Origin of the sequence: Pseudomonas sp. BN505 (genome assembly GCF_029873175.1) — a bacterium.
Lineage (GTDB): Bacteria > Pseudomonadota > Gammaproteobacteria > Pseudomonadales > Pseudomonadaceae > Aquipseudomonas > Aquipseudomonas putida.
Genome location: NZ_SSOI01000067.1, coordinates 506,944 through 622,286, shown reverse-complemented (window position 1 = coordinate 622,286; position 115,343 = coordinate 506,944). Strand labels below are relative to the sequence as shown.

Annotated in this window: 100 protein-coding genes, 1 pseudogene and 1 riboswitch (1 of these 102 running past the window's edge); of the genes and pseudogenes, 52 read left to right on the top strand and 49 right to left on the bottom strand. The window is 63.2% G+C overall.

Annotated elements, in window-relative coordinates:
- A protein-coding gene (locus E8E78_RS25280) for an acyl-CoA dehydrogenase (protein WP_049277137.1) crosses the window boundary here: on the top strand, positions 1 to 705 show its end. 1,098 nt of this gene lie to the left of the window's left edge; only the last 705 of its 1,803 coding nucleotides appear in the window; the start codon falls outside the window, past its left edge; it ends in the stop codon at positions 703 to 705.
- Here E8E78_RS25280 and E8E78_RS25275 read toward each other — a convergent pair.
- The 3 genes from E8E78_RS25275 to E8E78_RS25265 are packed head-to-tail and all read right to left on the bottom strand — an operon-like array spanning position 702 to position 3,598.
- A complete protein-coding gene (locus tag E8E78_RS25275; RefSeq protein WP_049277136.1) occupies positions 702 to 1,634 on the bottom strand; it encodes a DMT family transporter in 933 nt (310 codons plus the stop codon). The genes E8E78_RS25280 and E8E78_RS25275 overlap by 4 nt on opposite strands.
- A 2-nt stretch (positions 1,635 to 1,636) precedes the next feature.
- On the bottom strand, positions 1,637 to 2,593 hold the full coding sequence (locus E8E78_RS25270; protein WP_049277133.1) for a hypothetical protein: 957 nt from the start codon (positions 2,591 to 2,593) through the stop codon (positions 1,637 to 1,639).
- A 24-nt stretch (positions 2,594 to 2,617) separates the two neighbouring features.
- Positions 2,618 to 3,598 (bottom strand): hypothetical protein, encoded by a 981-nt coding sequence (locus E8E78_RS25265; RefSeq protein ID WP_049277131.1) that lies wholly within the window; start codon positions 3,596 to 3,598, stop codon positions 2,618 to 2,620.
- Positions 3,599 to 3,723: 125 nt separating this feature from the next.
- Here E8E78_RS25265 and E8E78_RS25260 point away from each other — a divergent pair, with 125 nt between their 5' ends.
- The 7 genes from E8E78_RS25260 (at position 3,724) to yccS (ending at position 14,088) form a co-directional block, all read left to right on the top strand.
- The gene (locus tag E8E78_RS25260; RefSeq protein WP_049277129.1) at positions 3,724 to 4,602 is read left to right on the top strand and encodes a LysR family transcriptional regulator; all 879 of its coding nucleotides are present in this window, start codon (positions 3,724 to 3,726) and stop codon (positions 4,600 to 4,602) included.
- A gap of 121 nt (positions 4,603 to 4,723) precedes the next feature.
- Positions 4,724 to 6,166, top strand: a complete 1,443-nt coding sequence (locus tag E8E78_RS25255; RefSeq protein WP_049277128.1) for a TldD/PmbA family protein — start codon at positions 4,724 to 4,726, stop codon at positions 6,164 to 6,166.
- Complete coding sequence (locus E8E78_RS25250; protein WP_049277126.1) at positions 6,166 to 7,485, top strand: TldD/PmbA family protein; 1,320 nt, start codon at positions 6,166 to 6,168, stop codon at positions 7,483 to 7,485. The genes E8E78_RS25255 and E8E78_RS25250 overlap by 1 nt, the downstream gene beginning before the upstream one ends.
- Before the next feature lie 127 nt (positions 7,486 to 7,612).
- A complete protein-coding gene (mdtD, locus tag E8E78_RS25245) occupies positions 7,613 to 9,040 on the top strand; it encodes a multidrug transporter subunit MdtD (RefSeq protein ID WP_016501936.1) in 1,428 nt (475 codons plus the stop codon).
- 113 nt (positions 9,041 to 9,153) lie between these two features.
- Positions 9,154 to 10,491 (top strand): ATP-dependent RNA helicase DbpA, encoded by a 1,338-nt coding sequence (dbpA, locus tag E8E78_RS25240; protein ID WP_230676092.1) that lies wholly within the window; start codon positions 9,154 to 9,156, stop codon positions 10,489 to 10,491.
- Between the two features lie 148 nt (positions 10,492 to 10,639).
- Entirely contained in the window at positions 10,640 to 11,821 is a 1,182-nt protein-coding gene (locus E8E78_RS25235) for an NAD(P)/FAD-dependent oxidoreductase (protein WP_016489502.1), read from the top strand.
- Positions 11,822 to 11,904: 83 nt separating this feature from the next.
- Entirely contained in the window at positions 11,905 to 14,088 is a 2,184-nt protein-coding gene (gene yccS / locus E8E78_RS25230) for a YccS family putative transporter (RefSeq protein ID WP_049277124.1), read from the top strand.
- A 111-nt stretch (positions 14,089 to 14,199) separates the two neighbouring features.
- On the opposite strand, the gene E8E78_RS25225 is transcribed toward yccS, so the two are convergent.
- Complete coding sequence (locus E8E78_RS25225) at positions 14,200 to 14,937, bottom strand: transporter substrate-binding domain-containing protein (RefSeq protein ID WP_041167917.1); 738 nt, start codon at positions 14,935 to 14,937, stop codon at positions 14,200 to 14,202.
- A 155-nt stretch (positions 14,938 to 15,092) separates the two neighbouring features.
- On the opposite strand from E8E78_RS25225, the gene E8E78_RS25220 reads away from it, so the two are divergent.
- On the top strand, positions 15,093 to 15,545 hold the full coding sequence (locus tag E8E78_RS25220; RefSeq protein WP_049277122.1) for a GNAT family N-acetyltransferase: 453 nt from the start codon (positions 15,093 to 15,095) through the stop codon (positions 15,543 to 15,545).
- Positions 15,546 to 15,624: 79 nt separating this feature from the next.
- Here the strand turns inward: E8E78_RS25220 and E8E78_RS25215 are convergent, their stop codons facing one another.
- The 9 genes from E8E78_RS25215 to tkt all read right to left on the bottom strand — a co-directional run bounded on the left by E8E78_RS25215 (position 15,625) and on the right by tkt (position 25,110).
- Positions 15,625 to 15,921 carry a winged helix-turn-helix domain-containing protein gene (locus E8E78_RS25215; RefSeq protein WP_003249396.1) on the bottom strand — a complete coding sequence of 99 codons (297 nt, stop codon included), beginning with the start codon at positions 15,919 to 15,921 and terminating at the stop codon, positions 15,625 to 15,627.
- A gap of 12 nt (positions 15,922 to 15,933) precedes the next feature.
- Complete coding sequence (locus E8E78_RS25210) at positions 15,934 to 16,434, bottom strand: M48 family metallopeptidase (RefSeq protein WP_016501941.1); 501 nt, start codon at positions 16,432 to 16,434, stop codon at positions 15,934 to 15,936.
- A gap of 39 nt (positions 16,435 to 16,473) precedes the next feature.
- Positions 16,474 to 18,606: an EAL domain-containing protein gene (locus E8E78_RS25205; RefSeq protein ID WP_061202576.1), complete on the bottom strand. Its 2,133-nt coding sequence runs from the start codon at positions 18,604 to 18,606 to the stop codon at positions 16,474 to 16,476.
- A 212-nt stretch (positions 18,607 to 18,818) separates the two neighbouring features.
- A complete protein-coding gene (gene fba / locus E8E78_RS25200) occupies positions 18,819 to 19,883 on the bottom strand; it encodes a class II fructose-bisphosphate aldolase (protein ID WP_016501943.1) in 1,065 nt (354 codons plus the stop codon).
- Between the two features lie 100 nt (positions 19,884 to 19,983).
- Entirely contained in the window at positions 19,984 to 20,313 is a 330-nt protein-coding gene (locus E8E78_RS25195; protein ID WP_016501944.1) for an MliC family protein, read from the bottom strand.
- Between the two features lie 160 nt (positions 20,314 to 20,473).
- Positions 20,474 to 20,725, bottom strand: coding sequence for a hypothetical protein (locus E8E78_RS25190; RefSeq protein WP_016489511.1), 252 nt, complete (start codon positions 20,723 to 20,725; stop codon positions 20,474 to 20,476).
- A complete protein-coding gene (locus E8E78_RS25185) occupies positions 20,725 to 21,888 on the bottom strand; it encodes a phosphoglycerate kinase (protein WP_016501945.1) in 1,164 nt (387 codons plus the stop codon). Before E8E78_RS25185 ends, E8E78_RS25190 begins: the two co-directional genes overlap by 1 nt.
- 12 nt (positions 21,889 to 21,900) lie before the next feature.
- Positions 21,901 to 22,962, bottom strand: coding sequence for an erythrose-4-phosphate dehydrogenase (gene epd, locus E8E78_RS25180; protein WP_049272988.1), 1,062 nt, complete (start codon positions 22,960 to 22,962; stop codon positions 21,901 to 21,903).
- Positions 22,963 to 23,112: 150 nt separating this feature from the next.
- Entirely contained in the window at positions 23,113 to 25,110 is a 1,998-nt protein-coding gene (tkt, locus tag E8E78_RS25175) for a transketolase (RefSeq protein ID WP_016501947.1), read from the bottom strand.
- A gap of 227 nt (positions 25,111 to 25,337) precedes the next feature.
- Here tkt and E8E78_RS25170 point away from each other — a divergent pair, with 227 nt between their 5' ends.
- From E8E78_RS25170 to E8E78_RS25155, 4 genes are all read left to right on the top strand, one after another.
- Positions 25,338 to 26,330 (top strand): metalloregulator ArsR/SmtB family transcription factor, encoded by a 993-nt coding sequence (locus tag E8E78_RS25170; RefSeq protein WP_049272986.1) that lies wholly within the window; start codon positions 25,338 to 25,340, stop codon positions 26,328 to 26,330.
- An 18-nt stretch (positions 26,331 to 26,348) separates the two neighbouring features.
- Positions 26,349 to 27,539, top strand: a complete 1,191-nt coding sequence (gene metK / locus E8E78_RS25165; protein WP_043198231.1) for a methionine adenosyltransferase — start codon at positions 26,349 to 26,351, stop codon at positions 27,537 to 27,539.
- A gap of 144 nt (positions 27,540 to 27,683) precedes the next feature.
- Entirely contained in the window at positions 27,684 to 29,381 is a 1,698-nt protein-coding gene (gene ligB / locus E8E78_RS25160) for an NAD-dependent DNA ligase LigB (protein WP_059394460.1), read from the top strand.
- Positions 29,382 to 29,513: 132 nt separating this feature from the next.
- Entirely contained in the window at positions 29,514 to 29,906 is a 393-nt protein-coding gene (locus E8E78_RS25155; RefSeq protein WP_012274528.1) for a DUF1090 domain-containing protein, read from the top strand.
- A gap of 128 nt (positions 29,907 to 30,034) precedes the next feature.
- On the opposite strand, the gene E8E78_RS25150 is transcribed toward E8E78_RS25155, so the two are convergent.
- On the bottom strand, positions 30,035 to 30,481 hold the full coding sequence (locus tag E8E78_RS25150; protein WP_016501951.1) for a cytochrome c: 447 nt from the start codon (positions 30,479 to 30,481) through the stop codon (positions 30,035 to 30,037).
- A gap of 119 nt (positions 30,482 to 30,600) precedes the next feature.
- On the opposite strand from E8E78_RS25150, the gene E8E78_RS25145 reads away from it, so the two are divergent.
- Complete coding sequence (locus E8E78_RS25145; RefSeq protein ID WP_016501952.1) at positions 30,601 to 31,752, top strand: murein transglycosylase A; 1,152 nt, start codon at positions 30,601 to 30,603, stop codon at positions 31,750 to 31,752.
- A 49-nt stretch (positions 31,753 to 31,801) separates the two neighbouring features.
- Here the strand turns inward: E8E78_RS25145 and E8E78_RS25140 are convergent, their stop codons facing one another.
- Both E8E78_RS25140 and E8E78_RS25135 read right to left on the bottom strand, forming a co-directional pair.
- A complete protein-coding gene (locus E8E78_RS25140) occupies positions 31,802 to 32,188 on the bottom strand; it encodes an MAPEG family protein (protein ID WP_016501953.1) in 387 nt (128 codons plus the stop codon).
- Between the two features lie 26 nt (positions 32,189 to 32,214).
- A complete protein-coding gene (locus E8E78_RS25135) occupies positions 32,215 to 33,048 on the bottom strand; it encodes a DMT family transporter (RefSeq protein WP_016501954.1) in 834 nt (277 codons plus the stop codon).
- 282 nt (positions 33,049 to 33,330) lie between these two features.
- Here E8E78_RS25135 and E8E78_RS25130 point away from each other — a divergent pair, with 282 nt between their 5' ends.
- Positions 33,331 to 34,566 carry a sodium:proton antiporter gene (locus tag E8E78_RS25130; RefSeq protein ID WP_049272981.1) on the top strand — a complete coding sequence of 412 codons (1,236 nt, stop codon included), beginning with the start codon at positions 33,331 to 33,333 and terminating at the stop codon, positions 34,564 to 34,566.
- A gap of 35 nt (positions 34,567 to 34,601) precedes the next feature.
- Here E8E78_RS25130 and E8E78_RS25125 read toward each other — a convergent pair whose 3' ends face one another.
- Positions 34,602 to 35,003 (bottom strand): hotdog domain-containing protein, encoded by a 402-nt coding sequence (locus tag E8E78_RS25125; RefSeq protein WP_016501956.1) that lies wholly within the window; start codon positions 35,001 to 35,003, stop codon positions 34,602 to 34,604.
- 178 nt (positions 35,004 to 35,181) lie between these two features.
- Positions 35,182 to 35,278: riboswitch (S-adenosyl-L-homocysteine riboswitch) on the top strand.
- A gap of 20 nt (positions 35,279 to 35,298) precedes the next feature.
- On the opposite strand from E8E78_RS25125, the gene ahcY reads away from it, so the two are divergent.
- The 5 genes from ahcY (at position 35,299) to E8E78_RS25100 (ending at position 41,827) form a co-directional block, all read left to right on the top strand.
- Positions 35,299 to 36,708 (top strand): adenosylhomocysteinase, encoded by a 1,410-nt coding sequence (gene ahcY / locus E8E78_RS25120; protein WP_016501957.1) that lies wholly within the window; start codon positions 35,299 to 35,301, stop codon positions 36,706 to 36,708.
- A gap of 108 nt (positions 36,709 to 36,816) precedes the next feature.
- On the top strand, positions 36,817 to 37,662 hold the full coding sequence (gene metF / locus E8E78_RS25115) for a methylenetetrahydrofolate reductase [NAD(P)H] (protein ID WP_016501958.1): 846 nt from the start codon (positions 36,817 to 36,819) through the stop codon (positions 37,660 to 37,662).
- 91 nt (positions 37,663 to 37,753) lie between these two features.
- On the top strand, positions 37,754 to 38,827 hold the full coding sequence (locus E8E78_RS25110; RefSeq protein WP_049272978.1) for a hypothetical protein: 1,074 nt from the start codon (positions 37,754 to 37,756) through the stop codon (positions 38,825 to 38,827).
- A 98-nt stretch (positions 38,828 to 38,925) separates the two neighbouring features.
- Positions 38,926 to 39,714, top strand: a complete 789-nt coding sequence (locus E8E78_RS25105) for a transporter substrate-binding domain-containing protein (RefSeq protein ID WP_049272976.1) — start codon at positions 38,926 to 38,928, stop codon at positions 39,712 to 39,714.
- Positions 39,715 to 39,931: 217 nt separating this feature from the next.
- Positions 39,932 to 41,827, top strand: coding sequence for a DEAD/DEAH box helicase (locus E8E78_RS25100; RefSeq protein ID WP_016501961.1), 1,896 nt, complete (start codon positions 39,932 to 39,934; stop codon positions 41,825 to 41,827).
- Positions 41,828 to 41,985: 158 nt separating this feature from the next.
- On the opposite strand, the gene E8E78_RS25095 is transcribed toward E8E78_RS25100, so the two are convergent.
- The 3 genes from E8E78_RS25095 to E8E78_RS25085 form a co-directional block, all read right to left on the bottom strand.
- A complete protein-coding gene (locus E8E78_RS25095; protein ID WP_016501962.1) occupies positions 41,986 to 42,564 on the bottom strand; it encodes a YceI family protein in 579 nt (192 codons plus the stop codon).
- A 34-nt stretch (positions 42,565 to 42,598) separates the two neighbouring features.
- On the bottom strand, positions 42,599 to 43,150 hold the full coding sequence (locus E8E78_RS25090; protein ID WP_019471547.1) for a cytochrome b: 552 nt from the start codon (positions 43,148 to 43,150) through the stop codon (positions 42,599 to 42,601).
- 257 nt (positions 43,151 to 43,407) lie between these two features.
- Positions 43,408 to 45,264: a flavin monoamine oxidase family protein gene (locus E8E78_RS25085; protein WP_061202579.1), complete on the bottom strand. Its 1,857-nt coding sequence runs from the start codon at positions 45,262 to 45,264 to the stop codon at positions 43,408 to 43,410.
- A 210-nt stretch (positions 45,265 to 45,474) separates the two neighbouring features.
- Here E8E78_RS25085 and E8E78_RS25080 point away from each other — a divergent pair, with 210 nt between their 5' ends.
- From E8E78_RS25080 to E8E78_RS25070, 3 genes are all read left to right on the top strand, one after another.
- Positions 45,475 to 45,966 carry a hypothetical protein gene (locus tag E8E78_RS25080; protein ID WP_049272969.1) on the top strand — a complete coding sequence of 164 codons (492 nt, stop codon included), beginning with the start codon at positions 45,475 to 45,477 and terminating at the stop codon, positions 45,964 to 45,966.
- Positions 45,967 to 46,045: 79 nt separating this feature from the next.
- Entirely contained in the window at positions 46,046 to 47,452 is a 1,407-nt protein-coding gene (locus E8E78_RS25075) for an adenosylmethionine--8-amino-7-oxononanoate transaminase (RefSeq protein ID WP_049272967.1), read from the top strand.
- A 163-nt stretch (positions 47,453 to 47,615) separates the two neighbouring features.
- On the top strand, positions 47,616 to 48,335 hold the full coding sequence (locus E8E78_RS25070) for a 16S rRNA (uracil(1498)-N(3))-methyltransferase (RefSeq protein ID WP_049272966.1): 720 nt from the start codon (positions 47,616 to 47,618) through the stop codon (positions 48,333 to 48,335).
- Here the strand turns inward: E8E78_RS25070 and E8E78_RS25065 are convergent, their stop codons facing one another.
- The 7 genes from E8E78_RS25065 to E8E78_RS25035 form a co-directional block, all read right to left on the bottom strand.
- A complete protein-coding gene (locus E8E78_RS25065) occupies positions 48,336 to 48,953 on the bottom strand; it encodes a hemolysin III family protein (RefSeq protein WP_049272964.1) in 618 nt (205 codons plus the stop codon). It lies immediately after the preceding gene.
- A 96-nt stretch (positions 48,954 to 49,049) separates the two neighbouring features.
- Positions 49,050 to 49,523, bottom strand: a complete 474-nt coding sequence (locus E8E78_RS25060) for a chemotaxis protein CheW (RefSeq protein WP_049272963.1) — start codon at positions 49,521 to 49,523, stop codon at positions 49,050 to 49,052.
- Positions 49,516 to 54,459, bottom strand: a complete 4,944-nt coding sequence (locus tag E8E78_RS25055; protein WP_061202580.1) for an Hpt domain-containing protein — start codon at positions 54,457 to 54,459, stop codon at positions 49,516 to 49,518. Before E8E78_RS25055 ends, E8E78_RS25060 begins: the two co-directional genes overlap by 8 nt.
- A 23-nt stretch (positions 54,460 to 54,482) precedes the next feature.
- Complete coding sequence (locus tag E8E78_RS25050; protein ID WP_280314910.1) at positions 54,483 to 56,507, bottom strand: methyl-accepting chemotaxis protein; 2,025 nt, start codon at positions 56,505 to 56,507, stop codon at positions 54,483 to 54,485.
- A 47-nt stretch (positions 56,508 to 56,554) separates the two neighbouring features.
- Positions 56,555 to 57,109, bottom strand: coding sequence for a chemotaxis protein CheW (locus tag E8E78_RS25045; protein ID WP_016489540.1), 555 nt, complete (start codon positions 57,107 to 57,109; stop codon positions 56,555 to 56,557).
- Complete coding sequence (pilH, locus tag E8E78_RS25040; protein WP_016489541.1) at positions 57,106 to 57,471, bottom strand: twitching motility response regulator PilH; 366 nt, start codon at positions 57,469 to 57,471, stop codon at positions 57,106 to 57,108. Before pilH ends, E8E78_RS25045 begins: the two co-directional genes overlap by 4 nt.
- Positions 57,472 to 57,518: 47 nt before the next feature.
- Entirely contained in the window at positions 57,519 to 57,920 is a 402-nt protein-coding gene (locus tag E8E78_RS25035; protein WP_016501972.1) for a response regulator, read from the bottom strand.
- Positions 57,921 to 58,072: 152 nt separating this feature from the next.
- On the opposite strand from E8E78_RS25035, the gene gshB reads away from it, so the two are divergent.
- From gshB to E8E78_RS24965, 14 genes are all read left to right on the top strand, one after another.
- Positions 58,073 to 59,026, top strand: a complete 954-nt coding sequence (gshB, locus tag E8E78_RS25030) for a glutathione synthase (RefSeq protein ID WP_049275541.1) — start codon at positions 58,073 to 58,075, stop codon at positions 59,024 to 59,026.
- Positions 59,027 to 59,117: 91 nt separating this feature from the next.
- Positions 59,118 to 60,023 carry an energy transducer TonB gene (locus E8E78_RS25025; RefSeq protein ID WP_016501974.1) on the top strand — a complete coding sequence of 302 codons (906 nt, stop codon included), beginning with the start codon at positions 59,118 to 59,120 and terminating at the stop codon, positions 60,021 to 60,023.
- A gap of 170 nt (positions 60,024 to 60,193) precedes the next feature.
- Positions 60,194 to 60,763: a YqgE/AlgH family protein gene (locus tag E8E78_RS25020; RefSeq protein ID WP_016501975.1), complete on the top strand. Its 570-nt coding sequence runs from the start codon at positions 60,194 to 60,196 to the stop codon at positions 60,761 to 60,763.
- Positions 60,763 to 61,188 (top strand): Holliday junction resolvase RuvX, encoded by a 426-nt coding sequence (gene ruvX, locus E8E78_RS25015; protein ID WP_174370678.1) that lies wholly within the window; start codon positions 60,763 to 60,765, stop codon positions 61,186 to 61,188. Before E8E78_RS25020 ends, ruvX begins: the two co-directional genes overlap by 1 nt.
- Positions 61,189 to 61,237: 49 nt before the next feature.
- Positions 61,238 to 61,756: a bifunctional pyr operon transcriptional regulator/uracil phosphoribosyltransferase PyrR gene (gene pyrR / locus E8E78_RS25010; protein WP_016489547.1), complete on the top strand. Its 519-nt coding sequence runs from the start codon at positions 61,238 to 61,240 to the stop codon at positions 61,754 to 61,756.
- 12 nt (positions 61,757 to 61,768) lie between these two features.
- The gene (locus E8E78_RS25005; RefSeq protein WP_008099987.1) at positions 61,769 to 62,773 is read left to right on the top strand and encodes an aspartate carbamoyltransferase catalytic subunit; all 1,005 of its coding nucleotides are present in this window, start codon (positions 61,769 to 61,771) and stop codon (positions 62,771 to 62,773) included.
- The gene (locus tag E8E78_RS25000; RefSeq protein WP_049275545.1) at positions 62,770 to 64,041 is read left to right on the top strand and encodes a dihydroorotase; all 1,272 of its coding nucleotides are present in this window, start codon (positions 62,770 to 62,772) and stop codon (positions 64,039 to 64,041) included. The genes E8E78_RS25005 and E8E78_RS25000 overlap by 4 nt, the downstream gene beginning before the upstream one ends.
- Before the next feature lie 212 nt (positions 64,042 to 64,253).
- A complete protein-coding gene (hslV, locus tag E8E78_RS24995; RefSeq protein WP_003249309.1) occupies positions 64,254 to 64,784 on the top strand; it encodes an ATP-dependent protease subunit HslV in 531 nt (176 codons plus the stop codon).
- Positions 64,785 to 64,860: 76 nt separating this feature from the next.
- Positions 64,861 to 66,204 carry an ATP-dependent protease ATPase subunit HslU gene (gene hslU / locus E8E78_RS24990; protein WP_016501979.1) on the top strand — a complete coding sequence of 448 codons (1,344 nt, stop codon included), beginning with the start codon at positions 64,861 to 64,863 and terminating at the stop codon, positions 66,202 to 66,204.
- 189 nt (positions 66,205 to 66,393) lie between these two features.
- On the top strand, positions 66,394 to 66,771 hold the full coding sequence (locus E8E78_RS24985; RefSeq protein ID WP_049275547.1) for a DUF971 domain-containing protein: 378 nt from the start codon (positions 66,394 to 66,396) through the stop codon (positions 66,769 to 66,771).
- A 268-nt stretch (positions 66,772 to 67,039) separates the two neighbouring features.
- Positions 67,040 to 68,719 carry a class II poly(R)-hydroxyalkanoic acid synthase gene (gene phaC, locus E8E78_RS24980; RefSeq protein WP_016501981.1) on the top strand — a complete coding sequence of 560 codons (1,680 nt, stop codon included), beginning with the start codon at positions 67,040 to 67,042 and terminating at the stop codon, positions 68,717 to 68,719.
- Positions 68,720 to 68,779: 60 nt separating this feature from the next.
- Complete coding sequence (phaZ, locus tag E8E78_RS24975; RefSeq protein ID WP_049273718.1) at positions 68,780 to 69,631, top strand: poly(3-hydroxyalkanoate) depolymerase; 852 nt, start codon at positions 68,780 to 68,782, stop codon at positions 69,629 to 69,631.
- Positions 69,632 to 69,673: 42 nt separating this feature from the next.
- Positions 69,674 to 71,356: a class II poly(R)-hydroxyalkanoic acid synthase gene (gene phaC, locus E8E78_RS24970; RefSeq protein ID WP_059394461.1), complete on the top strand. Its 1,683-nt coding sequence runs from the start codon at positions 69,674 to 69,676 to the stop codon at positions 71,354 to 71,356.
- A gap of 13 nt (positions 71,357 to 71,369) precedes the next feature.
- On the top strand, positions 71,370 to 71,984 hold the full coding sequence (locus E8E78_RS24965) for a TetR/AcrR family transcriptional regulator (protein WP_016501984.1): 615 nt from the start codon (positions 71,370 to 71,372) through the stop codon (positions 71,982 to 71,984).
- A gap of 121 nt (positions 71,985 to 72,105) precedes the next feature.
- Here E8E78_RS24965 and E8E78_RS24960 read toward each other — a convergent pair whose 3' ends face one another.
- Both E8E78_RS24960 and E8E78_RS24955 read right to left on the bottom strand, forming a co-directional pair.
- Positions 72,106 to 72,906, bottom strand: a complete 801-nt coding sequence (locus tag E8E78_RS24960) for a phasin family protein (RefSeq protein WP_280314776.1) — start codon at positions 72,904 to 72,906, stop codon at positions 72,106 to 72,108.
- A 10-nt stretch (positions 72,907 to 72,916) separates the two neighbouring features.
- On the bottom strand, positions 72,917 to 73,336 hold the full coding sequence (locus E8E78_RS24955) for a phasin family protein (RefSeq protein WP_280314779.1): 420 nt from the start codon (positions 73,334 to 73,336) through the stop codon (positions 72,917 to 72,919).
- A 180-nt stretch (positions 73,337 to 73,516) separates the two neighbouring features.
- Between E8E78_RS24955 and E8E78_RS24950 the strand changes: the two genes are divergently transcribed.
- Positions 73,517 to 78,277: a hypothetical protein gene (locus E8E78_RS24950; protein WP_348532388.1), complete on the top strand. Its 4,761-nt coding sequence runs from the start codon at positions 73,517 to 73,519 to the stop codon at positions 78,275 to 78,277.
- A gap of 18 nt (positions 78,278 to 78,295) precedes the next feature.
- On the opposite strand, the gene E8E78_RS24945 is transcribed toward E8E78_RS24950, so the two are convergent.
- Positions 78,296 to 78,571, bottom strand: coding sequence for a polyhydroxyalkanoic acid system family protein (locus E8E78_RS24945; RefSeq protein ID WP_003249289.1), 276 nt, complete (start codon positions 78,569 to 78,571; stop codon positions 78,296 to 78,298).
- Positions 78,572 to 78,695: 124 nt separating this feature from the next.
- On the opposite strand from E8E78_RS24945, the gene ubiE reads away from it, so the two are divergent.
- The 13 genes and pseudogenes from ubiE to E8E78_RS24880 all read left to right on the top strand — a co-directional run.
- Positions 78,696 to 79,466 (top strand): bifunctional demethylmenaquinone methyltransferase/2-methoxy-6-polyprenyl-1,4-benzoquinol methylase UbiE, encoded by a 771-nt coding sequence (ubiE, locus tag E8E78_RS24940; RefSeq protein WP_016501988.1) that lies wholly within the window; start codon positions 78,696 to 78,698, stop codon positions 79,464 to 79,466.
- Positions 79,466 to 80,089: an SCP2 sterol-binding domain-containing protein gene (locus tag E8E78_RS24935; protein WP_016501989.1), complete on the top strand. Its 624-nt coding sequence runs from the start codon at positions 79,466 to 79,468 to the stop codon at positions 80,087 to 80,089. The genes ubiE and E8E78_RS24935 overlap by 1 nt, the downstream gene beginning before the upstream one ends.
- Entirely contained in the window at positions 80,086 to 81,708 is a 1,623-nt protein-coding gene (gene ubiB, locus E8E78_RS24930; RefSeq protein ID WP_016501990.1) for a ubiquinone biosynthesis regulatory protein kinase UbiB, read from the top strand. Before E8E78_RS24935 ends, ubiB begins: the two co-directional genes overlap by 4 nt.
- Positions 81,709 to 81,780: 72 nt before the next feature.
- Positions 81,781 to 82,173: a phosphoribosyl-AMP cyclohydrolase gene (gene hisI / locus E8E78_RS24925; RefSeq protein ID WP_049274959.1), complete on the top strand. Its 393-nt coding sequence runs from the start codon at positions 81,781 to 81,783 to the stop codon at positions 82,171 to 82,173.
- Between the two features lies 1 nt (position 82,174).
- Complete coding sequence (locus E8E78_RS24920; RefSeq protein WP_016489563.1) at positions 82,175 to 82,510, top strand: phosphoribosyl-ATP diphosphatase; 336 nt, start codon at positions 82,175 to 82,177, stop codon at positions 82,508 to 82,510.
- Positions 82,511 to 82,674: 164 nt separating this feature from the next.
- On the top strand, positions 82,675 to 82,947 hold the full coding sequence (locus tag E8E78_RS24915; RefSeq protein ID WP_016489564.1) for a twin-arginine translocase TatA/TatE family subunit: 273 nt from the start codon (positions 82,675 to 82,677) through the stop codon (positions 82,945 to 82,947).
- 3 nt (positions 82,948 to 82,950) lie between these two features.
- Entirely contained in the window at positions 82,951 to 83,328 is a 378-nt protein-coding gene (gene tatB / locus E8E78_RS24910) for a Sec-independent protein translocase protein TatB (RefSeq protein WP_016501992.1), read from the top strand.
- Positions 83,325 to 84,113 carry a twin-arginine translocase subunit TatC gene (tatC, locus tag E8E78_RS24905; protein ID WP_016501993.1) on the top strand — a complete coding sequence of 263 codons (789 nt, stop codon included), beginning with the start codon at positions 83,325 to 83,327 and terminating at the stop codon, positions 84,111 to 84,113. The genes tatB and tatC overlap by 4 nt, the downstream gene beginning before the upstream one ends.
- A complete protein-coding gene (locus E8E78_RS24900; protein WP_016501994.1) occupies positions 84,110 to 84,817 on the top strand; it encodes a 16S rRNA (uracil(1498)-N(3))-methyltransferase in 708 nt (235 codons plus the stop codon). Before tatC ends, E8E78_RS24900 begins: the two co-directional genes overlap by 4 nt.
- 101 nt (positions 84,818 to 84,918) lie before the next feature.
- Positions 84,919 to 86,835 carry a methyl-accepting chemotaxis protein gene (locus tag E8E78_RS24895; RefSeq protein WP_049274960.1) on the top strand — a complete coding sequence of 639 codons (1,917 nt, stop codon included), beginning with the start codon at positions 84,919 to 84,921 and terminating at the stop codon, positions 86,833 to 86,835.
- 263 nt (positions 86,836 to 87,098) lie between these two features.
- The gene (locus E8E78_RS24890) at positions 87,099 to 89,042 is read left to right on the top strand and encodes a methyl-accepting chemotaxis protein (protein ID WP_049274961.1); all 1,944 of its coding nucleotides are present in this window, start codon (positions 87,099 to 87,101) and stop codon (positions 89,040 to 89,042) included.
- A 121-nt stretch (positions 89,043 to 89,163) separates the two neighbouring features.
- Entirely contained in the window at positions 89,164 to 90,108 is a 945-nt protein-coding gene (locus E8E78_RS24885) for an RHS repeat-associated core domain-containing protein (protein WP_080889150.1), read from the top strand.
- A gap of 122 nt (positions 90,109 to 90,230) precedes the next feature.
- Positions 90,231 to 90,821, top strand: a pseudogene (locus E8E78_RS24880) (methyl-accepting chemotaxis protein); the annotation flags it as partial.
- Between the two features lie 120 nt (positions 90,822 to 90,941).
- On the opposite strand, the gene E8E78_RS24875 reads toward E8E78_RS24880, so the two are convergent.
- The 14 genes from E8E78_RS24875 to hutC form a co-directional block, all read right to left on the bottom strand.
- Entirely contained in the window at positions 90,942 to 91,676 is a 735-nt protein-coding gene (locus E8E78_RS24875; RefSeq protein WP_041168148.1) for an amino acid ABC transporter ATP-binding protein, read from the bottom strand.
- Positions 91,669 to 92,631: an amino acid ABC transporter permease gene (locus E8E78_RS24870; RefSeq protein WP_049274963.1), complete on the bottom strand. Its 963-nt coding sequence runs from the start codon at positions 92,629 to 92,631 to the stop codon at positions 91,669 to 91,671. Before E8E78_RS24870 ends, E8E78_RS24875 begins: the two co-directional genes overlap by 8 nt.
- 77 nt (positions 92,632 to 92,708) lie before the next feature.
- Entirely contained in the window at positions 92,709 to 93,506 is a 798-nt protein-coding gene (locus tag E8E78_RS24865) for a transporter substrate-binding domain-containing protein (RefSeq protein ID WP_024717349.1), read from the bottom strand.
- Positions 93,507 to 93,786: 280 nt separating this feature from the next.
- Entirely contained in the window at positions 93,787 to 96,360 is a 2,574-nt protein-coding gene (mdoH, locus tag E8E78_RS24860) for a glucans biosynthesis glucosyltransferase MdoH (protein WP_049275032.1), read from the bottom strand.
- Positions 96,353 to 98,092 carry a glucan biosynthesis protein G gene (locus E8E78_RS24855; RefSeq protein ID WP_202916033.1) on the bottom strand — a complete coding sequence of 580 codons (1,740 nt, stop codon included), beginning with the start codon at positions 98,090 to 98,092 and terminating at the stop codon, positions 96,353 to 96,355. The genes mdoH and E8E78_RS24855 overlap by 8 nt, the downstream gene beginning before the upstream one ends.
- A gap of 263 nt (positions 98,093 to 98,355) precedes the next feature.
- Positions 98,356 to 98,793 (bottom strand): D-aminoacyl-tRNA deacylase, encoded by a 438-nt coding sequence (gene dtd, locus E8E78_RS24850; protein WP_049275031.1) that lies wholly within the window; start codon positions 98,791 to 98,793, stop codon positions 98,356 to 98,358.
- Positions 98,790 to 99,761, bottom strand: coding sequence for a prolyl aminopeptidase (gene pip, locus E8E78_RS24845; protein WP_016489576.1), 972 nt, complete (start codon positions 99,759 to 99,761; stop codon positions 98,790 to 98,792). The genes dtd and pip overlap by 4 nt, the downstream gene beginning before the upstream one ends.
- A 78-nt stretch (positions 99,762 to 99,839) precedes the next feature.
- Positions 99,840 to 100,643, bottom strand: a complete 804-nt coding sequence (gene hutG / locus E8E78_RS24840) for an N-formylglutamate deformylase (RefSeq protein WP_049275030.1) — start codon at positions 100,641 to 100,643, stop codon at positions 99,840 to 99,842.
- Positions 100,644 to 100,653: 10 nt separating this feature from the next.
- Positions 100,654 to 101,859, bottom strand: coding sequence for an imidazolonepropionase (gene hutI, locus E8E78_RS24835; RefSeq protein ID WP_049275029.1), 1,206 nt, complete (start codon positions 101,857 to 101,859; stop codon positions 100,654 to 100,656).
- Between the two features lie 15 nt (positions 101,860 to 101,874).
- The gene (locus tag E8E78_RS24830; protein WP_049275028.1) at positions 101,875 to 103,278 is read right to left on the bottom strand and encodes an amino acid permease; all 1,404 of its coding nucleotides are present in this window, start codon (positions 103,276 to 103,278) and stop codon (positions 101,875 to 101,877) included.
- A 151-nt stretch (positions 103,279 to 103,429) separates the two neighbouring features.
- Entirely contained in the window at positions 103,430 to 104,962 is a 1,533-nt protein-coding gene (hutH, locus tag E8E78_RS24825) for a histidine ammonia-lyase (protein WP_016502005.1), read from the bottom strand.
- A 108-nt stretch (positions 104,963 to 105,070) separates the two neighbouring features.
- Complete coding sequence (hutU, locus tag E8E78_RS24820; RefSeq protein ID WP_016502006.1) at positions 105,071 to 106,744, bottom strand: urocanate hydratase; 1,674 nt, start codon at positions 106,742 to 106,744, stop codon at positions 105,071 to 105,073.
- A gap of 214 nt (positions 106,745 to 106,958) precedes the next feature.
- On the bottom strand, positions 106,959 to 107,531 hold the full coding sequence (locus E8E78_RS24815; protein ID WP_049275027.1) for a HutD family protein: 573 nt from the start codon (positions 107,529 to 107,531) through the stop codon (positions 106,959 to 106,961).
- On the bottom strand, positions 107,528 to 108,238 hold the full coding sequence (hutC, locus tag E8E78_RS24810; RefSeq protein WP_169725194.1) for a histidine utilization repressor: 711 nt from the start codon (positions 108,236 to 108,238) through the stop codon (positions 107,528 to 107,530). Before hutC ends, E8E78_RS24815 begins: the two co-directional genes overlap by 4 nt.
- A 144-nt stretch (positions 108,239 to 108,382) precedes the next feature.
- Here hutC and E8E78_RS24805 point away from each other — a divergent pair, with 144 nt between their 5' ends.
- On the top strand, positions 108,383 to 109,747 hold the full coding sequence (locus E8E78_RS24805) for a formimidoylglutamate deiminase (RefSeq protein ID WP_049275026.1): 1,365 nt from the start codon (positions 108,383 to 108,385) through the stop codon (positions 109,745 to 109,747).
- 116 nt (positions 109,748 to 109,863) lie between these two features.
- Here the strand turns inward: E8E78_RS24805 and E8E78_RS24800 are convergent, their stop codons facing one another.
- From E8E78_RS24800 to E8E78_RS24780, 5 genes are all read right to left on the bottom strand, one after another.
- Positions 109,864 to 110,436, bottom strand: coding sequence for a lipocalin family protein (locus E8E78_RS24800; protein ID WP_016502010.1), 573 nt, complete (start codon positions 110,434 to 110,436; stop codon positions 109,864 to 109,866).
- Positions 110,433 to 110,687 carry an outer membrane protein assembly factor BamE gene (bamE, locus tag E8E78_RS24795; RefSeq protein WP_003249234.1) on the bottom strand — a complete coding sequence of 85 codons (255 nt, stop codon included), beginning with the start codon at positions 110,685 to 110,687 and terminating at the stop codon, positions 110,433 to 110,435. The genes E8E78_RS24800 and bamE overlap by 4 nt, the downstream gene beginning before the upstream one ends.
- 227 nt (positions 110,688 to 110,914) lie before the next feature.
- Positions 110,915 to 111,511 (bottom strand): DUF924 family protein, encoded by a 597-nt coding sequence (locus tag E8E78_RS24790; RefSeq protein WP_016502011.1) that lies wholly within the window; start codon positions 111,509 to 111,511, stop codon positions 110,915 to 110,917.
- Positions 111,512 to 111,514: 3 nt separating this feature from the next.
- Positions 111,515 to 112,525: a class 1 fructose-bisphosphatase gene (locus E8E78_RS24785; protein ID WP_012274595.1), complete on the bottom strand. Its 1,011-nt coding sequence runs from the start codon at positions 112,523 to 112,525 to the stop codon at positions 111,515 to 111,517.
- Positions 112,526 to 112,770: 245 nt separating this feature from the next.
- A complete protein-coding gene (locus tag E8E78_RS24780) occupies positions 112,771 to 115,221 on the bottom strand; it encodes a glycogen/starch/alpha-glucan phosphorylase (protein WP_049274726.1) in 2,451 nt (816 codons plus the stop codon).
- Positions 115,222 to 115,343: the final 122 nt, after the last annotated feature.

Sequence of the window (115,343 nt, the reverse complement as noted above, 5' to 3'; positions counted from 1 at the left end):
TATGCCGCGCGCCTGTTCGACGATACCAACACCGCCGATGATGAAACGTCGCGCACACAAGCGCAGGCGCTGCTCGACCTGCTGACCCCGATCGTCAAGTCGTGGCCCTCGACGTTCTGCCTCAAGGCCAACGAACTGGCGATCCAGATTCTCGGTGGCCACGGCTATACCCGCGAATACCCGGTGGAACAGTACTACCGCGACAATCGCCTGAACCCGATCCACGAGGGCACCGAAGGCATCCAGTCACTCGATTTGCTCGGCCGCAAGCTGGCACAGAACCATGGTGCCGGGCTCAAGCAACTGATCCGCCTGATCGCCACCACCGGCGAACGTGCAAGCCACCACCCCAAACTCGACCCACTGCGCCAGCCACTGGAGCAACTGGTCAACCGCCTGCAGGCCGTGACACTGGCCCTGCTCGGCGACATGGCCCAAGGCGAAGTCGCTGGTGCCCTGGCAAACTCGGCCTTGTACCTCAAGGCCTTCGGCCATTGCGTGATCGGCTGGCGCTGGCTGGAACAGGCCATTCACGCCGAGCTTGGCCTGCAGAAAGGTCACCCTGCCGATCGCGACTTCTATCAGGGCAAGCTGCAGGCCGCGCGTTATTTCCTGACCTGGGAAGTACCGGGCTGCCATCACGAACTGGCTCTGCTCGAGGCTCGCGACAACGCCTGCCTGAGCATGCAAGAAGAGTGGTTCTAAGGGGTGCCTCCATGTTCGACGCTCGCTGCCCGCCCCGACCTGCGTGGGTTACGAGTAATAGCGAGGCCTGTCGCGACCACTGCGATGCCCACATAGGTCGTCCAGTGGATTGCGTCGCCGAACATCAGGGCAGCCCACAGCAGCGTGACCGGAGGCTCCAGATAAACCAGCGCCGACACGCGGGTCGCCGACAGCTTTGTCAGCAATATCCAAAGGCTCAAGTAGGCGATGAAAGTCGAGAACAGCGTCAGCCAGGCAACTGCCGCCCACACCTGCGTACTGGCAGGCACTTCGATCAAGCCCAGCGGCAAGCCTGTGGCAGTAAGCAATACCAGCGTCGCAGTGGACTGCAGAAACAGTGGCATCAGCAAGCCATCCTTGCTGTGGTCTGTTGCCATGACCGATTGCCGCCGCTGATAGAGAGTGGCGATGGACAGCGTGATAGCGGCGATCAGCGGCAGCGCGTAAAGCCAGAGGTCCAGCCGGGTGGTGGAGAGGTTGTACTCACCGAAAATGACCACGCTCACGCCAGCAAAGCCAACTCCTAGCCCCACCCACTCCTGGCGGCCGCTGCGCTCATGCTGGTCCCTGTTGCTCATGGATGCCGTGATCAATGGCTGGAGCGCGCAGATGATGGCGGCTATTCCTGCCGGCAGCCCGCCCCGGATGGCGATATATACGCTGACCAGATAAGCGAACTGGGCTAAAAAACCTATCACCGTGTTGTAGCGCACCTGCGCCCACGACAGCGTACGCAAGCGATGCAGCACGAAAGGCAGGAGGCAGATGCTGACCAACAGAAACCGCCAGAACAGCAGGTTTATTGCGCCAGCTTCCTCCGTGCCCAGGCGGGCACCAATGAAGCCTGAACTCCACGAAAGAACAAAGATGATTTGCAGCAGAATCAGGTATGGCGCACTGCTTGGCATGATCACGCCCCTGTGTTGTGCAGTTCCTCGAACGTGATCGGCTCGATACCGATACGTGCATATTGTCGGGCGGCCGGCCGCTGCAAGGCCCAGTGCAACCCCAGCCAGTTGGGGATGGTCGTCGCAATGCCATCGTCGGAGGCCAGGTGCCAGAAGCGGTTGGAATCGTCACTGAAGCAGGGGCAGTGGAAGGACAGCACCAGCGACATGCGTCGGCCACTGATGACAGGGCGAACGCCGTGGAACAATCGACTGCCGTAAATGAACAAGGCATCACCCGACTGGTCCAGCCGTGCGGTTTCAAAAGTCCGGTAATCCAGGGCATCAAAGGTATCGACGGTACCGTTATGAAACAGGAACTCTCCCCCGCTGTAGTCGGAGCGATCCGACAGCACGATGTTCAACACATAGTTGGTGCCGTCTGTATGCCACATACCCAGTTGCTGCTGTTGCTCGGCTGGCTTTGGATAGAAGTAGTTGATCTGCGAGCGGGCATTGAGCATGGGGTAAGGTACAAGCGGCACGCCCGCAATACGCGAGACCGCCAGCAGGAATGCGCGACTGCACATCATGTCGTTGAGAAACGGCGACAGTGCGGTCACCCCTCGCGTACGCCGGGAGATGATCCAGTCACTGTCCCCGGCCCCTTGCTCCAGACGAGAACAGATGTCTTGCAACACCGCGACACCCTCGGCAGTGAACAAGCGTTGGACCACTGCCACCCCGGTGATGGTATCCACAGCAATTTTTCTGTGTGGGCTGTGGGCATAGCCCAGCTGATCAAGGGTTTTGGTGCCGCAGACGTTGTAGCCTTGACTTAGCAGGTCGTCACGCCAAGCTGGCTGCTCGCCCAACCAGGCCGGTGAAGACCTTGGTGCGCGTTTCAACGTCGACTTGAGTGCCAGCTTCACGCGGCCAAAGCCGCGTTCGAACAGGGGTAAGCTGTCTGAGTGATTCATGATCTGTGTGTCCCCGTGAAGTTGCTACTGGAGGTACTTCGCGATCTGGTAGCGCACCGAGCCATCGCCACTGGCGAACTCGTCCACCACACGGCAGTTGCAGTGCCGGGCTCGAATGCGACGAAACTGTTCGGGCGTGTACTTGAGGCAGATGTTGGTCAGCAGGTAACCCTGCTCCTGCAGGCGCTGCACAGGCTGGAGGGTCACGGCTACGTGAACCGACTCATCCAGAATGCGAAGGGGGACGAGAATCGCCTCGTGATCGCCCGAAGGTTCGAACCCTTGTTGAAGCGCGACCATCCTGGAGAACTGGAGCATGTTGCGGTTGGCATAGAACGCGAGAATGGCACCTTCCAGGCCTTGTTCGTATACCTGCATTTCCGAAAGGATGTAGGTCGAGTCACCCGCCAGGCTGCGTATCAGCCTGCCCGTGCTCACTGGCAGCTCGTTGCCTTCCTGGAAACCCAGCAGGGTGATCAGGGTGACTTCCTGATCGTGCCGCAAAGCCTCGTGAGTCACTGTGCGATAGTCGGCGGCGATGTAGTTGAAGCTGCCATCTGCTTGCACGATGGGCCGCAAGGCATCTCTCATGGCAGCTTCGGAAGTCTGGTTGATATCGATCGCGGTGTAGCGAATGGAGCTGGAGGTCTCTGCCATGCGCTTGAGCAAGCAGGTGCTTTTGACCGGCTCGGGGCCCAGCTCGACATAGTGCACGCGGCGCCCGCTAGCTAGCGCCGCCAACCGCTCGGCAACGTTGGCGATGACACTTTTGAGAGCTCCGTGCCCTCGCGTGTCGGCACATAACCCCTCCTCACCAATACCTTGCTCATTCAAGGCTCGCATGAGCAGAAATATCTCGTGATTGAAATGCTGCTCACCGTCAGGCCTGGAGTCAGGCTGGAGCAGGGTAGAGTACTTCTCATGGTTCTCGACAGTCCAAAGCCGTGCGTTCTGGTAGCTGGGGGTGTGTACCAGTGCATCTACAACGAAGTCGTTCAGGCTCATCCGTATCATTCCATTGCATTTTCGAGGGGCAACCGTGCTGTAGCCACACAGTAGGAGGGGGTATAAAGCCTGTACAGTTGATTAAATCGAAGTGCTGGTTCGATCCGACCAAATCAGGTGGTTACATGGGTAAAGCCCTCGACATAGACGTATTGAGAACCTTCCAGGCAGTCGCCCGGCTTGGTCGCTTCAAGGATGCAGCCGACTACGTACACCGCAGCCCATCGGCAGTGACCACGCAGATCCAGAAGCTGGAGGAGAAGGTCGGCCAACAATTGTTTGCCCGCAGCAACCAGTCGGTGGAGCTGACCTCGGCAGGCCGGCACTTGCTGGGTGAGGCAACCCGCTTCTTGATGGCCCATGACCGGCTGCTGGCTACGCTGTCGTCGCAGCAGATCACTGGCAAGGTCCGCCTGGGTGTACCGGACGGCTATGCCGCCAACCTCATGAGCGATTTTTTACCGGTGTTCGTCGCCAGTAACCCGAAACTGGAACTGGAAGCGGTGGCATGCTCCAGCGCAGAACTCATCGACCTGTTTGCGCGACAACGACTGGACCTGGCAGTGGCGGTCAGCAGTGAACACTGGCAGCAAGGTGAATGGCTTCGCACCACCCAGCCGCGCTGGGCCGCTGCGCCTGGGTTCGAGTACGATGCCAGTCGCCTCTTGCCACTGGCACTGCAGCTGAAGGGCTGCCCCTACCGAGAAGCGGCCCTGCAGGCGTTGAAGGCTCACGGCATTGCCTACCGTATCCTGCTTGAAAGCGCCAACTGGCATGCGGTGCTGGCTTGCATGCGCAGTGGCCTGGCTGTCGGCATTGTCGAAGGGCTGGACAGCGGCGATACATCGCTCGCGTTCATGGAAGGGAGGGGCCTGCCCGCGCTCCCGGAACATCACCTTTACCTGCTGACGGATACCTCCCACCATGTCGCGTTGCAACTGAACGAAATGTTGAAAGCGGCCATTCAGAAAGATGGGCTGTCAGCAACCGGCGTTATTTCCTGACCTGGGAAGTACCGGGCTGCCATAATGAGCTGGCATTGCTAGAGGCGCGCGACGACACTTGCCTCACCATGCAGGACGAGTGGTTCTAAGGGGGAGCCACCGTGTACACGGAGGCTTTTGCATGTTCGATTCCAGCGCCCTGCTACGCCAGCGCTTTGCCGCGCTGCGCAGTACGGCCGAGTTGTTTTCCCTGCGCCATGTGAAACAGTCGCACCAGGCGCTGTCGGTTCGCCGCAATGTTGCCGAACCGCCGCTCTTCAGCCAGGACGAAGGCGCCATGCTAACCGTGCGGGTCAATCTCGTGGAGGCCTATGCGGCCACCGCCGACCTCTCCCAGGCTGGCCTGCAACGCGCATTGGAACAAGCCGAGGCGCTGGCCCGGCAGATTGCCCGACACAGCCTGCTGGACCTGCGCAACCAGCCGGTGACCAGCGCACGCCACGACCATATCTCGCCCAACTTCGACCAGCCCGTCCCCTCCCTCGCCGACTGCCTTGGCCTGCTCGCCGCCGAATCGGCCAGCGTGCCCAAGGACAGCCGCCTGGTGGACTGGCAGGCCAGTCTGGGCCTGAGCCTGGTGGAGCAAACCTACCTGAACTCCGCGGGCGCCGAACTGCGCCACGCACAGCGTTTCCTGTTCCCGGGGCTGGGCGTAACCGCCAGCGATGGCCAGGACAGCCAGAGCCGCAGCCTGGGCCGCGACAACTTCGGCCAGCAGGGCGGTTTCGAGATAATCGAGCGCTGCGGGCTGGTCGGCGCCGCCCGGAAGGTGGCCGACGAGGCACTGCAACTGCTGCTGGCCCCCAACACCCCCAGCGGCCCGCGCGACCTGCTGCTGATGCCCGACCAGATGATGCTGCAGATCCACGAGTCCATCGGCCACCCGCTGGAGATGGACCGCATCCTCGGCGACGAGCGCAACTACGCGGGCACCAGCTTCGTCAAAGCCAGCGACTTCGGCCACCTGCAGTACGGTTCCAGCCTGTTGAACGTGACCTTCGACCCGACCATCGGCGAAGAACTGGCCAGCTACAGCTTTGATGATGACGGCACTCCGGCCAGCAAGCAGTTCCTGATCCGCGACGGCCTGCTGCTGCGCCCACTGGGGGGCGCGCTGTCGCAGTTCCGTTCTGGCCTGGACGGCGTGGCCAACAGCCGCGCGTGTGGCTGGAACCGTGCACCGATCGACCGCATGGCCAACCTCAACATCGAACCGGGTGATCAGAGCCTGGAGCAACTGGTGCAAGGCATCGAGCACGGCATCCTGATGCGTACCAACCGCTCGTGGTCCATCGATGATGCGCGCAACAAGTTCCAGTTCGGCTGTGAATATGGCCAGTTGATTGAAAACGGCGAGCTCAAGGGCATCGTCAAGAACCCCAACTACCGCGGCATCTCCGCGCAGTTCTGGCGCAACCTGTCGGCCGTCGGCGACCGCAGTACCTTCCAGGTACTGGGCACGCCCAACTGTGGCAAAGGCGAACCTAACCAGGTGGTGCGGGTCGGCCATGCCTCGCCGGCCTGCGTATTCCGCCAGATCGATGTATTCGGAGGAGACGCCTGATGAAGCACGCTTTCGAAACACTTGTCGGGGATGTACGCGCTGCCCTGCAAGCTGGTGAGCAGTTCACCCTTGGCTACAGCGCAGAACAGTCGCAGTTCGTGCGGTTCAACCACGCCAAGGTGCGCCAGGCCGGGGAAGTGAACCAGGCAAGCGCGCAACTGCGGCTGGTGCGCGATGGCCGCCAGGCGGAACAGCAGGTGACCTTGAGTGGCGACGTGCAACTGGACCGCCAGCGCCTGAACGATGCCCTTGAGCAACTGCGCCAGACCTTGCCGTTGCTGGCCCTCGACCCGTACCTGCGCCTGGACGAAAGCGCCTGGCAAAGCCACAGCCTGCTGGACCATCCCCTGCCCGCACTGGACGAAGTACTGGCCCTGCTCGACCGTGAAGCTGGCGACCTGGACCTGGTCGGCATCTACGCCGCCGGCCCGATCTGCCGGGGCTTTGCCAGTTCGTTCGGGGCCTTTGGCTGGCACCAGGCCAACAGCTTCAACTTTGACTGGAGCCTGTTCCACGAAAACGGCCAGGCGGTGAAGGCCAACTATGCCGGCCAGCAGTGGAGCGCCGACGACTTCACCGAGCGCCTGCGCCAGGCACGTGAACAACTGGGCTTCCTCGGCCGCCCGGCAGTTACCCTCAAGCCTGGCAGCTACCGCGCCTACCTGGCGCCTGCGGCCATGGACGAAATCGCCGGCATGCTGTGCTGGGGCGGTTTTTCCGCACAGGCCCTCGCCACCGGCAACAGCGCCTTGCAGCGCCTGTACAACGGCGATGCACGGTTAAGCCCGCTGGTGAGCTTCACCGAGCAGGTCTGCGGCTCGCTGAGCCCGGCGTTTTCCGATGAAGGGGCGCCACGCCTGGATGTGCCGTTGATCCAGCAAGGCGCGGCGCAGCAACGCTTGATCTGCGCACGCAGCGCGGTCGAGTTCGAGCTGCTGGCCAATGGCGCCGACAGCTACGAGTCGCCCTGCGCGCTCAGCCTGGCGCCAGGCAACCTGGCCAATGAGCAGGTCCTTGAGCGGCTTGGCACCGGGCTGTACATCAGCAACCTGTGGTACCTGAACTACTCTGACCTGCCGGCAGCACGCATGACCGGGCTGACCCGCTTCGCCACTTTCTGGGTGGAAAACGGGCAGATCGAGGGGCCGGTGAGCACCATGCGCTTCGATGACAGCCTGTACAGTTTGCTGGGCAACCAGCTGGAGGACCTGACCCAGGAGCGCGAGATGATCTTGTCGACCAGTACCTATGGCCAGCGCAGTACCGGGTCGAGCCATTTGCCCGGGGCACTGGTCAAAGGCCTGACCCTGACATTGTGACTGGACTTGCCGGCCCTTTCGCGGCTTAAGGGGCTCCCACAGGATTTCCACTGCCCTCAAATGTAGTGATATCCCTGTGGGAGCGGCTTTAGCCGCGAAAGGGGCGGCACTGACAAACGAGGAAGTCATGCCTGAGCGCACCCCGCTGGACCCCGTCACCGCCCGCTGGATCCCCTGGGTGGTGGCCATCGCTTTCTTCATGCAGTCCCTGGACGGCACCATCCTCAACACCGCGCTGCCGGCCATGGCCCGCTCGCTGTCCGAAGACCCGCTGCGCATGCAAGGCGTGATCATCGCCTACATGCTCACCGTGGCCCTGCTGATCCCGGCTTCGGGCTGGATCGCCGACCGTTTTGGCACCAAGCGCATCTTCTTCAGCGCCATCCTGCTGTTCAGCTTCGGCTCGCTGCTGTGCGCCGCAGCCAACAGCCTCGGCTTCCTGATCTTCGCCCGCGTGGTACAGGGCCTGGGCGGTGCACTGATGCTGCCGGTCGGGCGGCTGGTGGTGCTGCGCGCCTACCCGCGCAGCGAGCTGGTGCGGATCATGAGTTTCATCACCATCCCTGGCCTGCTCGGACCACTGCTGGGGCCAACCGTCGGCGGCTGGCTGGTGGAAATCCTCAGCTGGCACTGGATCTTCCTGCTCAACCTGCCAGTCGGCCTGATCGGCTGCATTGCCGTCTGGAAGTTCATCCCGGACCTGCGCGGTGCCGAGCGAACCTCGTTCGACGGTCCGGGGTTCCTGTTGTTTGGTGCAGCGATGGTATTGATCACCATCGCCATGGAAGGCCTGGGCGAGTTGCACCTGCCGCACCTGCGGGTGATGTTGCTGCTGTTCGCCGGCATGGCCTGCCTGGCCGCCTACTGGCTGCGCGCGGGGCGCGACCCGGAGCCGCTGTTCTCGCCCAGCCTGTTCCGCGTGCGTACCTTCGCCATCGGCATCCTCGGCAACCTGTTCGCCCGCCTGGGCAGCGGCGCACTGCCGTTCCTGGTGCCGTTGCTGCTGCAGGTGGCACTGGGCTACTCACCCGCCCAGGCCGGTATGAGCATGATCCCGCTGGCGGCAGCGGCCATGCTGGCCAAGTCTGTCGCAAGGCCGCTGATCGAGCGCTTCGGCTACCGCATCATCCTCACCGGCAACACCTTGTTGCTGGGCCTGCTGCTGGCCAGCCTCGGCCTGGTCGATGAGCAGACACCCTACGCAGTGCTGCTGATCCAGCTGGGCCTGCTGGGCGCGGTCAACTCCATGCAGTTCACGGCCATGAACACGGTAACCCTGATCGACCTCGATGACGCCAGCGCCAGCAGCGGCAACAGCCTGCTGTCGGTGGTCGCACAATTGGCGCTGAGCCTGGGCGTGGCCTGTGCCGGCGCCTTGCTTGGAGGCTTTACTGCCGCCGGTAGCGCCGAGGGTGTGGAAAGCACCCTGGGCGCCTTCCAGTTGACGTTTGTCACCATCGGCGTGATGGCCATGCTGGCGGCAGCGATCTTCCTGCAACTGGCGCCGACGGACGGAAGGCGTGCCCGTCGTCCGGAACAACACATGGAACCGTAGGGCGAATGGCCACGAGGCTGGTAGACTGTGCGGCATTTTTTCGCTTCGCAACGCAGGCCCGCCTCGTGACCACCGAATCCACCGCCTTTGCCACTTTGCCGTTGTCCGCCGCCATGCTGGCGAACCTGGACGCCCTCGGCTATGCCTCGATGACGCCGATCCAGGCCCAGAGCCTGCCCGTCATCCTCAAGGGCCAAGACCTGATCGCCCAGGCCAAGACCGGCAGCGGCAAGACCGCCGCCTTCGGCATCGGCCTGCTGAACCCGATCAACCCGCGCTACTTCGGCTGCCAGGCGCTGGTGCTGTGCCCAACCCGCGAGCTCGCCGACCAGGTGGCCAAAGAGCTGCGCCGCCTGGCCCGCGCCGAGGACAACATCAAGATCCTCACCCTGTGCGGTGGCGTTTCGCTGGGCCCGCAGATCGCTTCGCTGGAGCACGGTGCGCACATCATCGTCGGTACCCCGGGGCGCATCCAGCAGCACCTGGACAAAGGCACCCTGGTGCTCGACGGCCTGAACACGCTGGTGCTGGACGAAGCCGACCGCATGCTCGACATGGGTTTCTTCGACGCCATCGCCAGCATCATCGGCAAGACCCCATCGCGCCGCCAGACCCTGCTGTTCTCGGCCACCTACCCGTCCGGCATCAAGCAGCTGGCCGCCGACTTCATGCGCAACCCGCAGCAGGTCAAGGTCGAGAGCCTTCACACCGACAACCAGATCGAACAGAGCTTCATCGAGATCGACCCACAGCACCGCCTTGAAGCCGTCACCCGTGTGCTCGGCCACTACCGCCCGCAATCCTGCGTGGCGTTCTGCTTCACCAAGCAGCAGTGCGAGGACGTGGTTGCCCACCTGACGGCCAAGGGCATCGTCGCCCAGGCCCTGCACGGTGACCTGGAGCAACGCGACCGTGACCAGGTACTGGCCATGTTCGCCAACCGCAGCAGCTCGGTGCTGGTGGCCACCGACGTGGCCGCGCGCGGCCTGGATATCGATGGCCTGGACATGGTCATCAACGTGGAGCTGGCGCGTGATGCGGAAATCCACGTGCACCGCGTGGGCCGTACCGGCCGTGCTGGCGAGAAAGGTGTGGCGGTAAGCCTGGTGGCACCGGCAGAAGGCCACCGTGCCCAGGCCATCGAAGACCTGCAGAGAAGCCCGCTGCGCTGGGACTCGCTGGACAGCTTGAAGAGCAAGGGCGGTGAACCGCTGCTGCCGGTGATGACCACGCTGTGCATTGCCGCAGGCCGCAAGGACAAACTGCGCCCTGGTGACATCCTGGGGGCACTGACCGGTGATGCCGGTATCCCCGGCAAGCAGGTGGGCAAGATCGCCATCTTCGACTTCCAGGCGTTTGTTGCCGTGGAGCGCGCGCTCGCCAAGCAGGCCATGCAGCGGCTGAACAGCGGCAAGATCAAGGGCCGCGCCCTGAAAGTCCGCATTCTCTGACATTTTTTGGGGCTGCTCTGCAGCCCATCGCCGGCAAGCCAGCTCCCCACAGGATCACCACAGGCCTCAGGCTTGTGCACGGCCTGTGGGAGCTGGCTTGCCGGCGATGGGCCGCACAGCGGCCCCAAACTACCCATGAGGTAACACCGTGCACTCCACAGACGTGATCATCCTCGGCGCCGGCGCCGCCGGCCTGATGTGCGCCCAGCTCAGCGCCCGCCGTGGCCGCCGGGTGCTGCTGCTCGACCACGCCAACAAGCCGGGCAAGAAAATCCTCATGTCCGGCGGCGGGCGCTGCAACTTCACCAACATGTACACCGAGCCCGCCAACTTCCTGTCGCACAATGCGCACTTCTGCAAGTCGGCCCTGGCCCGCTATACCCAGTGGGACTTCATCGAGCTGGTGTGCAAGCACGGCGTGGCGTACCACGAGAAGAAGCTCGGCCAGCTGTTCTGCGACAACAAGGCCAGCGACATCCTCGACATGCTGCTGGCCGAATGCGACGAGGCCGGCGCCGAGATCCGCATGCACACCAGCATCGAACACATCGAGAAGACCGAAAGCGGCTACCTGCTGCAGACCAGCGGCGGCCAGTTCGCCTGCCAGTCGCTGGTGATCGCCACCGGCGGCCTGTCGATCCCGACCCTGGGCGCCACCGGCTTCGGCTACCAGGTGGCGCGCCAGTTTGGCCACACCCTGCTGCCAACCCGCGCCGGGCTGGTGCCGTTCACCATCACCGAGCCCCAGCTCAAGGCACTGTGCACCGAGTTGTCCGGTACCTCGCTGGACTGCACCGCCAGCTGCAACGGCACCAGCTTCCGCGAGAACCTGCTGTTCACCCACCGCGGGCTGAGCGGCCCGGCGATCCTGCAGATTTCGTCGTTCTGGGAAGCCGGTGACACGGTCGAAATCAACCTGCTGCCGGACCGCGATGCGCTCACCTGGCTGCAACAGATGCAGGCCGAACGTGCCAATGCCGAACTGAAGACCGTGCTGGGCGAGGTATTCACCCGCAAGCTGGCCAACCTGCTGGCCGAGCAATGGTTCGAGTCCAGGCCGATGAAGCAGTACACCCCGGCGGAACTGGCGCAAATCGCCGAAAAACTGGCGAACTGGCAAGTGGTGCCGGCCGGCACCGAAGGCTACCGCACCGCCGAAGTGACCTTGGGCGGCGTGGATACCCGCGAAGTGTCGTCCAAGACCATGGAATCGCTGAAAAGCCCCGGGCTGTACTTCATCGGGGAAGTGCTGGATGTCACTGGCCACCTGGGCGGTTTCAACTTCCAGTGGGCCTGGGCATCAGCCAACGCCGCGGCGCAGTTCGTGTAGAGTAGAATCCATTCAGCAGCACGGAACGCTTCTTGCTGGCCCGTGCTGCAATGCATTCTTCGCTCACTGCCTAGCAGGCCATCATGTCATCGAGCTCGTTCCGTCAGTCACTGCGTCGCCTGTGGGGCCAAGACAAGTTCAGCTACAGCATCCGGGTCACCATCGCCCTCACCGGCAGCCTGGCCCTGTGCTGGTACCAGAACGAGATGGCCCTGCTGATTCCGCTGTTCCTCGGCATCATCGCCAGCGCCCTGGCCGAGACCGACGACAGCTGGCAGGGCCGCCTCAGCGCCCTCGCCGTTACCTTGGTATGTTTCGCCATCGCTGCGCTGGCGGTCGAGTTACTGTTCCCCTACCCCTGGATATTCGCCATCGCCCTGGCTTTGGCGGCGTTCGGCCTGACCATGCTCGGCGCCTTGGGCGAGCGCTATGGTGCGATTGCCTCGGCGACACTGATCACGGCGGTTTACACCATGATCGGTGTGGACCAGCGCGGTGGCCAAGTGACGGACTTCTGGCACGAGCCCCTGTTACTGGTGGCCGGTGCGGCCTGGTACGGGCTGCTTTCGGTACTGTGGCAGGCGCTGTTTTCCAACCAGCCGGTGCAACAGAGCCTGGCCAAGCTGTTCTTCGAACTGGGCAGCTACCTCAAGCTCAAGGCCAGCCTGTTCGAGCCCATCCGCACCCTCGACGTCGAGGCCCGGCGCCTGGAGCTGGCCCAGCAGAACGGCAAGGTGGTGGCAGCGCTCAACGCAGCCAAGGAGATCATCCTGCACCGGGTAGGCAACAGCCAGCCCAATTCCAAGGTCAGCCGCTACCTCAAACTGTACTTCCTGGCCCAGGACATTCACGAGCGGGTCAGTGCCTCGCACTACCCCTACAACGGCCTGACCGAAGCGTTTTTCCACAGCGACGTGATGTTCCGCTGCCAGCGCCTGCTGCGTAAACAAGGCTCGTCGTGCCAGGAGCTGGCCCGCTCGATCCGTCTGCGCCAGCCGTTTGTGCTGGCCAGTGGTTACCCAGAAGCCCTCGAAGACCTGAACGCCTCGCTGGAGCACCTGCGCCTCCAGAACAACCCGGCCTGGCGCAGCCTGTTGCGCTCGCTGCGGGCACTGGCCGCCAACCTGGCAACGCTGGACCGCCTGCTAAGCGCCGCCAGCAACCCGGACAGCCTGGCCGATACCAGCGACAGCAGCTTGCTCGACCGCTCGCCACGCTCGCTGAAGGACGTGTGGAAGCGCCTGCGCACCCAGCTCACGCCGACTTCGCTGTTGTTCCGTCACGCCCTGCGCCTGCCGCTGGCTCTGTCGATCGGCTACGGCATGGTGCACCTGATCCACCCGACCCAGGGCTACTGGATCATCCTCACCACGCTGTTCGTGTGCCAGCCCAACTACGGTGCAACCCGGCGCAAGCTGGTGCAGCGAATCTTCGGCACCGCCGTCGGCCTGACAGTGGGCTGGGCATTGTTCGACCTGTTCCCCAACCCGGTCATCCAGTCGCTGTTCGCCGTGGTTGCCGGGGTAGTGTTCTTCGTCAACCGCACCACCCGCTACACCCTGGCCACGGCCGCGATCACCCTGATGGTGCTGTTCTGCTTCAACCAGATCGGCGATGGCTACGGCCTGTTCCTGCCGCGCCTGTTCGATACCCTGGTGGGCAGCCTGATCGCCATCCTGGCGGTGTTCCTGTTCCTGCCGGACTGGCAAGGGCGACGGCTGAACAAGGCGCTGGCCAATACCCTGGCCTGCGCCAGCGTGTACCTGCGCCAGATCATGCAGCAGTATGCCCACGGCAAGCGCGACGACCTGGCCTACCGCCTGGCCCGGCGCAACGCCCATAACGCCGACGCCGCGCTGTCCACGACCTTGGCCAACATGCTGATGGAGCCCGGGCACTTCCGTAAGGAAGCCGACGTCGGCTTCCGCTTCCTGGTGCTGTCGCACACCTTGCTCAGCTACCTATCGGGGCTGGGCGCGCACCGTGACACGGCCTTGCCGGCAGAGGTGCAGGAGCAGTTGATCGAGGGCGCCGGGCAAAGCCTGGCCAGCAGCCTGGACGAGATTGCCAACGGCCTGGCCGCACGGCTACCGGTGGCGATTCACAGCGATGCCGAAGAGGCGCTGGCCAATGCGCTGGAGCAGATGCCGGACGAGCTGGATGAACATCAGCGGTTGGTGCAGACACAGTTGGCGTTGATTTGCCGGCAGTTGGGGCCGTTGCGGACCTTGGCGGCACACCTGATCAAGGAAGGTGCTCCGGCCTGATTTTTGGGTGCCTGTGATTGCCTCTTCGCGGGTAAACCCGCTCCCACAGGGACTTCACAGGGCTTGAGACATATGGAGTACCCGCGAAGAGGCCAGCACAGGCGATACAGATCAGAAGCCATGCTGGCGCATCAGCCGGTCATAGCTGCCATCGGCCTTCATCGCCGCAATGGCCTGCTCGAAGCGCTCAACGATGCGCTTATGCTCCGGGTGCTTCAGGCTCACCAGGATATGCAGGGTGTTCTCCCCCAGCGGCGGCTCCACCAGCATTACCCCGTCACGCACCTCCTGCGGCTCACGCTGCAGGTTGTAGCGGGCCACATACTCGTCCTCCACCGCCAGGTTCACCCGCCCTGCCGCCAGCATGCGTACCGCCGACGAAAAGTTGCGCACCGGCACCTTGTGCAGGCGGGTATCAGCGTCGAATTCCGGCGAATAGGCGTAATCACGTACCACGGCGATGGTGTAGGGGTACAGATCCGACTGGCCTTTGTAGTGGAACGCCTCGCCCGTGCGTTGCAGCAGGCGAATGCGGTTAGTCAGGTAGGCGTTGGAAAACTGCCCGATGTTGGTGCGCGAGTCGTTGTACCAGGCATTGATCAGTATGTCGTAGCGCCCTTCACCTACCCCCAGCAGCGCCCGCGCCCAGGGCGCTTCTTCATAGCTGCTGCTGTAGCCGGCACGGGCCAGCGCCGTGGTGACGATGCTGGTCGCCAGGCCGCCGCCCGGCATGTTGGCATCCGTGAACGGTGGCCAGTTGTCAGCCACCAGGCGTAGCTTGTCGTGACCCGGGGCGGCCGTGGCCACCAGCATTGCCAGTAATCCCAGAACACAAAGCAGTGGCCGCATGCTCAAGTCCTTTCGCAATGGTGGGCACACACTGCCGAAGAGATTACACAAAGCTGTTACCAAGGGCAGCGGCCAATAGTGTCATTTAGCCTCTATTTTGGCCGAAGGCCATACACCATGCGATGATCGAAGACCCACTCAAGGAGTTCGCGCCAATGTCCGTCGACTGGATCTGCAAGCACCACACCGATCTCGGCAAGGACCAGCTCTACGCAATTCTGCAATTGCGCATGCAAGTGCTGGTGGTCGAGCAGCGCTACGCCTATCAGGACGTCGATGGCCAGGATCTGACTGACGATACCCTGCACCTCATGGCCTGGCAGGATGACCAGCTGGTGGCCTACCTGCGCGTGCTCGATCCGCAGTCCCAAGGCGGGGACGTGGTAATCGGGCGGATGGTGACATCACCTGAAGCGCGCGAATTGGCGCTTGAAGAACACTTGCTGCTCAAGGGGCTTGAGGCAGCGGAGCACTGCTGGCCGGGAGTACCGGTTTACCTGTCGGCGCAGGCGCATTTGCAGGGGTTTTATGCCCGCCATGGGTTTGAGGTGGTGGGCGAGGAACATCTTGAAGATGACATCCCGCACATCGGGATGCGCAAAGGCTGACATTGCCGGGGTGCTTTGCACCCCTTTCGCCGGCAAGCCAGCTCCCACAGGTTACGCACAGGCCTGAGCCCCAAATGTTTCAGGGGTAACCCAGCACTTCGCGGATCTGCCGCAGATGGCGGATGATCCACTGCTTGTCGATCGCCCCCCAGTCATGAATGCGGTAATGCCCGGCGTGGTTGCGTGCGCCTTCCTGCTGTTCGAACTCGCAGACGATGTCCAGGTCAGCCAGGGCGGCGATGGTGTCCTGAGCCGTGCGCCGCGGCATGCCGGTGGCCTCCATCAGGGCGGGCACGCTGGTCGCGGTCTGGCTGTCGATCAGCCAGGCGACATACAGGCGACGGTAGAAGCTGCTCTTGGTCTTGCTCACTTCCATGCTGCGTAGTCCTTAACAGTTGCCCGGCAGCTCCCGATAGGTCAGGTAGACGCGCAGGTCGAATTCCAGTTGGTGGTAGTCCGGCTCCATATGCTGGCAGAGCTGGTAGAACGCCTTGTTATGGTCGCGCTCGCGCAGGTGCGCCAGTTCGTGTACCACGATCATGCGCAAGAACTGCGGCGCAGCCTCCTTGAACAGCGAGGCAATGCGGATTTCCTTCTTCGCCTTGAGCTTGCCGCCCTGCACCCGCGACACCGCCGTGTTCAGGCCCAGGGCCCGATGGGTCAGGTCGAGACGGTTGTCGAACAGCACCTTGTCCAGGTTCGGCGCACTGCGCAGGTATTGCTGGCGCAGGTCCTGGGCATAGCTGTACAGCGCCTTGTCGCTTTGCACGTCATGGCGGTCGGGGTAGCGGCGCTGCAGGTATTCGCCCAGGCGGTCGCTGTCGATCATCTGCCGCACCTGCTGTTGCAGGTGCGGGGGGTAGGCTTGCAAGTAACGTAATACGGTCATGGCGCTGCATTCGGCGTAACGAATGCCGATTCTAGCCAATCATGGCCCAGGCCAGGAGAAAATCGCCGGGAAGCCGCTGGCATCCGCCGCGGTCATCGGGTACGCCACCAGGAAGCCCTGCACGTATTCGCAACCATTGGCCTTCAGCCAAGCCGCCTGGGCCGGGGTTTCCACACCCTCGGCGATCACTGTGATGCCGTAGTCGGCGCACAGGCCGATGACACTACGGACCAGGGCAGCATCTACTGCCGAATCGGGCAAGCGCGCCACCAGGTGGCGGTCGAGCTTCAAGGTGTCGATCGGCAAGTCACGCAGCATGCGCAACGAGCAGTCGCCGGCGCCAAAATCGTCCAGGGCCACCCGCACCCCCAGCTCTCGCAAGCGGTGTATCTGTTTGACCGCCGCATCAATGTTGTACATCAGCGAAGTTTCCGCGACTTCCACCTCCAGCTGCGCCGGGTCCAGCTGGTAAAGCTGGATCACCCGCTGCAACTCCTCGACCAGGCCGGGCATGACAAACTGCGCGCGGCTCAGGCTGATGCCAAGCACAAGGTCGGCGGGAAACCGGTCGTACCAGGCCTGGCGCTGGGCGGCCCCTTGGCGGTAGATCCAGCTGGCCAGGCGGTTGATCAGGCGGGCTTCTTCCAGCAATGGAATGAACAGCCCCGGCGGCACGTCGCCGACGCTGGGGTGCTGCCAGCGCAACAAGGCCTCGAAGCCACGCAGTCGGCCATCAATGAAGGACACCTGCGGCTGGTACACCAAGGTGAAGTCCTGCTGCTCGATGGCGGCGCGCACACTGTCTTCCAGCATCAGCCGCGAACGCGCCCGGCCGTTGAGCTCCTGGTCGTAGAAACGGTACTGCTGGCGCCCTGCCTGCTTGGCGGCGTACATCGCCGCATCGGCTGCGCGCAGCAGGCCTTCCACATTGGCCCCGCAGTCCGGGTAGGTGGCGATGCCGATGCTGACCCCAAGGCATACATCAAGCCCTTCGATCTGGTGGCTGATCGAAATACGCTCAAGCAACTGCTCGGCATAGCGCCCGGCCTGTTCGGGATACGGCAGGCTGTCGAAAAGCGCTGTGAATTCGTCACCGCCCATGCGTGCCAGCAAGGCCTCGCTGCCCAGGCAATCCTTGAGTTGCTCGCCCACCCAGCGCAGTACACGGTCACCGGTGTCGTGCCCCAACGAGTCGTTGATGCGCTTGAAACCATCCAGGTCCATGTACATCAATGCCTGCGCCTTGTCCGAGCGCTCGTTGCGCAGCAGCGCACCTTCGGCAGCCTGGTAGAAACCGCGGCGGTTGAGCAGGCCGGTGAGCGGGTCGGTCACAGCCTGGTATTCCAGCTGCTGGTGCAGGTTGCGCACCACCGACATGTCCAGCACGGTGACCACCATGGCCTGTTGGTCAGCCGGCAGCGGGGCGCAGGACAACGCCACCGGCACCAGTTCGCCGCCGGGGGTACGCAGCTGGGCATCATGCACCCGGAAGATACGCCGCCCCAGGTAGGCCTGGTAGAAGTCAGAATCACCCCACAGGCTGGCACTGGCCAGTTGCACCAGGTCGAGCAGGTGCACGCCCTGCAGTTGCTGCATCGGGGCAGACAGCAAGCGTGAAATGGCCGGGTTGGCAAAACTGATGATGCCCTGGGCATCCACCACCAGGATGCCTTCGGCGGCATTCTCCAGGATCGACGCATTGAACGCCCTGGCCGCTTCCAGCTCGCGCGTAAGGCGCTGCAGCATGCGCCGGTTGCGTTGCTGGTCGAGCAAGGCCTGGACCTTGGGCTTGAGAATTTGCGGGTCGAACGGTTTGAACATGTAGTCCACAGCGCCGCTGGCGTACCCTTTGAGCACGGCGGCTTCGGACTGTTCGTTGGCGGTAAGGAATATGATCGGTGTCAGCCGGGTGCGCTGGCTGCCACGCATCAGCCGGGCGACTTCGAAACCATCCATCTCCGGCATCTGTACATCCAGCAAGACCAGGTCGACATCGTGTTCGAGCAACGCACTCAAGGCTTCCGTCCCCGAGCTTGCCGTCAACACTTGCCAATCCTGCCGGGCCAGCAACGCCCGCATGCTGATGAGGTTCTCCGGGTAGTCATCTACCACCAGTAGAACCGAGCTGCCATCCAGTGGCTGTGGTTGAACTTGAGCTTGAGCGCCATCCATGCTGCTTCTCGATTATGTGACCGACTTCAAAATACGGTTGGATCCATTAGTACTCTAGACCTGAGGTGGTAACACGCAATGCAATCAGAACGCTATCAGCGGTTCAACTGTACGGTAGCCGACTAACGGTCGGTCTGCCGGATTTATGCTCCGGCTTTTTGTCGCCCATAAAAAACCCGCATCACTGCGGGTTTTTTACGGCTGCCGGTCGATCAGTTGACCTTGGCGGCCAGCTCACCTTTCAGGTAGCGCTGGTACATGCCTTCCAGGGAGATCGGCTTGATCTTCGAGGCATTACCGGCAGTGCCGAAGGCTTCGTAACGGGCAATGCACACGTCACGCATGGCTTTGACGGTTTCACCGAAGAACTTGCGTGGGTCGAACTCGCTCGGGTTCTGCGCCATCAAGCGACGCATTGCACCGGTGGAAGCCAGACGCAGGTCGGTGTCGATGTTGACCTTGCGCACGCCGTGCTTGATGCCTTCAACGATCTCTTCGACCGGTACACCGTAGGTTTCCTTGATGTCGCCGCCGTACTGGTTGATGATCGCCAGCCACTCTTGCGGTACCGAGGAAGAACCGTGCATCACCAGGTGGGTGTTGGGGATGCGCTTGTGGATTTCCTTGATGCGGTCGATGGCCAGCACGTCACCGGTAGGTGGCTTGGTGAACTTGTAGGCACCGTGGCTGGTACCGATGGCGATCGCCAGGGCGTCGACCTGGGTCTTCTTGACGAAGTCGGCCGCTTCTTCCGGATCGGTCAGCATCTGGCTGTGGTCCAGCACGCCTTCGGCGCCGATGCCATCTTCTTCACCGGCCATGCCGGTTTCCAGCGAACCCAGGCAGCCCAGCTCGCCTTCTACCGAAACGCCGCAGGCGTGCGCCATGGCAACGGTCTGCTGAGTAACGCGGACGTTGTACTCGTAGTCGGTCGGGGTCTTGCCGTCTTCGCCCAGCGAACCGTCCATCATCACCGAGCTGAAGCCCAGCTGGATGGAGCGCTGGCAGACGTCAGGGCTGGTACCGTGGTCCTGGTGCATGCACACCGGGATGTGCGGGAATTCCTCGATCGCAGCCAGGATCAGGTGACGCAGGAACGGGGCACCGGCGTATTTGCGGGCGCCGGCCGAGGCCTGGACGATCACCGGGGAGTCGGTCTTGTCAGCCGCTTCCATGATGGCGCGCATCTGCTCAAGGTTGTTGACGTTGAAAGCTGGTACGCCGTAACCGAACTCGGCGGCGTGGTCCAGCATCTGGCGCATGCTAATGAGTGCCATTGTGTATCTCTCTCCCGACAAGCGTCGTTTGTTTCGTGCAAGCCTGCCGCAGGGGCGGTTGCTGTTCAAGTAGTGTGGGCCATTCACGCGGCCCGGCCAGTCACGGTGCCTTGCAGCCCCGCCCAATCAGGTCGTTGGTTGCCACCCAGTACACCAGGCCTTCTTCGCCCTTGGTGTGGAAGGCCAGCATGCCATCGCTGTACAGCGCACCCGAAGCACCCGGCTCGGACTTGAGCCGGTAGACCTGGTCACCGCCGCCAAGGCGTACGTCGACCTGCTCGCGTTGTGCATCGGCGAAGCGCCACAGCACTTCGGCCTGGGTGTCGCAGACCCAACGGGTCCAGTTGTCTGCCGGGGCGGGTTGCGCCGGCTGCAGCAGTGAGCATCCTGCCAGTGTCGCCAGGGCCGTTACGGCCAAAAGCGCTTTCATTCAGTTTCCTCGATTTGGGGCTGCCGTGCAGCCCTTCGCGGGCTTGCCCGCTCCCACAGAGACCGCACTGTACCTGTGGGAGCGGGCAAGCCCGCGAAGGGCCGCACAGCGGCCCCTTCTTCAAGACCACAAATCAACCTTCAGGTTGCCTATCACCCGATCAAGGGCAACCCGGCGCCTTGCGCTGGTGGTCTTCGTCGTACTTTTCCAGGCCTTCCGGGCCCACGCGCTTGCTGATGACCGGCACGGTTTCGGCCTGCCACTCGGACTGGTAGCAACCACCCTTGGGCGGATGCGCCGGGTCGCCATCCGAGGCCGGGCTGCCAGAGCAGGCGCTCAGCAGGCCAGCCAGCATCATCACAGGCAATTGCTTGACCATCAGGCCACTCCCTTTGCCAAGCGCCGACGTCATCAGGCCTTGGCCCGCTCTTCCAGGATTGCCACCGCTGGCAGGACCTTGCCCTCGACGAACTCGAGGAAAGCACCACCACCGGTAGAAATGTAGGAGATTTGCTCGCTGACGCCATATTTGTCGATGGCTGCCAGGGTGTCACCGCCACCGGCGATGGAGAACGCTGCGCTCTCGGCAATGGCTTTTGCCAGCACCTTGGTGCCGTTGCCGAACTGGTCGAACTCGAACACGCCGACCGGGCCGTTCCACAGGATAGTCTTCGACGACTTCAGCAGCTCGGCGAAGTTGGCTGCAGTTTGCGGGCCGATATCCAGGATCATGTCGTCGGCAGCAACGTCGGCGATGGCCTTGACGGTAGCTTCGGCGCTCTCGGCGAACTCCTTGGCAACCACCACGTCGACGGGCAGCGGCACGCTGACCTTGGCAGCGATGGCCTTGGCGGTGTCAACCAGGTCAGGCTCGTACAGGGACTTGCCAACCGGGTGACCAGCAGCGGCCAGGAAGGTGTTGGCAATGCCGCCACCAACGATCAGTTGGTCGCAGACCGAGCTCAGGCTGTTCAGTACGTCCAGCTTGGTCGATACCTTGGAACCGGCAACGATGGCTGCCATTGGCTTGGCCGGGGCCTTCAGGGCCTTGCCCAGAGCGTCCAGTTCAGCAGCCAGCAGCGGGCCTGCAGCAGCGACTTTGGCAAACTTGGCTACACCGTGAGTGGAACCTTCGGCGCGGTGGGCGGTGCCGAAGGCGTCCATGACGAACACGTCACACAGGGCAGCGTACTTCTGCGCCAGCTCGTCGGCGTTCTTTTTCTCGCCCTTGTTGAAGCGCACGTTCTCGAACAGCACCAGCTCGCCGGCCTGTACCGCGACACCGTCCAGGTAGTCGGCAACCAGTGGCACGTCACGGCCAAGGGCCTTGCTCAGGTAGTCGGCAACCGGCTTGAGGCTGTTCTCGGCAGAGAATTCGCCTTCGGTCGGGCGGCCCAGGTGCGAGCAGACCATTACCGCCGCGCCCTTCTCCAGGGCCAGCTTGATGGTCGGCAGCGCTGCCAGGATACGCGCGTCGCTGGTTACCACACCGTCCTTCACAGGCACGTTGAGGTCTTCGCGGATCAGTACGCGCTTACCTTGCAGGTCGAGGTCGGTCATCTTCAACACGGTCATGAATGCAGTCCTTCAGGGCTGTTTGTTGCGGGTTGGGTGAACGACGTGCAGAAAGTGTTCGGCAACGTCGAGCATACGGTTGGCAAAACCCCATTCGTTGTCGAACCAGGCCAGCAGGTTCACCAGGCGGGGGCCGGAAACGCGGGTCTGGCTGGCATCGACAATCGCCGAATGCGGGTCATGGTTGAAATCACAGCTGGCGTGCGGCAGCTCGGTGTAGGCCAGCAAGCCTTTCAGCGGGCCTTCCAGCGCGGCCTCGCGCAGCACCCGGTTGACCTCGGCCGCACTGGTGTCGCGGGCGGTCTGCAGGGTGATGTCCAGGCACGAGACGTTGACGGTCGGTACACGTACCGCTTTGGCCTGGATTCGCCCGGCAAGTTCCGGGAGCAGGCGTTCGATGCCACGTGCCAGACCAGTGGACACCGGGATCACCGACTGGAAGGCCGAACGCGTGCGGCGCAGGTCTTCGTGGTGGTAGGCGTCGATCACCGGCTGGTCGTTCATCGCCGAGTGGATGGTGGTGATCTGCACGTACTCGATGCCGAACGCCTGGTCCAGCACACGTAGCAGCGGCACGCCGCAGTTGGTGGTACACGAGGCATTGGACACCAGGCGTTCGCTGCCGGTCAGGCAGGCCTGATTGATACCGTAGACCACCGTGGCGTCAACGTCGGCCTCGCTGGCCATGGGCTGCGAGAACAGCACACGTGGCGCGCCGGCGTCGAGGAAACGCTGGCCATCGGCACGGGTGTTATAGGCACCCGAGCACTCCAGTACCAGGTCGATACCCAGCGAGGCCCAGTCGATGCCTTCGGGGGTGGCACTGCGCATTACCTTCACGCAGTCGCCATTGATATGCAGACAGTCGCCGTCAACTTTCACCTCGCCGGGGAAACGCCCGTGGGTGGAGTCGAAGCGTGTCAGGTATTCCAGGCTGGCCTGGTCGGCCAGGTCGTTCAGCGCGACGATCTCGAAACCGGCCTTCGCCCCCCGCTCGAACAGCGCGCGCAGGACACAGCGGCCGATGCGGCCATAACCGTTGAGTGCAACTTTGTAGGGACGCAGGTGGGACATAGGTAGCTCTTGAACTCCGGCAGTTGAACGGGGCCGCTGCGCGGCCCATTCGCGGCACAAGGCCGCTCCTACAGGGGACGGCGTATGCAATACCCTGTAGGAGCGGCCTTGTGCCGCGAACGAGGGCCAAAGGCCCTCGCCTTCCTTGTATCAGTCTTCCAGCAGCTCTTCGGCAGTGCCCAGGATGTTCTCCAGGGTGAAACCGAATTCTTCGAACAGTGCAGAGGCCGGGGCCGACTCACCGTAGGTGGTCATGCCAATGATACGACCTTCCAGGCCGACGTACTTGTACCAGAAGTCGGCATGGGCGGCTTCGATGGCGATGCGCGCCCCCACTTCCAACGGCAGCACGGACTGTTTGTAGGCAGCGTCCTGGGCGTCGAACACACTGGTGCTTGGCATCGACACGACGCGAACCTTGCGGCCTTGCTCGGTCAGTTTGTCGAACGCCTGAACGGCAAGGCCCACTTCGGAACCGGTAGCGATCAGGATCAGCTCAGGCTCGCCAGCACAGTCTTTCAGCACGTAACCGCCACGGGCGATGTCAGCGATCTGCTGGGCGTCGCGGTCCTGGTGCTGCAGGTTCTGACGCGAGAAGATCAGCGCCGAAGGGCCATCCTTGCGCTCCAGGGCGTGCTTCCAGGAAACCGCCGACTCAACGGCGTCAGCTGGGCGCCAGGTGTCCAGGTTCGGCGTGCTGCGCAGGCTGGCCAGCTGCTCGATCGGCTGGTGAGTCGGGCCGTCTTCGCCCAGACCGATGGAGTCGTGGGTGTAGACGTGGATCACACGCTGCTTCATCAGGGCAGACATGCGCACGGCGTTGCGGGCGTATTCCATGAACATCAGGAAGGTCGCACCGTAAGGCACCAGGCCACCGTGCAGGGCAACGCCGTTCATGATGGCGGTCATGCCGAACTCGCGCACGCCGTAGTACATGTAGTTGCCATTGGCATCTTCATGGCTGACGCCCTTGCAACCTTTCCACAGGGTCAGGTTGGAGCCAGCCAGGTCGGCCGAGCCGCCCAGCAGTTCCGGCAGCAGCGGGCCGAAAGCGTTCAGGGTGTTCTGGCTGGCCTTGCGGCTGGCAATGGTCTCGCCCTTGGCCGCGACTTCAGCAATATAGGCAGCGGCTTTTTCCGCGAAGTCGGCTGGCAGCTCACCGCTCAGGCGGCGCTTGAGTTCGCCTGCCAGCTCAGGGAAGGCAGCGGCGTAGGCGTCGAAGCGCTTGTTCCACTCGGCTTCGACCTTGGCGCCAGCGTCCTTGGCATCCCACTCGGCATAAATGTCGGCAGGTACTTCGAACGGACCGTGGTTCCAGTTCAGTTCCTTGCGCGCCAGGGCGATTTCGTCGTTGCCCAGCGGAGCACCGTGGCAGTCTTCCTTGCCCTGCTTGTTCGGCGAACCGAAACCGATGATGGTCTTGCAGCAGATCAGGGTCGGGCGATCGCTCTTGCGGGCGGTGTCGATGGCGGTACGGATCTCGTCGGCGTCGTGGCCATTGACGTTGCGGATCACCAGCCAGTTGTAGGACTCGAAACGCTTCGGCGTGTCGTCAGTGAACCAGCCTTCCACTTCACCGTCGATGGAGATGCCGTTGTCGTCATAGAAGGCAACCAGCTTGTTCAGGCCCAGGGTGCCGGCCAGCGAGGCGACTTCGTGGGAGATGCCTTCCATCATGCAGCCGTCGCCCAGGAACACGTAGGTGTTGTGGTCGACGACGTTGTGGCCTTCACGGTTGAACTGGGCGCCCAGTACCTTCTCGGCCAGGGCGAAGCCCACGGCGTTGGCCAGGCCTTGGCCCAGCGGGCCGGTGGTGGTCTCCACACCCGGGGTGTAGCCGAACTCCGGGTGGCCCGGGGTACGGCTGTGCAGCTGGCGGAACGATTTGAGGTCATCGATGGTGACGTCGTAGCCGGTCAGGTGCAGCAGCGAGTAGATCAGCATCGAGCCGTGGCCGTTGGACAGCACGAAGCGGTCACGGTCGGCGAAACTCGGGTTGCTCGGGTTGTGCTTCAGATAGTCGCGCCAAAGCACTTCGGCGATATCCGCCATGCCCATGGGGGCACCTGGGTGGCCGCTGTTGGCCTTTTGCACGGCATCCATGCTGAGTGCACGAATGGCGTTGGCACGTTCACGACGGCTGGGCATCGCTGATCTCCTGGGGGCTTGAATAGGTAGTGTTACGAAAAAGGCGGCCATTTTCGCCCACTGGGGGGGCTTGGGGCAATGACGTATGGTCGCAGTCGGGGGATTTTCCTGTGATTGGCATTCAATTCGGGGCAAAACCGGGTTAACCGTCCCGCCCATCACCCAATATCAAAACTTTTTGATATTGGCCTTGCTAGGGCATCGATGCCTGTCTAGACTGCCGCCCCATGAACCTCCGTGCGCAATCGATTCCCGAGCAACGCGAAGCATTGGCCGCCCTGTGCAAAGCCAGTGGCGATGCGCTGCGCCTGAATGTTTTGCGCGCACTGGCCAACGATTCGTTCGGCGTGCTGGAGCTGGCGCAGATCTTCGACATCGGCCAGTCGGGCATGAGCCACCACCTGAAGGTGCTGGCCCAGGCCGAGCTGGTGGCAACCCGCCGCGAAGGTAACGCCATCTTCTATCGCCGTGCCCTGCCCGACGGCCTGCGCCTGGGCGGCCGGCTGCATGCGGCGCTGCTCGATGAAGTCGACGACCTGGTCCTGCCGCCCGATGTGCAGGCGCGGATCGCCCAGGTGCAGCAGCGCCGTGCGGCCACCAGCCAGGACTTCTTCCTGCGCGTTGAAGAAAAGTTTCGCGCCCAGCAAGACCTGATCGCCGGCCTGCCGCAGTACCGCGAAAGCCTGCTTGCGCTACTCGACAAACTGCATTTCGACCCGGCCGCTAGCGCCCTGGAGGTCGGCCCCGGTGACGGCGGCTTCCTCCCCGACCTGGCCCGGCGTTTCGCCCAGGTGACCGCCCTGGACAACAGCCCGACCATGCTCGAACTGGCGCGCCAAGTATGCCAGCGCGAGGGGCTCGACAACGTGCACCTGCAGTTGGCCGATGCACTGGGTGCAACGGATGTGGCCGCCGACTGCGTTGTGCTGAACATGGTGCTGCACCATTTCAGCGACCCGGCCCTGGCCTTGCGCCAGCTGGCCAAACGGGTGAAGGCAGGCGGTAGCCTGCTGGTCACCGAATTGTGCAGCCATGACCAGGGGTGGGCGCGGGTCGCCTGCGGCGACCTGTGGCTTGGCTTTGAACAGGACGACCTGGCCCGCTGGGCCAACGCTGCCGGGCTGGCCCATGGGGACAGCCTGTACGTGGGCTTGCGTAACGGTTTCCAGATCCAGGTCCGCCATTTCCAGCGGACGGCTGGCGACATACACCATCGGTAAATTTCAGGAACCTTCGAGATGAGCGAATACTCCCTTTTCACCTCCGAGTCCGTGTCCGAAGGGCATCCGGACAAGATCGCCGACCAGATTTCGGACGCCGTCCTTGATGCCATCATCGCTCAGGACAAATACGCCCGCGTAGCGTGCGAAACCCTGGTCAAGACCGGTGTCGCCATCATCGCCGGCGAAGTCAGCACCTCGGCCTGGGTCGACCTGGAAGACCTGGTGCGCAAGGTCATCATCGACATCGGCTACAACAGCTCGGACGTCGGCTTCGACGGCGCTACCTGCGCCGTGATGAACATCATCGGCAAGCAGTCGGTGGACATCGCCCAGGGCGTGGACCGCTCCAAGCCAGAAGACCAGGGCGCCGGTGACCAGGGCCTGATGTTCGGCTATGCCAGCAACGAAACCGAAGTGCTGATGCCGGCACCGATCTGCTTCTCGCACCGTCTGGTCGAGCGCCAGGCCGAAGCGCGCAAGTCCGGCCTGCTGCCGTGGCTGCGCCCGGATGCCAAGTCGCAGGTCACCTGCCGCTACGAAAACGGCAAGGTAGTCGGTATCGACGCCGTGGTGCTGTCGACCCAGCACAACCCGGAAGTGTCGCAGAAAGACCTGCAAGAAGCCGTGATGGAGCTGATCGTCAAGCACACCCTGCCTGCCGAGCTGCTGCACAAGGGCACCCAGTACCACATCAACCCGACCGGCAACTTCATCATCGGTGGCCCGGTGGGCGACTGTGGCCTGACCGGCCGCAAGATCATCGTCGACTCCTACGGCGGCATGGCCCGCCACGGTGGTGGCGCGTTCTCCGGCAAGGACCCGTCCAAGGTCGACCGTTCCGCTGCCTACGCCGGCCGCTACGTAGCCAAGAACATCGTTGCCGCTGGCCTGGCCGAGCGCTGCGAGATCCAGGTGTCGTACGCCATTGGCGTGGCCCAGCCGACCTCCATCTCGATCAACACCTTCGGTACCGGCAAGGTCTCCGACGACAAGATTATCCAGCTGGTGCGCGAGTGCTTCGACCTGCGTCCGTACGCCATCACCACCATGCTCGACCTGCTGCACCCGATGTACCAGGAAACCGCTGCCTACGGCCACTTCGGCCGCGAGCCGCAGCAGAAGACTGTCGGCGACGACACCTTCACCACCTTTACCTGGGAGCGCACCGACCGCGCCCAGTCGCTGCGTGACGCTGCCGGCCTGTAAGTTTCCTGCAGCGCCAGACGAAAGCCCCTGCCGAGCGATCGGCAGGGGCTTTTTTGTGACATATCGGCTGACAATCGCGCGGCGGCAAGCGCCTGCAAACCTGCCTAGGCTGGAGGACTCACCCGCCATGCAAGGATGCTGGCCATGCCTTACCTGCTGCTTGTCCTGCTGTTTGCGCTACACACCCCACTGGCCAGCGCCACCTCATGCCCCGACTGGACCCCGCAACAGGCCGAGGCGGAAGTTGCGCAACTGCGCGCCACGCTTGCCCGATGGGACGAGCACTACCATCGCCAGGGTGTTGCCCTGGTCGCCGATGAACTGTACGACCAAAGCCGCGAGCGGCTGAATCACCTGCAGCAGTGCTTCGCGATTGGCAGCAGCCCCTCCCCCTTGGCCAGCGCTCGCGGCCCGGTCCCCCACCCCGTGCCGCATACCGGCGTCGACAAGCTGGCAGACCGCCAGGCTGTGGCGCGATGGATGGCCGGCAAGACCGGCGTGTGGGTACAGCCCAAGGTCGACGGTGTTGCAGTATCCCTCACTTACCAGCAGGGCCGATTGGTACAGCTGACCAGCCGGGGTGACGGTGTACACGGCCATGACTGGAGCCGACACATTCCACAACTCGGCGCAATCACCCGACAGTTGCCCATGCCGGTAGACCTGCACTTGCAAGGTGAGCTGTATCTGCGCCTGAACGAACACGTACAAGCCAAGGCAGGCAGTGCCAACGCCCGCGGCACCGTGGCCGGGCTGCTCGCACGCAAGCACCTGACCGCCGAGCAAGGGGACACGATCGGCCTGTTTGTGTGGAGCTGGCCGCAGGGCCCCGGGCAACAGGCAGAACGCCTCGCACAGCTGGCACAACTGGGGTTCCCGGACAGCCTGCGTTACAGCATCGCCATCGACACGCTGGAGGAGGCAGCACACTGGCGTGAGCACTGGTACCGCTCCCCCCTGCCCTTTGCCACCGATGGTGTGATCCTGCGCCAGGGCAACCGGCCGCCCGCCCAGCGCTGGCAAGCCAAGGCGCCGTACTGGATCGCGGCCTGGAAACACCCCTATGTGCAAGCCTTGGCCGAGGTGCGCGACGTGCGCTTTCGGGTTGGCCGCACCGGCAGGGTCACGCCCATTGTGCATGTGCAGCCGGTAACCCTCGATGACCGGCGCATTTCCCAGGTAAGCCTTGGCTCGCTGGGGCGCTGGCAAGCCTTGGATATCCGCCCCGGCGACCAGGTGGCCATCAGCCTGGCCGGGCTGACCATTCCACGTCTGGACCACGTCGTGCACCGCGCTGTCGAGCGCCAGCCACTGGCCGTGCCTGCACCCGACCAGCATCATGCCCACAGCTGCTGGCAGGCCAGCGAAGGCTGTGAAGAGCAATTCATTGCCCGGCTTACCTGGCTTGGCGGAAAACAAGGCCTGGCCTTGCCGCGTACCGGGCCCGGCACATGGCGCCGGCTGGTCGAAGCGGGCCTGGTAACGTCGATGACCGACTGGCTGCATCTCGATGCCGAGCGCCTGCAGCAGGTACCCGGCATTAGCAGCCTGACGGCGGCACAGCTGCTGGGCAGCTTCGACCAAGCGCGCTCACGCCCTTTCGATCAGTGGCTGCGCGGCATTGGCGCGCCCGTCAGCAAGCATCTACAACTGACAGGCGACTGGGCAGAGCTGGCTTCACGCAGTACCGGGCAATGGCAAACCGTGCCCGGCATCGGCGCAAAACGCTCGCGCCAACTTGTGGATTTCTTCGCGGCTCCTGAGGTGCAAGCCGTTGCTGACCGGTTGGCAAAAACCGGCATAGAGGGGTTCCCGGGTACGCCCCAGCGCATTGAGCAATGATTTTTTACCATTTATCTCGTAGGAAAAACCCGAGATTAAAGCCGAACACCTCACCAAGGGTTCCTAAATGGGCAAAACCAAGGCAGGATTTCCACCAACTTTTGCTGCCCCGCCCCGTTCAGGAGGCTTTTCATGAAACGCATTTCGACTCTTTTCCTGCTCGCATCACTGGGTTTGGCTGCGGGAGCTGTACAAGCGGCCCAGCCGGACCCAGGCCTGACCGGTTGCGCCGCCAAGCGCAGCGCCATCGAGAACCAGTTGAAAATCGCCCGCGACCACGGCAACAGCGACCAGGTCGCCGGGCTGGAGGAAGCACTGCGTGGCGTGGACAACTGCACCGACGCGAGCCTGCGCAAAGAGCGTGAGCAGAAGGTGCTGGATGCACGTCACGAAGTGGCGCAGCGCGAAAAAGACCTGAAGAAAGCCGAGAAAAAAGGCGACGCGGAGAAGATCAACAAGCGCAAGGACAAGCTTGCCGAATCGCGTAAAGAGTTGCAGGAAGCCGTGGACGATCTGGATCGCTGACAGCGATTTGCGTTGCCCTTACTGGCCTCATCGCCGGCAAGCCAGCTCCAACAGGTATCACACTGCCTTCAATTACTGCGCAGTACCTGTGTGAACTGGCTTGCCGGCGATGAGGCCACAGCAGGCCATCAATGATTACGAAACTCGGTATGGCACGCCTTGCACGCCGCTTCGACCTTATCCATCGGCGCTTTCAGCTGTGCAGCGTCCAGCGGCTGGCTGCGGCTGACATCGACCAGTTCGCCCGTGACGCTTTCCAGCTGCCGGGCCAGGTCATGAAAACGCGCCTGACGCTCCCATACCTCTGCCCGCGCGGCACTGTCACCGCCATCGCGCACCTGCGGAAAGTGCTGCCAGGGTTGATGCGACAGGCTGTCCAGCTTCAGCGCACCGTCGGCAAACTTCAGCCCGTCGAACGGCAACCGGCCACGCAGCATGCCACCCAGGTCTTCACTGGTCTTGAGCATGTCCTTGAATATCACCTTGCGTTTGCCCAGTGGCGAGTTGGGGTCAACCCGGTCACAACCACTCAGGGCCAGGGCGGCCAGCAGAACAACGGTCAATCGCTTCAACATCACGCTCACTTCGGCCTACGCAAATGGGCGGCCAGTATCGCTGCCCAAGGGCCAAACACCAATAGCCACATAAAAAACAGGGGCGAATTTTCATGTTCGCCCATGACAGGAATGCACACATGACATCTGCCCTGCGCCACCTGGCCTGGACACTCCCAGTGCTGGCTTTGCTGGCCGGCTGCAACGGCGGCGAAAGCGCCAAGCCCGAGCCCCACGCCATCGCCACCTACGCCCCGGCCACCTGGAAAGACCTGCCCGCAGTCAGCGACGAAGACCTGCTGGCCGGTTTCTACGCCTGGCGCAGCGGCTGTGAGAAGCTCAAGCGCGACCCGGTGTGGGCCGCCACCTGCGAAGCTGCCGGCAGCGACACGGCGAGCGCTGCCCAGGTGCGTACCTTCCTTGAGCAGAATCTGCAGGTTTATGGCCTGCGCTCCGCCGAGAACAATGCCAACGGCCTGATTACCGGTTACTACGAGCCGGTCTACCCCGGCAGCCTGAGCCAATCAGCCACCAACCATGTGGCGGTTTACGGCCCCCCGGATGACATGATCGTGGTCGACCTGGCCAGCGTCTACCCCGAGCTGAAGGGCAAGCGCCTGCGTGGTCGGCTCGATGGCCGGGTACTCAAACCATACGACACTGCCGAAGTGATCAACCGTAACGGCGTCAAGGCACCCGTGCTGGCCTGGCTGACCGACCCGATGGACCTGCAATTCCTGCAGATCCAGGGTTCGGGCCGGGTACAACTGGAAGACGGCCGTCAGCTGCGCCTGGGCTACGCCGACCAGAACGGCCACCCCTACAGGCCGATCGGCCGCTGGCTGGTGGAACAGGGCCAGCTGAAAAAAGAAGAAGTGAGCATGGGTGCGATTCATGCCTGGGCCCAGGCTAACCCGCAGCGCGTACCGGAACTGCTGGCCAGCAACCCCAGCTACGTGTTCTTCAGCACCCGCCCGGACAGCAACGAAGGCCCGCGCGGTTCGTTGAACGTACCGCTGACAGCGGGCTACAGCGTGGCCATCGACCGCAAGGTGATTCCGCTGGGGAGCCTGTTGTGGCTTTCCACCACGCGCCCGGACGGCTCGCCAGTGGTGCGCCCGGTGGGTGCGCAGGACACTGGTGGGGCGATTGCGGGTGAAGTGCGTGCCGACCTGTTCTGGGGCACCGGGCCGGAAGCCGGCGAGCTGGCGGGGAACATGAAGCAGCAGGGGCAGATCTGGATGCTCTGGCCTAAAGGCCAGCCACTACCTGAGGTACCTAAGGTACCTTGATCGGCGATGGATTCTTCGCGGGCTTGCCCGCGAAGAAGGCAACGCGGTTTCAGATGGAAACCACGAAGAACGACACGATAATTGCCAACCCGGCAAACCACACCAGCGAGCGCAAGGCCGCCCAATCGGCCAGATAGCAGATGATGTAAAGCAAGCGGCTGGTGATGTACATCACCCCCAGCACATCCTGCGTCACCTGCTCGGCATTACCGACGATATCCGCCACCAGCACCGCAGCCGCAAACGCCGGGAATGCCTCGTAGCCATTCTGCTGCGCCGCATGGGCACGCCGTGGCAAGCCCGACAAGGTATCAAGGAAGGCTCGCGGGTCGTGATTGTCCTTGAGGCCGAACCGGCCGCTGGCCACCTTGGCGATCAAGGCACAAAGCGGGTTAAGCAGCAGCGCGATCAGGATGCACCACAGGGCAACGGTCATGCTCAGACTCCTTGTTCGATAATGGGTTAGAGCTTCATCACCAGCATGCCTGCCAGGACCAGCCCGCAAGCTAGGAGTCTCGGCCCGCCAAAAGGTTCTTTGAGGTAGCGCATACCCAACAGCACCACCAGAATCACGCTCAACTCCCGCAATGCGGCCGCCTCGGCCACTGACCCCAGGTGCATGGCCCACAACACCAGGGCATAACTGAACAATACGCAGAACCCCACCGCCAGCCCCAGGCGCCATTGCGTTCGCCAGAACAGGACGAACGGTGCCCGCCGCGCCACGCTGGCCAGCAGCGGGAATTGCCAGGCACTGAGCAATGTCAGCCATACCAGGTAATCCCACGGTTTACCCCACAAGCGCACGGCCTGGCCGTCGAACCAGGTGTAGCAGCCGATGCACAGACCGATCAGGGCCACCACCGGCAGCATCGACCAAGGCAGCCGGTCACCGCCGCCGCCCTGCCACAACAGGCAGGCCATGCCACACGGGATCAGCAGGATGCCGATGATCTGCTGCTGGCTCAGCGACTCCCCGGCAAAGGCCAGCGTCAGCCCCAGCACCACCAGCGGCGACAGCCCGCGCATCAGAGGATAGACCAGCCCCAGGTCGCCCACGCGGTAGGCCTTGATCAGCAGGTAGCGGTACAACTGCTCGGCCAGCGCCGAGGCTATCAGCCAAGGCCATATCTCAGCCGGCGGCACATCGACGAAGGCCACAGCCAGCACTGCGAACACCAGCGCCACCGTGTCCATGCTGGCGATCACCAGCAAGCGCTCGCCGCTGAATTTGATCAGGGTATTCCAGGTCGCATGCAGCAGGGCGGCGACCAGCACCAGGGATGTTGCCAACACGCCTTCTTGTCCTTATGGCTGGTTATGGCTGTGAATATATAGCGTTCAGGGGGGCTTTGTGGGAGCGGGCATGCCCGCGAAGAATGCAACTCGGTGTTTGGCACCGGCTGTGCGGGTGTTCGCGGGCACGCCCGCTCCAACAGGGTATCCAGTGCAGACTGTTACGGGAACGATTTGGACTAATTGGGTCAAACTCTGTGTCCCGAACCCCGCGCCAGGTCATCAAAGAACTGCCCGAGCCATTCGGGTAACGACTTGGAAGCCACTGTCACAGGATTCGGGATGCTTGAATTAGTTGCCGCGTTTATCTGCCTCACCACCCTCCTCACCTATGTAAATTACCGCTTCATCGGCCTGCCCCCCGCCATTGGCGTGATGGTCACGGCGTTGCTGTTCTCCCTGATGCTGCAGGGCCTGAGCCTGATCGGCTTCCCTGGCCTGGAAGAACGCGTCGAAGGGCTGATGAACCAGATCGATTTCAACGACCTGCTGATGCACTGGATGCTGGCGTTCCTGCTGTTTGCCGGCGCACTGCACGTGAACCTCAGCGATCTGCGCAGTTACCGCTGGCCGATCGGTTTGCTCGCGACAATCGGGGTGCTGATTGCCACCGTAGTCATCGGTTACCTGTCGCACTGGGTATTCGCGATGTTCGGCTGGCAAGTGCCACTGATCTACTGCCTGCTGTTCGGTGCGCTGATCTCGCCTACCGACCCGATTGCCGTGCTGGGCGCGCTGCGTACCGCCAACGCCTCCAAACCGCTGAAAACCACCATCGTCGGCGAGTCACTGTTCAACGATGGCACCGCGGTGGTGGTGTTCACCGTATTGCTGGGCATCATCCAGCTGGGTGAAACGCCGAGCATGACCGACACGGCGATCCTGTTCGCCCGCGAGGCCATCGGCGGCGTGGTGTTTGGTGGCCTGATCGGCTACGCCACCTACCGCATGATCAAGAGCATCGAGCAGTACCAGGTGGAAGTCATGCTGACACTGGCGCTGGTCATCGGCGGCTCGGCCATGTGCTACGAGCTGCACGTCTCGGCGCCGATCGCCATGGTGGTGGCCGGCCTGATCATCGGCAACCTGGGGCGCAACCTGGCGATGAACGACATGACCCGTCGCTACATGGACGGTTTCTGGGAGCTGATCGATGACATGCTCAACGCCCTGCTGTTCGCGCTGATCGGCCTTGAGCTGCTGCTGTTGCCGTTCAACTGGATGCACCTGGCGGCCGGCAGTGTGCTGGCGCTGGCGGTGCTGCTGTCGAGGCTGCTGACCGTGGCCCCGGCCATTGTGTTGCTGCGCCGCTGGCGCCCGGTGCCCAAAGGCACGGTGCGGGTGCTGACCTGGGGCGGCCTGCGTGGCGGGGTGTCGGTGGCACTGGCGCTGTCGCTGCCACTGGGCGCGGAGCGTGACCTGCTGCTGTCGATCACCTACATCGTGGTGTTGTCGTCGATCCTGGTGCAGGGCTTGAGCATCGGGCGGGTGGTGCGCAAGGTCAGCGCCCAGCCGTAAGATTTTCGGGGCCGCTTTGCGGCCCCAAAAAATCGTCACTCGACTGCCGAATCCGGGAACTGGTCCTGGACATACTTGATCTCGGTGCGCCCGTGCGCTGCCGGCAAGCCGTCTTCACCGAGATTGACGAACACCATCTTGTCGACGGTCAGAATGCTCTTGCGGGTGATCTTGTTGCGCACTTCGCACTTGAGGGTGATCGAGGTGCGGCCGAACTCTGTGGCAGTGATGCCCAGCTCGATGATGTCACCCTGGCGCGAAGCGCTGACGAAGTTGATTTCCGATATGTATTTGGTCACGACGCGCTGGTTGCCCAGCTGGACGATGGCGTAGATGGCCGCCTCTTCGTCGATCCAGCGCAACAGGCTGCCACCGAACAGGGTGCCATTGGGGTTGAGGTCTTCGGGTTTAACCCACTTGCGGGTGTGAAAGTTCATCTGTACTCCTGACCTGCTTGGCTAACGTGTAGCAATGATGGCAGAGCGGCCGCCATCGCTCCATTGAACATCGACTATCGTCTCGATTAATCGACAGAAAACCTTGGGCAAGTGGCCGCGCGCGGCTATAATCTGCGCCGTTTCACATGGTCGCCCACTGCGGCGCCATGCCCGCCACCTGTCCGAGGGGCGCTGCAGCAGGCTAGGCCTGTCAGGCTCGGATGGGGCGTTGCTCGCTCTCGCGGGCGCTTAACGCACAACGGCGCCCATTCGCACACTACGAATGGAGGCTCTCATGAGCGCTGTAAACACGCCTGCTGGTTTTACCGATTTCAAAGTCGCTGACATCTCCCTGGCCGCTTGGGGCCGTCGCGAAACCATCATCGCCGAATCGGAAATGCCAGCCCTGATGGGCCTGCGTCGCAAGTACCTGACCGAGCAACCGCTCAAGGGTGCGAAGATCCTGGGCTGCATCCACATGACCATCCAGACTGCCGTGCTGATCGAAACCCTGGTAGCCCTGGGTGCCGAAGTGCGCTGGTCGTCCTGCAACATCTTCTCGACTCAAGACCAGGCCGCCGCGTCCATCGCCGCCGCCGGCATCCCGGTATTCGCCTGGAAAGGTGAAACCGAAGAAGAGTACGAGTGGTGCCTGGAGCAGACCATCCTGAAAGATGGCCAGCCATGGGACGCCAACATGATCCTCGACGACGGCGGCGACCTGACCGAGCTGCTGCACAAGAAGTACCCGCAGGTACTGGACCGCGTGCACGGTGTAACCGAAGAGACCACCACTGGCGTACACCGCCTGCTGGACATGCTGGCCAAAGGCGAGCTGAAAGTCCCGGCGATCAACGTCAACGACTCGGTCACCAAAAGCAAGAACGACAACAAGTACGGCTGCCGTCACAGCCTGAACGACGCCATCAAGCGTGGTACCGACCACCTGCTGTCGGGCAAGCAAGCCCTGGTGATCGGCTACGGTGACGTGGGCAAGGGCTCGGCCCAGTCCCTGCGTCAGGAAGGCATGATCGTCAAGGTCACCGAAGTTGACCCGATCTGCGCCATGCAGGCCTGCATGGACGGCTTCGAGCTGGTCTCGCCGTTCATCGACGGTATCAACGACGGCACCGAAGCCAGCATCGACAAGGCCCTGCTGGGCAAGATCGACCTGATCGTCACCACCACCGGTAACGTCAACGTCTGCGATGCCAACATGCTCAAGGCCCTGAAGAAGCGTGCCGTGGTCTGCAACATCGGCCACTTCGACAACGAGATCGACACCGCCTTCATGCGCAAGAACTGGGCCTGGGAAGAGGTCAAGCCGCAGGTACACAAGATCCACCGTACCGGCGCTGGCAGCTTCGACCCGCAGAACGACGACTACCTGATCCTGCTGGCCGAAGGCCGCTTGGTCAACCTGGGTAACGCCACTGGCCACCCAAGCCGCATCATGGACGGTTCGTTCGCCAACCAGGTGCTGGCACAGATTTTCCTGTTCGAGCAGAAGTACGCCGACCTGTCGGCCGAGAAGAAAGCCGAACGCCTGACTGTTGAAGTACTGCCGAAGAAACTCGACGAAGAAGTGGCCCTGGAAATGGTCCGCGGCTTCGGCGGCGTGGTTACCAAACTGACCAAGCAGCAAGCCGACTACATCGGCGTGACCGTCGAAGGCCCGTTCAAGCCGCACGCCTACCGCTACTAAGTAGTCGCAGGCAACGCTTCGCAACGATGCCCAAGCCAGGCCGGCCCACACCGCCCTGGCTTTTACTTGCAGCCTGCCGCTTGAAGCAGGCTGCTTGAGGAACGAGTAATGTCACAAGAACGCCGCTACAGTTTTGAGTTCTTCCCGACCAAGACCGACGCCGGTCACGAAAAGCTGATGGGCGTCGCCCGCCAGCTGGCCACCTACAACCCAGACTTCTTCTCCTGCACCTACGGTGCCGGTGGCTCGACCCGCGACCGCACGCTGAACACCGTGCTGCAACTGGAAAGCGAAGTGAAGGTACCGGCCGCACCGCACCTGTCGTGCGTGGGCGACTCCAAGGACGACTTGCGCGCCCTGCTGGCGGAATACAAGGCTGCCGGCATCAAGCGTATCGTCGCCCTGCGTGGCGACCTGCCATCGGGCATGGGCATGGCCAGTGGCGAACTGCGTTACGCCAGCGACCTGGTCGAGTTCATCCGCCAGGAAACCGCTGACCACTTCCACCTGGAAGTGGCCGCTTACCCGGAAATGCACCCACAGGCGCGCAATTTCGAAACCGACCTGGCCAACTTCGTGCACAAGGTCAAGGCTGGCGCCGACAGCGCCATCACCCAGTACTTCTTCAACGCCGACAGCTACTTCTACTTCGTCGAGCGCGCACAGAAGCTGGGCGTGGACATCCCGGTTGTACCCGGCATCATGCCGATCACCAACTACAGCAAGCTGGCCCGCTTCTCCGACGCCTGTGGCGCCGAGATCCCGCGCTGGATCCGCAAGCAGCTGGAAGCCTATGCCGACGACACCGCCAGCATCCAGGCATTTGGCGAAGAAGTGATTACCCGCATGTGCGAACAGCTGCTGCAAGGCGGCGCACCGGGCCTGCACTTCTACACCTTGAACCAGGCCGAGCCAAGCCTGGCGATCTGGAACAACCTGAAGCTGCCGCGCTGAAACTTTTTGGCAAAGTCTGCTTAAGAAATGATTAAGGCTTTGGTCATAGACTAAAGCCTTATTCATTTCCGGGTTACAGATCTTGCCAGCCATGCAGCATCCCCAGCCATCGCGCCCACAACTTGTCTACCTGGCTTTTGGTCCGGCGACCTACCATCAGGAAGCCTGCTTCAGCATCGTCAGCGCCCTCGCCCACCTGGGGCCGGCAGCAGGCGAAGCCATGGACATCCAGGTGTACACCGACAACCCGCAGCCCTACGCCAGGCTGCCCGTCACGGTCCACTTGCTGGACGAAGCCACGCGCCAGGCATGGAACGCCCCACACGGTTATCATTTTCGCAGCAAGCATGTGCTGCTGCGCCAAGTGCTGCAGCAACATCCGCTGGCCGTGCTGATCGACACCGACACTTTCTTCCGTACATCGCCGCTGCAGCTGTTCGCCCGGGTGGCCCCTGGGAAGCTGCTGTGCAATGCCATCGGCCCACGCTATGGTGCGAACCAGAAGTGCCTGCTGTACAAGAACCTGCTGTCCATATTGCAAGCCCGGGGCCTGGCCGACTGCCAGATGCCACTGGTCAATTCTGGGGTAATCGGCCTCACAGCCGCGGACGCCAGCACCCTGGACCGTTCCATCGACATGATGGACGAGTTCCACCCGCTGGCGCGCGAGGCTTACACACTCGAAGAGTTCTGCCTGGCGGTGGCGGCCTACCGCAAACTGGAGCTGGCCGAGTGCACCGATGTCATTCACCACTATTGGAGCCGCAAGGCGCAGTTCCGCGCCAAGATCCAGGCCTGGTTGCGCAAGCACGGCCATGACCCGCTGAGCCAGGCAGCGCTGGCCGACGTCGCCTTGGTCAATGACCAGCTACCACGGCCGCCTGCCCTGCACCGTCTAGGCTACAAGGCCCTGAGCCTGACCCTGCCGCGCCACGAACGCCAGTTTGCCCGCGAGCTGTTGTATGGGTGCTACCCCTACCCCAACGAATTCGACCTCGCCTGCGCGCCGGCCTGGTGGGACAAAGCTCTGGAAAACCTCAATGCCCGTCATGGCCAGGTGCAGCCCGAGCAACTGCGCCAGTGCTTGCGCCACCCGGGGTTGCGCCTGTCGTTGGGCGAGCGGCGCAAAGAGATCGAGGTGCATCTGCTGAGGTCTGGAAAGTAGCGGTAATCCTGTGGGAGCGGGTTTACCCGCGAAGGGGCCGGCACAGGAGAACACTCCCGCCACTGGCCTTGATTCGGCCGACCGCGTAATCTCCGGCCATGCCACTCGTCGCCCGCCTGTTCTGGATCCTGCTGCTCGCCTGCCTGAGCCCGTTGGCTCTGGGCGAGCGCCTGCGCCTGGTATCCGATGACTGGGCGCCCTACATTTATCAGCACGATGGCCAACCACGCGGTATCGACTACGAAGTCACCACCGAGGTATTAAAACGCCTGGGTGTCGAAGTGGAATGGCAGTTCCTGCCGTGGAAGCGCTGCCTGGCAATGATCGAGCAAGGCTTGGCCGACGGCATTCTGGACATTTTCCAGAGCGAGACCCGGCGCCCCTATCTGGTGTACGCCCCCGAGCCCTTGTCGGAGGTCGAGTTCGTGCTGTTCCAGGCCCGTGCACGCCGCCATGCCGTGGCCGGGCCCGAAGACCTCACAGGCCTCACCGTAGGCACCTCGCCCGGCTATGCCTATGGCGCTGCGTTCAACCAGGCCACACATTTTCGACGTGAAGCAGCGCCGACCCAGGAAGCCAACTTCGGCAAACTGCTGCTGGGCCGTATCGACCTGGCAATCACCGACCGCGTGGTCGGGCATTACCTGATCCGGCAGCTGGGCATGGAACAGCAAGTCGAGGAACTGCCGCTGGTGATCAACCGCCAGGCCCAGTACCTGGGACTGGTGCGCAAGCCGGGGCGCGAAACACTGGCCCTGGCCTTTGCCGAAGAACTGCAGCGTTTCAAGCAGGAACCGGCCTTTGCCGCCATCAGCCACCGGTACACAGGCGACATCGGAAACATTCTCAACGCCGTTGAGCAGCAGGAAAGCAGCACAGCGCCATAGCTCTGTTATACTCGGGCCTTCCCGCCCGGCTCACGCCCGGACGCTCGGCCTCGCAACAGGCATCCCGATCGGCACCGACGCCCCCCGGCGTTCCCCTCCGTTTCCCGGATGTGCAGTGAAAGCCCAGCTGGACCGGACGCGATCGCATCCCACCGATGCCCGTCGCGCCAGGCAGAACATCCCAACGGGCCCAGCCCACACGAGAACAGGATCGCCCATGTCCTTTGCTTCCCTCGGTCTCTCCGAGGCTCTTGTCCGCGCTATCGAGGCTGCGGGCTATACCCAGCCGACCCCCGTGCAACAGCGGGCGATTCCCGCCGTGTTGCAAGGCCGCGACCTGATGGTTGCCGCACAGACAGGTACTGGTAAAACCGGTGGCTTCGCCCTGCCGATTCTCGAGCGCCTGTTCCCGGCCGGCCACCCCGACAAGTCGCAGCGTCACGGCCCGCGCCAGCCGCGCGTGCTGGTCCTGACCCCGACCCGCGAGCTGGCAGCCCAGGTGCACGACAGCTTCAAGGTCTATGCCCGTGACCTGCCACTGGTCAGCGCCTGCATCTTCGGCGGCGTTGGCATGAACCCGCAAGTCCAGGCGATTGCCAAAGGCGTTGACGTGCTGGTTGCCTGCCCGGGCCGCCTGCTCGACCTGGCCGGCCAAGGCAAGGTCGACCTTGCCCATGTCGAAATCCTGGTGCTCGACGAAGCCGACCGCATGCTCGACATGGGCTTCATCCACGACGTCAAGAAGGTACTGGCACGCCTACCATCCAAGCGCCAGAACCTGCTGTTCTCGGCCACCTTCTCCAAGGACATCACCGACCTCGCCGACAAGCTCCTGCACAACCCGGAACGTATCGAGGTCACGCCGCCGAACACCACCGTCGAGCGTATCGAGCAGCGCGTCTACCGCCTGCCCGCCAGCCACAAGCGTGCGCTGCTGGCACACCTGATCACCCTGGGTGCCTGGGAACAGGTATTGGTGTTCACCCGTACCAAGCACGGCGCCAACCGCCTGGCCGAGTACCTTGAAAAACAAGGCCTGACCGCCGCCGCGATTCACGGCAACAAGAGCCAGAACGCCCGCACCAAGGCCCTGGCCGACTTCAAGGCCAACAGCGTGCGCGTACTGGTCGCCACCGACATCGCCGCCCGCGGCCTGGACATCGACCAGTTGCCCCACGTGGTCAACTTCGAGCTGCCGAATGTCGAGGAAGATTACGTACACCGTATCGGTCGTACCGGCCGCGCCGGTCGTTCGGGCGAGGCCATTTCGCTGGTCGCACCGGATGAAGAAAAGCTGCTCAAGAGCATCGAGCGGGTAACCCGGCAGAAGATCGCGGACGGCGACCTGATGGGCTTTGACGCCAGCCAGGTGGAAGCCGAGAAACCCGAAGTACGCGAGCGCCCGCAGGGCAACGGCCGTGGCGGTCGCAACCAGCAGGCCCGTGGCGAAGGTGGTAAAGACTCCAACGGCGGCCGCAAGGACAAAGGCAAGGATAAAGGCAGGGCCAAGCCACAGGCTGCCGACAAGCCGGCCGACAAGGAAAAGAGCGGCGACAAGCAACAGCAGCCGCGTAAACCGCGTGACAAAAAGCCGCGCCAGCCACAGCAGCAGGCCAGCAGCAACAGCGAGCCTAAAGCACAGGTTAACCGCGACCCGGAAGTATTCCTGGACGACGACGTCGACAACTTCGGCAACCGTGCCGACTATGTCAGCCCGTACCAAGGCAAGAACCAGGGCCGCAATCGCCGCCCAGGCGGTGGTGCTGGCCAAGCCCAGGGTACCGGCCAACGTAGCAACACCGGGGGCCAGGGCCAGGCTCGCAGTGGCGGCCAGCAACGCAATGGTGGCAGTGCCGGCGGCGAAAAACGCCCGCCCCGCGCCAACAACGGTGGGGGTGCCCGTCGTGATGGCGGCGGTGGCCGTGGTCGCCCGAACCGTGACGATGCTGCCCGGCAAGAGCCGGCCGTGAGCAACCAGCGCCAGCCGGAAAAACAGCCGGTGATCATCCGCAAGGAATCCAAACTCGACCGTTTCCCGACGCCTGAGCAACTGGATGACCTGCCAAGCCGCCCGCGTGGCGAGAAGCCTGCGCTGCTCACCCGCAAAGGCTGATAGAAAGCATGAGGGGGCCGCTTTGCGGCCCGTTCGCGGCACAAGGCCGCTCCTACAGGTATTGCGCAGATTTTACATACTGCGCAATACCTGTAGGAGCGGCCTTGTGCCGCGAACGGGCTGCGAAGCAGCCCCCTCGGTCTTTCACTTAAAGCAGATTACTTCTGCTTCACACCTTCAACACTGATATCCAGGTCCAGGGTCTGCGAAGTCGCGCCTGGGCCCTTGATGCCGAAGTCGTTCAGGTTGAGGGTGGTGGTGGCGTTGAAACCAGCGCGCTCACCGCCCCATGGGTCCTTGCCTTCACCATTGAAGGTGGCCTTGAAGGTGACCGGCTTGGTCACGCCGTGCAGGGTCAGGTCGCCGGTCACGTCAGCAGTCTTGGCACCCGTCGACTTGACGGCAGTAGAGACGAACTTGGCTTCAGGGTACTTCTTCACGTCGAGGAAATCGGCGCTGGCAATGTGCTTGTCACGCTCGGCGTGGTTCGACCACAGGCTGGCCGTTTTCAGGTCGACGCTAATCTTGCTGGCTTCTGGCTTGGCGCTGTCCCAAGTGAAGTTGCCGTCGAAGTCCTTGAAGGTACCGTGGATGAAGCTGTAGCCCAGGTGGCTGATTTTCCAGTCGACGAACGCGTGCTGGCCTTCCTTGTCGATCTTGTACTCGGCAGCCATTACCTGGCCGGCGGAAAGCAGAGCGGTACCGAGCGCCAGAGCGGCAAAAGTCTTTTTCAACATCCTTATTTCCTTCCTATGCAATTGAGGTTGAGAGTCAAGCTTTGCGGCCCAACATGCGAGTCAGGGTCGCGTCACGGTCGATGAAATGGTGCTTGAGCGCTGCCAGGGCATGCAGCACGGCAAAAATCACCAGGCCCCAGGCCAGCCAGAGATGAATCACACCCGCAACATCTGCCTGGTCAGGCAGGTCGCTGATCAGTGCCGGCACTTCGAACAGGCCAAACACCGGAATGCCGACGCCGTCGGCGGTAGAAATCAGGTATCCGGCAGCCATTACCGCAAACAGACCCAGGTACAGGGCCAAGTGGCCAAGCTTGGCCGCCAGGCGCGTGACTGCGCCATGGTTGGCGGGGGCAGGTGGTGGCGGGCTGATGAAACGCCAGACTACCCGCAGCAGCATCACCGCCAGCAACACCAGGCCGATGCTTTTGTGCAGGTCCGGGCCGGCTTTGCGCCAAGGGCTGTAATAGTCGAGGCCGACCATCCACAGGCCCAGGCCGAACAGGCCGAAGACTGCCAGCGCCACGCCCCAGTGCAGGATGATGCTGACCACGCCGTAGCGAGAAGGTGAATTGCGCAGTTGCATGTTGGCGTGTATCCCCGAGAAAGCTGTGCACAGACTAACGCGTAACGTATCGAAGAAAAGCGGAAAAAGTTGCTTCGGTTTATCGAGAAATCCGATATGTATTCTGTAAGCTTGCCATTAAGGAAACATTAACGATAGTCGGGGAAGTTGAGGTTGCCAGTACAGGCCTCTTCGCAGCACAAGGCTGCTCCTACAGGGGGTATGCGATGCCTGTAGGAGCAGCCTTGTGCTGCGAAGGGTCCGGCACTGTCGATCAATCAGCCAGCCTTGGCCTGGGTATTGGCCACAGGTTTCTTGGTCGGCTCGGATTTGGCAGTTGCCTTCTTGGTTTCGGCAGGCTTATGCGCCGGCTTGTGCGCCGGCGCATGCTTGGCCGGGGCGGCCTTGGTTGCCGCAGGCTTGGCAGCCGCTTCCTTGATGACAGGTGCAGGCGCTGCCGGAGCCGGCACGGCCTGGGGAGCAGGCGCAGGTGCCGGCGCCACTTCCTCTGCCTTGGCGATTGGCTCAGCCTTCACCTCTGGCGTATCCGCCCCGCCAAACAGGCGTTTGAAGAAACCTGGCTTGTCCTGCCTGGCCTCTTCGGCCTGCTTCGGCTCAGCCTTGACCGGCGGTTTGTCAGCCTTGTCGGCCTTGTCGGACGAACCACCAAACATATTGGAGAAGAACCCGCCCTTGCTGTCCTTGGCCGCCGCGGCCCCTGCCGCCGCAACCGGCACCGCTTTGGCGGGGTCGAACGACTTCCCGGCCAACAGGTCCTGTGCCTGGCTGGCCGCACGCTGGCCACTGCGCAGGGCGCCTTCCAGGGTGCCCGGGTACAGGGCATCGGTGTGTTCACCGGCAAAGGTGATGCGCTGCACCGGGCGCTCCCACAGGCGCCAGTATTTGCTGATCTGCCCCGGGCCATAGGCCAGGTAAGCGCCGCCGGTACCGGCGTCAGTGCTGTAGCGCTTGACCTCGTAACCGGTGAAGGCACCACGGGCCTGCGGGTAGAACGCATGCAGGCGGATCAACACCTGATCGACCATCTGCTTGTCGCCGAACGCCTGCAGCAGGCGGGCGTTGTCGCCGGAAAGGTTGATCACCACGTTGGCGCCGCCCTTGAGCGCTGGCTCGATCCACAGCATGCCGAGGCCGGCGTTACTGAAGATTTCGCCCGACATGCGCGCGCGGCTTTCCCACACGGGCTTCTTGAACTTGAGCATCAGCTGGTCGCGCCAGCCATAGTTGGTGCCTCTGAGCGCCGCCACGTGCTGGGTGTCCAGGCCCGGGGTCATCTGGATCTTGGCCAGGGCACGCAGCGGCACGGCCATGACCAGGTAATCCGCCTGGTAGCCGACGCTGCCTACTTTTACCGTTACGCCATCCTTGTCCTGGACGATGGCGGTGACCGGCGAGCTGGTCTTGATGGTCTTCAGCTGCTTGACGAAGGCCTGGGCCAGCACCGGGCTGCCACCGGGCAGGCGCGCGGCACGCAGGTCACGGTCGCTGACACCGCGGTACACACGGGTCTGCTGGGCGAAATACAGCAGCGACAGGCGCGACGGTTCATCGTAACGGGTACGTATCTGCTGGTTGACCAACTGACGGGCGGTGGCCGGCAGTTGAAGTTTGTCCAGCCAGGTGGAGACGTTGATCTGGTCGAGGGCGAACAGCGTGCTGGTTGCCTGCGGGTTCAGCGGGTCATCGATCGAACGGGCCAGGTCATCAAGGGTTTTCTCGTAGCGCTTGAGCGCTTCGGCGGTAGCCGGTTGCTTGGTGGCCAGGTCGGTGGCGCTGAAGTACTCACCGTCGATCAGGTAACCGGGGGTACGCACGAACTCCGGTGCCGGCAGTGTTTCAAGCTTGAAACGGTCAAGGTACTGGTTGAGCACCGGCTGCGCCTTGGCATTGCCGATCCACTCGCTGGTGGCCAGGCCCGAACGCCCGCCCATGCCCGACTTGGCCTCCAGCAGGGTCACCTGCCAGCCTTTGTTCTGCAGCTCGTACGCTGCCGTCAGGCCCGCCAGGCCGCCACCCACGACAATCGCCGTGGGCGTCTTGTCCTTAGCCAGCGCGGCGCCGCTGGAGACACCAATCAATACCAACGCGCACAGGCGCACCCAAGCAGCAGCCATGTCGGCGGACTCCGAGTCAGAGGTTACAGAAACGGGGAGAGGCAGGAATGCCCCGGGAAGATGCGTTAAGAATACGTCAGGTCCGACCACCCTGCCAGCGCAGTGACATCAAGTCCTTTTGGCAACTGACATTTTTGCCAGTAGCCATATCACACGGCGGCAAGCGAAGCTGGTCAAGATAGCCAGAAGCCCCACCAGGAGGGCACGCGCATGATCTTCGAGGAGCACTTCCAACACGTCGAACGGCAGTTTCTGTGGCACAAAAAGACGCTGCATACAGCCTCCGGCCTGAGTATCCGCTCCAACAGCACCTCGTGGACCGGCTTTCATGAAGCGTTCAAGGGTGAAGAAGGTACCGAACTGGTCATCGGGGAACACAGCGACGTAGAAATCGTGTTCGCCCAGGAAGTCGAGTGCCTGCGCCTGGAATACTACGTAGTCAGCGACTTTCTCTGCGACGACCTGCACATGCTGTTCGATGCTGAAAGAGTAGATTGCGACCTGGCCACCCCGATACCGCGCAACTTCTACTGGCTCACCGTGGAAGGCAGCGGGTTTCGCGACCTGCGCCCTGGCCCCATCGCCACGAACCCTTACCACCAGGTGATCGACGGCCCCTTCCGCCGCCTGACCATCTCCACTTCGCAGGCCGGTACCGTGCACATCCGGCGGCTCGAATGGACCGGCACCCACCGCCATTGAAAGGCAGCGGTTGTCCTGCCTTGCGGCATTGCTTAGGCTTACGCGGTCGAACCACGCCGCAAAGCCAGGAGAAGTGCCCATGGGCCTCAACGATCAGTGGATGCAACGCGACCTCAAGGTCCTGTGGCACCCCTGCACCCAGATGAAAGACCACGAGCAGCTGCCGCTGATCCCGATCAAGCGCGGCGAAGGCGTGTGGCTGGAGGACTTCGAAGGCAAACGCTACCTGGACGCGGTGAGCAGTTGGTGGGTCAATGTGTTCGGCCACGCCAACCCGCGCATCAACCAGCGCATCAAGGACCAGGTCGACCAACTGGAGCACGTGATCCTGGCCGGTTTCAGCCATCAGCCGGTAATCGAGCTGTCCGAACGCCTGGTGGCCATGACCCCGGCCGGTCTCGACCGGGTGTTCTACGCCGACAACGGCTCGTCCTGCATCGAAGTGGCGCTGAAGATGAGCTTCCACTACTGGCAGAACGTCGGCAAACCGGACAAGAAGCGCTTCGTCACCCTGACCAACAGCTATCACGGCGAAACCATCGCCGCCATGTCGGTAGGTGATGTGCCGCTGTTCACCGAAACCTACAAGGCGTTGCTGCTGGACACGATCAAGGTACCCAGCCCCGACTGCTACCTGCGCCCAGAGGGCATGAGCTGGGAAGAGCACTCTCGCAACATGTTCGCCGCCATGGAGCAGACCCTGGCCGAGCACCACGCCTCGATCAGCGCCGTGATCGTCGAGCCGCTGATTCAGGGTGCCGGCGGCATGCGCATGTACCACCCGGTGTACCTCAAGCTGCTGCGCGAGGCCTGCGACCGCTACGACGTGCACCTGATCCACGATGAAATTGCCGTGGGCTTTGGCCGTACCGGCACGATGTTCGCCTGCGAACAGGCCGGCATCCGGCCAGACTTCCTGTGCCTGTCCAAGGCCCTGACTGGTGGATACCTGCCGCTGGCCGCCTGCCTGACCACCGACAGGGTCTACCAGGCGTTCTATGACGACTACCCGACCCTGCGCGCGTTCCTGCACTCGCACAGCTACACCGGCAACCCGCTGGCGTGCGCTGCGGCGCTGGCGACCCTGGACATCTTCGAACAGGACAACGTGATCGAGGCCAACAAGGCCTTGGCCACGCGCATGGCCACTGCCACTGCGCACCTGGCCGATCATGCACACGTTGCCGAAGTCCGCCAGACCGGCATGGCCCTGGCCATCGAGATGGTCAAGGACAAAGCTGGCAAGGTGGCCTACCCCTGGCAAGAGCGACGTGGCCTCAAGGTGTTCGAACACGCCCTGACCCGCGGCGCCCTGCTACGCCCGCTGGGCAGCGTGGTGTACTTCCTGCCGCCGTATGTGATCACCCCGGAGCAGATCGACTTTCTTGCTGAAGTTGCCAGCGAAGGCATCGACATCGCCACCCGCAACAGCGTCAGTGTTGCCGTGCCGGCCAACTTCCACCCCGACTTCCGCGACCCGGGCTAGGCCCGGCAATTCGCCACACCACTTTTCCTGTGGGAGCGGGCGTGCCCGCGAACAAGGGCGAAGCCCTTGCCAGGCACCGCAGCGCCTGATTCGCGGCGGTTCGACGCATCGACACGCCCGCTCCCACAGGGGATCTGTGCCTCTCTATTTACCGAGCAAACCCATGAGACTGTCCCGCTTCTTCATCGACGCCCCCCTGAGCCTTGGCGAGCACGACCTGCCCGAAGCCCAGGCCCACTACATCGGCCGCGTACTGCGCATGGCCCCCGGCGACGCCGTGCAGCTGTTCGACGGCAGCGGCCAGGAATACCTAGGCCAGTTGCTTGAAGTGGGCAAGAAAACCGTACGCGTCTGCCTCGACCGGGCCCTCGCCGGCCAGGCCGATTCACCGTTGCACGTGCACCTCGGCCAAGGCCTGTCCCGTGGCGAGCGCATGGACTGGGCGATCCAGAAAGCCACCGAGCTTGGCGCCAACGAGATCACCCCGATCGTCAGCGAACGCTGCGAAGTGCGGTTGAAAGACGAGCGCGCCGACAAGCGCCTGGCCCACTGGCGCCAAGTGGCGATCAGCGCCTGCGAACAATGCGGCCGCTCTACCTTGCCGGTCATCCACCCACCCGTGACCCTGGCCGAATGGCTGGGCAGCACCCAGGCGGACCTGAAACTGGTCCTGCACCCGGTGGCCGAGCCGCTTACCAGCCACGAAAAACCTGCGACCCTGGCGTTTCTGATCGGCCCCGAGGGCGGCCTGAGCGAGGCCGAAGTCGAGCAGGCCAAAGCGTCCGGCTTCCACGCCGCCCGCCTTGGTCCACGGGTGCTGCGCACCGAAACTGCGCCAGTGGTGGCGCTGTCGGTGGCACAGCAATTGTGGGGCGATTTTTAACTAGAGCACGTAGAACGACACCGCCACGAAGTGCAGCAGGCTGCCGGTAATCACGAACAGGTGCCAGATGCCGTGTGCGTGGCGCAAACGGCTGTCGAGCGCGAAGAAGATGATGCCCACGGTGTAGAACACCCCGCCGGCGGCCAGCCAGGCAAAGCCGGCGCCGCCCAGCGAGTGCAGCAACGGCTTCACTGCCACCAGCACGATCCAGCCCATCACGGCATAAATGATGATAGACAGGACCCGCGCTTCGGAGCGCGGCTTGATCTCTTGCAACATGCCGATCACCGCCAGCCCCCAGACCACGCCGAACAGGCTCCAGCCCCAGGGGCCACGCAGGCTGACGAGACAGAATGGCGTGTAGCTACCGGCGATCAGCAGGTAGATCGACAGGTGATCGAGCTTGCGCATGATGACCTTCGCCCGCCCGCGGGTGCTGTGGTACAGGGTGGAGATGCTGTACAGCAACAGCAGCGTGCCGCCGTAGATGGAGAAACTGACGATCTTCCACGGATCGCCTTGCAGGCCCGCGACCACGATCAGCCAGATGGCACCGAAACTGGCCAGGACAGCACCGACCAGGTGGGTCCAGGCGTTGAAGCGTTCACCGTAATACATGCAAACACAGACCTCTTCAGGTGGGCTGGGTTCCTGATGTGATGCTGATGGCCTCTTCGCGGGCATGCCCGCGAAGAGGCCCGCACAAGCATCATCCTACCCAATGTCAGGTTGCAGATCCGCGTCACGCACCAGCCTTTCCAGTGCAACCAGGTCCGGTACCCGAGCCACCTGCTCGCCCACCTGCACCGCCGCCAGTTCCAGCCTGCCCAGCGCCACATCCACGTAATTCAACTGGCTGTCGAGCTTGCACGAGCGCGGTATGTCTTGCAGCAACAGCGCAAGGTAGCGCAGGCCGGTATCACCCAGGGCATTGAGCACCACCACCCGGGCCCGCTCACCGCACGGTGTTTCACCACCGCACGCCGCCTCGAAGCCGATCAGCGGCAGGCGCTGTTGGCGCCAGTCGATCCAGCCCAGGTGCCAGGCGGGGTCGCCGGGCTGGCACACCAGGTTACGCTGGCCGCTCAGCTCGGCCACCGCCACGTTGGGCAACACCAGGGTACGGTCACCCAACGGCAGCAACAGCCCGGTCAGGCTGCTGCGCTGGCCGGAAATCAGTTCAAGCATGGGCCTGGCTCCAATGGGCGATGCTCTGCAACAGCAGCGACTCCTGGTACGGCTTGCCCAGGTATTCGTTGACGCCGATGGCCATGGCACGGTCGCGGTGCTTCTGCCCGGTGCGTGAAGTAATCATGATGATCGGCAGGTCCTTCAACCGCTCGTCACGGCGAATGCGCGTGGCCACCTCGAAGCCGTCCATGCGTGGCATTTCAATGTCCAGCAGCAATACGTCGGGGCGGTGCTCTGCCAGCAGGGCCATGGCATCGACCCCGTCCTTGGCCGTCAGCACGCTCATGCCGTGGCGCTCCAGCAGGCGGCTGGTAACTTTGCGCACGGTCACCGAATCGTCCACCACCATCACCAGTAACGCGCGCCGCGGAGCCGGGCCGAGCAACTGGCGCTGGGTGCCACCGCCGGGCAAGCGGGCCAGGCGCCGCTGCTGGCCGCGCAACTGGCCAAGCAGGTCGAGAATCAGCACGACCCGGCCATCGCCCAGCAACGTCGCCCCCGACAATCCGGCAACCGCAGCAAACTGTGGCCCCAGGCTCTTCACCACAATCTCGCGGCTGGGCGACAGGCTGTCGGCCTGGATGGCGAACGACTGCTCTTTGGAATGCACCAGCAGCACCGGCAACGGCACGCTCTGCCCCAGCAGCGCGGGGCGCGGCAGGCCTTGCAGCAACTCGCCCAGATAGCGCAGCTCGTATTCGTGGCCGGCGTAGACATAGCGGGGCGTGTCCAGCTGATAACAAGCCGCCAGCTCTGCCGGCGGTACGCGGACGATGCCCTCGATGGTGTTGAGCGGGATCGCGTATTGCTCTTCGCCCAAGTGCACCATCAGCACACGGTTGATCGATACGGTGAACGGCAGCCGGATCAAGAAGCGTGCACCCTTGCCCTGGGCCGACTCAATGCTCATCGAGCCACCCAGCTGCTTGACCTCCTCGTGCACCACGTCCATGCCCAGGCCCCGCCCGGATATCTGGGTGATCTTCTCGGCGGTGGAAAAACCCGGGCGCAGGATGAACTGCAGGATCTCGTGATCGCTCAAGTCCGCCTGCGGGTCCAGCAGGCCGCGCTTGATGGCCTTGCGCCGCACCGCATCCAGGGGTACACCGGCACCGTCGTCAATCATTTCGATAACGATATCGGCGCCTTCGTGCAGCAAATTCAAATGGATGGTGCCCTGCTCCGGCTTGCCAGCAGCCAGCCGCGCTTCGCGGCTTTCCAGGCCATGGTCGACTGCGTTGCGCAGCATGTGCTCCAGCGGCGCCACCATGCGTTCGAGCACACTGCGGTCCAGTTCGCCTTCGGCGTTGCCGACCACCAGTTCCACCTGTTTGCCCAGCTCGCTGGCCACTTGCCGCACCACACGCTGCAGGCGTGGCACCAGGCGTTCGAAGGGCACCATCAGGGTGGCGGTCAGGCCTTCCTGCAACTGGCTGTTCACCCGCGCCTGCTGCTGCAGCAGGCTGTAGGCCTCCTGGGCACGCTGGGCCAGGGTTTCCTTCAGGTCGAGCAAGTCCGAGGCAGACTCGAACAAGGCCCGCGACAGTTGCTGCAACTGCGAGTGGCGGTCCATTTCCAGGGGGTCGAAGTCATCATAGGCATCGCTTTCGAACGGCTGGCGGCTGGAGATCCGCCCCTGGGTCTCGATGTCCAGGCGCAGCAACTGGTCGCGCATGCGCTCCAGGGTGGTTTCCATCTCGTTGAGGGTGAACTGCGCATCGTTGACCTGCTGCTCGATGCGCCCACGGATGATCGAGTGTTCACCGGCCAGGTTGCCCAGGTCATCGAGCAACTCGGCGTCAACCTTGACCATGTCGCCTGGCGCCCGCTCTGGCGCTGTCGCCGGCACCTCGCTGGTGGCGGCTTCGACCGGCCCTTGGCCAGCTGCACTGTCGGTCAGGGCTGCGCTGCTGAAGTTACGGATATAGTCGATCAGCGCCGTGGCAGCATGCAATGGCTGCCCCAGGCGCACGGCATCAAGCATGTGCGCCAGGCGGTCATGGCAGTTCTGCAGCAACGCGAACAGTGGCGGGCTCGGCGGCAAACGCCCGGCCGCCAGCAGCTCGTAGAGAAACTCCAGTTCGTGGGCCAAATCTCCGATCGGGGCAATTTCGACCATGCGCGCCACGCCCTTGAGGGTGTGCAGATCGCGCATCAGGTTGTCCACCTCGACGCTGCTGCGCGGGTCGGCCTGCCAGCGTGCCAGGGATGCGGCGGCGCTCTCGACGATGTCCGAGCTTTCTTCGAGGAACACTTCCAGCAGCTCTTCGCCGGGGCTTTCCGGCTCTTCAGGCAGTGGCTCGGCCACCTCTGGCTGCAAAGGGGTATGCGACAGCCCCAGGGTAGCCGTCAGGTCCATGTCCGGGTGCAGCGGGGTGACCGTGTCGATGCCCACCAGGCCGGTGGCATCCGGGGCCAGGGCCTGGTCCAGCAGGTTGCGCAGGCTATCGACAAGCTCTGGCCGTGACGCGATATCCTGCCCGGCCGCCACTTCGTCGAGCATGTCCAGCAGGGCTTCATGGCCGTGCTGCACCTGGGCGAAAAAGCGTGCATCGGCGGGCAGGCTGCCCTCTTCTACCGCGCCATACAGGTCCAGCAAGGCCTCGCACACCTCATCCATCTGCCACAGGTCGGCCAGGTGCGCGGCGTGGCCCAGGGTGGTCATCTGGTCGAGCAGTGTATCCAGTGCGTCACGCTGGCCAGGCTGTTGCTGCCAGCGCGACAGCAACGACTCGGCATCGAGCAGAATGTCCATGGCCTGGGCGAGGAAACTGGCAACCAACTGCGGGTCGCGCTTGCTGCGCCGGGCATGCTGCGGTTCGTCATGCACGCTGGCCAGGCGGTTATCTACTGCCTGGCCAACTGTTTCGATCAGCTCCGCTGCGCCAGGGATGGCTGCCAGCGGCGTGCTGTCCAGTTGCGCCAGGCCCAGATGGAACAGCGAGCGCGCGGCTTCCAGCCATTCGATCTCGGCCATTTGCAGGGGCAGTTGATGGCCCTTGTATTCACGGGCCAGGCGGTCGAAGGCGGTGGCCAGCTCGGCGACCGGCATCACCCCGGCCATGGCGGCGCTGCCCTTGAGCGTGTGCAGGGCACGTTGCAGGCCATCGCTGACCGGCGTGTCATGGCCGTCGGCGCCCTGCAGGAAGGCATCGAGGCTGGCCAGATGGCCCAGCGCCTCACTGCGGAAGATATCCAGCAATTGCGGATCAAGGCCATCGATATGGGCCGCCGCGGGTGCGTCGTTTTCAGCCAAGGCATGCAGGTGCCCCGCCAGTTGTTCGATTTCGGTCAGTTGCGGCAGCTGGCCGGCGGCAAAGTCGGCCAGCAGATCGGGCAGATGGACGAACACCTGTTGCAGGGCCACCACGCCTTCAGGGCTGAGCACACTTCGACCCTCCAGCACCCGGTTCAGCAGGTGCTCGGCGCCCCAGGCCAGTTCGGCCACCGCCTCGGCATGCACCATGCGTCCACTGCCCTTGAGTGTATGCAGCGCGCGGCGCACTTCCCCCAGTGCTCCGCGCTGCTGGTTGTCCGCACGCCAGCGCAACCAGTGGCGCTCGATTTCCGGCAGCAACTCGCCCGCTTCTTCGAGGAACACCTCGCGCAGCTCGTCATCAATACCATCGCCCTCGGCATCCAGGCCCGCGCGGGCGTCCGCCTGCGCACAGTGCACGCCCAACGCCGCCAGGCTGGCGCGCGCCATGTCGATGAACGGCTGGCCATCCGCCAGCGGGTCGGCCACCCGCCACTGCAGGTAGCACTCAGCGGCGCTCAGGGCCTCGGCCAGGTGGGTCAGCTCGTCAGCGGGTGGCTCATCCTCCAGGTGCTGCAACCAACGCTGCACATAGCTTGCGCAGCCGGCGATCAGCTCGGCCACGGCGGGCAGCATCAACATGGCCAACGCCCCGCGAACCTGCTGCAACAGCCCCGGCAAGGGTTGCAGGCGCTGCCGGGGCCAGTCGGACTCCAGGTAATCGCCGATCAGGTCTTTGCCCTGCTGCAATACGTTCAGCGATTCGTTCAGCACCAACTGGCGTATCTCGGCCAGGTCCGAACCTGGCAGCCCGCCTTGGCCGTTTTCCTCCAGCGGGCCGACCATGCCGTTAAGGGAGGCTTCCACATACAAGAGGGCGCCCGCTACATCCATCAACACCGCGTCGTCTACCGCCCGTTCGCCCTGGGCCAGGGCCTGCAGCGCCAGCACCTGGTCGATGATCACCCGCCGTGGTTGCTGGAAGCCCAGCACAGCCAGGGTGTCGGCTACGTGGCGCAGCGGCGCCAGCAGGGCATCGAGCTGCTCGCTGTGCTGACGGTCGCTGCGCACGAACTGGTCGAGGCGCTCCTTTATGCGCATCAGGTCGTCGCACAACGCGGTCACCACCGAACGCAGGGCATCGCGGCCTGGCCCGGCCTGTAATTGATCGCGCCAGTTACCCAGCGACAGGTCGAGGTTGGCCAGGTCGTCGGAGCCGGCAAAGCGCTGCGCAGCACCGCTGATCAGGCTGGCCTGGGCCAGCGGCTCAATGCCACGGCACGCGCGCAGCTGGTTGAGCAGCGGCAGCATCACCAAGGGCAGGTCGTGGCGCGCACCGCGCAAGCGCTCAAGGTATGAGGGCAATTGCTCCAGGCCGCGGAACAACGCCCCCAGGCAATCACCCCGCGGGCTCACCTGGCCGTCGGCCAGAGCCTTGGCGAACAGTTCCAGCTCTTCGGCCAGGCGCGTCGCGCCTCGCAGTTCGAGCATGCGCAGGCAGCCGTGCACCTGGTGCAGGTTGTCGACCACGAAGGCCAATATCGACAGGTCGCCGGGCTCGCCGGCAAAACGCTCCAGCGCCTGGCGCGCCTGGCCCAGGCAGTCGAGAATGGCAGCCTTGGTCCAGGCCAGCGCCACCGTGTCGTGGCGCTCGGGGCTTACAGCAGCAGATGCCATGGTCACTTCCTCGGCGCCGCGCCTCACTTGGGCTCGGCAGGTGGTGGCAGGGTGAAACCGGACACCGAACGGCGCATCTCGCTGGCCATGCGGGCCAGGTGGCGAATGCTGTCGGCAGTGGCACCGGAGCCGGCGGAGGTCTGCGCGGTAATCTGCTGGATGACCGCCATGGTGTGGGAGATCTGCCCGGCCGACGAGGTTTGCAGCTGGGCAGCGTCGGAGATGCTGTGGATAAGGTCGGCCAGGTTCTGCGATACCCCTTCGATCTCGGCCAGCGCCACCCCGGCATCCTGGGCCAGGCGGGCGCCGCGCACCACCTCGGCGGTGGTCTGCTCCATGGAGATCACCGCCTCGTTGGTGTCGGCCTGGATGGTGCGCACCAGCGCCTCGATCTGGCGGGTAGCCGATGACGAGCGTTCGGCGAGGCGCTGCACTTCGTCGGCGACCACGGCAAAACCACGGCCGGCCTCACCGGCCAGCGAGGCCTGGATCGCCGCGTTGAGGGCCAGGATGTTGGTCTGGTCGGCAATGTCGTCGATCAGGCTGACGATGTCGCCGATTTCCTGGGAAGACTCACCCAGGCGCTTGATCCGCTTGGCGGTGTCCTGGATCTGCTCGCGAATGTTGTCCATGCCATTGATGGTGTTGTGCACCACCTCATTACCCTTGTTGGCGATGGCCACCGAGCGTTCGGCTACCTTGGCCGATTCGTAGGCATGCGCGGACACCCGGTCGATCGACTCGACCATGTCGCCGACGGCCTCGGAGGCCTCGCTGATCTGCTCGGCCTGGTGCTCGGACGCCTTGGCCAGCTGGCGAGCGGTGTTTTGCGTGTCCTGCACGGCCGCAGCCACCTGCACGGCGCTGTGGTTGATGGTGGCCACAAGGTCGCGCAGCTGGTCCACGGAATAGTTGATCGAGTCGGCAATGGCGCCGGTAAAGTCTTCGGTTACCGATACGGTCACGGTCAGGTCGCCATCGGCCAGCTCTTCGATTTCGTCGAGCAGGCGCATGATCGCCTGCTGGTTGCGTTCGTTCTTTTCCGCCGTTTCGCGCAGCTGGCGGTTGGTGGTGCGCACCATGACCAGGCCGATGAGAATGATCGAGGCCAGCGCCAGCACGCCCAGGGCATAGCCGCCCACAGTATCGAGGGTGCGCCCGCCGGCCAGGTTCTCGAAACCGTTGGCCAGGTGCGACGCTTCGTCGAGCAGGGTTTGCGACAGGCTGAAGATGTTGCCGGCAGCTTCGCGCACGCGGAACAGTTCGGGCGAGGTTTCGAGGATTTCATCCACAGAACCGGCGACGAACTGGAACAGTTCGGCGATTTCCGCCAGCCGCGCGCGGGCGTCGGCGTCTTCTACGCGGGTTATCTGGATTGCCGCGTTGCCGTTGAGCATGCCCTCCAGCACCTGGCCAAAGCGCCCGGCATCGCGGCCAAAAGCGTCGGCCGCCTGGGCTGCGGCATCGTCACCGGCCAGCACAGTGTTGACCGAACCAAGGATGCGCTCGGCCAGCAACAGCTGGCGCTGGGCCACCACCACCTGGTTGGCCGGGGCGCCGCTTTGCAGCAGGATCTCGACCACCTTCTCGTATTCCACCTGCAACTGCGGCACGGTTTCGGCCAGGGTCGCCGCTACCTGGTGCAGCGACAGCACAGTCTGCTCGCTGGCCAGGATGGTGTCGGTGTTCTTGCGCAGGTTTTCCCAGTCGCGGCGTACCGATTCCATCTCGTCACGCACCGTGGGCGGCGCGGGCGGCAGGCCTGTGGACTTGTCACCCTGGCGCAGGTAGCCCCAGCGCCGCTCAAAATCGTTGCGCGCATCCGATAGCAGTTTGAATGCCAAGGCCTTGCCGGTAGCGGCTTCAGTGGCGTTCTTGGCGATACGTTGCGACAGCACTCGCAGTTCCCCGGCATGGCCGATGTACTGCTTGTCGTAGTTGGATTGGGTGTTCAGGTACGCGAAGTTGGCGAACAACAGGATGATCGACAGGATCAGGATCAAAAACAGCACAGTGATCTGCGCGATGCTGCGGGTACGCGGGCTCACGGTGGTTGCGGTAACGGAGGTGGCAGGCTTGTTCACGTTCGCAGGTCCTATAACGCCACATCGAGAAAGCCCGGCGCCTGGGCCAGGGCGAAGGGGCTGAAGATCGCCCAATTGCGTTCACGCGGGAAATGCCCCTGCACAAAACGTGCAGCGGCGCGCAGCAGTGGCTGGGGCGGCGAGAGCTGCAGGCTGTCCAGGTCGAAGTGCTGCAAGCCCAGTACCTCGTCCACCAGCAGGCCGACGAACAAGGCCTCGTGGTCCAGCACCAGCACCCGCCGTTGCTTGCCCGGGGCGGCGTGGCCCAGGCCGAAGAAGCTGCTGAGGTCCATCACCGGCAACAACCGGCCACGCAGGTTGGCTACCCCGCACACCCATGGCTGCACACCGGGGACGCGGCTGCTGCGCGGTTCACGCAGCACCTCGGCCACCTCGCCCATGGGCGCGACAAACCACTGCCCGGCAATGCGAAAACCGATACCGCTCCACTGTTGCAGGCGGTTGTCTTGCGGCGGTTGGTCGGCGACCAGCAGGCGACAGCGCCGGTCAATGTCCAGCAACAGCTCGAAGGCGGTCAGCGACGCGCCTTGCGGGCGGGTGGTCAAGCGCCTAGCACTTCTTTGAGCTTGGCGATCAGGTCGTCTTCTTCCACGGGCTTGGTCACGAAACCCCTCGCGCCCTGGCGCTTTGCCCAGATGCGATCGGTTTCCTGGTCTTTGGTGGTAACGACCAATACTGGAATGGCGCTGGTCTCGGGGTCCTTGCTCAATTGCCGGGTCGCCTGGAAGCCGTTGAGAACAGGCATGACGATATCCATCAACACTGCATCGGGCTTTGCCTGACGCGCCAGCGCCACGCCGTCGGCACCGTTGCTGGCTTTGAGCACCTCATGACCGTGCTTTTCAAGCCATCCGGCCAATTTGTACATCTCTGTCGGCGAGTCGTCGACAATCAGAACTCGGGCCATGCTGTTTCCCCATCAGGAAAGTAAGGCCGTGCCATGGCGGGGCGCGGTCAGGGTGCGTGTTGTGGAGGCGCGGTAAACCCGGGCACGTGGGCGCGGATCGCGTCGAGCAGCTCTTCCTTGCTGAACGGTTTGGTCAGGAACTGATCAGAGCCGACCACCCGCCCGCGGGCCTTGTCGAACAGGCCATCGCGCGACGACAGCAGGATCACCGGGGTGTCCTTGAAAGCGCTGTTGTGCTTGATCACGGCGCAGGTCTGGTAACCGTCCAGGCGCGGCATCAGCACATCAACGAAGATGATGCTGGGCTGGTGGTCGACGATTTTGGCCAGAGCATCGAAGCCGTCGCTGGCGGTGATCACCTCGCAGCCCGCTTCACCGAGCAGCATCTGCGCGGTGCGGCGGATCGTGCGGGAATCGTCGATCACCATCACCTTCAGGGGTTGTTCCATAGACGCCTACCAATGGAAATTAGCTGCACTTTTAGCATACTCCGGGTGGCCATTCCATCTGCGCCGCCCCTTGACCGGCGGCGTTCGCGGCGCCACCCTGAGCCACTTTTCTTTCGCCATCGCGGCCACCTGCCGCCAAGAGGAACCACCCCATGAGCGTTCGCCTCGGCATTGTCATGGACCCCATCGCGTCCATCTCCTACAAGAAGGACAGTTCGCTGGCCATGCTGCTGGCCGCCCAGGCACGCGGCTGGAGCCTGTTCTACATGGAACAGCAAGACCTGTACCAGGGCGAAAGCAAGGCCCGCGCCCGCATGCGCCCGCTGAAGGTGTTCGCCGACCCGGCGCACTGGTTCGAGCTGGGCGAGGAGCAAGACTGCCCGCTGGCCGAGCTGGACGTGATCCTGATGCGCAAGGATCCACCCTTCGACATGGAGTTCGTCTACAGCACCTACCTGCTGGAGCAGGCCGAGAATGATGGCGTGCTGGTGGTCAACCGCCCGCAGAGCCTGCGCGACTGCAACGAAAAGATGTTCGCCACGCTGTTTCCGCAGTGCACCACCCCAACCCTGGTCAGCCGCCGCCCGGACATCATTCGCGAATTCGCTGCCAAGCATGTTGACGTGATCCTCAAGCCGCTGGATGGCATGGGCGGCACGTCGATCTTCCGTCACCGCGCTGGCGACCCCAACCTGTCGGTGATCCTCGAAACCCTGACCGCACTGGGCACCCAGCAGATCATGGCCCAGGCTTACCTGCCAGCGATCAAGGACGGCGACAAACGCATCCTGATGATCGACGGCGAGCCAGTGGACTACTGCCTGGCGCGTATTCCGGCCAGCGGCGAAACCCGTGGCAACCTGGCCGCTGGCGGGCGTGGCGAAGCGCGCCCGCTGACCGAGCGCGACCGCTGGATTGCCGCCCAGGTCGGCCCGACCCTGCGCGAGAAGGGCCTGTTGTTCGTGGGCCTGGACGTGATCGGCGACTACCTCACCGAAATCAACGTCACCAGCCCCACCTGCATCCGCGAGATCGATGCTGCCTACAACACCGATATCGGTGGCAAATTGATGGATGCCATTGATCGCCAGCTCAAGGCGCGCTGACAGCCAACGCGAAGCAAAGCCGCAGAGTGGGGTATGATGCCGGTCCTATTCGACTGAGCTGCTGCCCCGCCCAGCAGTTGCTGGATACCTGATGACGCTGCCCGCTGACATCCCCTCCGACCTGCTGCCGCCCCGTGTTCGCCCGGTGGACCGGCTCGGCTTTACCCTGTTCCTGGCTGCCCTGGTGCACCTGGCGCTGATTCTTGGCGTCGGCTTCACCGTGGTCAAGCCTGCCGAAATCCGCCACACCATGGACATCACCCTGGCCACCTTCAAGAGCGAGAAAGCGCCCGAGAAGGCCGATTTCCAGGCTCAGGACAACCAGCAGGGCAGCGGCACACTGGACAAGAAAGCGGTGCCCACCACCACCGAACTGGCGCCGTTCCAGGACAGCAAGATTAACAAGATCACCCCGCCACCTGCCGCCCGGCCCGAGGTGGTACCCCCCCCTACCCCACAAAAGTCGGCGGTAGTGACGACTGCGCCCAAGCCGCAGAAGGTCGAACCCAAGCCCAAGGAAAGCAAGGCCCAACCCAAGCCGGCGGCGCCAGCGCCCGACTTCGACAGCTCGCAGCTGTCCAGCCAGATCGCCAGCCTGGAGGCGGAGCTGTCCAACGAGCAGCAGATGTACGCCAAGCGCCCGCGCATCCATCGCCTGAATGCCGCCTCGACCATGCGCGACAAGGGCGCCTGGTACAAGGAAGAGTGGCGCAAGAAGGTCGAGCGGGTGGGCAACCTGAACTACCCCGACGAAGCGCGTCGGCAACAGATTTACGGCAACTTGCGGATGATGGTGTCGATCAACCGCGACGGTTCGCTGTACGAAGTGCTGGTACTGGAATCGTCCGGGCAGCAGGTGCTGGACCAAGCGGCGCAACGCATCGTGCGGCTGGCAGCGCCGTTTGCACCGTTTACCGGGGATCTGGCCGAGTTTGACCGGCTGGAGATCATCCGCACCTGGCGCTTTGCCCGTGGGGACCGTTTGTCCAGCAACTGATTTACTGCCTGTAGTGGCCCATTCGCGGGCACGCCCGCTCGCACAGGATCTTCATTGAATCTGAAGCCTGCGGGGTACCTGTGGGAGCGGGCATGCCCGCGAAGAGGCCCCTACAATCGACACAAATCCGCACCTTGTCAGCCTCGCCGCCTGGCGCCACACTATCCCCCATGAAAACCCTCGCCCCGAGCTACCTCAAGCACCAGTTCCTGATCGCCATGCCGCACATGGCCGATCCGAACTTCGCCCAGACCCTCACGTACATTGTCGAGCACAATGAACATGGCGCCATGGGCCTGGTGGTCAACCGGCCGCAGGAACTGAGCCTGGCCGATATCCTCGAGCAGCTGCGCCCGGACGAAACGCCGCCGGCCAGCACCTTGCAGGTGCCGATCTACCAGGGTGGCCCAGTACAGACCGACCGCGGCTTCGTGCTGCACAGCAGCGAATGCAGCTTCCAGGCCACCGTGGCCCTCGAAGGCCTGTCGCTGACCACATCGCAGGATGTGCTGCTGGCCATCGCCGCCGGGGTGGGCCCGAAACAGAGCCTGATCACACTCGGTTATGCCGGCTGGGAAGCGGGCCAACTGGAGGCGGAGCTGGCCGACAACGCCTGGCTCAACTGCCCGTTCGACCCGGAAATCATCTTTGACCGGGCCAGCGACCTGCGCCTGGAAGCAGCGGCCGCCAGCCTGGGCATCAACCTGCACCTGCTAACCAGCCAGGCGGGCCACGCCTGATGGCCGAACTACGCCTCTTGCTGGGTTTCGACTACGGCAGCAAACAGATCGGCGTGGCCGTCGGCCAGGTGATCACCGGGCAGGCACGCGAGCTGTGCACCCTGAAGGCGCAGAACGGCGTGCCGGACTGGGCTCAGGTGGAAAAGCTCATCAATGAGTGGAAACCCGATGCCATTGTCGTCGGCCTGCCGTTGAACATGGATGGCACGGCCAGCGAGATGAGCGCCCGCGCCGAAAAGTTCGCCCGCCGCCTGAACGGCCGCTTCAACCTGCCCGTGCATACCCACGACGAACGCCTGACCACCTTCGAGGCCAAGGGCGAGCGCATGGCCCGTGGCGGCCAGCGCGGCAGCTACCGCGACAACCCGGTCGATGCCATCGCCGCCGCCCTGTTGCTGCAAGGCTGGCTGGAGGCCAATACCTGATCATCTTTGCCGCCGGGCCCGCCCGGCGCACCCTTCCGAGGAGCCCGCAATGAGCCTACCCAATCCCGCCGACCTGATTCGGCAGATGGCTGTCGACCTTCGTGCCCACCTGGCGCGCCGGGCAATCACCGAGCCCCGTTACATCGGTATCCGCACCGGCGGTGTATGGGTTGCCCAGGCCCTGCAGGAAGCCATGGGCGACAGCAGCCCCATGGGCACCCTGGACGTCTCGTTCTACCGCGACGACTTCAGCCAGAACGGCCTGCACCCACAAGTTCGCCCGTCCGAGCTGCCTTTCGAGGTCGAGGGCCAGCACCTGGTGCTGGTGGATGACGTACTGATGAGCGGTCGCACCATCCGCGCGGCGCTCAACGAACTGTTCGATTACGGCCGCCCGGCCAGCGTCACCCTGGTCTGCCTGCTGGACCTGGATGCCGGCGAATTGCCGATCCGTCCGAATGTGCTCGGTGCCACCCTGTCGCTGGCCGCCCATGAACGGGTAAAATTGACCGGACCCGCACCGCTCGCCCTCGAGCGCCAGGACCTCGCCTCCGCTTCCGCCCTTTAAGAGTCCCCCGCGATGACGCCAATCGACGCCAAGCGCCCGCTGCAGCTCAATGATCAGGGCCAGCTGCGCCACTTCCTCTCGCTCGACGGTTTGCCCCGCGAACTGCTCACCGAGATCCTCGACACCGCCGACTCCTTCCTGGAAGTCGGTGCCCGGGCCGTGAAGAAAGTCCCGTTGCTGCGCGGCAAGACCGTGTGCAACGTGTTCTTCGAGAACTCGACCCGTACCCGCACTACCTTCGAACTGGCGGCCCAGCGCCTGTCGGCCGACGTGATCAGCCTGAACGTGTCGACCTCCTCGACCAGCAAGGGCGAGACCCTGTTCGACACCCTGCGCAACCTCGAAGCCATGGCGGCCGACATGTTCGTGGTACGCCATTCCGACTCCGGCGCGGCGCACTTCATCGCCGAGCACGTGTGCCCGGACGTCGCCGTGATCAACGGTGGTGACGGCCGCCACGCGCACCCGACCCAGGGCATGCTCGACATGCTCACCATTCGCCGCCACAAGGGCAGCTTCGAGAACCTCTCGGTAGCCATCGTCGGCGACATCCTGCACTCGCGCGTGGCCCGCTCCGACATGCTGGCGCTCAAAGCGCTGGGCTGCCCGGACATCCGCGTCATCGGCCCGAAAACCCTGATCCCGATCGGCATCGAGCAGTACGGCGTAAAGGTCTACACCGACCTCGCCGAAGGCCTGAAGGATGTCGACGTGGTGATCATGCTGCGCCTGCAACGCGAGCGCATGGCCGGCGGCCTGCTGCCCAGCGAAGGCGAGTTCTACCGCCTGTTCGGCCTGACCACCGCGCGCCTGGCCGGCGCCAAGCCTGACGCCATCGTCATGCACCCGGGCCCGATCAACCGTGGTGTGGAAATCGAGTCGGCGGTGGCCGACGGCAAGCACTCGGTGATCCTCAACCAGGTCACCTACGGCATCGCCGTGCGCATGGCCGTGCTGTCCATGGCCATGAGCGGGCAGAACGCGCAACGTCAATTCGACCAGGAGAACGCCCAGTGACCATCAGTATTCTTGGCGCCCGGGTCATCGATCCCAAAACCGGCCTGGACCAGGTCACCGACCTGCACCTGGACGGTGGCCGCATTGCCGCCATCGGCGCCGCGCCAGCCGGCTTCAGCGCCAGCCGCACGATCCAGGCCGATGGCCTGGTTGCCGCACCGGGCCTGGTCGACCTGGGCGTGTCCCTGCGCGAGCCGGGTTACAGCCGCAAAGGCAACATCGCGAGTGAAACCCGCGCAGCCGTGGCCGGCGGTGTCACCAGCCTGTGCTGCCCGCCGCAGACCAAGCCGGTGCTGGACACCTCGGCGGTGGCCGAGCTGATCCTGGACCGCGCCCGTGAGGCTGCCAACAGCAAGGTGTACCCGATCGGCGCCCTGACCAAAGGCCTTGAAGGCGAGCAACTGGCCGAGCTGGTGGCCCTGCGCGACACCGGTTGCGTGGCCTTCGGCAACGGCCTGAAACAAATCCCCAACAACCGTACCCTGGCCCGCGCCCTGGAATACGCCGCCACCTTCGACCTGACCGTGGTGTTCCACTCCCAGGACCGCGACCTGGCCGAGGGCGGCCTGGCCCACGAAGGTGCCATGGCCAGTTTCCTCGGCCTGCCGGGCATCCCGGAAAGCGCCGAAACCGTGGCACTGGCGCGCAACCTGCTGCTGGTGGAACAAAGCGGCGTGCGTGCGCACTTCAGCCAGATCACCAGCGCCCGTGGCGCACAGCTGATTGCCCAGGCGCAGGAACTCGGCCTGCCGGTGACCGCCGATGTGGCGCTGTACCAGCTGATACTCACCGATGAGTCGCTGCGCGAGTTTTCCAGCCTGTACCACGTGCAGCCACCACTGCGCACTGCCAAAGACCGGGATGGCCTGCGCGCTGCGGTCAAATCGGGCGTGATCCAGGCGATTTCCAGCCACCACCAGCCTCATGAGCGCGACGCCAAGCTGGCCCCGTTCGGCGCCACCGAGCCGGGCATCAGCAGCGTCGAGTTGCTGCTGCCACTGGCCATGACCTTGGTACAGGACGGCCTGCTCGACCTGCCGACCTTGCTCGCCCGCCTGAGCAGCGGCCCGGCTGCCGCCCTGCGCCTGCCGGCCGGTGAGCTGAAAGTGGGTGGTGCGGCTGACCTGGTGCTGTTCGACCCGCAAGCCTCCACCGTTGCCGGTGAGCAGTGGTTCTCGCGTGGCGAGAACTGCCCGTTCATCGGCCACTGCCTGCCGGGTGCGGTGCGTTATACCTTGGTCGATGGCCACGTCTGCCACGAGGCCTGAGTAACCCTCACAGGCCTCATCGCCGGCAAGCCAGCTCCCACAGGAAATCACTGCCCTCAGGCCCTGTGATGACCTATGGGAGCTGGCTTGCCGGCGATGAGGCCTGTGCAGGAGAGCACCAACCATTCATCCCCCACGGTTGAAATCCTTCCCCCCACCCCCATATGAGTCTGCATCAGGCACTTTCGCCCCGCTGCGTGGAGACTCTCCCCTTGACCACCATCGTTTCTGTCCGCCGTAACGGCAAAGTCGTCATGGGCGGCGACGGCCAGGTATCTCTCGGCAACACCGTGATGAAAGGCAACGCCAAGAAAGTGCGCCGCCTGTACCACGGCCAGGTCATCGCCGGCTTCGCGGGTGCCACCGCCGATGCCTTCACCCTGTTCGAGCGCTTCGAAGGCCAGCTGGAAAAGCACCAGGGCCACCTGGTTCGCGCCGCCGTCGAGCTGGCCAAGGAATGGCGTACCGACCGTTCCCTGAGCCGCCTGGAAGCCATGCTGGCCGTGGCCAACAAGGATGCCTCGCTGATCATCACCGGCAACGGTGACGTGGTCGAACCCGAAGACGGCCTGATCGCCATGGGTTCCGGTGGTGCCTACGCCCAGGCCGCAGCCCGCGCCCTGCTGAACAAGACCGACCTTTCGGCCCGTGAAATCGCTGAAACTGCCCTGAACATCGCCGGCGACATCTGCGTGTTCACCAACCACAACCTGACCATCGAGGAGCAGGACCTGGCCGACTGATTCAGTTGCTTTGGCGCCTCTTCCCGGTGAAGGGGCTTTTCCACGCTGACTCACCTGCCCCAGGACCCTATTGATCATGTCCATGACCCCCCGCGAGATCGTCCACGAACTCAACCGCCACATCATCGGCCAGGACGACGCCAAGCGCGCCGTGGCCATTGCCCTGCGCAACCGCTGGCGCCGGATGCAGCTGCCTGCCGAGCTGCGTGCCGAAGTGACCCCGAAGAACATCCTGATGATCGGCCCTACCGGCGTCGGCAAGACCGAAATCGCCCGTCGCCTGGCCAAGCTGGCCAACGCGCCGTTCCTCAAGGTCGAAGCCACCAAGTTCACCGAAGTGGGCTACGTGGGCCGCGACGTCGAGTCGATCATCCGTGACCTGGCCGACGCCGCGCTGAAGATGCTGCGCGAGCAGGAGATCATCCGCGTGCGCCACCGCGCCGAGGACGCCGCTGAAGACCGTATCCTCGATGCCCTGCTGCCGCAGGCACGCGTCACCAGCTTCAGCGAAGAAGCCGCGCAGACCAGCAGCGATTCCAACACCCGCCAGCTGTTCCGCAAGCGCCTGCGTGAAGGCCAGCTGGACGACAAGGAAATCGAAATCGAAGTGGCCGATGCCGTGGGCGTCGAAATTGCCGCGCCGCCTGGCATGGAAGAGATGACCAACCAGCTGCAGAGCCTGTTTGCCAACATGGGCAAAGGCAAGCGCAAGGCGCGCAAGCTGAAGGTGAAAGAAGCGCTGAAGATGGTTCGCGACGAAGAAGCGGGCCGCCTGGTCAACGAGGAAGAACTCAAGGCCAAGGCCCTGGAAGCGGTCGAGCAGCACGGCATCGTGTTCATCGACGAAATCGACAAGGTTGCCAAGCGCGGCAACGTTGGCGGTGCCGATGTGTCCCGTGAAGGCGTGCAGCGCGACCTGCTGCCACTGATCGAAGGTTGCACCGTCAACACCAAGCTGGGCATGGTCAAGACCGACCACATCCTGTTCATCGCCTCGGGTGCGTTTCACCTGAGCAAGCCAAGCGACCTGGTACCCGAGCTGCAAGGCCGCCTGCCGATCCGTGTCGAGCTGAAGGCACTGACCCCTGAAGACTTCGAGCGCATCCTGCAAGAGCCGCACGCGTCGCTGACCGAGCAGTACCAGGCCCTGCTGAAGACCGAAGGCCTGAACATCGAGTTCATCGGCGATGGCATCAAGCGCCTGGCCGAGATTGCCTACCAGGTAAACGAAAAGACCGAGAACATCGGTGCCCGCCGCCTGCACACCCTGCTTGAGCGTTTGCTCGAAGAGGTGTCGTTCAGCGCTGGCGATCTGGCCAGTGCCCATGACGAAACGCCAATCCAGATCGACGCTGCCTATGTGAACAGCCACCTGGGTGAACTGGCGCAAAACGAAGACCTGTCGCGTTACATCCTGTAAGACCGCAGGGGGCCGCTTCGCGGCCCTTTCGCCGGCAAGCCGGCTCCCACAGGATTATCACAATCCTGAATGCTGTGGAGCACCTGTGGCAGCTGGCTTGCCGGCGATTGGGCTGCAAAGCAGCCCCCCTTGCGCAATCCCCAGAATGTCCCGAAGCTGTGCATCATCAGCTCCCGAGAGATTCCAGCCATGGCCCGCATGCCCACCGCCATAAACCTGCACAAAGCCTCGAAAACCCTCACCCTCACCTACGCCCCCGGCGAGGTCTACCACCTGCCCGCCGAACTCCTGCGCGTGCACTCCCCCTCCGCCGAGGTCCAGGGCCACGGCAACCCTATCCTGCAGTTCGGCAAGATCAACGTCGGCCTGGTCGGCCTGGAGCCTGCCGGCCAATATGCACTGAAACTGACCTTCGACGACGGCCATGACAGCGGCCTGTTCACCTGGGAATACCTGGAACAGCTGTGCCTGCGCCAGGAACAGCTGTGGGCCGACTACCTCGACGAGCTGCACAAGGCCGGAAAATCCCGCGACCCGGCCGAATCGGTTGTGAAACTCATGCTCTAGCGCAAGGCCTGCAGGGTTTAGAGCGCATTTTCTAAATTCATCTGTTTGAATGACTTGCAGACAGCCCAGTGAAGGGCTGTCTTGCGCATTACATGAAAGTCGGGTAACCAATGGGTGTGGCAAGTTCCCTGCATCACTTTGCAGGCAGTCAGAACCCCCGCAGCACCGCTGTTCCTTATCACTGGTCACCCGAGTAGCAGTACCGGGCTCAGGGCTGTGCGCTTGTCACAGCAACCGGTACTCGTCTCAGGACAACGGAGCGTCGTAGATGAGTAACAAGAACAACGATGAGCTGCAGCGGCAGGCCTCGGAAAACACCCTGGGGCTGAACCCGGTCATCGGCATTCGCCGCAAGGACCTGTTGAGCTCGGCACGCACCGTGCTGCGCCAGGCCGTGCGCCAACCGCTGCACAGCGCAAAGCATGTGGCCCACTTTGGCCTGGAGCTGAAAAACGTGCTGCTGGGCAAATCCAGCCTGGCCCCGGAAAGCGACGACCGCCGCTTCAACGACCCGGCCTGGAGCAACAACCCGCTGTACCGCCGCTACCTGCAAACCTACCTGGCCTGGCGCAACGAGTTGCAGGACTGGATCGGCAACAGCGACCTGCCACCCCAGGACATCAGCCGCGGCCAGTTCGTCATCAACCTGATGACTGAAGCCATGGCGCCGACCAATACCTTGTCCAACCCGGCAGCGGTCAAACGCTTCTTCGAAACCGGCGGCAAGAGCCTGCTCGACGGCCTGTCCAACCTCGCCAAGGACATGGTCAATAACGGCGGCATGCCCAGCCAGGTGAACATGGACGCCTTCGAAGTGGGCAAGAACCTGGGCACCAGCGAAGGCGCGGTGGTGTACCGCAACGATGTACTGGAGCTTATCCAGTACAGCCCCATCACCGAGCAGGTGCATGCCCGCCCGCTGCTGGTGGTGCCACCGCAGATCAACAAGTTCTACGTGTTCGACCTGAGCCCGGAAAAGAGCCTGGCACGCTACTGCCTGCGCTCGCAGCAGCAAACCTTCATCATCAGCTGGCGCAACCCGACCAAGGCCCAGCGTGAATGGGGCCTGTCCACCTACATCGATGCGCTGAAAGAAGCCGTCGACGCGGTGCTGGCGATTACCGGCAGCAAAGACCTGAACATGCTCGGTGCCTGCTCCGGTGGCATTACCTGCACTGCGCTGGTAGGCCACTATGCCGCCATTGGCGAAAACAAGGTCAATGCCCTGACCCTGCTGGTCAGCGTGCTGGACACCACCATGGACAACCAGGTCGCCTTGTTCGTCGATGAACAAACCCTGGAAAGTGCCAAGCGCCACTCCTACCAGGCTGGCGTGCTGGAAGGCAGCGAAATGGCCAAGGTGTTCGCCTGGATGCGCCCCAACGACCTGATCTGGAACTACTGGGTCAACAACTACCTGCTCGGCAACGAGCCGCCGGTGTTCGACATCCTGTTCTGGAACAACGACACCACGCGCCTGCCGGCCGCCTTCCACGGCGACCTGATCGAAATGTTCAAGAGCAACCCACTGATCCGCCCGGATGCACTGGAAGTGTGCGGCACCCCGATCAACCTGAAAAATGTGCAGTGCGACATTTTCAGCGTTGCCGGCACTGCGGATCACATCACCCCGTGGCAATCGTGCTACCGCTCGGCGCACTTGTTCGGCGGCAAGATCGAGTTCGTGCTGTCCAACAGCGGCCACATCCAGAGCATCCTCAACCCGCCAGGCAACCCCAAGGCGCGCTTCATGACTGGCGCTGACCGCCCGGGTGACCCGCTGGCCTGGCAGGAAAACGCCACCAAGCATGCCGACTCCTGGTGGCTGCACTGGCAGAGCTGGCTGAGCGAACGTGCCGGGGAGCTGAAAAAAGCGCCAACCCGCCTGGGCAACCGCGCTTATGCCGCTGGCGAAGCCGCACCAGGCACCTACGTTCACGAGCGCTGAGTTGCGTTGCCGTGGCCGCCATGAGCGCCACGGCACTTTTTTCACGACAGAGTCGAACGCATGCCGGAACCCTACATCTTCAGGACCGTCGAACTGGACGATCAGTCCATTCGCACCGCCGTCCGCCCGGGCAAGCCACACCTGACACCGTTGCTGATCTTCAACGGCATCGGCGCCAACCTGGAGCTGGTGTTCCCGTTCATCGAGGCGCTGGACCCGGACCTGGAGGTCATCGCCTTCGACGTGCCCGGTGTGGGTGGTTCATCCACCCCGCGTCACCCCTATCGCTTCCCAGGGCTGGCCAAGCTCACGGCGCGCATGCTCGATTACCTGGACTACGGCCAGGTCAGCGCCATCGGCGTGTCCTGGGGCGGCGCCCTGGCCCAGCAGTTTGCCCACGACTACCCGGAGCGCTGCAAGAAACTGGTACTGGCCGCCACTGCCGCCGGCGCAGTGATGGTACCGGGCAAACCTAAAGTCTTGTGGATGATGGCGAGCCCCAGGCGCTACGTGCAGCCCTCCCATGTGATCCGCATTGCACCGCTGATCTACGGCGGCGCCTTCCGCCGCGACCCGGACCTGGCCATGCACCATGCGTCCAAGGTGCGCTCCGGGGGCAAGCTGGGCTATTACTGGCAGCTGTTCGCCGGCCTGGGCTGGACCAGCATCCACTGGCTGCACAAGATCCACCAGCCAACGCTGGTGCTGGCCGGTGACGACGACCCGCTGATCCCACTGGTCAACATGCGCCTGCTGGCCTGGCGGATTCCCAATGCCCAGCTACACATAATCGACGATGGCCACCTGTTCCTGATTACCCGGGCCGAGGCCGTCGCACCGATCATCATGAAGTTTCTCCAGGAAGAACGTCAGCGCGCGGTCATGCATCCGCGCCCCGCCTCTGGCGGTTGATTGTCGCTGCCCAAGCATCGGGTAAGACGAGGGAGTGTTGCCATGACAGAAAAACCGGGCAAAGGAACGAAAACGCTTCCCGCCACCAGCATGAACGTGCAGAACGCCATACTCGGCCTACGCGGGCGCGACCTGGTGTCGACCCTGCGCAGGGTTGGCCGCCATGGCTTGACCAACCCGCTGCACACGGCACGGCACCTTTTGGCGTTCGGCAGCCAGCTGGGCCGCGTGATGCTGGGCGACACGCCCTACCAGCCCAACCCTCGCGATGGCCGCTTCAGCGACCCGACCTGGAGCCAGAACCCGTTTTATCGCCGTGGCCTGCAGGCCTATCTGGCCTGGCAGAAGCAGACGCGCCAGTGGATCGACGAAAGTCACCTGGACGACGATGACCGCGCCCGTGCGCACTTTCTGTTTGGCATGATCAATGACGCCCTGGCACCAAGCAACTCGCTGCTCAACCCGCTGGCGGTCAAAGAACTGCTGAACACCGGCGGGCAAAGCCTGGTGCGTGGCGTGGCCCACTTGCTCGACGACCTGCGCCACAACGACGGCCTGCCGCGCCAGGTGGACGAACGTGCCTTCGAGGTGGGTGGCAGCCTGGCGGCAACGCCCGGCGCGGTGGTGTTTCGCAACGAGCTGTTGGAGCTGATCCAGTACAAGCCGATGAGCGAAAAACAGCACGCCAGGCCCTTGCTGGTGGTGCCGCCACAAATCAACAAGTTCTATATCTTCGACATGCAGGCGCACAACAGCTTCGTCCAGTACATGCTCAAGAGCGGCCTGCAGGTGTTCATGATCAGTTGGCGCAACCCCGACCCGCGCCACCGCGAATGGGGCCTGTCCTCCTACGTACAGGCCCTGGAAGAAGCGCTGAACGCCTGCCGCAGCATCAGCGGCAACCGCGACCCCAACCTGATGGGTGCCTGCGCCGGCGGCCTGACCATGGCCGCACTGCAGGGCCACCTGCAGGCCAAGCATCAGTTGCGCAAGATCCGCAGCGCCACTTACCTGGTGAGCCTGCTCGACAGCAAGTTCGACAGCCCGGCCAGCCTGTTCGCCGACGAGCAGACGGTAGAGGCCGCCAAGCGCCGATCCTATCAACGGGGCGTGCTGGACGGCGGCGAAGTTGCCAGGATTTTCGCCTGGATGCGCCCCAACGACCTGATCTGGAACTACTGGGTCAACAACTACCTGTTGGGCAAAGCCCCACCCGCGTTCGACATCCTGTACTGGAACGCCGACAACACACGCCTGCCCGCAGCACTGCACGGGGACTTGCTGGACTTTTTCAAGCACAACCCGCTCACCCACCCGGCAGGCCTCGAAGTGTGCGGCACGCCCATCGACCTCAAGCAGGTCGACCTGGACAGCTTTACCGTGGCCGGCAGCAACGACCACATCACGCCATGGGACGCCGTGTACCGCTCGGCCTTGCTGCTCGGTGGCGACCGGCGTTTCGTGCTGGCCAACAGCGGGCACATCCAGAGCATCATCAACCCGCCGGGCAACCCCAAGGCCTACTACCTGGAGAACCCCAAGCTGTCCGGCGACCCGCGCGCCTGGTTCTACGAGGCCAAGCGCAGCGACGGCAGTTGGTGGCCCTTGTGGCTGGAATGGATCACACCGCGCTCCGGCCCGCTCAAGGCTCCCCGTACCGAGCTGGGCAACAGTACCTATCCACCGCTCGGCCCGGCGCCAGGCACCTATGTCCTGACCCGATGAGCCCTACGACTGGATGAAGACCCGCGACCGTATCCTCGAATGCGCCCTGCAACTGTTCAACCAGCAGGGCGAACCGAACGTATCCACCCTGGAGATTGCCAACGAACTGGGTATCAGCCCGGGCAACCTGTACTACCACTTCCATGGCAAGGAGCCCTTGGTGCTGGGCCTTTTCGAGCGCTTCGAAGAAGCGCTGATGCCCCTGCTCGACCCGCCCCTGGACGTGCGCCTGGACGCCGAGGACTACTGGCTGTTCCTGCACCTTATCGTCGAGCACATGGCCCAGTACCGCTTTCTGTTCCAGGACCTGTCCAACCTCACCGGCCGCCTGCCCAAGCTGGCGCGCGGCATGCGCAGCCTGATCAATGCACTCAAGCGTACGCTGGCGGCGTTGCTCGCCAGCCTCAAGGGCCAGGGGTTGGTAGAGAGTGAGACACAGGCGCTGGGGCAACTGGTGGAGCAGATCACAATGACGCTGCTGTTCTCGCTGGATTACCAGCGGGTGCTGGGACGCGAGGCGGATGTGGGAATTGTGGTGTACCAGGTGATGATGCTGGTGGCGCCGCATCTGCAGCCACAGGCGCGGGCGGCGGCGGAGCAGTTGGCGGTGCGCTATCTGGAGGGGTAGGCCTGCGGTGTCGGCGCTGGGGCCTTCGCGGGCATGCCCGCTCCCACAGGGCCTGCGCTGACCTGCTGATCGGCGCTGTACCTGTGGAAGCGGGCAAGCCCGAGAAGAAGACGACGCGGTATCAGATCAGGGTACCGGTGCCGTTTGGTGCCGACGGTGCGCTGCTGGCCGGGGCGGCTACAGGTGCCGGTGCTGCGGTAGCGGCCGGGGCGGCACTGGCCGCTGGAGCTGCGGGTTTGGCGGCTGCCGGTTTGGCCGGTGCTTTCTTCACCGCAGGTTTCTTCGCTGCCGCTGGCTTGGGCGCTGCCGGTTTTGCTGCCGGTTTTGCCGCCGGCTTGGCAGCTGCAGGTTTGGCCGCAGGCTTTGCTGCAGGTTTGGCCGCTGCCGTTTTAGCTGCAGGTTTGGCCGCCGCCGTTTTAGCAGCAGGCTTGGCCGCCGCTGCCTTGGCCAGTGGCTTGGCCGCTGCCTTGCTCGCAGCCGGCTTGGAAGCCGCAGCGCGCGACGAAATCGGCGTAACCGAAGCACCGGTCAGCTTCTCGATCTGCTTGGTCAGGCTGTCCACCTGCTGGTGCAGGGCCTTGATCTCGTTGCGGCTCGGCACGCCCAAGCGCGAGATGGCGCTGTTCAGGCGCTTGTCGAAAGCCTCTTCGAGTTCGCTCCACTTGCCCATCGCAAGGTCCTTCACGCCAGACACGCGCGAAGTGGTCGACGACTTGGCGGTTTCGGCTACATCTTCAGCCGTCTTCTTCGCCTGCTTCTCGGCCTTCTCGCCATCCTTCACCAGCGAGTCGAACAGCTTGGGGCCGTCCTGGTCGACTTTCGAATAGATACCCAGCCCCGCCAGCCAGATCTTGCGGGAGTACTTCTCGATCCCGCCGACCCAGGAGCTGCTTTCTTTATCGGAATTCTTCTTGCCAGCCATCCTGCTCTCCTTATGGTTTGTGCGCGACGCGCTCAAGCAGCTCGTGCAGCTGTTCAAGCTTCACCGACAACGCCTCAACGTCATGTTTAGACGGAATGCCGAGGCGATTCAAGGCGCGCCCTACCCGTGCGTCGAAAGCTTTTTCGATCTTGTCGAGTTGAATTTCTACCTTGCCGCGTACGCGGCTGACTTCTTCAGCGGCTTCGTCGATCTGGTGGTTGGCTGCATCGAGCTCTTTGTCGATGCGTTTCTTGCCACGCTTCTCGACGCCTTCGCCGGCCTTGACCAGCTCCTGGAAGTAGTCGGAGCCTTCCTGGCCGACGCGGGCGTAGGCGCCGATACCGGCCAGCCAGATCTTGCGCGCATAGCCGCGCACCTCGCCAAGCGTGCCCAGGGCTTCGTCTTTTTTCTTCACAATCACTTTGGCCATGCTGTGTACCTCATGCTCATGAGTGGTGGAAAACCGCCCATGGAGGCTGGGCTTGAGTATTAAGGTAGGGAAGAAAATTAGAAACCTCACCCTAAGGTCGTCGTTGTCGCATCTATATACCGCAAGCACCGTTGGCCATAGCGCTAGCGTCGCAGGCTTCACCTCACGGACATCGACGCCATGACTGCTGTAGCAAACCCACCGAGGCTGACGTTCAAGCAAAGCGTGGCAGCCTGTTTCTCCAAACGACCCAGCCTGCGGGACGTTCTATCAAAAGAAGCATTCCAGACTTTCAGCGACCGGTATCCGTGGTTGCAACGCAACCACCCTCACATCACATCGCTCGATCCTTTCGTCATCCTGCATGCACCGGCCAGCACAGGTGATCTCCCACGTCAGAGCGGGCTGCTGGATGAGCTTCTCAGGCATTTTCTGGCCAAGGAACGTGTGCAACCAAGCGCCGCAGACAAGCTGAGCATCAGCCCACCCCATGTGTTTCAAATTCAGGAGCAAGGCCCGGACAACATCCGCCAACCCGAAATCATCCCGGACCTGACGAAGCTCAGCGATGACTTCGATACAGTGCTTGGTGCGTTGATACCTACCTTCCAGCAAGCCCAGATCGGCTTCTGGAACGGGCTCGACGAAGACAGCCAAGCCTCGCGCATGCTCTGGCTGGAACACACCATCAAGGCCGCATTGCTCGAGAACCTCCCTCGCCAAGGCCTGGCAGATGATGAAAAAGCTGCAATGTACGCCTTGCTCGACGGGGTATTCGACAGCCTGGCTGTCGAGGCGATACAAGTCACGCTCGGAACGGATGGCGAAGCACGCACCGTCACCCTGCCGGATCTGTTGCTCATCACCACAAGTGGTACCCGCAACCTGGTTCTGCAATGCAAACCCTGCGGTTCGGTTCACCGCCATGTCGACCTGCCCAGCTTTGCCACCGCGCTGCAACGGCAGCTAGCACAAAGCTATCGCTTCGAAGCGTTGTCCTGGGCGCACACACCGGTGATCGGGCGCCCTTTCGCCTTCCAGGCCAGGCAACTGCTGAACGGTATCCTGGACGACATCGGGCGCTTGCGTATTGGTGGCCTGGCAACCGTCGACGAGCTGGAGCGACAACTGCGTCAGGTGAGCGACCCGTCAGCTCACTTCTTCGACCTGCCTTCGCAGGAACGAACTGCACCCGCTGTCCGCCCACCGCGATGGCTGCTAAATGCCAGCACTGAGGACCGCTACGCCTATCACACTGCACTGCTCGATCTGGCGGCGAACCAAGGTCGGTCGAAGGGCTGCACATCGCTGAGCGATGTCGAAGATATCCGTGATTACGCCGCTCGCCGCTTGCGTGAGACCCTGCAGGCCCGCTACCCAGACAAGGCGGTACACGACCCGAACGAGGTGCACATCCGCATTTCCCAGGCCATCATCGGCGCCGGCACACAAGGGCAGTCACTGTTCTTGCGCACGGTGCCCCTGACCGATCTGGCGATCTCCCGCCTGCGCCTTGAGGCTGGCGAGGTGATGACCGGGCTCAGTTTCGAGGATGGCTCGCCCGTAAAGGACTGGCTGAGCATCGAGCAGATCAGGGCGCTGATTCATCAGGTCGATATCGGCGCTCACTACCCCACCTACCTGCAGGATCAAGTCAGAACCGAACCGCGCAGGTCCGAACGAATCAGGCAACATGCCAGAGAATGGCGTTACGCCCTTCGGTTCAGCACCCTGAAGGCCAAGATCGAGCGACAGCTTGGCGAAACGGCGAGCCAGGCAATGCTCAGGTTCTGCCAGGGCATGGACAATGGCGCGGACCTTCTGCGCATCGCCCCTCTGGCGTTCCTTTGCGCGCCTGGCGCTTCGGCGAGCGATGTGGCACACGGGATGTTCATCATCGAAATTCCGGCAAGCGGCAGTTGGGTCTTGTACCGCCCGTTCTATGCCGACAGGGCGTTGCAGGAATTTCCGACCCTCGAATTGCTGATGGACGCAGTCCGCAGCAGGGGCGCACTGCAAGAGAGCGTACTGGCCTGGCTCGACGATGACGCGCGTCCGATTTACCAGAACGACGGGTTCAAGCACCCGCACCTGCACCCGAACATTACCGCGCTGACGCACCTGCTCAATGTGCCGGTCGAGCTGCTGGACGGCCTTTTGCAACGCCTCAGACGCCCGGTCCAAGTCTTGTTCCAGGCGTGGATGGATGATCTGGACACCCACCTGTTCAACGCCCGCATCGACACTATGTTATTGGCCTCAGCCAGCAATAGCGTATCCAATGCCCAGGAAGTGCGGGCTTTGGTGAAGGAGGCTGCCTGGGCGATCTTCAATACCGTCACCCAGCTCTGGCATGGCCCGATGACCACCCTGGCGTGGCTGGTCGTGGCGCTGTCGGCGGCCAAGGAAGACGTGGAGGCGCTGATCAAGCGCAGCGGTGACAACAAGATCGTCGCCGCCATAGACCTGCTCACCAACCTGGCCTTGCTCCTTGCCCACCGCCCGGCAACGCCACCTGCCAACAGCGAAGCGGCCGTTACGTTGCGTTTTTCAGGCCCTGCACCGAAGGAAGAATCCCCGCCCCCAGCGCTCGAGCAGCCACAGGAGAAACCCTGGCAGGCCCCCGTCGAGGCGCCGCAGCCCACGCGGGTGCGTGTAGAAAGCTGGCATGACGAGCAGCGCCTGAGCAACCTGTCGGTACAGGAGCGCCAGTCACTGGCCCAACTGCAAGCCTCGCAGTCACTCGAAGGGCACGCGCCACTGACAAGGGGCCGTTTGCGTGGGTTGTTCAATATCGCCGGCCGTTACTACGTCAAGCTGGGCGATGACGTCTATGAAGTCATCGAGACCTGGAACGGCATGCAGATCATCGGCCCAGAGCCGAGCAGCAGCGAATGGGTGTCCCAATGGGATGGCGCCCCGGACGGCTACCATATCGTTGGTCGTGAACGCCCAAAAGGCCCTTGGTTGACGCGCTGGCATGGCCAATGGACTGTGAATCTTACCCTCTTTGGCGGCATGCCAAGGAACAGGCTATCCATCAACGCGGAAAACCGCCAGCGGTTCGACACGTTGAGCGCAACCGCCACGGCTAACCAACAAGCGCTGAATCAGATGGCACCCCTGATGGAACGCAGCCAAGTGCAACTGCAGGTTTATGACGACCTCGCGCGGGAATACAGCATGGCTGTCGATGCACTACCTGCACATGAGCGTGATACACCGCCGCCAGCCTTGCAGCTTCAGAGGCAGGCACTCAAAGCCCAGCGCCTACGGCACTTACCGGAAATCAGGGCATCCGCGCTCTACCTGGAACGGCAAAGCACGCTGCTACACGGGAATATCGAAGTGTTCAAGGAGATGGCCGAACCACGGTTCAGCAAATTCGACACCCGAGCCCCGAGCCGACGCCGATACGGCAACTGGTACGGTGCAGCCATCGAAAACGACATGCTGCTGTGCCGCCGCTTGCTGGAGCAGGTCGACCACCAGGCACTGAGCGCACAGTCCATCGGGCTGCCCCGCGTTCCAGAGACTGCCGAGCAGATACAGCAATACCTCGATTATTGCGAACGGGTACGCGATTCCAGCCAGGCCAGCCGCCGCCTGCTTGTCGTCAGCCAGCGGCTGGACCGGACCTTGGCGCAAGTACTGCCGGACCCCAAGATCGAATTTGCCGACAAAGCCACAAAACTCGCCCAGACCATTCGACGCAGGACGTATTCGACACTGGTCATTCGGGCCCAGCTGCTCAGTGACCTGGCCTACCTCGCCGTGGACAAGACTCGGCTCTCTGCGGACACGGCCGAGCATTTGCTTGCGATGCGCGCGCCGCTCAGCGGCATCGAATTCAGCCGTACGATCTGGAGCCAGGACGGTCTGGAAGCCACCGAAGAGACGGCCCAGGTCAAAGCCGAACTGCTTGAGGATATCCTTCAGAAATACCGTACCGTGCTGGATCGCGCCCAATACATGAAGACACTGGACTCGCCTGCGCTGGTCGCTGACGTGCTGGACGAATATATACGCGAACTGTCCACCATTACCCAGATCACGGAGCAGCAACTTAGCGCGACCTTGACCAATCTCGACAGCGGCATCACCCTCCCCCCGCCAACGCCCTATCATCGCCCCGCAACGATCAGGCGCCGGGTCATCCGTGTTGACCGAGGTCGACCGCTGTTGGTGGAAATCGACCAAATGGGCAATCGGGCCATCCAGCGCAGTGCATTCAACCAGGAGCCTGCGGGCAGTTTCGCGCAACGCGACGGGGTGTGGCATGCCGTGCCTGAGCAAGCGCGGCCGGCCCGGCACGACCGGGCACAGCTGCGCCAGCGAGCAAGCCGCCTGCTGGCAGAGGTGGATGGGAAAATTGCCTTCGCCGCTCACTATGCCGATGAGCCCAACAGCCTGGCCGACTTTCTGGAATGGCCGGCAGGTGACATGCGCGAAGTGCAGCAGCAACTGACCGAGCTGAACAATCCACTGGATTCCAGCTTGGTCGACCTCCTTCGGGCAGCGGTGGACCGCGTCAATCACGAAAGGCATCGGCTGCTCACCGACGCATACCTGAACACCCGCCATCCCGACGGCAAGGCCCTTCGCTTCCTGGCTGAGCAGAAGCGGTTTCGGATCAGGCAGACCGTGATTCGCCGGCAGCTACGTCACGCCAATGATTACCTCGACGTCTACGAGATTCGCGATGTGCAAGCGCCACAGCGGTTACTGTGGGAGGCACATTTTCACTATCCCAGCCTGGAAGCGAGGGGGCATGACTTCGTCAAGGGCCACCTCAAATTCTGGGATGCAGGCGTCAGGGGCCGCAAGGCCCTGCTTGAGCAAGCCGCAAGCGCACGGGAGCGCATCGCGATCTACCGCGGCGACCTGCGCCTGGAGCAGGTGATTGGCATCATTCCCTTCCCGGCGGACGCCCCGCAATAGCCAGAGAGCGGCCCTGGCTCAGGCCAGGGCCTTGTCCAGCGCCCGCTCGATCTCGCCCTTGATGGTGCCGCTCATCATCGACAGCATCATGCCCAGTTTCAATTCGACACGGATGCTGTCGTCGCCAATGTGCACACTGCCATTGGCGCCACTGCGCGCAACGTCCACGCGGTCACCGTTCCAGGTGGCCTTGAGGTCGTACTCACGGCTGAGCTTGTCGACCAGCGCTTCGGCCTTGGCGCGGGCGGCATCACGGCCTAGGGAGTGTTTGCGTTCGACGCTGATCTGGGTCATGCGGGCGTTCCTGAAGATGTAGACATAATCAGCATTATGCCCGCCCCTGCCCACTGGCACACCCCGCCAAGACAAATCCGCCCGTTCGCCCTAGAATGGCGGTAATTTTTTCCGGTGAAGCGATATGAACGACCAGCGCAAAGGCGACCACGCCGAACCCACCACCCACTTTGGCTACCAGGACGTACCTGAAAGCCAGAAGGCGAAAAAAGTCGCCGAAGTGTTCCACTCGGTGGCAGCCAAGTACGACCTGATGAACGATGTGCTTTCCGGCGGCATGCACCGCCTGTGGAAGCGCTTTACCATCGAGCTGTCGGGCGTGCGCAGCGGCAACCGGGTGCTGGACATCGCCGGCGGTACCGGTGACCTGGCCGCCAAGTTCTCGCGCCTGGTCGGCCCGACGGGTCAGGTGGTACTGGCCGACATCAACGAGTCGATGCTCAAGGTTGGCCGTGACCGCCTGCTGGACCGCGGTGTGGCCGGCAACATCGAGTTCGTCCAGGCCGACGCCGAAAAACTGCCGTTCCCGGACAACCACTTCGACTGCGTGACCATCGCTTTCGGCCTGCGCAACGTCACCCACAAGGACGAAGCCATCCGTTCGATGCTGCGCGTGCTCAAGCCCGGTGGCCGTCTGCTGATCCTGGAATTCTCCAAACCGACCAGCAAACTGATGTCCAAGGCCTACGACGCCTATTCGTTCGCTTTCATGCCGCTGGCCGGCAAGCTGATCACCAACGACTCGGAAAGCTACCGTTACCTCGCCGAATCGATCCGCATGCACCCGGACCAGGAAACCCTGAAGAGCATGATGGTCGAGGCCGGTTTCGACCGCGTCACCTACCACAACATGACCAGCGGCATCGTTGCCGTGCACCGGGGGATCAAACCCTGATGCTGCTGGCCGGGCTGCTCGCCAGCGTCGAACATGGCCTGAACCGCGTCCTGCGCATGGACAGCACGGCCCTGCCGCGGCTGGCCGCGCTGGAAGGCAAGGTCATCGAGATCGACTGCCGCCAACCAGCCCTGCAGGTCTTCATCCTGCCCGATGAAGACGGCCTGATGCTCGCCGCCCACTGGGAAGGCGGGGTCGACTGCAGCCTGCGCGCACCGGCCGGCAGCCTGGTGCAACTTGCCCTGGCCAGGGACAAGACCGCCGTGCTGCACAGCCCGCAGGTAGAACTGCATGGCGACAGCGCCGTGCTGCTCGACCTGTTCGGCGTGCTGCAGGACCTGGAGCTGGACTGGGAGCACGAGCTGCAACGCTGGCTCGGCCCGGTCGCCACGGCCATGCTGGCAGGCCACATTCGCCTGCGTGCACGCTGGACCCGCCAGGGCCTGGCGCGCTTCAGCCAGAACCTTTCCGAGTACCTGGCCGAAGAGTCCCGCACCCTGGTAGGCAAGCGCGAAGCCGAAGCCGCCTTCAGTGAACTCGATGCCCTGAAGCTCGATACAGAACGCCTCGAGGCGCGCATCAAGCGCCTCTCCCGATCCCTTGATACCAGCGAAAACGCATGAAGCTGCTCGCCGTCCGCCGTCTTTTTCGCATCCAGCGCGTGGTGATTCGCTACCGTCTCGATGACCTGCTGTTCGAACAGCCCTTGCTGCCCTGGTGGCTGGCCAGCCTGCGCCTGCTGATGCCGTGGCGCTGGCTGCCACGCAAGCCCACCGAACTCAGCCGTGGCGCGCGCCTGCGCCTGGCGCTGCAGGACCTGGGGCCGATCTTCATCAAGTTCGGCCAGTTGCTGTCCACCCGCCGCGACCTGCTGCCCACCGACATCGCCGACGAGCTGATGCTGTTGCAGGACCGTGTGCCGCCGTTCGACCCGAAACAGGCCGTGGCACTGATTGAAGCGCAGCTGGGCGCGAAGGTTGGCGAGGTGTTCAGCCGTTTCGACGTCGAACCGCTGGCCTCGGCCTCGGTGGCCCAGGTGCACGCCGCACGCCTGAAAACCGGCGAAGAGGTGGTGGTCAAGGTGGTACGCCCGGGCCTGAAGCCGGTGATCGCCCAGGACCTGGCCTGGTTGTTCCTGATTGCCAAGGCCGCCGAACGCGCCTCGGCCGATGCCCGCCGCCTGCACCCGGTGGAAATCGTCGGCGACTACGAAAAAACCATCTACGACGAGCTCGACCTGCTGCGCGAGGCTGCCAACGCCAGCCAGCTGCGGCGCAACTTCGAAGGCTCCGAGCTTATGTACGTGCCCCAGGTGTACTGGGACCTGTGCCGCCCTAAAGTGCTGGTGATGGAACGCATCTACGGCGTACCGGTGACCGACATGGCCACCCTGGCCGACCAGCGTACCGACATGAAGCTGCTGGCTGAGCGCGGCGTGGAGGTATTCTTCACCCAGGTATTCCGCGACAGCTTCTTCCATGCCGACATGCACCCGGGCAATATCTTTGTCAGCACGGTCAAGCCGTGGAGCCCGCAGTACATCGCTATCGACTGCGGCATCGTCGGCAGCCTGACCGCCGAGGACCAGGACTACCTGGCGCGTAACCTGTTTGCCTTCTTCAAGCGTGACTATCGCCGCGTCGCCGAGTTGCACATCGACTCGGGCTGGGTGCCGGCGCATACCAAGGTCAACGAATTCGAAGCGGCGATCCGCACCGTGTGCGAGCCGATCTTCGAAAAACCGTTAAAGGATATTTCCTTCGGCCAGGTGCTGATGCGCCTGTTCCAGACCGCGCGGCGCTTCAACATGGAAGTGCAGCCGCAGCTGGTGCTGCTGCAGAAGACCCTCCTCAACATCGAAGGCCTGGGCCGCCAGCTGTACCCCGACCTGGACCTGTGGAGCACCGCCAAACCCTACCTCGAACGCTGGATGCGCGACCGCTACAGCCCCAAGGCCGTGCTCGGCAACATTCATGGGCAGGTCGAGCAGTTGCCGCACTTGACCAACATGGCCCGCGACCTGCTCGAACGCCTGTCGCAACCGCACCTGAACGATCCGCAACTGCCGGAACGCCGCCGCCAGGGTGACCGCTGGGCCCTGCGCCTGCTGGGCGCCGGCCTGCTCGGTGGTGGCGCGGTGCTGGCCGCAGGCGCCGCTGAGGCCGCCAGCCTGGCCGCCCCTGCTGCCTGGCCGGCCTGGCTGATGCTGGCCGCAGGCCTTTACCTGATCGTGCGCCAATAGCCAGCCGCGCCTGTGGCTGGCACACTAGCGCAAAGGGCCCGATACAGGAGCGGGCCCGCTTTGGAGTCGACGATGAAAGACTGGCTGGACGAGATCAAGTGGAACAGCGACGGCCTGGTACCGGCAATCGCCCAGGACCACAAGACCGGACGCGTGCTGATGATGGCCTGGATGAACCGCGAATCGCTGGCGCTGACCGCCACCGAACAGCGCGCCATCTACTGGTCGCGTTCGCGTGGCAGGCTGTGGCGTAAAGGCGAAGAATCCGGGCACGTGCAGAAGCTGCATGAGCTGCGTCTGGACTGCGACGCCGACGTGATCATCCTGATGGTCGAGCAACTGGGCCATATCGCCTGTCATACCGGCCGTGAAAGCTGCTTCTACCGCGTCTTTGAAGACGGCCAGTGGAAAATCGTCGACCCGGTCCTGAAGGACCCGGATGCCATCTACAGCGCAGGACACTGACATGAGCGACACCCTCAACCGCCTGGCCGAAGTGCTTGAAGAACGTAAGCAAGCGGCGCCTGACAGCTCCTACGTAGCCAGCCTGTACCACAAGGGCCTGAACAAGATCCTCGAAAAGCTCGGCGAAGAGTCGGTCGAAACGATCATTGCCGCCAAGGACGCTGCCGTCAGCAAGGATTACAGCGATGTCATCTACGAAACCGCCGACCTGTGGTTTCATAGCCTGGTGATGCTCAGCGCGCTGGGCCAGCATCCACAAGCCGTGCTCGACGAACTGGATCGCCGTTTCGGCTTGTCCGGGCATGATGAGAAGGCCGCACGCCAGCCATCTGCCTGATGTATTTTTGGGGCGTTGCACGCCCCTGTGGGAGCGGGTTCACCCGCGAAGCATGCAACGCGGTATATGGCACCGGCTGCGCCGGTGTTCGCGGGTAAACCCGCTCCCACAAGGGGCGCGCTGCCAGACAGATTTGCTGTACCTGTAAATTTCGGGAGTACGAAATGGGTATTTTTGACTGGAAACACTGGATCGTCCTGCTGGTCGTCGTGGTCCTGGTGTTCGGTACCAAGAAGCTGAAAAACTTCGGCAGTGACCTGGGCGAGTCGATCAAGGGCTTCCGCAAGGCGATGAACGAAGAAGAGACCAAGCCGGCCGAGCAGACTCCGCCGCCTGCCCAGCCTGTGCCGCCGGTGCAAAACACTGCCCAGCCGCAACAAGGCCACACCATCGAAGGCCAGGCCCAACCGGTCCAAGAGCCGCAACGGAAAGACTGACCCATGTTCGGCATCAGTTTCAGCGAGCTGCTACTCGTAGGTCTGGTCGCCCTGCTGGTGCTCGGCCCCGAGCGCCTGCCCGGTGCCGCGCGCACCGCAGGCCTGTGGATCGGCCGGCTCAAACGCAGCTTCAACAGCATCAAGATGGAAGTCGAGCGCGAAATCGGCGCCGACGACATCCGACGCCAGTTGCACAACGAGCACATCCTGCAGATGGAAGAGGAAGCCAAGCGCATCCTCAACCCGATGACACCCCCTGCCCAGCCGCCGGTAACCACGGCCAGCGTGCAGCCACCTGCCGGGCTTGAGGCCAGGCCGGTCGAAGCACCTGCAACCCCGGTAGCATCCTCTGAACCGCCTCAACCGCCGCGAGCCCCATGAGCGAGAATCCGGAACACGACCAGCCGATGCCGCTGGTCTCGCACCTGACCGAACTGCGCACCCGCCTGCTGCGCTGTGTTGCCGTCATTTTCCTGATCTTTGCCGGGCTGTTTTCCTTCGCCCAGCAGATCTACACCCTGGTCTCGGCGCCGCTGCGCGACCATTTGCCGGCCAACGCGACGATGATCGCCACCGACGTGGCCTCGCCGTTCCTGACGCCGTTCAAGCTGACCATGATCGTCTCGCTGTTCCTGGCGATCCCGTTCATCCTGCAGCAGATCTGGGGTTTTATCGCACCGGGTCTGTACCGCCATGAAAGGCGCATCGCCATTCCGCTGCTGGTGTCGAGCATTCTGCTGTTCTACGCCGGTATGGCCTTTGCCTATTTCCTGGTGTTCCCGCTGATGTTCAGTTTCTTTGCCGCCGCCACCCCGGCAGGCGTGGCAATGATGACCGACATCGCCAACTACCTCGACTTCGTGATGACGCTGTTCTTCGCCTTTGGCGTCGCCTTCGAAATCCCGGTGGCAGTGGTGCTGCTGGTGTGGATTGGCGTGGTCGACGTGAAGTACCTGAAGAAGGTCCGCCCTTACGTGATCATCGGCTGCTTCGTGGTCGGCATGATCCTCACCCCGCCGGACATCTTCTCTCAGACCCTGCTGGCCGTGCCCATGTGGCTGCTGTTCGAGGTCGGCGTGCTGTGCGGTAGCCTGATCCGCAAGCGCAGTGCCCACGACGAAGAAGCCAACGACCACAACGACCAGCCACCAGCGACCCAACCGTGAATCTGTTGCTCCTTGAAGAGGCCGATTTCGTCTCGGCCGACCGCGTCGTTCTTGCTGATCGGCGCTTTACCCACATGCAGGAAATCCACCGCGTAGCGGTGGGCGACAACCTGCGCGTGGGCCGTATCAACGGCCTGATGGGCAAGGCCACAGTGCTGCGCCTGGAACAGCACGAGGCCGAACTTGAAGTGGCGTTCGACCAGCAACCACCGGCGAAGCTGCCGTTGACCCTGGTGCTGGCGGTGCCGCGGCCGAAAATGCTGCGACGGCTGTTCCAGACCGTGGCCACTCTGGGCGTATCGCGGCTGATCCTGGTGAACAGTTACAAGGTCGAGAAAAGCTTCTGGCAAACGCCTTTCCTGCAGCCCGAGAGCATTCGCGACAACCTGATCCTCGGCCTGGAACAGGCGCGTGACACGGTGCTGCCCGAGGTGATCATCGAGAAACGCTTCAAGCCTTTCGTCGAAGACCGCCTACCCGCCATCGCCGCTGGCACCCTGGGCCTTGTGGGCCACCCCGGCCCTTACCCCGCCTGCCCGCGTGCCGTGGAACAAGCCGTAACCCTGGCCATCGGCCCAGAAGGCGGCTGGATCCCCTACGAAATTGACCTGCTGGGCAAGGCTGGCCTGGCACCGGTGCAGCTGGGTGATCGCATCCTGCGGGTAGAGACCGCCGTCACTGCGCTGCTTTCGCGTATTTTCTGACGTAAACGCCGTTTTTTCGCCCATCAAGTTTCCCCCTCCCGGGCCGATGGCCTTGGCAACACAACAATTATTTGTGCTGCCAAGCCGCCGGGGAGTCGTACATGTACCAATGGTTAGCCCAATCGCTGGGCAATGTGAGCGTGAATCGCAAACTGGGGCTGGGTTTCGGCCTGGTGCTGCTGTTGACCCTGGCTATTACCCTGGCCGGCTGGCACGGCATGGACAGCATCATCGACCGTGGCGACAAGCTGGGTAACATCTCGGTTATCCAGCAGTACACCCAGGAACTGCGCATCGCCCGCCAGCATTACGAGCGCCGCAGTGATGACGCGTCGGTGGCCGAGCTGGAAAAAGCCCTGGCCAACCTCGACCGCCAGGTGCAGCTGATGCTCGGGCAAATCGAACACCCCGCCGACCGCCAGCGCCTGGAGCAGCAGCGCGAGGCCGTGCGCATTTACCAGCAGGCATTCAACGAGCTGAAACATGCCGGCCAGCGCCGCGAGGCCAGCCGTAGCGTGCTCGGCGACAGCGCTGACAAGGCTGCAGAGCTGATCGGCCGCGTGCAGCGGGGCCTGCTGCAAGGCGGCGATATCAACCAGTACCAGCACGCGGTAGACGTCAGCGCCCTGCTGCAACAAGCGCGTTTCCAGGTTCGTGGCTACACCTACAGCGGCAATGCCGAGTTCCAGCAAACGGCGCTGAAAGCCATCGACCAGGCCCTCGCCGAGCTGCGCGCATTGCCGGCCAAAGTGCCGGCCGAACATGCCGCCGGTCTCGACGATGCCGCCACCGCCATGGGCGGCTACCGCGATGCGGTCACCCAGTTCGGCAATGCCCAGGCCGCCAGCGAGCAGGCCCTGCAGCACATGGCCGAGCAAGGTACGCTGCTGCTACAGACCAGCCAGGCGATGACCACTTCGCAAACCGCCGTGCGTGACGCCGGCGCGACCCAGGCCAAGACCCTGCTCGCCGTGGCCACCGGGCTGGCCCTGGCCCTCGGCCTGCTGGCGGCATGGGCAATTACCCGGCAGATCATCATCCCCCTGCGCCAGACCCTGCGCGCCGCAGAGCGGGTCGCCAGTGGCGACCTGACCCAGAACCTGCAGGTGAACCGCCGCGACGAACTGGGCCAGTTGCAAGCGAGCATGCAGCGCATGACCCAAGGCCTGCGCGAACTGATCGGCGGCATCGGTGACGGTGTCACTCAGATCGCCAGTGCCGCAGAGGAGCTGTCGGCGGTAACTGAGCAGACCAGCGCCGGAGTCAACAACCAGAAGGTCGAAACCGATCAGGTAGCGACCGCCATGAACCAGATGACGGCCACCGTGCACGAGGTAGCCCGTAACGCCGAGCAGGCCTCGGAAGCCGCCCTGATGGCCGACCAGCAAGCCCGCGAAGGCGACCGGGTGGTGGGTGAGGCTGTGGCACAGATCGAGCGGCTGGCGGGTGAAGTGATCAACTCCAGCGAAGCGATGAACCAGCTCAAGGCCGAGAGCGACAAGATCGGCAGCGTGCTCGACGTGATCAAATCGGTGGCTCAGCAGACCAACCTGCTGGCCCTGAACGCGGCTATCGAAGCCGCTCGCGCCGGCGAGGCCGGGCGTGGCTTTGCCGTGGTGGCCGATGAAGTACGCAGCCTGGCCCAGCGCACCCAGCAGTCGACTGAAGAGATCGAAGAGCTGATTGCCGGCCTGCAAAGCGGCACCCAACGGGTGGCCAGCGTGATGGACAACAGCCGCCAGCTGACCGACAGCAGCGTCGAGCTGACCCGCCGCGCCGGCAGCTCGCTGGAGACCATTACCCGCACCGTGTCGTCGATTCAGGCGATGAACCAGCAGATTGCCACGGCAGCCGAGGAACAGACAGCCGTGGCCGAGGAGATCAACCGTAGCGTGATGAATGTGCGGGATATATCCGACCAGACCTCGGCGGCAAGTGAAGAGACGGCCAGTTCGAGTGTGGAGCTGGCTCGGCTGGGGACCCACCTGCAGGGGTTGGTGGGGCGGTTCAAGCTGTGATCTGAGGGATGAATCAGCTGCACTGGCCTCTTCGCGGGTAAACCCGCTCCCACAGGTATCGCGCAGGTTTCAAGGGCTGAGCAGTACCTGTAGGAGCGGGCTTACCCGCGAAGAGGCCAGTGCAGGCAGAACCTTCCTACAGTTCGCGGCGAAATTTCCTACTTGGCTTTCAGGTCAAGTCCTACAGCTCCGCTGCCGATTGGCAGAGGTGAGATGCCAGCAATGCGCTTGCATCCCCTTTCTTGAATGGACGGAGACTCACCATGCTCGGATACCTCAACCGCAAGCTCGGCAACATCAGTGTCGCTGCCAAGCTGGCCCTCGGCTTTGCGGTGGTCCTGCTGCTTACCCTGGCCACCACCCTCAGCGGCTGGCGCGCACTGGATGGCGCCATTACCCGCTCGGAACAGCTGAGCGAGATCGGCCTGATCAACGACCTCACCAAAGACCTGCGCGCAGAGCGCATCACGTATCGCGTGCTTAACGACGACGCCAGCAAAGCACAAGTTACCCGCATCCTTGACCAGCTGGACGCCATGCTGTCCACGCTGCAGCAACGCAGCAACGTTGATGAGTCTCGCCAGTTACTGAGCGAGAAGCTGGCGATGCTGCAGCGCCTGCGCGACACCTTCAGCGAGCTGCAAAGCAGCGTCATCAACCGTACTGCCCTGCGCGAAACCATGCAGGCACAGGAACATAAGCTAAACGAGGTCATCGAGAATCTACAGACCCAAGCCCTGCTGAACATGTCGGCCGACGGCCAGCGTAGTGCCGTACTGAGCCTGATGGATAACCTCACCCGGCATGTCGATGGCGCTAACCAGCAAAGCCTGATGCCGGCTTATACCTTCTCCCCCGTCGAGGAATTCACGCGGGTGGGCGAACGTGCGCTGGACGCCGCCGATACCAGCCTTGGGCAATTGCTACAAAACCTCGAGCCGCTGGGCTTGCCACACGCGCTCACCGAGCAACCCGGTACCGAGTTGGCCAAATACCGGGCCAGCCTGGACCAGTACCGCCGCGCGGCCGTGCGGGTTGAGCAACTGCAGAATGCGATGGAGCAAATGGGCGATGAACTGGCCGCAGTGAGCGTGCAACTAAGTGAACGCAAGATCGAACAGCGCGACAGCGAAGCCTTGGCCGCCCGCTCGCTGCTGACCGGCGTAGCGCTGCTGGCACTCGCAATGGGGGTGTTAGCCGCCTGGCTGATCACCTTGCAGATCACCCAGCCATTGCGCCAGACGCTGGCCGTGGCTGCACGCATAGCCAAAGGCGACCTGAGCCAGGTTGACGCGGTGCAACGCCGTGACGAGATGGGCCAGTTGCAAAGCCGCATGCGTGAGATGACCTTGAGCCTGCGCGAGCTTATCGGGGGTATCGACCAAGGCGTCGGCCAGCTGTCACAGGCCGCCTCACAGCTGGCAGCCAGCAGCGAGGACACCAAACTGAAGATCAACCAGCAGCGCGAGGAAACCGACCAGGTGGCCACCGCCATGAACCAGATGAGCGCCACCGTTCAGGAAGTGGCACAGAACGCCGAGCAGGCCTCGCTGGCTGCAACCAACGCCGACCAGCAGGCCCAGGTGGGCGATCAAGTGGTCTCCGAGGCCATCAACCGTATCGAGCAACTGGCTGGGCAAATGGACCACTGCCTGGCGGCCATGCAACACCTGGCAGGTGAAAGTCAGCGCATCGGCAGCATTCTCGATGTGATCAAGTCGGTGTCCGAACAAACCAACCTGCTGGCACTGAACGCCGCCATCGAGGCCGCCCGAGCCGGTGAAGCCGGGCGTGGTTTTGCTGTGGTAGCCGATGAAGTCAGAGGGTTGGCGCAGCGCACGCAGCAGTCCACCGAAGAGATCGAACAGCTGATCGAAAGCCTGCACAGCGGCACCGACCAGGTCACCAGCCTGCTCGACAACAGCAAGCGCCTGACCGAGCAGAGCGTCGAACTGAGCCGCAAGGCGGGGGATGCCTTGAGCCAGATTACCGATACGGTGTCGAGTATCCAGGGCATGAACCAGCAAATCGCCACGGCCAGCGAGGAGCAGAGCGTGGTGGCCGAGCAAATCAACCGCAGTGTGATCAGCGTGCGCGATGCGTCAGACCAGACCAATGCAGCCAGCGAGCAGACGGCGGCTTCGAGTGGGGAGCTGGAGCAGCTGGGGCAGCAACTACGGGGGATGGTGGGGCGGTTCAGCCTTTGAAATTGCCGGGGCCGCGTAGCGGCCCCTTGCGCGCTGCAGGGCTTGCTCAAGTGATTGAGAGCATATTTACGCTCAGGCTAAACTGTTAATTCTGCCAGTTGTGCTGGCGCAGGCGGGGCCTATGATCAATTGCACCCTATTAAAGAGAGCGCCGAAGTCAATGTTCCCAAAAAAATTGTACTTCCGCAATGGGAATACGCTTGCAATCATCAGTGCAGGCGATAGCCAAAGTCGCCTACTCAGGGCGGTGGGAGTTCCACTGGGTCAATTAAGCTCAGCGCCTGAGGAGGCCCGCCTTTTAGCAACCGATGAAGCACACTCCACTCTATGTACGCAGCACACACACGGCTTTCACGCCTCCCAATACAGTCCCTATGGCCACAGCACCGGCGAGAGCCGAGGGACTGCATTGGGCTATAATGGTGAGCTATTGGAACCCTTCGATTTCTATTTACTGGGTCATGGCAACCGAGCGTACAGCACTCGCCTGATGCGCTTTCTATCCCCCGACCGAACGGGAATTTTTTTAAAAAATAACTTCAACTGTTATGCCTATGCTGCCGGTGACCCAGTTAATTACACAGACCCTTCGGGCAATACACCAGCATTTATCAAGAACGGACTTAGATTGGTCGGCGCAATGAGACCAAGGCGCAAAAAAAACATCCTTCCAGATTCAGACTTCCTCCATATGGAAAGACACCAATTTGCAAGCAAAGAAGAATTCATCACAATGGGTAATGATTTGCTCACATCGCAAAGACAATTTGAAAAAAGAGAAATCAACCACTTGACTAAATGGAAAGATGCCAAGCGCTGGATAATAGAAAAAATGCATGCACTTGAGTCATTTGAAGAAATAATGCTGCCCGCACCACCCACTGCTGAACCGCCAGCCGCCAAACCGTTAAGAGTATTTGCATTCAATGATGCGAGAGATTATTTACATAAAAGCTTGACCAATGCTAACAATTTAATCGAAATGCACACACACCAAATCCTAATTGTTGGGGGTCTGATTAGAAAAGTAGAATCAAAACTAAATAACCCCCACTTTAGTAGGTAGAGAAGCGATATCCCTACCGCCTAGAGTCGGCATCAACTATCAAGTAAATGCTGTCACAACCCCTGGCGCAGGAATGCCAGTACCCGTTGGTCTTTCGGGGAGGCAAAGACTTCTGCCGGTGCCGAATCGAGCAACTGGTCGGGCAGATGGACCATTGCCTGACGGCCATGCAGCATCTGGCAGGCGAAAGCCAGCGTATTGGCAGCATCCTCGATGTGATCAAGTCGGTGTCCGAACAGACCAACTTGCTGGCCCTGAACGCGGCTATCGAGGCGGCACGGGCGGGAGAAGCCGGACGCGGATTTGCCGTGGTGGCCGATGAAGTGCGCGGTTTGGCCAAGCGTACCTCGACTGCAACCGAAGAGATTGGCCAGCTAATCGACAGCCTGCACAACGGTACCGACGAGGTGACCCGCTTGCTGGACAGCAGCAAGAACCTGACCGAGCAGAGCGTGGAGCTGAGCCGCAGGGCCGGGCATGCGCTGAGCCAGATCGCCGACACCGTGTCGAACATTCAGGGCATGAACCAGCAGATCGCCACGGCCAGCGAAGAACAAAGCGTGGTGGCCGAGCAAATCAACCGAAGCGTGATCAATGTGAGGGATGTGTCGGATCAGACCAGTGCGGCCAGCGAACAGACGGCGGCCTCGAGCGGGGAGCTGGAGCAGTTGGGGCAGCAGTTGCGGGGGATGGTTGGGCGGTTCAGCATTTGAGGTTACAGGGGCTGCTTTGCAGCCCAATCGCCGGCAAGCCAGCTCCCACAGGCATGACGCTGACCTGCTTTTTGTGGGAGCTGGCTTGCCGGCGATTGGGGCGCAAAGCGCCCCCGCTTTTTACAGCACCTGGCGCAGGAAAGCCTGCGCGCGCGGGTCCTTCGGCGCATCGAAGAACGCCCCTGGCGCTGCATCTTCCAGCAGCTTGCCGTGGTCGAAGAACAGCACCCGGTCCGCCACTTCGCGGGCAAAGCCCATTTCATGGGTGACGCAGACCATGGTCATGCCTTCCTGGGCCAAGGTCTTCATCACGTCCAGCACTTCGCCGACCATTTCCGGGTCAAGCGCCGAGGTCGGCTCGTCGAACAGCATCACTTTCGGGTCCATCGCCAGGGCACGGGCAATCGCCACGCGCTGTTGCTGACCGCCCGACAAGCGCGACGGGTACTCGTTGGCCTTCTGCGAAATACCCACCTTCTCCAGCAACGCCCGGGCCTTGGCTTCACGCTCGGCCTTGTTGCGCTTGCGCACCACCTTCTGCGCCAGGCACAGGTTTTCCAGCACGGTCATGTGCGGGAACAGGTTGAAGTGCTGGAACACCATGCCGACTTCGCGGCGGTAGGCGTTGATGTCGGTCTTCGGGTCGGCCAGTTGCAGGCCGTCGATGGCCACATGGCCTTGGTCGAAATGCTCCAGGCCGTTGAGGCAGCGCAGGAAGGTGGACTTGCCCGAACCCGATGGGCCGAGCACTACCACCACTTCGCCTTTGGCGACCTGGGTGGTGACGTTGTCCACAGCCCGTACCACTTGGCCACGGGTGTCGAAGACTTTCAGCAGGTCACGGACTTCAATCACTTTGCGCAAGCCTCCGCTCGAGCCGGCTGGCCAGGTGCGACAGCGGCAGGTTGATCAGCAGGTACAGACCTGCCACGCAGAACCAGATCTCGAAGGTCGAGAACGAGGTGGTAATGGCCTCGCGGCCGCTCTTGGTCAGTTCGGTGATCGCGATCACCGAAACCAGCGAGGTGTCCTTGACCAGGCTGATGAACTGGCCAGCCAACGGCGGCAGCACGCGCTTGAAAGCCTGCGGCAGGATCACGTGGCGCATCGACTGGCCGGCGTTCAGGCCCAGCGAGCGCGCGGCTTCGTTCTGGCCCTTGGTGATGGACTGCACGCCAGCACGGACGATTTCTGCCACGTAGGCGCCCGTGAACAGTGCCAGCGCCGCCACCCCGGCGAACTCGCGGGACAGGTTGAGCACGGTGCCGATGAAGAAGTAGAAAATGAAGATCTGCACCAGCAGCGGCGTGCCGCGCACCAGTTCGACATAAACGGTCGAGAGGTCACGCAGGGTCGGGTTGCTGGACAACCGGCACAAGCCCGCGAACAAGCCGATGACCAGGCCCAGCGCGCCGGATACCACCGACAGCCACAACGTGGTCCACAGGCCCCAGGCCAGCGGGCCGGCAGCCCAATGGCGGGTGACGCCAATCTGGTCGCCTTCGGCCACATCGTCGCCGCGGCTCAGTTGCAGGCTGTCCTTGGCCACTTCGAGGACCTGCTCGTCACCTTGCTCGCCCTTCAGCGTGACGCGGGCGTTATCGCCGGCAATGACGATCTCCTGCACGGTGCCATAACCGGCAGCGCGCTGAACGTCTTCAGCCTTGTAGGCGAAGTATTGCGGTACGCGGTTCCAGCGCCACTCGTAGGACATCATCGAGGTGGCCATGTACAGGCTGATCGCCAGGCCGACCAGCACCAGGGCGGTCAGCCCGTGCCAGGGCCACTGGGCTTTCTTGTGTTTGATCACGTGGGGTACTTCCGTAAATGCGAACGCGCAGGGTTTGCCTGCGCGTCGGGGTCAAAGCCGGGCTTGTGGCCTGGGCCTTATTCCATGTCCTTCAGCCAGTCCTTGTTCTTGAACCACTTGTCGTGAATACGATCGTAGGTCCCGTCATGCTTGATCTGGTGCAGGAAGTTGTTGATGAAGTTGATGCTGTCGTAGTCGCCTTTCTTCAGGCCGAAAGCCAGCGGCTCGTAGGTGAAGGGCTCTTCGAGGAACAGCAGCTTGCCGGCACCGGCTTTCTCCACGGCTACCACGTTGTATGGGGCGTCGTAGACGAAGGCATCAGCCTTGCCGTTGACCACGTCCATCACCGCTTCCTGTTCGTTGTCGTAGCCGTGGTACTTGGCTTTGCCGATCAACTTCTTGGAGACCATTTCACCGGTGGTGCCCAGCTTGGAGGTCAGGCGGTACTTCTCGTTGTTCAGGTCTTTGTACGACTTGATCTCGCCCGCCAGTTCCTTGCGGATCAGCAGGGTCTGGCCAACCACGATGAAGGGTTCGCTGAAGTTCAGGCGCAGGTTGCGTTCCTGGGTCAGGGTCATGCCGCTGCCGATCATGTCGAACTTGTCGGTCAGCAGGGCCGGGATGATGCCGTCATAAGCCGTGGAGACCGCTTCGAACTTGACGCCCATGGACTTGGCCATGGCCTTGAGAATGTCGACTTCGAAGCCGATGATCTCGCCACGCTTGTTGGTCATCTGGAACGGCATGTAGGTCGGGTCCATGCCCACCTTGAGGGTGCCGCGCTTGACCGCGTCATCGATGGCGCCTGCCTGGGCCGCAGTTACAGCGACCAGGGCGGTTACACCGACCAGCAGTCGCGAAAGGTATTGCTTGATCATCACCAAGTCCCCTAGCAAGAAAAGTAGCGAATCTTATTGTGTTGGCACGGCCGTACCGGCCGAGGCGTCGTATCGGAATGGGATGCTAACGCATGGCGGCTCGGGGACCTAGCGCCGGGGGGGACTTTGTTGGCCAAAATCCGATTAGGCAGGAAGATTGGGGAGCCTTCATCGCCGGCAAGCCAGCTCCCACAGGATTCACATAGGCCAGAGGCTTGCGCAATACCTGTGGGAGCTGGCTTGCCGGCGAATGGGCCGCAAAGCGGCCCCAGGCCGATCAGGCGCCGACGAGTGCCGGTTGGCCTTCGTTCTCGGGGTGCAGCGGCAACAGCGGCGAGTGCGGGTCGTTCTTGATAGAAGCGCGCCACACATCGATCCACGCCGCGTTGTGCTCTGCCCACACCTGCTCGTGCAGGCGGGACAGCGCCACCGGGTCGCTGAGCAGGGCCAGGCGGGTGTTGAGGTCCAGCCCTTGAGGCCCGACTTCCATGGCCTTGGCCACGCGCTCGGCACGCAGCGCTTCAATCGGCGCCGCCTGGCCATGACGGGCAGTGGCCATGGCGCAAGCCAGGGCGTTCTGCCGTGGGTCGACCACAGCCCGCACGAAGCCGTCATGCAGGGCATGCCAGCGGTTTTCGTGGGTGTACTGGTCGGTAGCCAGCAGCTCTTGCGGGGTGGCGTATTCCTCGGGGATGAGGAACAGCTTCTCGTCCTTGGCGGCCAGGCCCAGGCGGGTGCGGCTGGAGATCACCGAAACCGGGATCGACAGCATCAGCGAGCCAACGATTGGCGCCAGCCACCACAGGAAGGCCGGGTTCAGCCAGGCCACCAACCCAGCCCAGGCAATACCCAGCAAGGTTTGCGGGCCGTGGCGACGCATAGCCTCGCCCCACGGCGTGGAGTCGTCGTCACGCTGCGGCGAGTTCCAGGTCGCAGCCCAGCCGAGGAACGCGGCCAGCACGAAGCGGGTGTGGAAGATCATGCGCACCGGTGCCAGCAGCATGGAGAACAGCATCTCCATCAGCATCGACAGGGTGACCTTGACCCGTCCGCCAAACTCGACAGCGCCCTTGGCCCAGATCAGGATGATGCTCAGCAGCTTGGGCAGGAACAGCAACACGATGGTAGTGGAGAACAGCGCCACGGCCTTCTCCGGGTGCCACTGCGGCCATAGCGGGTAGAGCTGGTACGGTTCGATGAAGTACTGCGGCTCCATCAGGGTGTTGGTCGCCAGCAACGCGGTCGACAGCACCAGGAACAGGAACCACAGCGGCGCCGACAGGTACGACATAACCCCGGTAAGGAACACCGCACGGTGTACCGGGTGCATGCCCTTGACCAGGAACAGGCGGAAGTTCATCAAGTTGCCGTGGCACCAGCGGCGGTCGCGCTTGAGCTCGTCGAGCAGGTTGGGCGGCAGCTCTTCGTAGCTGCCCGGCAAGTCGTAGGCGATCCACACGCCCCAGCCGGCACGGCGCATCAGCGCGGCTTCGACGAAGTCGTGGGAAAGGATTGCACCGGCGAACGCGCCCTTGCCCGGCAACGGCGCCAGGGCGCAGTGCTCGATGAACGGCTTCATGCGGATGATCGCGTTGTGGCCCCAATAGTGCGACTCGCCCAGCTGCCAGAAGTGCAGGCCAGCGGTGAACAGTGGGCCGTACACGCGGGTGGCAAACTGCTGCATGCGTGCATAGAGGGTGTCCATGCCCGAGGCTTTCGGCCCGGTCTGGATGATGCCGGCGTCCGGGTTGGCCTCCATCAGGCGCACCAGGCTGCTCAGGCACTCGCCGCTCATGACGCTGTCGGCGTCGAGCACGACCATGTACTTGTACTCGCCACCCCAGCGACGGCAGAAATCGTCGAGGTTGCCGCTCTTGCGCTTCACCCGGCGCCGACGGCGGCGGTAGAAGATGCGCCCGAAGCCTTTGGTTTCACGGCACACGTCCAGCCAGGCTTGTTGTTCGGCCACGGCGATGTCGGTGTCGTTGGTGTCGCTGAGCACGAAGAAGTCGAAACGGTCGAGGTTGCCGCTGGCGGCCACCGACTCGAACGTTGCGCGCAGGCCGGCAAACACGCGCGGCACGTCTTCGTTGCAGATCGGCATCACCAGCGCGGTACGCGCCTCGGGTGCAATTGGCTCGTTGCCGGCGCTGCTGCCCGAAATCTTGTATTTGTCGCGACCGGTGAGCAGCTCGAGGAAGCCCATCAGTGCGGTCCAGAAGCCCGCCGACACCCAGCAGAACAGGATGCCGAAGAGGACCAGGATGGAGGTTTGCAAGGCATACGGCCACACCTGCACCACGGTATCCCACAGCGGCTGGCTGAGGACTTCGTCAAGGTCGACGAACGACCAGCCCTGGTACGGCAGGATGCCCTTCATGTACCAACCGGCGACGATGGTCTGGCCGATCATCAGGGTCAGCAGGATATAACGGCGGATCGAGCCAACCGTGCGCCAGCGTGCCGGCGGCAGCTCGCGCTTGGGTGGCTGCGGCGCGTTGGGGCGGCCGGTCATGCGCCTCCACATGCGGATCAGCACGTTGGTGCGCCAAGGCTCAGGCACAACTTTGGTGCGCTTGATCGGTGGAGCGATCTTCAGGCACAGGCGGCCGCTGCCGTCGACGCCGAGCATTTCGGCGTCTTCCAGTTCGGCAGCGCTGCCCACGGTGAGGCGCGGGCCTACCGAGGCCTGCACGGCCTCGGTGGGGCTGGCGGCCGGGTCGGCCGCCAGGCGTTGGTGCAGCTCACTGAACGACGAGCAACTGGCGAGTTCCGCCCGTTGCTCGTCACTCAGTGGCAGGTGAGCCAGGTACTCGCCAAGCGATACTGGCCTTGCGTTTGAGTTACTCATCGGCAGGCAACTGATAGCTCCAGGTCTCGGTCAGCACCTTCTCGGTGGTGGCCGGGGTCCCGTTGGTGGGCGCCGCATCGGCGGCAGGTTGTTCGGCCTTGGCAGGTTGCTCAGCCTTGGCGGCTTTCTCGGCCTTGGCATGCTTGGCTGCGGCCTTGTCCTGCTTGGCGTCCTGGGCAGGCTTGGCGGGCTCGACCGGCACATCACGCACCAGCGCGGCACGCATTCCGGTGGATTTGTTGGCTTCCTTGACCTTCAGGCGCAGGGTCAGGCGCCAGCCCTTGGTCTCAGGGTTATAGCGCAGATTGTTCTCGACCACCTCGGCGTTGTCGTCAACGCTGATCTGGCTGCGCACTGCGGCGTCTTCCGGCAATGCGGCCAGGGCCGGGCCGGCGAAGTCGACCAGGAAGGCCACGCTGCCGTCTGGCTGGCGGATCAGGTTGGACTGCTTGACGTCACCGGTGGAGCGCAGGGTCTGCTTGACCGAGCCCAGCTCAGGCGCCTGGAATTTCGCCTCGTCGATGGTCCAGTGCAGGCGGTAGGCGTACTCGATCGGCTTGCCTGCCTCCGGCAGTTTCTCCGGGCTCCAGAAGGCCACGATGTTGTCGTTGGTCTCGTCCGCAGTCGGGATTTCGACCAGGTCGACGGTGCCCTTGCCCCAGTCACCCTTCGGCTCGATCCAGGCGCTTGGGCGCTTCTGGTAGTTGTCGTCGAGGTCTTCATAATCGCTGAAGGCACGCTGGCGCTGCATCAGGCCGAAACCACGCGGGTTCTCGACGCTGAAGTTGCTCACGGCCAGGTGTTTCGGGTTGTTCAGCGGGCGCCACAGCCACTCGCCATTGCCGGCGTGGATCGACAGGCCTTCGGAGTCGTGCAGGGCCGGACGGTAGTTGAGGACCTTGGACGGCTGGTTGGGGCCGAACAGGAACATGCTGGTCAGCGGGGCAATGCCCAGGCGGCTGACCTGGTCACGCAGGAACACGCGGGACTGCACGTCGACCACGGTGTCGTTGCCCGGGCGCAGGGTCAGCTTGTAGGCGCCGGTGGAGCGCGGCGAATCCAGCAGGGCGTAGATCACCAGGTGCTTGTCGGCCGGCTTGGGCTTCTCGACCCAGAACTCGGTGAAGCGCGGGAATTCCTCGCCCGACGGCAGCGCAGTGTCAATGGCCAGGCCACGGGCCGACAGGCCATACACATGGCCCTTGCCGACCACGCGGAAGTAGCTGGCGCCCAGCAAGGTCATGATCTCGTCTTGCTTGTCAGCCTTGTTGATCGGGTACAGCACGCGGAAACCGGCATAACCCAGGTTCTTGGTGGTTTCCGGGTCGTGTGGCACGTCACCGAACTCGAAGCGGCTCGGGTCGTACTTGATTTCCTCGACCTTGGATGCGGTGACCTCGTTGATTTTCACCGGGGTGTCGAAGTGCATGCCCTGGTGGTAGAACGACAGCTTGAACGGGGTCTTGTCCTTGGCCCACTCGGCCTTTTCCTGCAGGAAATGGATCTTCTGGTAGTCCGCGAACTTCATGTCACGGAACACGGCCGGCAGGTTGCTTTTTGGTGCATCGTACTTCTGGCCGGCCAGATCCTTTGCCTTGGCTGCAACATCGTCAAGATTGAATGCCCACAGCTGGCCCGCGCTCATCAGGCCGACCACTGCCACACTGGCCATCAGGGCCTTGCGTAGCCGGATGCCGGGGATTCTTGATGCTTTTTGGGGACTAACAATCACGAGCAACCCTCGCCGAAAACAGATCATGAAACCAACGGCCAGCGACAAATGCCGGGTTGGCGAGCACTGTTCGGACCCCGTGAGGGCGTAATGATTCCCCAAACGGATCCAGACAATGCTCGAGTCAGAGTGAAACGAACCTGCGAACGCAGGTCCATGCAGCGCGCGATTATCCAGCAGGTCGCGTGACAACGCATCAGGCTGGAACAACTATTTATCGTACAAAACCCCTTGTTTTCCTGTAAACAAAGGGTTTTTTGACCTCATATTTGTAACATAAATGTTACGGGGCCATCATTGACCAGATGCACCTGCATGTCTGCCCCGAATTGCCCGCTCGCCACGTCGGCATGCTGGCGCTTCGCTTGCTGCAAAAGATAGTCGAACAATTCAGCCCCGAGGGCCGGCGGCGCTGCCGTCGAGAAGCTCGGACGCATGCCGTTGCGGGTGTCCGCCGCCAAGGTGAACTGCGACACCAGCAACAAACCACCCCCGACATCCTTGAGCGACAGGTTCATCTTGCCCTGCTCATCGCTGAATACACGGTAGTTCAGCAGCTTGTGCAACAGCTTATCGGCCTGCTCGCGGGAATCTTCAGGCTCGACGGCCACCAGCACCAGCAAACCCTGGTCGATGGCGCCAACCACCTGCCCCGCCACTTCAACCCGCGCACCGCGCACGCGCTGCAGCAAACCCCTCATGCTTCTTCCAGGGGCAGGTCGAGCAGGCGCCGGGCCATCTGGTCGGCTGCCCGCACCAGGGCATCGGTGATGCCCGGCTCGGACGCGGCGTGGCCGGCGTCGCGGATCACCTTCAGTTCGCTGTTCGGCCAGGCCTGGTGCAGGGCCCAGGCGTTGTCCAGCGGACAGATCACGTCATAGCGACCGTGCACGATCACCGCTGGCAGGTGGGCGATCTTCGGCAGGTCGCGGATCAACTGGTCCGGTTCGAGGAAGGCGTTGTTCATGAAGTAGTGGCACTCGATCCGGGCGATCGACAGCGCCCGCTGCGGCTCGGAGAAGCGGTCGACCACCAGCGGGTTCGGGCGCAGGGTGGCGGTACGGCCCTCCCAGGTAGACCACGCCTTGGCGGCGTGCATCTGGGCAATCTGATCGTTACCGGTGAGGCGCTTGTGGAAGGCCTTGACCAGGTCGCCGCGTTCTTCCGGCGGAATCGGCGCGATGTAGTCCTGCCAGTAGTCGGGGAACAGGCGGCTGGCGCCCTCCTGGTAGAACCACTCGATCTCCTGCGGCCGGCACAGGAAGATGCCCCGCAGGATCAGCCCATGCACACGCTCGGGGTGGGTCTGGGCGTAGGCCAGGGCCAGGGTCGAACCCCACGAGCCGCCGAACAGCACCCATTTGTCGATGCCCAGGTGCTCGCGGATGCGCTCCAGGTCCTCGACCAGGTGCCAGGTGGTGTTGTTCTCCAGGCTCGCATGGGGCGTGGAGCGGCCACAGCCGCGCTGGTCGAAGGTGATGATGCGGTACAGGTTGGGGTCAAAGTAGCAACGGCTCTGGGCGTCGCAGCCAGCACCCGGGCCACCGTGGATGAATACCACGGGCAGACCTTCCGGCGAGCCGCTTTCATCGACATACAGCACATGCGGCGCTTCCACGGCCAGATCGTGCCGGGCGTAGGGTTTGATCTGCGGGTAGAGGGTCTGCATTGCGCACTCCGTGTGAGGATATTGACTGCCGTTGGGCATCATAAACCTGAATTGCGCTTTGAGCACCGCCTCTTCCACTCAACGCTGGTATCGTTCTGCCCCCCAAGCCAGCAGCGCTTGCAAAAGCTGCTTCAGAACCACCTGCGTCGGTTGCGCCAGGTCTTCCCGGTAGGTAAACGGCTCGGTTTCCTCCATGTACGTGCTTTGCGCCAACTCCAGCTGCACCGCATGGATATGCTTCGCGGGGTCACCATAGTGCCGGGTGATGTGTCCGCCTTTGAACCGACCATTCAACACATGACTGTAACCTGTCGCTTCGGCGCACACGCCCTGCAACCGCTCGGCCAGCACCGGATCGCAGCTGGCGCCATTGAAGGTACCCAGGTTGAAGTCCGGCAACTTGCCATCGAACAGGTGCGGGATGCGCGAGCGGATCGAGTGGGCATCCCACAACAGGGCATAGCCAAACTGCTCGCGCAACCGGTCCAGTTCGCGACGGAGGGTGTTGTGATACGGGCGCCAGATCTGTTCCAGGTAGCGTTTGCGTTCTTCGCCAGACGGCGCCAACCCCTCCTTGAACAGCGGCTCGCCTTCGAACAACGTGGCCGGATACAGGCCAGTGGTGGCGCCGGCGTACAGTGGCTTGTCGTCATCCGGGCGGTTCAGGTCGATGACGAAACGCGAGTACTCTGCGGCTACCACGCTGGCGCCCAGGTCGCGGGCAAAGTCGTACAGCTGCGGGATGTGCCAGTCGGTGTCCGGCAAGCTGCGCGCCTCATCGACCAGGCCATCACGCACGGCGTCGCTCAGGCGCAGGCCGGCGTGGGGCATGCTGATCAGCAGCGGCAGGCGGCCTTGGTGAAAACTCAGAACCTTGTCCATCGTGCCTCGCTCAGTTGGAGATTTCGTGGCCCTTGCGCACCACGCGCTTGGGCAGGTCGCCACCCAGCCAGTAGGCCAGGTCGGCGGGGCGTTCGATTTGCCAGGCGACGAAGTCGGCTACCTTGCCCACTTCCAGCGAGCCGTGGCTGTCGCCCAGGCCCAACGCCGTGGCGGCATGCACGGTGACGCCGGCCAAGGCTTCTTCCGGCGTCATGCGGAAACACGTGCAGCCCATGTTCAGCATCAGCCGCAGCGACAGCCCTGGCGAGGTGCCGGGGTTGAGGTCGCTGGCCAGGGCAATCTTCACCCCGTGGCGGCGCAATGCATCCATCGGTGGCAGCTGGGTTTCACGCAAGAAATAGAAGGCGCCCGGTAGCAGCACGGCGACCGTGCCGGCTGCGGCCATGGCAATGGCGTCTTCCTCGGTCATGAACTCCAGGTGGTCGGCCGACAGCGCCTGGTAGCGGGCCGCCAGGCTCGAGCCATGCAGCGACGACAGCTGTTCGGCGTGCAGCTTGACCGGCAGGCCCAGCTCACGCGCCTTGATGAACAGCCGCTCCACCTGGGCCGGGGAGAACGCCAGGTGTTCGCAGAAGGCATCCACCGCATCCACCAGGCCTTCGGCGGCCAGGGCCGGCAGCATCTCGTCACAGATGTGCGCGATGTAGTCGTCGGCCCGGCCGGCGTACTCCGGCGGCAGGGCGTGCGCGGCCAGGCAGGTGGCGCGCACCGCCAGCGGCAGCTCGTCGGCAAGGCGCCGGGCCACGCGCAGCATCTTGCGCTCGTTGGCCAGGTCCAGGCCGTAGCCCGACTTGACCTCCAGGGTGGTCACGCCATCGCGCATCAGCGCCTGCACCCGCTGGCGGGCACTGGCGAACAACTCGTCCTCGCTGGCCGCGCGGGTGGCCCGCACGGTACTGGCGATACCGCCGCCCTGTGCGGCGATTTCGGCGTAGCTGACGCCTTGCAGGCGCTGCTCGAACTCGCCACTGCGGTTGCCACCGAACACGGCGTGGGTGTGGCAATCGATCAGCCCGGGGGTGACCCAGGCGCCGCCCAGGTCCACCGTGCGGTCAGCGTCGACCGGCGCCAGCTCGGCGCGTGGGCCGATCCATTCGATCAGCCCGGCGCAGGTGACGATGGCCGCGTCTTCGATGGCCGAGTAACGGCCCTCGGCCATGGTTGCCACATGGCAATGCTGCCAGACGGTTCTCATGCACAATCTCCTTTGCTAGCGGTGCAGCTCGACAGGCTCTGCTACGGGCTGGCCCTGCCCTGCGCGCGGCTTGCACCACAGCAGGTAGGACGCCACCAGGAACACCACCCATATCACGCCGACGATCAATGCCGCCTGGGTATCCGGGAAGTAGCCGAGCACGCCAAAGATGAAGACCATGAACGCAATGGCCATGGCCGGGCCGTATGGCCAGAACGGTACCGGGAACTTGAGCTGGGCCACTTCTTCACGGCTCATGCTGCGGCGCATGGCCACTTGGGTGAGCAGGATCATCAACCACACCCACACGGTGGCGAAGGTGGCGATCGAAGCGATCAGCAGGAACACGTTCTCAGGGATCAGGTAGTTGAGCAGCACGCCGATCAGCAGCGCGGCGCCCATCACCACCACGGTCATCCATGGCACACCGTGTTTCGACAGCTTGCCGAAACTGCGTGGCGCATGGCCTTGATGGGCCAGGCCATACATCATGCGGCCAGCACCGAAGATGTCACTGTTGATGGCCGAGATCGCAGCGGAAATCACCACCACGTTCAGCACTGCGGCGGCAGAGCCAATCCCCAGGTTGCTGAAAATCTGCACGAACGGGCTACCTTCGCTGCCGATCTGCGGCCACGGGTACAGGCACATCAGCACGAACAGGGTGAGCACATAGAACAGCAGGATGCGCAGGGGCACGGCGTTGATTGCCTTGGGGATGACCCGCTGCGGGTCCTTGGCTTCACCGGCAGTCACGCCAATGATCTCGATACCGCCGAAGGCGAACATCACCACGGCAAAGGAGGCGATCAGCCCGCCCACGCCATTGGGCATGAAGCCGCCATGGTCGAACAGGTTGCTCACACCGACGGTATGCCCGGTACCCACCTGGCTGAAACCGAAGGCCATGATGCCGAGGCCGGCCAGGATCATCGCGACGATGGCGCCAACCTTGAGCAGCGACAGCCAGAACTCCATCTCGCCGAACACCTTGACGTTGCACAGGTTAAGGCCGCCGATCAGGAAGACGATGCCCAGCACCCAGATCCAGCGGGCCACTTCCGGGAACCAGAAGCCCATGTAGATACCGAAGGCGGTGACGTCGGCGATGGCGACAATGACCATCTCGAAGGCGTAGGTCCAGCCGAGGATGAAGCCGGCCATGGGGCCGAGGTAGGTACTGGCGTAGTGGCCGAAGGAGCCGGCCACCGGGTTGTGCACGGCCATTTCGCCGAGGGCGCGCATGACCATGAACACAGCGGCGCCGCCGATCAGGTAAGCCAGCAGCACGGCCGGGCCGGCCATCTGGATGGCTGAGGCGGAGCCGTAGAACAGCCCGGTTCCGATGGCAGAACCGAGGGCCATGAAACGGATGTGGCGGGCATTTAGCCCGCGCTTGAGACCTTGAGCTTGTTGCATGTCACGTCCTTAAATTGTTTTTGTGGTCGTGAGATCAGGGGGCTGGCATGCAGCCCTTTCGCAGCACAAGGCTGCTCCTACAAGGGAGCGCGTCGCTTTTGCAGGAGCAGCCTTGTGCTGCGAATGGGCCGCACAGCGGCCCCAGGGGGCATTACAGGCTTGGCAGCACACCTGCCGGCAGCAAACCGGTCAAACTACCCTTGGCCAACAGTTCCACAGCCTTTTCGATGTCCGGCGCGAAGAAACGGTCACGGTCGTAGTGCGCCACTTCGCTGCGCAGCGCCTGGCGTGCTTTCTCCAGCTTGGCCGAAGTCTTCAGGCCTTTGCGCAGGTCCAGGCCCTGGCATGCGCCCAGCCATTCGATGGCCAGCACGCCACGGGTGTTTTCGGCCATTTCCCACAGGCGCTTGCCGGCAGCCGGGGCCATCGATACGTGGTCTTCCTGGTTGGCCGAGGTCGGCAGGCTGTCGACGCTGTGCGGGTGCGACAGGGCCTTGTTCTCGCTGGCCAGGGCGGCAGCGGTGACCTGGGCGATCATGAAGCCGGAGTTGACCCCACCGTTTTCCACCAGGAACGGCGGCAGCTGGGACATGTGCTTGTCCATCATCAGCGAGATGCGGCGCTCGCTGAGCGAACCGATTTCGGCGATGGCCAGGGCCAGGTTGTCGGCGGCCATGGCCACCGGTTCTGCGTGGAAGTTGCCACCGGAAATCACGTCACCCTCGGCAGCGAACACCAGCGGGTTGTCCGACACCGCGTTGGCTTCGATGCCCAGCACCTCGGCAGCCTGACGCAGCTGGGTCAGGCACGCGCCCATGACCTGCGGCTGGCAGCGCAGCGAGTACGGGTCCTGGACCTTGTCGCAGTTCTTGTGCGACAGCGACACTTCGCTGGAATCGCCCAGCAGGTCGCGGAAACACGCGGCAGTGTCGATCTGGCCGCGCTGGCCACGCGCTTCGTGAATACGCGCATCGAACGGCGAACGCGAGCCCAGTACGGCTTCGACGCTCAGGCCGCCGCAGGCGATAGCCGCAGCGTACAGGTCTTCGGCATAGAACAGGCCACGCAGGGCATAGGCGGTGGACGCCTGGGTGCCGTTGAGCAGGGCCAGGCCCTCTTTGGCAGCCAGGGTCAGCGGTTCGAGGCCGGCAACCGCCAGGGCTTCGGTGGCCGACAGCCACTGGCCCTTGTAGCGGGCTTTGCCTTCGCCCAGCAGCACCAGCGACATGTGCGCCAGCGGCGCCAGGTCGCCGGAAGCACCCACCGAGCCTTTCAGCGGGATGTGCGGGTAGACTTCGGCGTTGACCAGGGCGATCAGCGCATCGATGACTTTGCGGCGAATGCCGGAGAAGCCACGGCTGAGGCTGTTGATTTTCAGCACCATGATCAACCGCACCAGGTCGTCATCCAACGGCGCGCCAATGCCAGCGGCGTGGGACAGCACCAGCGAGCGCTGCAGGTTTTCCAGGTCGTGGCTGGCGATGCGGGTCGAGGCCAGCAGGCCGAAACCGGTGTTGATGCCGTAGGCAGTGCGGTCTTCGGCAATGATCTGCTCGACACAGGCGACGCTGGCATCGATGGCCGGCGCGGCGCTGGCATCCAGTTGCAGGCGCACGGGCGCGGCATGGATCGCGCGCAGCTGGGCCAGGGTCAGGGTGCCGGGCTTGAGGGTGAGTTCGGTCACGTTACTACTCCAAATCGCGTGGAGCCGCAGGCCCGTTCGTGGGTGCCTGCGCGCTCCTTCTTGTTGTTCAGTATCACCCCTGGCGGGGTGCGATCCAAAGCGTGGCAATCAGCCAGTGATCATCGGCAGGTCCAGGCCCTGCTCCTTGGCGCAGTCGATGGCGATGTCATAACCGGCATCGGCGTGGCGCATGACGCCAGTCCCTGGGTCGTTGGTCAGTACACGGGCGATGCGCTCGGCGGCTTCATCGGTGCCGTCGCAGACGATGACCATGCCCGAGTGCTGAGAGAAGCCCATGCCCACGCCACCACCATGGTGCAGCGACACCCAGGTAGCGCCGCCTGCGGTGTTCAGCAGGGCGTTGAGCAGCGGCCAGTCGGACACAGCGTCCGAGCCGTCACGCATGGCTTCGGTTTCGCGGTTGGGGCTTGAGACCGAACCCGAGTCCAGGTGGTCACGGCCGATCACGACCGGTGCCGACAGCTCGCCGCTGCGGACCATTTCGTTGAAGGCCAGGCCCAGCTTGGCGCGCAGGCCCAGGCCAACCCAGCAGATACGTGCTGGCAGGCCCTGGAAGCTGATGCGCTCGCGGGCCATGTCCAGCCAGCGGTGCAGGTGGGCGTCGTCGGGGATCAGTTCCTTGACCTTGGCGTCGGTCTTGTAGATGTCCTCGGCCTCGCCAGACAGCGCCGCCCAGCGGAACGGGCCTACGCCACGGCAGAACAGCGGACGGATATAGGCAGGGACGAAGCCCGGGAAGTCGAAGGCATTGGCCACGCCCTCTTCCTTGGCCATCTGGCGGATGTTGTTGCCATAGTCGAAGGTCGGGACGCCCTGCTTCTGGAAGTCCAGCATGGCCTGCACGTGCACGGCCATCGACTGCTTGGCGGCCTTGACCACTGCAGCCGGTTCGGTCTGCGCGCGGTCGCGGTACTGCTCCCAGGTCCAGCCGGCAGGCAGGTAGCCGTTGAGCGGGTCGTGGGCGCTGGTCTGGTCGGTGACCATGTCCGGGCGCACGCCACGCTTGACCAGCTCTGGCAGGATTTCGGCAGCGTTGCCGTGCAGAGCGATGGAGATGGCCTTGCCTTCGGCGGTGTATTTGGCGATGCGCACCAGAGCGTCGTCGAGGTCGGTGGCCTGCTCGTCGACGTAGCGGGTTTCCAGACGGAAGTCGATGCGGCTCTGCTGGCATTCGATGTTCAGGGAGCAGGCGCCAGCCAGGGTAGCAGCCAGTGGCTGGGCGCCGCCCATGCCGCCGAGGCCTGCGGTGAGTACCCACTTGCCTTTCAGGCTGCCGCCGTAGTGCTGGCGACCGGCTTCGACGAAGGTTTCATAAGTGCCCTGGACGATGCCCTGGCTGCCGATGTAGATCCAGCTGCCGGCGGTCATCTGGCCGTACATGGCCAGGCCTTTGGCGTCCAGTTCGTTGAAGTGTTCCCAGTTGGCCCAGTGCGGCACCAGGTTGGAGTTGGCAATCAGCACGCGCGGGGCATTGCTGTGGGTCTTGAACACGCCGACCGGCTTGCCCGACTGCACCAGCAGGGTTTCGTCGTCTTCCAGGCGGGTCAGGGTTTCGACGATCTTGTCGTAGCATTCCCAGTTGCGGGCGGCGCGGCCGATACCGCCGTACACCACCAGTTCTTTCGGGTTTTCCGCAACCTGTGGGTCGAGGTTGTTCATCAGCATGCGCAGTGGCGCTTCGGTCAGCCAGCTTTTGGCGGTCAGCTTGTTGCCACGTGGGGCACGGATTTCAACGTCACGGTATTTGTTGTTGTCGGTCACGGGAAAGGTCCTCTGCGGTCGTCCGCGGGCGGGTATGTCGTGGTCAATATACAAACACACCTTTACTTGTATGTACAAGCATGGACAACCAAAATATTCGGACCTGTTGTTCCTGCTTTGATTTTTTTTTGGGGGGGTGAAGCGAGCGTCGGTCCGGATTGAGTTTTGCGGCGGCGCTCGATCTCACAGGCGCATAAAATCTACAGCCGAACCCTCAGCGCCCAACCAGCTCAATCAGGCAGCACCTTCCCTGAACCTCCAGCCCAAGCAACTCATCGTTGCCCTCCAGCCGCAGGCAGTCATACAACCCCAACCGCTGCACCTCACGCCCCGCCATGGACACTTCCACGTGGCTGCTGGCAGCAAACAACAGCACCGTCGACGCCGAGCTGTACAAGCGGCTTGTCCCATCGAACCACTGCAACCGGGCCCGGTACCGTTGCGGTGCATAGATCAGGTTGAAATCGCGGATCGCCCCACCCAGCAGCTTGCAGCTGACCTGGCTTTCGCCGCTGAAGGCAAAGGCATCGAATGGCAGCAACGGCCGACTGGGCTGGCCATCGACCAACAGGCGCATGCCATCGCCCTGCAGCACGGTGATGATCCGCTGGTAACCGGCGAAGGTGGAAAAGCCGCCAGACTCTTCGATATCGGCAATCGACAGGCGCCAGCCAAAGCCGTCCAGGCCCTCTCCACTGTCGCGGGTGATCTCTTCGGTGAAACCGCCACCGTTCTTCCACGGCATGCGCGGGTAATCCTGTGCGCGCAACAACTGCAGCTGGCTCATTTGCTGAAACGTCCTTCCAGGCGATGACGGGAACCGGGGTGGATCAGCCGCGCCGCGGTTACCGGCTGGCGGCCGGACCAGGTACGACGGCGGATCAGCAGGCAAGGTTCGCCCCGCTCGATCTGCAGCAGGCGGCATTCTTCCGGCTCGGCCAGGATGGCTTCGACCACGTGCTCACCCTCGGTCAGCGGCGCTACCTGGGACAGGTAGGCATATGGCGTCTGCCGGGTGAAATCCTGCTTGAGGTAGTCGGGTGCGATCGCGGCGTTGACGTAGCGGTCCTCGATCTGCACCGGCACGCCGTTCTCGAAATGCACGATCAGCGAGTGGAACACCCGCTGGCCTTCACGCATGTCCAGGGCCAGGGCACGTTCGGAACCGGCTGCTTCCTCGGTGAGCGTGATCACCTGGCAGCTATGCTGATGGCCGCGCGCGGCAATTTCATCGGCAATGTTGTTGACTTCGAACAACGCCGAACGGCCCTTTGGCTCGGCTACGAACGTGCCGACCCCCTGCATGCGCACCAGCAGGCCGTCGGCCGTGAGTTCGCGCAGGGCACGGTTGATGGTCATGCGACTGAAGCCTAGCTCGTTGACCAGTTCACTTTCCGAGGGGACCCGGTGATGCGGCGGCCAGCTGCCGTTGTCGATCTGCTGGATGATCATCTGTTTGACCCGGGCATACAGCGGCGCCGGGCCCTCGCCCATCTGGGCAACCAGCGCGGAGACAGGAGGTGTCGGCACGGCGTTGGATCCTTGTGCATAGGGAATGAACGGTAGCTTGCCGCAGTTTACCCGGCAGGCAAACGCCTGTATATGTATATACAAGTTAACAATAACAGGATTTGACCGATGTCCGCCTACTTCGCCGAACGCGCTCTGCTGCCTACGGGCTGGGCCAGCCATGTCCGTATCGAGGTCGCCAGCGATGGCCATGTGACCCGCATCGAGCCGGGCGCCTCGGCCGAAGGCGCCGAGCGCCTGGCCGGCCCGTTGCTACCCGGCATGCCCAACCTGCACTCGCATGCCTTCCAGCGCGCCATGGCGGGTTTGGCGGAAGTCGCCGGCAACCCCAACGACAGCTTCTGGACCTGGCGCGACCTGATGTACCGCCTGGTCGGGCAGATCACCCCGGAGCAGCTGCAGGTCATCGCCCGCCAGCTGTATATCGAGATGCTCAAGGCCGGCTACACCTCGGTAGCCGAATTCCATTACGTGCATCACGACCAGGCAGGCAAGGCCTACGCCGACCCGGCCGAGCTGTCCCGCCGCATCAGCGCGGCCGCTGCCGAGAGTGGCATTGGCCTGACCTTGTTGCCGGTGTTGTACAGCTACGCCGGGTTTGGCGGGCAGGCACCGAACGACGGGCAGCGGCGCTTCATCAACTCCACCGAACAGTACCTGCAACTGCAAACGCAACTGGCCCCGTTACTGGCCGCGCAACCCGCTCAGCATCTGGGCCTGTGCTTCCACTCGCTGCGTGCGGTGACGCCTGGGCAGATTGCCGAAGTGCTGGCGGCCAGCGGCAAGCAATGCCCGGTGCATATCCATATTGCCGAGCAGCAGAAGGAAGTGGACGACTGCATGGCGTGGAGCGGCCTGCGCCCGCTGCAATGGTTGTACGAGCATGTAGAGGTGGACCGTCACTGGTGCCTGGTGCATGCCACCCATGCCGAGCCGGATGAAGTCACCGCCATGGCCCGCAGTGGCGCGGTGGCCGGGTTGTGCCTGACCACCGAGGCCAACCTGGGCGACGGGATTTTCCCGGCGGTGGACTTCCTGGCCCAGGGCGGGCGTATGGGTATTGGCTCGGACAGCCATGTGTCGCTGAGCGTGGTGGAAGAACTGCGCTGGCTGGAATATGGCCAGCGGCTGCGCGACCAGCGACGCAACCGCTTGTACCGCGGCGATCAGCCGATGGTCGGGCGCACGCTGTACGACGCTGCGCTCGCGGGCGGTGCACAGGCACTGGGGGAAGCGGTCGGGGAACTGGCTGTGGGCAAGCGCGCCGACTGGCTGGTACTGGATGGACAAGACCCCTACATCGCCCTGGCGGATGGCGATGCCATTCTCAACCGCTGGCTGTTTGCTGGCGGGGATCGCCAAGTGCGCGATGTGATGGTGAACGGGCAATGGGTGGTGCGCCAGGGGCGGCATGCCCAGGAAGAGGAAAGCGCGGGGGCGTTTGCCGGGGTGCTGCGGCAGCTCTTGGGCTGAGCGTATTGGGGCTGCTTTGCAGCCCTTTCGCGGCACAAGGCCGCTCCTACAGGGGAACGCGTATCCCTGTAGGAGCGGCCTTGTGCCGCGAAAGGGCCGCAAAGCGGCCCCAAAAATCAGTGCATTTTTACGATTTGCTGATCGGACGCCCGCCAGATCAGCCGGCTGGTGTCATACCCCTGCTGGCGTGCCTTGGCCAGCAGGTGCTCGCGCTCCCAGGCCGGCAGCGTCGGCGTGCGTGACAGTATCCATAAGTACTTGCGGTCCGGGCTGCCGACCACTGCCGTGCGGTAGCGATCGTCCACGTACAGAATCCAGTATTCGCCCCGAGCCACGCCAGGCACCAGCTTGGTAAACCAGTTATCAAACTCTACCCACAGTTTATCGGTGTGCCCGGGCTCCTGGATGCTTGCGTGCCCCTCGGCACGCAGCCACTCATCACCGATGGTGCGGCAGCGGTTGAGCACACCAAACGTGCCATCAGGCTTGAGGTTGTAGTGCGCCTCGGACTGCTCGCAGCCGGTCTGGTAGCGCATGGGCAGGCGCGCCAGTTCGAACCATTTGCCCTGGTAGCGCTTGAGGTCGACGTTGCCAGCGGTCTTCGGCGCCAGCGGGTCGTGTACGGAGCCCGCGCAACCACCCAGCAGCAACGCCAGGCATACCCCCATCAGCAGGTACAGACGCCTCATTTGAGGCCCTGCCCTGAATACATCAGCACCTTGTCAGCCGCGTACTGCACGCTGATGAAGCTCTTCTCGTCCCCCCAGGTGCAGCTGCTCATGCCCAGCGCGCCAGAGCACTCGGTCGGCGTACCGAGCAACTGCTCGACCTCGGCCTTGTTCATACCGGCCTTGATCTTGGAATAGTTTTCCTGATTGATCTTGCTGCAGGCAGTCAGGACGACGCACAGCGACAACAGGGCGAGGGAACGCAACGACATGAAGGACACTCCTGAAGAGGGGAAACAGGCGAGTGGCCTGCAGTGACCTTCGACGGGAAAATCCCTCCCAGGTTCCCTGCCCTACCCCCTTTGCACCTACACCATTGGTCGGATGGCCATTACTGTGCGATTAATCACAAAGCATTAATCACGCGCAAATAAAAAGGCCGCACCCTTTCAGGTGCGGCCTCGTGTCGCGACGGCCTGCGCAGCAGGCCCCGTGGGCTTCAGAATCTGGACCCGGGCTCCAGCAAAAAGTCCATCTCTTCGCTGGTGCTCGGCCGCTCCAGCACCAGGTTGCGGTGCGGGAAGCGCCCAAACCGGGCAATCACCCGCTGGTGCTGCTCGGCATAGTCAAGGAAGCCTTCGAACAGCCGCCGGCTGGCTTCGGGCTGCTCGTCCAGCAACAACTGATAACGCTCGACACAGAGGTTCTGCCAGTCCAGCACCTCGGCATGCTCCAGCACCAGCAGCACGAACACACGCTGGATCGGCAGCAGCTGGTAGTCCCAGCCCTTCTGCAGGCCCTGCATGGCGACCACCTGGGCACGCCGGTCGCCTTCGAAGGCGCGCGGTGTGTCGCGATAGAGCATGCGCGGCAGCTGGTCCAGCAAGATCAGCAGGCCCAGCCAGCCCTGCGGGCTTTGCTGCCACTCTTCGAGCCCACCCGCCAGGGCGTGCTCGACCAGGTCGCCAAACAGCGCATGGGCATCGGCATCGTGATGCTTGCCGAACCACAGCGTGCTCTTCTCGTCAGCCACGGCCTGGGCACTGGTGCCCCAACCGAACCACCATTCCAGCAACGGCTGCCAAGGTGCGAGCATGACTTACTCCTTGTGGTAGGCGGTGACGCGCTCTACCTCTTCCTTCGAGCCAAGGATCACCGACACGCGCTGGTGCAGGCTTTCTGGCTTGATGTCGAGGATGCGATCGTAACCGTTGGTAGAGGCGCCGCCTGCCTGTTCGATGATGAACGACATCGGGTTGGCTTCGTACATCAGGCGCAGCTTGCCTGGCTTGCTTGGCTCGCGGGCGTCACGTGGGTACATGAACAGGCCGCCACGGGTCAGGATGCGGTGCACGTCGGCCACCATCGAGGCGATCCAGCGCATGTTGTAGTTCTTTTTCAGCGGGCCGGTTTCGCCGGCCAGCAGTTCGCCCACGTAGCGTTGTACCGGGGCTTCCCAGTGACGCTGGTTGGACATGTTGATGGCGAACTCGGCGGTGGTAGCCGGTACCTGGATGTTTTCGTGGGTCAGGACGAAGCTGCCCAGTTCGCGGTCCAGGGTGAAGCCCTTGACGCCGTTGCCCAGGGTCAGGATCAGCATGGTCTGCGGGCCGTAGATGGCGTAACCGGCGGCGACCTGCTCGGTGCCTGGCTGCAGGAAAGCTTCTTCGTTCAGGCTTTCGTTCTGGCTCAGGTACTGGTTAGGGCAACGCAGCACCGAGAAGATGGTGCCGACCGAGACGTTGACGTCGATGTTCGACGAACCGTCCAGTGGGTCGAAGACCAGCAGGTACGCGCCTTTCGGGTACTTGCCCGGGATCTGGTAGGCGTTGTCCATTTCTTCGGAAGCCATGCCGGCCAGGTGGCCGCCCCATTCGTTGGCTTCCAGCAGGATATCGTTGGAAATCACGTCCAGCTTCTTCTGGACTTCGCCCTGCACGTTTTCAGTGCCCATGCTGCCCAGCACGCCGCCGAGGGCGCCCTTGGACACGTGATGGCTGATTTCCTTGCACGCACGCGCCACCACTTCGATCAGGAAGCGCAGATCGGCAGGGGTATTGTTGCTGCGGGTCTGCTCAATCAGATAGCGACTCAGGGTAACGCGGGACATGTATGGCTCCGAAAGGATTGGGGGAGTAAAAACCCCCGCAGTTTACAGGGAGAGTGGCGGGCTAGCGAGCAATGAGACTCGCCACGGCTCTCAGACGGCACAATAGGTCGCTAGTTCAGCCTTCGCCAGGCCGGTGGTCCGGTAATGCGCCCGTTCGCGGGCACGCCCGCTTCCACAGGCACAGCGCAAGCCTTGAAGCTTGCGAGACACCTGTGGGAGCGGGCGTGCCAGCGAACGGCCTCACCTCAATCCAACGCCTTCCAGATCTCGGTGGCATATTCGCGAATGGTGCGGTCCGACGAGAACCAGCCCATCCGTGCCGTGTTCAACACCGCCATGCGCCACCACTCCTGCGGCGTGTGCCACAGTTCCTCGACCCGCCGCTGGGCATCCCAGTAGGCATCGAAGTCGGCACACACCAGGAAGCGGTCGTAGGCCACCAGGCCGTCGATCAACCCGGCGTAGCGTGAAGGGTCGTCTGGCGAGAACACACCGCTGCGAATGGCCTGCAGCACGTCGCTCAAGCGGTTGGAAGCGGCAATGGCGGCATTGGCACCAAAGTCACCGGCACGCTTGCGCGCCTCGACCTGCTGCGCGGTCAGGCCGAAGATGAACATGTTGTCGGCGCCTACCTGTTCGCACATTTCCACGTTGGCACCGTCCAGGGTGCCGATGGTCAGCGCACCGTTCAGGCCGAACTTCATGTTGCTGGTACCGGAGGCTTCATAACCGGCCGTGGAAATCTGCTCGGAAAGGTCTGCCGCCGGGATGATGCTTTCAGCCAGGCTGACGTTGTAGTTGGGCAGGAACACCACCTTGAGCAGGCCGCGCACGGTCGGGTCGTTGTTCACCACCCGGGCGATGTCGTTGGCCAGCTTGATGATCAGCTTGGCCTGGTGGTAGCTGGCCGCAGCCTTGCCGGCGAAGATCTTCACCCGCGGCACCCAGTTGGTGCCAGGGTCGTTGCGTATGGCCTGGTACAGTGCCACGGTGTGCAGCAGGTTGAGCAACTGGCGCTTGTACTCGTGGATCCGCTTGACCTGCACATCGAACAGCGCCTCGGGGTTCACCGTGACACCAATGCGGTCCTGGATGATGCTGGCCAGGGCGCGCTTGCTGTGCAGGCGCTGAGCGGCGAACTGCTTGCGGAAGCCCGCCTTGTCAGCAAATGGCACAAGGCCATCCAGAAGCCCTTCAGGGTCGTCCTTGAGCCCCGGCCCGAGCGCTTCGACCAGCATCTCGGTCAGCAGTGGGTTGGACTGGTACAGCCAGCGGCGGAAGGTAATGCCGTTGGTCTTGTTGTTGATTCGTTGCGGGTAGAGCTTGTGCAGCTCTGAGAACACAGTGCTCTTCATCAGCTTGCTGTGCAGCGCCGACACGCCGTTGACGCTGTGCGAGCCGAGGAACGCCAGGTTACCCATGCGCACCCGACGGCCGTTGTCTTCCTCGATCAGCGACACCGCGCGCAGCACGTCGAAATCGTGCATGCCTTTGGCCCGCAATGCGTCGATATGGTAGGCGTTGATCAGGTAGATGATCTGCATGTGCCGCGGCAGCATGCGCTCCATCAGGGCTACCGGCCAGGTTTCCAGGGCTTCGGGCAGCAGGGTGTGGTTGGTGTAGGCGAGCGTGCCAACGGTCAGCTCCCAGGCCTTGTCCCACGGCACCTCGTGCTGGTCCACCAGCAGCCGCATCAGCTCTGCCACGGCAATCGACGGGTGCGTGTCGTTGAGCTGGATGGCGGCTGCGTCGGGCAGGTTGAGCAAGTCCTTGTGCATGTTCAGGTGCCGGCGCAGCAAATCCTGCAACGAAGCCGACACGAAGAAGTACTCCTGGCGCAGGCGCAGTTCCTGCCCGGCCTCGGTGCTGTCGGCCGGGTACAGCACGCGGGAAATACTCTCGGCCCGCGCCACTTCGGCCACCGCCCCCAGGTGGTCACCGGCATTGAAGCGCTCCAGGTGCAGCTCTTCCAGCGCCCGTGCACGCCACAGGCGCAAGGTATTGACGCTGGACCCACGCCAGCCCACCACGGGCGTGTCGTAGGCCACCGCCCGCACCGTTTCGCCAGGCGACCAGACCTGGCGCTGGGTACCACTAGCGTCGTTCACGGTTTCGACACTACCGCCGAAGCTGATCGGGTAGATCACCTCGGCACGCTCGAACTCCCAAGGGTTACCGAAGTCCAGCCAGTTCTCGGTCTGTTCCTGCTGCCAGCCATCGACCACGGCCTGCCGGAACAACCCATGCTCGTAGCGGATGCCGTAACCATGGGCAGCGATGCCCAGGGTGGACATGCTTTCCATGAAGCACGCCGCCAGCCGTCCGAGGCCACCATTGCCCAGCGCGGCGTCGGGCTCGAGCAGGCGGATACGCTCCAGGTCCACATCCAGCCCTTGCAGCGCATCACGGGCGATGTCCAGCAGCCCAAGGTTGCTCAGGCTGTCGTACAGCAAACGCCCGATGAGGAACTCGAGGGAAAGGTAATAGACCCGCTTCTGGCTACGGCGGTAGGCCAGACGGGTATGGTCCATCCAGTGGTCGACCATGTGATCGCGAGCGGCCAGGGCAATGGCTTCGAACCAGTCGTGGTCGAACGCATGCTCCGGGTCCTTGCCGACCGCGTAGGTCAGCTTGTTCAGTACAGCGGCGCGAAATTCGGCCACCTCGGCGTCACGTGCTTCGGGTTCCTGGGACATGCGGCATCCTCTGGCAAGTTGACGAAAGCGGAGGGAGATTGATGAGACTAGCCCCTTCGACAGGGAGTGACAGTTACTGTTCGCAGTTTTCATGCCCACTTTGCCAATCCGGCAAAAGGTTG

Bases quoted from the DNA above. Each gene is read 5' to 3' on its own strand.
- E8E78_RS25275 (WP_049277136.1), bottom strand. From the start codon at position 1,634: ATGCCAAGCAGTGCGCCATACCTGATTCTGCTGCAAATCATCTTTGTT.
- E8E78_RS25270 (WP_049277133.1), bottom strand. From the start codon at position 2,593: ATGAATCACTCAGACAGCTTACCCCTGTTCGAACGCGGCTTTGGCCGC.
- E8E78_RS25265 (WP_049277131.1), bottom strand. From the start codon at position 3,598: ATGAGCCTGAACGACTTCGTTGTAGATGCACTGGTACACACCCCCAGC.
- E8E78_RS25260 (WP_049277129.1), top strand. From the start codon at position 3,724: ATGGGTAAAGCCCTCGACATAGACGTATTGAGAACCTTCCAGGCAGTC.
- E8E78_RS25255 (WP_049277128.1), top strand. From the start codon at position 4,724: ATGTTCGATTCCAGCGCCCTGCTACGCCAGCGCTTTGCCGCGCTGCGC.
- E8E78_RS25250 (WP_049277126.1), top strand. From the start codon at position 6,166: ATGAAGCACGCTTTCGAAACACTTGTCGGGGATGTACGCGCTGCCCTG.
- mdtD (WP_016501936.1), top strand. From the start codon at position 7,613: ATGCCTGAGCGCACCCCGCTGGACCCCGTCACCGCCCGCTGGATCCCC.
- dbpA (WP_230676092.1), top strand. From the start codon at position 9,154: ATGCTGGCGAACCTGGACGCCCTCGGCTATGCCTCGATGACGCCGATC.
- yccS (WP_049277124.1), top strand. From the start codon at position 11,905: ATGTCATCGAGCTCGTTCCGTCAGTCACTGCGTCGCCTGTGGGGCCAA.
- E8E78_RS25225 (WP_041167917.1), bottom strand. From the start codon at position 14,937: ATGCGGCCACTGCTTTGTGTTCTGGGATTACTGGCAATGCTGGTGGCC.
- E8E78_RS25220 (WP_049277122.1), top strand. From the start codon at position 15,093: ATGTCCGTCGACTGGATCTGCAAGCACCACACCGATCTCGGCAAGGAC.
- E8E78_RS25215 (WP_003249396.1), bottom strand. From the start codon at position 15,921: ATGGAAGTGAGCAAGACCAAGAGCAGCTTCTACCGTCGCCTGTATGTC.
- E8E78_RS25210 (WP_016501941.1), bottom strand. From the start codon at position 16,434: ATGACCGTATTACGTTACTTGCAAGCCTACCCCCCGCACCTGCAACAG.
- E8E78_RS25205 (WP_061202576.1), bottom strand. From the start codon at position 18,606: ATGGATGGCGCTCAAGCTCAAGTTCAACCACAGCCACTGGATGGCAGC.
- fba (WP_016501943.1), bottom strand. From the start codon at position 19,883: ATGGCACTCATTAGCATGCGCCAGATGCTGGACCACGCCGCCGAGTTC.
- E8E78_RS25195 (WP_016501944.1), bottom strand. From the start codon at position 20,313: ATGAAAGCGCTTTTGGCCGTAACGGCCCTGGCGACACTGGCAGGATGC.
- E8E78_RS25190 (WP_016489511.1), bottom strand. From the start codon at position 20,725: ATGACGTCGGCGCTTGGCAAAGGGAGTGGCCTGATGGTCAAGCAATTG.
- E8E78_RS25185 (WP_016501945.1), bottom strand. From the start codon at position 21,888: ATGACCGTGTTGAAGATGACCGACCTCGACCTGCAAGGTAAGCGCGTA.
- epd (WP_049272988.1), bottom strand. From the start codon at position 22,962: ATGTCCCACCTGCGTCCCTACAAAGTTGCACTCAACGGTTATGGCCGC.
- tkt (WP_016501947.1), bottom strand. From the start codon at position 25,110: ATGCCCAGCCGTCGTGAACGTGCCAACGCCATTCGTGCACTCAGCATG.
- E8E78_RS25170 (WP_049272986.1), top strand. From the start codon at position 25,338: ATGAACCTCCGTGCGCAATCGATTCCCGAGCAACGCGAAGCATTGGCC.
- metK (WP_043198231.1), top strand. From the start codon at position 26,349: ATGAGCGAATACTCCCTTTTCACCTCCGAGTCCGTGTCCGAAGGGCAT.
- ligB (WP_059394460.1), top strand. From the start codon at position 27,684: ATGCCTTACCTGCTGCTTGTCCTGCTGTTTGCGCTACACACCCCACTG.
- E8E78_RS25155 (WP_012274528.1), top strand. From the start codon at position 29,514: ATGAAACGCATTTCGACTCTTTTCCTGCTCGCATCACTGGGTTTGGCT.
- E8E78_RS25150 (WP_016501951.1), bottom strand. From the start codon at position 30,481: ATGTTGAAGCGATTGACCGTTGTTCTGCTGGCCGCCCTGGCCCTGAGT.
- E8E78_RS25145 (WP_016501952.1), top strand. From the start codon at position 30,601: ATGACATCTGCCCTGCGCCACCTGGCCTGGACACTCCCAGTGCTGGCT.
- E8E78_RS25140 (WP_016501953.1), bottom strand. From the start codon at position 32,188: ATGACCGTTGCCCTGTGGTGCATCCTGATCGCGCTGCTGCTTAACCCG.
- E8E78_RS25130 (WP_049272981.1), top strand. From the start codon at position 33,331: ATGCTTGAATTAGTTGCCGCGTTTATCTGCCTCACCACCCTCCTCACC.
- E8E78_RS25125 (WP_016501956.1), bottom strand. From the start codon at position 35,003: ATGAACTTTCACACCCGCAAGTGGGTTAAACCCGAAGACCTCAACCCC.
- ahcY (WP_016501957.1), top strand. From the start codon at position 35,299: ATGAGCGCTGTAAACACGCCTGCTGGTTTTACCGATTTCAAAGTCGCT.
- metF (WP_016501958.1), top strand. From the start codon at position 36,817: ATGTCACAAGAACGCCGCTACAGTTTTGAGTTCTTCCCGACCAAGACC.
- E8E78_RS25110 (WP_049272978.1), top strand. From the start codon at position 37,754: ATGCAGCATCCCCAGCCATCGCGCCCACAACTTGTCTACCTGGCTTTT.
- E8E78_RS25105 (WP_049272976.1), top strand. From the start codon at position 38,926: ATGCCACTCGTCGCCCGCCTGTTCTGGATCCTGCTGCTCGCCTGCCTG.
- E8E78_RS25100 (WP_016501961.1), top strand. From the start codon at position 39,932: ATGTCCTTTGCTTCCCTCGGTCTCTCCGAGGCTCTTGTCCGCGCTATC.
- E8E78_RS25095 (WP_016501962.1), bottom strand. From the start codon at position 42,564: ATGTTGAAAAAGACTTTTGCCGCTCTGGCGCTCGGTACCGCTCTGCTT.
- E8E78_RS25090 (WP_019471547.1), bottom strand. From the start codon at position 43,150: ATGCAACTGCGCAATTCACCTTCTCGCTACGGCGTGGTCAGCATCATC.
- E8E78_RS25085 (WP_061202579.1), bottom strand. From the start codon at position 45,264: ATGGCTGCTGCTTGGGTGCGCCTGTGCGCGTTGGTATTGATTGGTGTC.
- E8E78_RS25080 (WP_049272969.1), top strand. From the start codon at position 45,475: ATGATCTTCGAGGAGCACTTCCAACACGTCGAACGGCAGTTTCTGTGG.
- E8E78_RS25075 (WP_049272967.1), top strand. From the start codon at position 46,046: ATGGGCCTCAACGATCAGTGGATGCAACGCGACCTCAAGGTCCTGTGG.
- E8E78_RS25070 (WP_049272966.1), top strand. From the start codon at position 47,616: ATGAGACTGTCCCGCTTCTTCATCGACGCCCCCCTGAGCCTTGGCGAG.
- E8E78_RS25065 (WP_049272964.1), bottom strand. From the start codon at position 48,953: ATGTATTACGGTGAACGCTTCAACGCCTGGACCCACCTGGTCGGTGCT.
- E8E78_RS25060 (WP_049272963.1), bottom strand. From the start codon at position 49,523: ATGCTTGAACTGATTTCCGGCCAGCGCAGCAGCCTGACCGGGCTGTTG.
- E8E78_RS25055 (WP_061202580.1), bottom strand. From the start codon at position 54,459: ATGGCATCTGCTGCTGTAAGCCCCGAGCGCCACGACACGGTGGCGCTG.
- pilH (WP_016489541.1), bottom strand. From the start codon at position 57,471: ATGGCCCGAGTTCTGATTGTCGACGACTCGCCGACAGAGATGTACAAA.
- E8E78_RS25035 (WP_016501972.1), bottom strand. From the start codon at position 57,920: ATGGAACAACCCCTGAAGGTGATGGTGATCGACGATTCCCGCACGATC.
- gshB (WP_049275541.1), top strand. From the start codon at position 58,073: ATGAGCGTTCGCCTCGGCATTGTCATGGACCCCATCGCGTCCATCTCC.
- E8E78_RS25025 (WP_016501974.1), top strand. From the start codon at position 59,118: ATGACGCTGCCCGCTGACATCCCCTCCGACCTGCTGCCGCCCCGTGTT.
- E8E78_RS25020 (WP_016501975.1), top strand. From the start codon at position 60,194: ATGAAAACCCTCGCCCCGAGCTACCTCAAGCACCAGTTCCTGATCGCC.
- ruvX (WP_174370678.1), top strand. From the start codon at position 60,763: ATGGCCGAACTACGCCTCTTGCTGGGTTTCGACTACGGCAGCAAACAG.
- pyrR (WP_016489547.1), top strand. From the start codon at position 61,238: ATGAGCCTACCCAATCCCGCCGACCTGATTCGGCAGATGGCTGTCGAC.
- E8E78_RS25005 (WP_008099987.1), top strand. From the start codon at position 61,769: ATGACGCCAATCGACGCCAAGCGCCCGCTGCAGCTCAATGATCAGGGC.
- hslU (WP_016501979.1), top strand. From the start codon at position 64,861: ATGTCCATGACCCCCCGCGAGATCGTCCACGAACTCAACCGCCACATC.
- E8E78_RS24985 (WP_049275547.1), top strand. From the start codon at position 66,394: ATGGCCCGCATGCCCACCGCCATAAACCTGCACAAAGCCTCGAAAACC.
- phaC (WP_016501981.1), top strand. From the start codon at position 67,040: ATGAGTAACAAGAACAACGATGAGCTGCAGCGGCAGGCCTCGGAAAAC.
- phaZ (WP_049273718.1), top strand. From the start codon at position 68,780: ATGCCGGAACCCTACATCTTCAGGACCGTCGAACTGGACGATCAGTCC.
- phaC (WP_059394461.1), top strand. From the start codon at position 69,674: ATGACAGAAAAACCGGGCAAAGGAACGAAAACGCTTCCCGCCACCAGC.
- E8E78_RS24965 (WP_016501984.1), top strand. From the start codon at position 71,370: ATGAAGACCCGCGACCGTATCCTCGAATGCGCCCTGCAACTGTTCAAC.
- E8E78_RS24960 (WP_280314776.1), bottom strand. From the start codon at position 72,906: ATGGCTGGCAAGAAGAATTCCGATAAAGAAAGCAGCTCCTGGGTCGGC.
- E8E78_RS24955 (WP_280314779.1), bottom strand. From the start codon at position 73,336: ATGGCCAAAGTGATTGTGAAGAAAAAAGACGAAGCCCTGGGCACGCTT.
- E8E78_RS24950 (WP_348532388.1), top strand. From the start codon at position 73,517: ATGACTGCTGTAGCAAACCCACCGAGGCTGACGTTCAAGCAAAGCGTG.
- E8E78_RS24945 (WP_003249289.1), bottom strand. From the start codon at position 78,571: ATGACCCAGATCAGCGTCGAACGCAAACACTCCCTAGGCCGTGATGCC.
- ubiE (WP_016501988.1), top strand. From the start codon at position 78,696: ATGAACGACCAGCGCAAAGGCGACCACGCCGAACCCACCACCCACTTT.
- E8E78_RS24935 (WP_016501989.1), top strand. From the start codon at position 79,466: ATGCTGCTGGCCGGGCTGCTCGCCAGCGTCGAACATGGCCTGAACCGC.
- ubiB (WP_016501990.1), top strand. From the start codon at position 80,086: ATGAAGCTGCTCGCCGTCCGCCGTCTTTTTCGCATCCAGCGCGTGGTG.
- hisI (WP_049274959.1), top strand. From the start codon at position 81,781: ATGAAAGACTGGCTGGACGAGATCAAGTGGAACAGCGACGGCCTGGTA.
- E8E78_RS24920 (WP_016489563.1), top strand. From the start codon at position 82,175: ATGAGCGACACCCTCAACCGCCTGGCCGAAGTGCTTGAAGAACGTAAG.
- E8E78_RS24915 (WP_016489564.1), top strand. From the start codon at position 82,675: ATGGGTATTTTTGACTGGAAACACTGGATCGTCCTGCTGGTCGTCGTG.
- tatB (WP_016501992.1), top strand. From the start codon at position 82,951: ATGTTCGGCATCAGTTTCAGCGAGCTGCTACTCGTAGGTCTGGTCGCC.
- tatC (WP_016501993.1), top strand. From the start codon at position 83,325: ATGAGCGAGAATCCGGAACACGACCAGCCGATGCCGCTGGTCTCGCAC.
- E8E78_RS24895 (WP_049274960.1), top strand. From the start codon at position 84,919: ATGTACCAATGGTTAGCCCAATCGCTGGGCAATGTGAGCGTGAATCGC.
- E8E78_RS24890 (WP_049274961.1), top strand. From the start codon at position 87,099: ATGCTCGGATACCTCAACCGCAAGCTCGGCAACATCAGTGTCGCTGCC.
- E8E78_RS24885 (WP_080889150.1), top strand. From the start codon at position 89,164: ATGATCAATTGCACCCTATTAAAGAGAGCGCCGAAGTCAATGTTCCCA.
- mdoH (WP_049275032.1), bottom strand. From the start codon at position 96,360: ATGAGTAACTCAAACGCAAGGCCAGTATCGCTTGGCGAGTACCTGGCT.
- dtd (WP_049275031.1), bottom strand. From the start codon at position 98,793: ATGAGGGGTTTGCTGCAGCGCGTGCGCGGTGCGCGGGTTGAAGTGGCG.
- pip (WP_016489576.1), bottom strand. From the start codon at position 99,761: ATGCAGACCCTCTACCCGCAGATCAAACCCTACGCCCGGCACGATCTG.
- hutG (WP_049275030.1), bottom strand. From the start codon at position 100,643: ATGGACAAGGTTCTGAGTTTTCACCAAGGCCGCCTGCCGCTGCTGATC.
- hutI (WP_049275029.1), bottom strand. From the start codon at position 101,859: ATGAGAACCGTCTGGCAGCATTGCCATGTGGCAACCATGGCCGAGGGC.
- E8E78_RS24830 (WP_049275028.1), bottom strand. From the start codon at position 103,278: ATGCAACAAGCTCAAGGTCTCAAGCGCGGGCTAAATGCCCGCCACATC.
- E8E78_RS24815 (WP_049275027.1), bottom strand. From the start codon at position 107,531: ATGAGCCAGCTGCAGTTGTTGCGCGCACAGGATTACCCGCGCATGCCG.
- hutC (WP_169725194.1), bottom strand. From the start codon at position 108,238: ATGGGCGAGGGCCCGGCGCCGCTGTATGCCCGGGTCAAACAGATGATC.
- E8E78_RS24805 (WP_049275026.1), top strand. From the start codon at position 108,383: ATGTCCGCCTACTTCGCCGAACGCGCTCTGCTGCCTACGGGCTGGGCC.
- E8E78_RS24800 (WP_016502010.1), bottom strand. From the start codon at position 110,436: ATGAGGCGTCTGTACCTGCTGATGGGGGTATGCCTGGCGTTGCTGCTG.
- bamE (WP_003249234.1), bottom strand. From the start codon at position 110,687: ATGTCGTTGCGTTCCCTCGCCCTGTTGTCGCTGTGCGTCGTCCTGACT.
- E8E78_RS24790 (WP_016502011.1), bottom strand. From the start codon at position 111,511: ATGCTCGCACCTTGGCAGCCGTTGCTGGAATGGTGGTTCGGTTGGGGC.
- E8E78_RS24785 (WP_012274595.1), bottom strand. From the start codon at position 112,525: ATGTCCCGCGTTACCCTGAGTCGCTATCTGATTGAGCAGACCCGCAGC.
- E8E78_RS24780 (WP_049274726.1), bottom strand. From the start codon at position 115,221: ATGTCCCAGGAACCCGAAGCACGTGACGCCGAGGTGGCCGAATTTCGC.